This is a genomic window from Gemmatimonadaceae bacterium, assembly GCA_036496605.1.
GTDB lineage: Bacteria > Gemmatimonadota > Gemmatimonadetes > Gemmatimonadales > Gemmatimonadaceae > AG2.
Genome location: DASXKV010000035.1, coordinates 112259 through 211854 on the forward strand (window position 1 = coordinate 112259; position 99596 = coordinate 211854).

Genomic DNA, 99596 nt, shown 5'->3' on the forward strand with positions numbered 1-99596 from the left:
CTTACTCGCCGATCGAATCGCCGTGCTTCGTCGTGGGCGAGTGGAACAGATCGGAAACGCCGAGGCGCTGCTCTCGCGTCCCGCCAGCGAGTACGTGCGCGAGCTACTCGCCCGCGCTCGCGTCACGAGTGCCGACGTCGCCGTTTCATCAGGCAGGCGAGAGCCGCTATGAGACGCAGGGCCCTTTTCCTCACCATTGTCCTTTGCGCACGCGCGGCCCTCGGGCAGACCGAGCAACGGTCAGTGATCGTCGCTTCGAAGCCGTTCGGGGAGTCGTATCTCCTGGCAGAGATGTTTGCCCAACTGCTCGAGGCGCGCGGGGTGCGCGTCGATCGACGCCCCGGCCTCGGGGCGACCGAGCTCGCATTTCGTGCATTGAGAAGTGGTTCGATCGACGTTTATCCCGAGTACACGGGCACCGGGCTCTTGGTCTTGCTCGGCGAGCAACCGCGCGGAACAGCTGAAGAAGTGTACGGACGCGTGGCGGAGGAATTCCCGCGCCGATTCGGGGTGCGGTGGCTTCCACCGTTAGGCTTCGAAAACACTTATGCGATCGCTGTTCGCAAAGGAATGGCGGATTCCCTTGGCTTGCGAACCCTCTCGGACCTGGCGCGCTCAGCATCGCGACTCCGCGCTGGACTCACTCCCGACTTCATCGGGCGAGCCGATGGCCTTCCCGGCCTCTCGAAAGCCTATGGGATTCACTTTCGGGACGTACGCTCGCTCCTACCAGCCGTGAAGTACCGGGCACTCGATGCTGGTGAGGTCGATGTGGTCGACGGCTACTCCACGGATGGACTCATTGCGCGCTACGACTTGCGAGTGCTCGGCGACGATAAGGGATTCTTCCCGCCTTACGAGGCAGCCGCGCTCATCGGATCACGACTCGCACGAAGCAATCCGGCGGCTGTGGCGGCGTTGACGGAACTCAGTGGACGCCTCGACGCCGAGCAGATGCGACGTCTCAATCGTCGCGTCGAGGCTGAGGGCGTGCCGATACCGGCCGTTGCCGAGCAAGCGCTCGACGAGCTCGGGCTAAGGGGCTCGTTGGGCACCGAGTTCCGCGAGCCGAGGCGTGGCAGCTTGATTGCGTACTTCGAAAGCACCCGCACTGCATTGCTCTCGCGGACGCTCCGTCACCTGCTTCTTGTCGGTGTTTCGCTCGCGTTTGCGGTTCTGATCGGCGTCTCGCTCGGCCTAACGCTCGAGAGGAGCGCCCGTGGAGCAGAGCCCATCATCAGGAGTGTCGGCGTTTTGCAGACGTTACCTGGTATTGCGCTCCTCGCCTTCATGATTCCAATGTTCGGAATCGGAGTCGTACCGGCACTGGTCGCGCTGGTACTTTATTCCTTGTACCCGATCGTGAGAAACACCTTCACGGGTGTGCGTGACGCCGATCCATCAGCCGTCGATGCGGCACGTGCGCTCGGGATGACAGACGTTCAAATTCTTGGGCAGGTGAGGCTGCCGCTTGCCGCGCCAGTCATAATGGCTGGAATCCGGACCGCGGCTGTGATCGACGTCGGCACGGCGACACTTGCTGCCTTCATTGGCGCGGGTGGTCTCGGCGAGCCGATCGTGAGTGGGCTGGCGCTCTCGGACACGCGGATGATCTTGTCTGGAGCGATTCCCGCGGCGCTTCTGGCGCTGGCGGTCGACGCGACACTCGCGGGCGTGGAACGTTTCGTCCGCCCGAGTCGTTAACTGTAGCTCGCGTGCACTGGGCGCAGGACGCCCCCGAGCGCGCGCGAGTTTTGCCAGATGGAGGTCCATGACCATCGCCGTCCCCCACGTCGAGCGCTCGGATCGGTTGGCTACTTCGCGAGCGAACATTGCCTTGGCCCTGGCCGAAGCACGCGCACGTACGCTGCAGCTGATCGAAACCGTAAGCGAGGCGGATCTGCGCACGCAGCATGATCCGCTCATGGGTCCTATTCTCTGGGACTTGGGTCACATCGGGCATTTCGAAGCGCTCTGGCTCGACCGCAACCTCGACGGCAACGTCGAATTTGTGGAGATGCCGGGGATGTACAATCCGTTCGAGCATCCGCGTCGCGTCCGCGGAGCTCTGCCATTGCCGACACTGGCGGGGACGCTCGAATCGATGGCGGAAATCCGCGAGCGCGTGCTCGAACGCCTGGAACACATCGATCTCGAGTCGGCCGATCCATTGCTGCGGCACGGCTACGTCTATCAGATGGTGCTGCAGCACGAGTATCAGCACAACGAGACGATGCTGCAGACCCTGCAGCTGAAGACGGGTGTGCCGTATTCGCCATTGGTCCGGCGCGCTCAGCCGGCGCGGCGCGTGGTGTTAGGCGATGAAGCGCTGCGCGTCGATGTCGGCCGTGCCTTCGTCGGCACCGACGATCGACTGAACGCGTACGACAACGAACGGCCTCGGTTTGCCGTCGAAGTCGCGCCGTACTGGATCGATCGAACGCCGGTGACCAACGAGCAATATCTCGCCTTCATCGGTGACGGTGGCTATCAGCGGCATGAGCTGTGGAGCGACGCGGGCCGCGCCTGGCTCGATGAATCGAAAGCGGAGGCGCCACGATACTGGTGGCATGAGGACGGCGTCTGGCTGCGTCGGAGCATGGATCATGTGGGCAGACCCGACCCAGCGTCTCCGGTGATTCACGTGTGCTATCACGAGGCCGAAGCGTTTGCGAGATGGGCAGGGAAGCGGCTGCCGACCGAGACGGAATGGGAAGTCGCGGCCTCTTGGGATGCGAGCGAACAACAATCGCGCGAGTTCCCGTGGGGTGACGTTCGACCTAACGCGAGCGACGCGAATCTCGACCAGCTTGGCTTTGACGTGGTGCCGGTCGGTGCGTACGAGAAGAATGTGTCGCCGTTAGGCTGCTACGGGATGCTCGGCGACGTCTGGGAGTGGACGAGTACCGACTTCAAGGGCTATGCGGGCTTCACTGCCTTCCCGTACGCCGAGTACTCGCAAGTCTTTTTCGGAACGGAGTATAAAGTATTGCGCGGCGGTTCCTGGGCGACGCGGCCGGGTGCCATTCGGAGCACGTTCCGCAACTGGGACTATCCGATTCGCCGTCAAATTTTCAGTGGTTTTCGTTGCGCTCGCGATGACTAAACGTGCCGGGAACGCCGCCGCCGAGAACATCGAGCGGCCAGTCGCGATCACTCTCGTCGACGAACGCAAGTCGACGATGATCGACGAGGTCCGTGAGGGACTCGGGCGGCGACAAAAAGAGCTGCCGCCAAAGTACTTTTATGACGAGCGAGGCTCGGAGCTCTTCGAGAAGATCACTCGGCTGCCCGAGTACTATCTGACGCGTGCCGAGCGTGGGTTGCTCGAGGAGAACGCGCACTCGCTCGTCGAAACGCTCCGCCCGCGCACGCTCGTGGAGCTCGGCGCCGGCAGCGCGGCGAAGACACGCATTCTCCTCGACGCAATGGAGCGCACGGGCTGCGCCGAGCAGTATGTGCCCGTCGATGTGAGCGAGGAGTTTCTCGGCGGTACGGCGAAGCACTTGCGAAAGGAGTATCCGACGCTGCGCGTGGAGCCGGCGATCGCCGACATCAGCACGTCGTTAGGCGTATCGGCACGTCTGCCACGGCCAGTGCTGTTCGCCTTCCTTGGCAGTACGATCGGGAACTTCGACGCACCCGCCGCGCGAGCATTGCTCGGCCGCGTTCGTGACGCGATGCGTCCGTTCGATCGGCTACTCCTCGGCACGGATCTGCGAAAGCGGAAGCGCGTCATCGAGGCCGCCTACAATGATACGCGCGGCGTTACGGCGGCGTTCAACCGCAATATGCTGCGCGTGCTCAATCGCGAGCTTGGCGCCGATTTCGATGTCGGCAGCTTCGCGCATCGTGCGTTCTATTCGCGCGAGCGTCATCGCATCGAAATGCATCTCGTCTCGGCGCGCGAGCAGGTCGTGCACATTCCACGCGTCGGCGAAGTGTACCTTGCGAGTGGTGAGACGATTCGCACCGAGATCAGCTGCAAATACGATCGCCCGAGCGTGCGTCGACTGCTTCGCGCGGCCAGTCTCAAACTCGAGGAATGGATCACAGACGGCGAGCGTTTCGCACTCGCCGTCGCCGCGCCACGACCATGACGACTAGCGTGGCGCAGGACTTCTTTGCGCGATCGGTGCGCGAGCGACTCTTCGTTCCACAGCCGGAGGAGGTTCGGCGTGTTGGTGCGGAAATCGAGCTGCTGGCGCTCCTGGCCGGCAGCGGATTGCCCTGTCCGCTCGCGCCGGCGCACGACGACCAGCGCTGCAGCTTGTCCTTGATCCGCAGCTATGGTGGTGTTCGTGGCTGGTGTGAAAAGCGCTCGTCCAAGGGCGCGCCGTACTTCACGCTGCCGAACGGATGGACGTTGACCTTCGAACCAGGCGGGCAGCTGGAGCTCTGCACCGCGCCGCAGGCGTCGATCGGTGCGCTGCTGCGGGACGCTCGCGAGACCGTCGCCGGCCTAACGACGATGGGTGCCGAGGTCGGGATCGAGCTCGTGAGCCTGGGGATAGATCCGCGAAACGAAATCGAGCGTATTCCGCTCCAGCTCCATAGCCCGCGCTACGAGCGAATGACGCAGTACTTCGACAGCATCGGGCCAAGTGGCGTGCGGATGATGCGTCAGACGGCCGCCACGCAGGTGAGTCTCGATCCAGGGCGAGATCCGGCCCGTCGCTGGCGGCTGCTTTCGGATCTGACGCCGTATCTGACCGCGATGTTCGCCAACTCGGCGCGTTATGCGGGCGTGAACACGGGCCATCGGAGCTTCCGCGCTCGTTGCTGGCGCCTGCTCGACCCGTCGCGCACTGGCGTACCGTATCCCGAGTTGTCCGCGTGCGCGGCGTATACGCGCTTTGCACTCGAGGCGGGCGAGATGTCGCGCACGGCCGATGACGGATCGTATCGGTCGTTTGGCGAGTGGGTGGCGGACGATGAGTGGACGGAGACGGAGTGGCACGAGCACCTGACGACGCTCTTTCCAGAAGTGCGGCCGCGCGGCCACCTGGAGGTGCGCTCGATCGATGCGCTCGGTCCGGACATGATCGGCGCGCCACTTGTTCTCCTGGCGGGCCTGGCATACGACGAGGAGAGCGCAGTCGATGCGCGATCGCTTTTGCCACCGGCCGATGAGGATATGCTCAACCGTGCGGCGCGCTGCGGGATGAACGACGATACTATCGCGACGATTGCCGCGGACCTGGTGCGAATCGGCCTGCGAGGCGCGAAAACGCTCGGAGCCACTCTGATCGACGGTGCTGAGCTCGAGCTCGCCGAACAGTTTTTCGACGACTGGACGCTTCGTAGGCGATCGCCCGCGGATTCTCGTTAGGGTACCGCTGCGTACGCGCGACGAATGCGCACCGTGCGTTCGAGCTCGTCGCGCGACTGCAACACCTTCTGCCTGAGGTCGAGCGGGAGGTGATGCTTCGCGAGGTAGGTATCGATCGTTTGTAGCGCGGCGGCGTCGCGCTGACCGCCAATGAAGGCGCTGAGCCACGAGCCGAGAAAGAAGATGCGACGATTGTGCTGAATCCAGGACAGCGAATCGAGCGCAGGCTCCAGATATGGAAGCGTCAAGCTGCTCTGATCGGGATCATTGAAGGCACGGAGACTCGCCGTGACCCACTCCTCGTTGAGCGTTCGATCGCCAAAGTATCGTTGGAAGTAGGTACGCTTCGTCTCCCCGTCCGGACGCGCCGCGGCAGCAACGAACGCGCGGCGCTTGCCACCGGCGGTCGTGTCACGCCGTTCCTCTTCGGCGAGGCGTTTGTCGGCGCTCGGGGCTGCAATCGAAACGAGGTGGGTCACAATCGACCACCGACTCGGCTGGCGAAGTGGAAGACCAGCGCCGCTCGTGCTATCGAGCCACGCGTCGAGACGGCCGACGGCGCTTGGCGTTGCTGCCAGGTCGATGAAAGCGTCGAGCTGGCTCTTGCGTATGCCGTACGCGCGGCGCGGGTCGCCTGCGCCGGCGAGAAGCAGCTGCTCGGCAGCCGGCAGTAGTGAATCGCGATCGGGCTTCGAGAGATAGGCTTCGAGGCCACGACGCAATCGTCCGACGATCCCGGCCGCAATCTGTTCGTCTCGTTCGTTAGGCAATTCGCGAATGGCGGCCTCGAGGAAGGTGCGCGGCGCGATTCGCGTCTCCCGTACCAGATCCCAGAGCGAGCCCCAGAGCATCGCGCGGAGGAAGTCGTCTCTGACGGAGCCGATGTGTGCCACGAGCCAGCCCGCACTCGCGCTGTCGGGCAGCACGAGCGCGTAGGCGTGATCGTTGACATTGGCAAAAACAAAGTCCGGCGCGGGAAGGCCGACCGCTTCGGGCACGTCGGTCGTATCGCGGCGGAGCACGACTGGCAATAGCGTCGGAGCGGCCGCCTGCCTGACGAGGGCGATCTCGGTACGGATTGGCCACGGGCCTGGGCCCGATACCGAAGGTTGCGCCGGGCGCTGAATGAGGCGGAGGCGCTTGATCTTTCCACGGGCGATGTCGAGTTGTTGCTCGACGATGGGCATGCCAGGACGAAGGATGTACTGCGTACCCCAGTCGTCGAGCGATTGGCGAGCCGCGTGCCCAATCGCGCCAAGGAGATCGCGCCAGGTTGCGTTGCCATATCGATGCGCAACAAGGAAGTCGTGCACGCCGGCGCGGAACGCCGAGTCGCCCACGAGATAGTTGAGCTGCTTGAGAACGCCCGGCGCCTTGTTGTAGACGATCGCGCCATAGTTGCTCTTTGCCTGGTCGAGATTGGCGAGCTGTTGCCAGATTGGTGTCGTGCCGACGGTGAGATCGACGTCGTATGCCGCGGGCTTGTTCCGGAGGTAGAACGACATCCACGGGTTCGGCAGATGCTCGAGGTCCTGCATCTTCGCCGCCATGTACGTGGCGAAGCCCTCCTTCAGCCAGAGATCGTCGAACCACTCCATCGTCACGTCGTCGCCGAACCACTGATGCGCAACCTCATGATAGATGGTGGCGCGGCGGCCGAGTCGCTGATTGAGGGTCGGTGGCTCACGGTAGATGAAAGACTCCTCATTGAACATCGTGACGCCAGGATGTTCCATCCCGCCGAATGGAAAGGCGGGTGCCAGCATGTACTGGAATTGCTGGAACGGATACGGAATGCCGAAGTACCGCTCCAGTGAGCCTAACGCGGACGCGACCTGGTCCTGGAGAGAGTCGACTTCGACTTCATGCGCGCGCGAGGCGCGGACGAGAAGCGGCGTCGAACGCGCGCCGCCGACGAAGCGAGTATACGGCCCAGCAGCAAAGGCGAAGAGGTACGTCGGCAGCGGATCGGTCTCGGCGAAGCGAAAGTGCGTCGAATCGCCATGGGCTGGAGAGACCTGTCGTCCATTCGCAATGGCTGTCCAGCGGCTCGGCACCGATAGCTCCAGCTCGAGGCGAGCCTTGAGATCGGGCTGATCGAAGCAGGGAAAGAGTGCGTGCGCATCGGACGGGACCAGCAGCGTGTAGAGGTAATCGCGCCCGTCCGTCTCGTCATGAAAGTGGATGATCGGCGCGCCCGCCGGCGCAATCGGCGTCGCGAAGGATGCGGCGAAGCGGTTTTCGCCGGGCCTCAGGGCACGCGCGGGAATGCGAACATGCGAGCCATTCCATTCGACGCCGTCAACGCGAGCGTTGTTCACGCCGATGTCGGATAAGGACGGCCCGCGAAAATCGACGATGACGTCCGTGGGTGCTTTGAGCCGGAACGAGATGCTGACGCGGCCTTGTGCCGTGTCGGACCTGCGCAGGTCGAGGCTCAATCGGTAGCGTACGGTGGTGATCTCCGATGCACGGCGTGTCGCGAGCGCGCGCGAGATACCGGGCGTCATGAGGCCCGTCGTGTCGCCGGCGGCTTGCAGGATTTGCGCGGCCAGGAGGAATGCGATCATGGGCGGACGCTATCCGGGGAATGCAACGGCAGCAAGGTGAACGTGATTCGGCAGAGACGATGGACGTGAAGCCATCGCGTATCTAACGTTCGCGCCTATGCCAATGAAAGAGACCGAACGAGCGCTCACGCACGTCGACGCGACGCGCAGCGGAGAATCAAGCGAGGCGATCGTCATCGAGCTGCTCCACGAGGACGCGCAACGACCGCGCCGTGCGACGCAGGGCTCCGCCGGCTACGACCTGTTTGCGTATCTCCGAGAGCGTACGATCGACTGTTCCGATGGAGCTCGTCTGTGGCAGACGGCAGCCGAGTCAGTGAGCGGCGCGTTTCGCGTGATGCTTCCAGCGGGCGCAATGGCGCTCATTCCATTGGGGTTCAAGGCGCATTTGCCTGTCGGGTACGAAGCACAAATACGTCCCCGCAGCGGAGCAGCGTTCAAGAAGGGTTTGGGCATTCCCAATGCGCCAGGGACGGTCGACTCCGATTTTCCCGACGAGTGGCGAGTGATCGTGCGCAATACGACTTCGCAATCGATCGTGATCGAGCACGGCGAACGCATCGCGCAGATGGTGCTGCAGCGTTACGAGGTGCTGCCCTTCGTATCAGGCAGCGTCGCGATCTCGACCGATCGGGAGGGAGGCTTCGGCAGCACCGGGCATTAGTGCCCAAAGGGGGAAGAAAAACGAAAAGGGCCGGCAGTCCGAAGCTGCCAGCCCTTTTCTGGTCATCGTGGATGAACTGCCTCAACAACAACACCCACGACAGCCGCCGGTTCCGCTCGGGTCAGGGACCGGGAGACGTGCTCTGTCTTACGCGTTCACGTGACCCAAGCTGGAAGCCGCAGTATTAGACAATGGATCACCTCCTCGCTTTTAGGGTGGAACATCTCGGATTCGAACAGCAATCCAACGTGTACTTCCGTACCCTAGTTGGGGGCGCGAAGATCCGCAACGCCAGCGGGAGGCGCGAATCCACAGAACATGTTGTGACCTTCGAACGTAGTGGTCGCTGATGCCATCGCGCCTTCTCGCTTTCACCAAACGCGGGTCCTACTTCGACGTGAGCCGCGCACCGCGCTATAGCGTGGTCTTCGCGCTGCCGTTGCTGCTCGCCTACGAGGCGCTCGCCGCGGCGCTCGCGGGTTCCGACAGTGCGTCGCAAGTTCGCAACGGCGCCGACGTGCTGCTCAAAGAGGCGTTCGTCGCGGCGGCAGGCCGCAATGGTCCGCTGATTTTCATTGCGACCGTGATCGCCATTGGGATCTGGTTCGTTGCGCGAGATATGAAGCGCACCGGCCAGGGCGTTCGTCCGGTCATATTCGGCGGCATGCTCGCCGAATCGATGGCGCTCGCAGGAATCTTTGGCGTCGTCATCGGCACGATCACTACGAAGCTGCTCGGCTCGCTGCACATCCTCGCGATGGTTGCGACAGGTCCCGGCGGGCCCATCGCGCACATGAGCTGGGCGACGCGCTTGATGCTCTCGCTCGGCGCCGGACTATACGAGGAACTGCTGTTCCGCGTCTTGCTGGTGTCAGCGCTCGCGGCGCTGGCGCGCGTCGTGTTCGGCTTCGGGGTGAAAGGCGCGGGTGTCTTCGCGACGCTCGTCGGCGCGCTGATCTTCTCGGCCTTTCATTACATCGGGCCATTCGGCGATCCCTTTCGCCTAACGTCGTTCACCTTCCGTGCGATCAGTGGCATTGCGTTCAGCGCTCTGTATCTGCTACGCGGCTTTGGGATCACGGCCTGGACGCACGCGTTGTACGACGCATTCCTGCTTCTCGGTTGAGCTAGCGCCGGCGCAGAATCTCCTCGAACAAATCGACCGCGCGCGGGTCTCCGGACTGCCCAAGCCAGAAGAGCGCCTGCGCACGCGCCGCCGGGTGGGGCGCTCCGCGAGCCACCTCGATCAGCTCGGGTATCGCGCTTTCCTTCGGTTGTTGAGAGAGTGCGAACACCGCGCTCGCGCGAACATCGTCATCGTCATCGTCGTCGCGGTCGGCGAGTCCGAGCTTGGCGGCGGCGCCGCGGGCGAGCCAGAACGAAACGGTGTTCCGGGTAGCGCGCGGCAGCTGCTCGTCGCGCGCGAAGCGCAGGAGGGTCGGCCATGGGACGATGCTATCGGCAAGGACAAGCGGGAGAATCGCATCGCTGGCGGCACGCCCGTGCGCTTGCTCGACGAGGTTCGTGAGAAAACCCGCGGCGTCGCCTACCGAGACCATGCCGAGATCGCGGGGCGGCGAGTCGCCGGCGCGACGCGGCCCGGCGTAGGTGTGCAGCCTGACGATTTCGCCTCCGCTCACCGAGGCGACGATGCGGACCGGACCAGGGCCGCACGGCGGCCAATCGTCGCCACGACTATGGCCGGAGAAATTTCCGCCGTCGTAAATCCGGTTGTTGCCGCCGAAGCCATCGCGGATGAAGGTCGCTCCGTCACCGCAGACACCCGGTCGCGACGCGAAGGTGAATTGGACGGGTCCGTCGGAGCCGTTGACGACGCGGCGCATGAGGGATTGCGCCATCGCTGTGCGCGCGGCGACGGCAGCGAGCAGCCCGAGCACGAGAGTGTGTCGCGTCATCGAGTCACCAGGTCGCGAATGAAGGCGAGCGCGCGCGGATCCTTGCTCTGACCGAGCCAGAACAAGGCCTGATGGCGCACGTCGCGGTCGGCATCGTGTTCCGCGATGTCGATCAGCTTGTCGAGCGCGGCGCGATCGTGCCGTTGCGAGAGGACGAACGTGTAGTGATTGCGGAGTGCCGTCGACGACAGTCGATCGTACAGCCTAACGAGATCGCCCGTGAGTGAGCGTCCCTGGCCGAGCCAGAACATGGCCTGCTCGCGCGTATGCTCCGTCTCGTTGTCGTCGGTCACGATACTCGCGAGCCACTGCGACGCGCGCCGGCCGTCCGAACGCGAAACAGCGAGGAGGACATTGTCGCGCAGCTTCGACGACACGCGGGGATAGAGCGATTGTAACCACGCGACGTCATTCTCCGAGATGTCATCTCGGCCTAACGCAATGATCGCCGAGCCGCGAACGTCATCGTCGAGGCGGTCGTCGGACGCGAGCTCGTGAAGCGTTCGGCTCGCCGTTTCATCGTCGTACGTCCCGATCCAGAACGTGGCCCGTTGCCGCAGCTCCTGCTTCATGTCGGCGTTTCTCGCCGTGCGTGCGAGATCGGGTACCAGATCGATGCTGTCGGCAAAGACGGCAGCGGCCAACGGATACTCCGCGTTTCTCCCACTCGCGCGTGTTGCCGCGTCGAGCAGATAGCGCGCCGCATCGGGCGCCGACACGACGCCGAGGTCGGTGGCGTCGTCATCCGCGCTCCACCGGCCACCGACGTGCACCCGATAGCTCACGGTCTCCCCGCCAGAACGGCCAATCGCGACGCGCACGGGTCCCGCGAAGCACACATCCACGTTGCTGGTTCCGTAGCCGTACGTGTTCGGCAGCACAATGAACGACGGCCCAGTGCGAACCGTCTCGCCTCCATCGCCGCAGAGGCCTGGTCGCGCGGCGTAGGTGAGCCGCACGGATCCGTCGCGGACGCGCTCGATCTGTCGTCCGAGCGATTGCGCCAGCACCGTCGACGGCGCGAGCGCGAACACGCCGAGCATTCTCCGCCACGACATGGGGTTCACCGGTTGATCAGGTCGAGAAGGAATTGCTGAACACGCGGATCGTGGCTCTGGCCGAGCCAGAAGATGGCCTGCTTGCGGAGATCGCGATCGGAATCGTTCTTCGCGATGTCCATCAGCTTATCAATCGCGTCGCGATCGCGCCGCTGGGAGAAGACGAAGATGAGTTGATTCTGAATTTCGGACTGGCCCTTCATCTCGTCGTAGAGACTGATCATCTGGCGCATGTCGGCACCACTCTGGCCGGCCCAGAAGAGCGCGTTCTTGCGTGCGTCGATCGAAATCGATTTGTCGCGCGCGATCTCGATCAGCCAACGCATCGCGTCGGGCGTGTGGGCCTGCGCCATCGCCTGGATGATGCTTCCCTGAATTTCCTCGCTCCGCGACCGTCCAAAGAGATCGCGCAGGAAGCGCATGTCGTCGGCGTCGCGATGCGTCTGGCCGAACCAGAAGATGGCCTGCGTCCGCGCATGCGTGGATTTGCGCTCGTCGGACGCGATGCGACGGAGTGCGGCATCGGAGCGCTCGTCGCGCGTCTGCGAGAGAGCGAAGATGGCTTTGTCCAGTATATCGTCATCGGTTGCGTTGGCCGCGATGGAATCGAGCGCCGCGACCGCGCGCGGCGATCGCGCCTGGCCTAACCATTGAATCGCCTCGCCGCGGACGTCGGAGCTCGGATCCGCACGCGCAACCTGAAGCAAAAGGTCCGTCGCTTCGTCGCTGCGCTTCTGCGAGACGATGAACACCGCTTGCTTGCGCAGACTCTCACTGCACGAGCCACGCTTCGCCAACACCTGACGGAGGATTGGCAGCGCCGACTCGGCGTCCATCTGCATCAATGCCTGGAGCGCGTAGATACGGGGATCATCGTCGTCTTTCGGACAACCGCGCTCGTCTCCGAGCTGATTCGCTTTTTCCTGAACGCGTTGCGCGGCTTGGGCATCGCCGCGACGAGCTTGGAGGCTTTCGATCCGCGTGCGCAAGGTCTTCGCATCTTCGCGTGTCGACGCGTCGGCATAATCGCGCGCTTGCTGCTCGATCGCATCCACCGCGTCGCGCAGGTCCCGCTGGCCGCCGAGCTGATAGAGGCAGTAGGCGCGATAGTAGAGTGCGTCGCCGGCGTAGTCGGAGTGAGGATATCGGTCCACGAGATCGGCGAAAGCGTCAGCGGCGCGCCGATAGTTCTCGTCGGCCATCGCGCGTCGTGCAAGACGGTAGAGCGAGTCCGCGGGATCCCGCACGCTCCAGGGCGCGGGAGGAACGAGCCGTTCGCGACGGCGCGTTGCAACGCCGATATCGCCGAGACGCACGAGTTGCGCGACGTGTACGGCGGCATCGACCCCCGCTAGCGAGATCGCTCCGCTGGGCACGTCGGGCACGACGACCGTTTGTGCCTTGACCGACGGCGCGACCGCCCACAGCAGCGCGAGCAGTATGGTTGAGAGCTTACTCACAATTCCTCTCCTCAGGTGCCGGCGGGCGAGAGCCGCGCCGGAATGGTCGTGTGCAGTTTGCCGATGACGCCACGACGCTCGATGGAGTGCTCGATCAGGTCGAGCTCCTCGGCGTGGTGCGCACCGGAGTTGCTGTACTGCGCGATTTGCACGAGCACGAGCTCGAGATCGTCGAGCAGGCGCTTCATCGTGGGGTCTTCCTGAGCCGACGCCTCCAGGAGGCGCGTCGTCGTCAGGAGGTTCTTTGCCCAGGTCGTGATCTGGGCGTCGACTTCGCCGCGCTTGGCAGCGGAACGGAAGGAGGTCAGCATGGCTTCGGTCCCGGCAAGGTGCTCCATCACTGCGAGACGATACGCCATGTTCTCCGAGTGATCGTTGAAGGGCTGCGAACGAGGGACGTCGACCGTGTTCGGTGCGGTATTCGGCGTGACCCGCGGTGTGGGATGCGGGGCGCTCGGCATCGAGTGAACCTTGGGGTTTGAATCGACGACTACGGGTGACGTCGGCGGAGTCGAGGTCGACTCAGGTCGATTCAGAGCGACGCGAGCGCCTTCAGTCTTCGGCACCCGACGCTCGTACAGACGACCGATCGCGATGCCGATGACCAGCATCGCGGCGGCGGCGAACGGGATGACCCACAAACGTCGCGGACCGATCGATGGAGCGACAGCGGTCGCGCGACGTGCACGCGCGGCGCGGATCTCGGTCCACATCCGCTCGCGCGGCGTCTCGCCGGGACGATTGTAGTCCTGCGCGGCTGAGCGAAGCATTTCGTCGAAGTCGTCGGAGGGATGGTCGGTCATGCGCTGTAATCTCCAGCAAAGGACGCAAGGGCCAGGCGTAGCTTGGCGCGAGCGTCGAACAGACGCGCCTTTGATGTTCCGATCGGAATGCCTAACGCGGCACCGACCTCTTCATGAGTGTAGCCTTCGATGTCGTGCATGATGTACACGGGCCGGAGCTTCTCGGAGAGCGCGTCGATCGCCTGGAAAAGCTGTGTCCGGAGATCGGGCGGCAGATCGCGCGCTTCGGCCGCAAGCAACGGCGTTTCCTCGAGGTCGGTAGTGCGAAGGCCAATCCGTTTCACTTTGCGCATTCCGTTGAGCGTGACCGAGACCGCGATCGAGTGGAGCCAGGTCGCGAGCGATGAGTCGCCGCGAAACTGTTCGAGCCGCTCGAAAGCGCGAATGAACGTGTCCTGCGTGAAGTCCTCCGCGAGGTCGCCATCGCCAGCCATGCGATAGACGAGCCGGTAAATGCGATCCACGTGGGCGTCGTACAACGCACGCTCCGCGTCGGCGTCGCCGGCGAGGCAACGCGCGATCAGCTCGCGATCGATGGAGTGCACGTCATACGTCGCTGGAGTGGGGGTTTCGTCCTAGAGACACGGGGGGCGGAGAAAGGGTTGGGTGGGTCGTTATAGCCGAGGTCCGCGAGCAAGCCAATGCAACGGCAACTCTTGTCATAAAAAACGAACGGGGCAGCCGTCGTGGCTGCCCCGTTCATTCTCGTCGAGCACGGTCGATTACGGATTCGGCAGCTTCGTGAGCGTCGTTGCGTACTTCCCGTTGATCGCTTCGATTATGTAGTTCGTGAGAAGAATGTGCGAGGCCGCTGTCGGGTGGATACCGTCGAGGGAGACCCATTTTCCGAACGGCGCGGTTGGGGCGAGAAAATTCGGACCCGTCGGCGTGATCTGGCCGGCTTTCGTCAGGCTGTCGAGTACATGGTTCGGATCGAAGTATGCGAAACCGACAGCGTTCGCCTTGCCGCTGATGTACGCATTGATTGCCGCGACATCGGCGGTGAGCGCCACGATCTCTCCTTGATCGAGCACGAAAATGTCTCCGAGCAGCGGATACTGTGCGATCGGAGTCTTCTCACACTCGATCGTCGTCGGGTGCTGACCCGCCGCGATGGCGGGGACGATCGCGAAGCTGATCAGCGAGTTCGTCGTCGAGGTGCAGGTGGTTGGGTCGACGGTGATCGTCTTGCCGGTTGCCTGATCGAGCGCGGCAACGAACGCCGGATTCTGGAGCACGCGTCCAGAGAACATAATCGGCGCGTTCGTGACGTTCACGACACCGATCAACACTCCTCTCAAACTCAGTGGGGCCGCGGTGAGATCGGCCATCATCTTGTCGTAGTTCGCCTGGAACGTTGCCTGAGGCGTGACGCCAGGCGAGACGCCCGGCACCGGCGTGAGCAAACCAGTAACGGCCGCTTCGAGCACGTCGTTGTTGCCGATCCAGACGCTCGCGAACGTCGGGTTCGCGGCGCGAGCGCGCTGCACCTGATCCTGGCCGCCCAGAATGAGCTGCGTGAGCAAATTCGAATTTCGCGTGCTGTCGGGCGCATCCGGGTCGAGCGAAGTCGCCCCGGGTACGGCGACGTTGTTTAGAATCGCGACTGTATTACCGCGAAGGTAGCAGGAGGTGCTGGTGCTCGCCGGGTAGCCCGTCGGTGTCACACGGGTCTGGGTATTGAAGTTGTTAACCGGCGGCGGGCACCCGGGCTTCGCAATGGATGCGTAGGCGTAACGCGTTCCCATCTGGCCGGCCAGCAGCTTGGGATAGCTCTGCTGCTGTGTCGAATCGTTGATGCCGCCCGACTGATATCCCGCGGTGAGGCTGTTACCTAACGCGACATAACTCTGGAATATGCCGTTGCCCTGCGACGGCTTCGGACCAAGGACTTTCGCCGTGTGGTCCGTGCAGGCCGCGGCGCTCGCCACAACGAGCGCGGCTGCACCGAGTCGAAGAATTCTATTCGTCATTCGGAAGTCTCCCCGAAGCACGGTTCAAAAGGCGCTCTTGAAGCCCAACGCGAAGATGTTCGCGGTGAGCGAATACTTGCCGCTGTTGAGCTGCGCCGCGGTCTGCGACTCACCGGTGCGCTCGACGATGCGGCCACGACGGCCGGGCGTCGTCACGAGGACGTACCCACCGTCCATGACGACGTTGTGCCACGCCGGCGTCGTGAAACCTAACGTGTAGTTCGCGCGGTCCTGCTCCGGGAGCAGCGGCGTCACCGTCTCATTCGGCGCGGCGCGCGTCACGCCGGCGAAGCCGCCGCGAACGTGCCAGGTATTAGCGAACTTGTATTCCGCACCAAGCCGCAGCGCAGACGAATTGTTGTAGTCCTCGATCAACACCGAACTCGGCGTCGCCGGATTCGAGAACGTGATCGGCAAGCTCTTGAAGCTCGAGTAGGCGATAAGCGCGTAGTCCGCCTCGAGCTCCCAGTTCTGGAAACCAGTGTAGGCAAAGCCGACCTGGAATTGCGCCGGATGATTGATCTTGGTGCTCACCTTCTGCGACGACAACGGCGCCCCCGGCGCAAACGCGGCCTTGAGCAGCGACAGTGTATCGACATGAGCACCGGCACCAACGAGCGGCGGCCCCGCTGGGTTCGCAGGGTTTGGAATCGCGGTCGGAATGATGAGGTTCGTCGCGACCTGCGTGAACGTCGCGTCAGCGTTGTCGTACTTGAAGGACATCGGCGTCATGAAGCGCGCGCCGAACATCCAGTTCGGAGAGAGCTTGCCCTGAACGCCGATCTGCAGTCCGTAGCCCCAGGCATCACCCTTCAACGTCGCTTGCGCGAACTCGGTGCGCTGTGCGATGCCGAGTGCGGCAAAGGTGATCGGTGGGGTGATGCCGGGAATCGGCAGCACCTGCTGCGAAAGATCGATTGCCTGAATCAGCTCCACGTGCGAATGGCCGATGATCGGGCCACCGCCCACACTCCAGTTCGAGTTGATCTGATACCCAACGTTCGGCTGGATGTAGATCGTCTGGAGCGACGCCTTCTTCGCTTCGAAGCGGCCCGGAAAATCGTCGTGCCACTGCGATGTGAGACCGTACGGGACGTACACGCCACCGCCGAAGGACCACTGGCTCTTCGGGTTGTGATAATTGACGAATCCGTCGGGAACGAGGGCGGTCCCTACATCGGCCTTGAAGGTCTGGAATGTCGTGTCCTGAACGAACTTTCCATTCAGGGCGATCGCCGCCGCTCCGATATCCCAGCTCCAGCCGCTGAGCGCGGAAACCGCAGCAGGATTCCAATAAATCGCCGACGCGTCATGACAGCCCGTCGCGACCGCCGAATAACCGCGCCCGAGCCCGCAGGTGCTGATCTCATTCAGACCAAAACCCTGCGCGCCCACGATGGTGCTCGAGGTTGAGAGTACTAGCAACGCTATCCAATACCGCGAACCACGGCGGAGCTGCATGTTCGTCCTCCGGTGAAGGGCGCGAGCGTAGTGGGACGCTCGTTGCGATCGCGCGTGATCAGTGGGCGCGTCGCCGTGTCGAAGAGATACCGCTGAGGTGAGCAGAGCCGATGAATTGCGGTCGCCGCAAGTCGGCGCGGAATATAAGAAGAGGCGCGAGGAATTGCTCGCCAACGTTCGCCGCATTTCAGGGCCGGAAAGAAACCACCCCGTACGCGCGCGTCTGGTGCGCAAAGGGGGCGTCGAGCGAACGAGCGACGCCGACGAGCAATCGCGCCGTCGGCGTGCCGAGCACGGGCAATGCCGACTGATTCAGTTCGAAATCGACGCCGTAGACGCGGTGCCAGATCTGGAACCGGGCGGCGCCGCTGCGAGTGCTTCCACCCCACAAATACGGCGTTAGGCCGGCGATGCTGGTGGCGGCGCGGTACGTGAGTACTTGATCACCTGTCGCCACGGTTGCCGGCAACGCGGGCATCACCACTCGTTGACTCAGAATTGCCGTCGATGTCAACGTCGAGGCGAGTCCACCAATGCTGAACTGCTCGAAGGCCGGCGCATCGGTGTTGACGCGCCCGTACGTTGCTCCGAGATCGATCGGGGCGGCCAAGTCAGTGCCGACATGAAAGCCGGCACTGACGAGCTCCCGATCGAAGGATTTGCTGCCAGTTCGTCCGACCGTTCCATGCGCCGCTATGGATTCAGTGGCTTCGATCGCGTCGCCAATCTGCCGGAATGCCGCGCGGACCTCTCCGAATCCCAGATACCGCGCAACCCCAATCTCGATAGGCACCGCGGGTTTCTGCGTGACCCACTCCGGCGACGCGCCGGCAGTCAGGAGCGCGCCCCATCCGTCGAACGAGCGTGCATAGTCTACGGACATATATGCGCCGCGCATGTCGGTTGTCACTGGAATGGACGCGGGCAGCTCCAACGATCGCGTGTCGCTTCGCTGGACGAAGCCGGAGAGGTGGAACTCCGGTCGATCGCCGCGCCACGCACCCTCGATCGATTCTCCGTGCCAGGCGTCGCCGCTTCCAAGCGAGAGCTGGCCGAGTATCGAGAGACGGCCAACGACGTCGGTGTTGACGAGCGCGAGCGTTGCTTCGCGACCTGTGGTGCCGATGCTCGTTGCGGGGAACCATCGCGTGGTGCGCGGTCCAAACGCGTAGCGCTCCGGCGGCGACGTTCGCGACGGCGCGAAGACACGGACAAGCGTCGCCGGCGCCACGACAACAGGAATGAGCTTCGAATCGAAGAGCGCCGACGGCTGATCGGCCAGCGGAGTCGGCGACGCGAGGCGTCTGACGTCGTATCCTCGAGCGTGAAGCGCGAGAAACCAGATCGAGCCGTCGGCGCCGTTAGGCTCGGGCGCAATCGTCGCGCCGGTAACGCGAGTCAGAGCGCGCGCGACGGGTGGCGTGGCGGTGCCGAAGTCGATTCGCTCGAGATTGGGTGTGCCGCTACGATCGCTGACGACAACGAGTACGCCTGGTCCGAGCCACGCGGGATCGAATCGATTCGCGCCGTCCTCGGGATCGGCAAACCGCGGCGCGCTGCCGGCAACGTCGATCAGAGCGATGCGCCATCGATTGTCTCGTTGGAGCGCGACGGCGATGCTCTTGCCGTCCGGAGACCACCGCGGACGCGCGAACGATGTCAGGACATCGCCGCCGGCAAGCAGACGGACACTGCCAGTTCCCAGATCGACAATCACGACGTCGCAGTGCCCACCGAGGCACCGCAACGCAACTGCCCGGTCTCCGTCCGGCGACGGATCCGCATCGCGGACGGACGCGTGTTTCGTTAGGCGCCGAACATCGTGACGCGCGACGTCCCACAGGTAAAGCTCAGGCCGGAGCGAGCCGTCGGGCCGGCGAGTGGCACGCCAGAGCAGAACGCGCTTGCCATCGGCGAACCAACGTGGGTCCTCGAAGGCGCGACCGTCGCGTGCCAGCAGCGTCGCCAACGTCCGCCTGGGCAATGGGTAGATGCGACGCTCAGGAACGTCCTGCGGGTCGCGTCGAAGCAGTCGCTCGCGCTGACGAGCAGCGAGCGTGTCCGGCTCGGGCGTGGTGCTCCAGACGGCGACTCGGGCCAGGTGCCCAAGAGGGCGAAGCACCAGTGCCGCCAACTTGCCGTCCCTGGAAATCGCTGGATCGCCGGTGGCGCGTGCGAGGTGCTGCACCATCTCGCCCTCGACGAGTCCCGCGCGCGCAAGCACGCTATCGATTCCGACCGCATCCGCCGTGACTTCGGCGCGAAAACGGTCGTACAGAATGGCCGGCGCGTCGCCATACACTCCCGTGAATGCCTCGTCGAAGCTGCGGTTCACGCGCGCCGTGAGTCGCCTCCACACATCGACGAGGCTCGCGTCGCCATTGCGGCGGGCGAGCCATTCCAGAAAGGCCGAACCGGCGAGATAGGCGAAGTCGCCGCCCTCGAAGTCGCTCCAACTGCTGAGCTGCGCGTAGTTAGGCAGCCGACCCTCGATCGCCCACTGCCGGAGCGTGGCGGGACGCCAGACGCCGTGCGGGCGGCCGGTGCCGGTGACGACTCCCTCGATGTACGTTGCGTACCCCTCGATGACCCAACGTGGCGAGCGGTAGGCCAGGGGCCCGACCGCGAGTGGGGAGACGCGCCAGAGGGCGCGAGTGAAGACATTCCGGGACGGCCTCGTTAGGTGCGCGATGTGCCCGAACTCGTGCGTGGCGAGCATCTCGCCCCACGTTCGGAATTGCCCGATGTCCTCGCGCGGATCGGGCGGCGATGCCCAGAAGACAATCACCGGATGATCGAGGATCGGAAGCGCGAAGCCGTTCGAGATGTCGAATGGGTCTTCGACGACGATCTGAACGCGCTGCGGTGGGGAGTAACCGACGAGCCTCGTCACCGCCGTATCGACGGCCGGAAGTCGCTCCGCGACGAATTGCGCCCAGCTCGCGAGCTGCGTGGGATAGTGGACGTCGAACTGGCCAGCGTGAACGGTGTGCCAGTTCAGCCACGGCCTCTCGAACACCTGGGCTGCGACCGAGCGCGCGAGAAGAACCAATGGGACCACGCACGCAAAAACGACGTTGCGGGCGCGACTCAAACGACAAAGGGACGGGCGATAACGCCCGTCCCATCGACTTCGGCAGGCGCCGGCCATGCCGCGTTCAGCGTGGAACGTCCCGCTCCATCTGACGGTCACGGCCACGCCGGCGAGCGACAAAATCCATTAGCCACGTTTGCGGAATGAGAAACAATGGGGTGAGAAAGAATCCAAGAAGCGTGTTCAGCCAGATGAGCGCGATGTAAAATGCGCCAAGCGCCACGCCAACCCACAAAGTTCCAAGCGGACCATGCGATTCCACGAGAAGCTCCCGTTGCGACGGTGCGAAGAAGATAGAGGACCGCGGTCGAGCGGCAAAGTGGGGGAACGCGGACGGAAGCTCGCGGTCGCTGTATCGCGTGCGTTGCCCAGGCGCGGCAATATTGTCCTCGCCGTGTCGGGCGGGCTCGACTCGATGACGCTTCTCGATCTCATGGCAACGGTTCGCTCCGATCGCCGTGGCGAGCTGACCGTCGCCACCTTCGATCACGCGTCCGGCGCACATAGCGTACGCGCGGCATCGTTCGTCGCGGACGCGGCTCTCCGCTACGGGATGTCGGTCGTCATCGGAGTCGCGGGCAGCGTCGAGCGAAGCGAAGCGGCATGGCGCGCCGCGCGGTGGTCGTTTCTGAGATCCGTGGCGCGCGCTACGCGCGCGACCGTCGTCACGGCGCATACGCGCGATGACCAGATCGAGACGGTGCTGATGCGTGCGATGCGTGCTGCCGGCGCGCGTGGCTTGGCGGGACTTCGCGCCGCGTCCGATGTGTGTCGACCGCTCATCGACACATGCCGCGCCGAGCTGGAGACGTACGCAACAGCGCACCGCCTGGGCTGGATTGATGATCCGACCAATCGCGAACCATTGTACCTTCGCAATCGCATTCGGCGCGATCTGCTGCCAGTGCTCCTGCGAGCGCGTCCCGGTCTGGATGCAGAACTGATCGCGATCGGTGAGCGTGCGGCAACGTGGCGTCGCGAGGTCTCCGCGCTCGTCGAGAGTAGTTTCGCTATCGAGATCGGAAGCGGGGACGACGGAATGCCCCAGAGAACGTTGGACGTGAGGGCCGCGGATTTGACGAGCTGCTCCCGGGAGGTTCTCGGGATCGTCTGGCCCGAGCTAGCGGCGCGAGCCGGTCTTACCCTCGATCGGCGGGGAACGGAACGCGCGATCGAGTTTACTCAATCGGGCGCGGTAGGCCGTCGCGTGCAGCTTTCGGGCGGCTGGGACCTCATTCGGTCGAGAACGCATTTCGAGCTGAGGCCGACTATCGCGAGCGACAATGAAGGCCGTCTCCGCGCACTCGATCCGCCGATGATCTGGGATCGATGGGCATTTGCTCTGGTCGACCAGACCTCTGCGAGAGATGTCTGGCGTGTGACCCTCCCGACCGGCGAGTCGCTTTCGGTGCGGTCGTGGCGACCGGGTGACAAATTGACGGTGCGGCAGGGGGAGCGTCTCGTTGAGCGCAAGGTGAAGTACTTTTTATCGGATGCGGGAATCTCCGGACACATCCGTGCGAGGTGGCCCGTAGTCCTCGCCGGGAGCGAGATCGTCTGGATTCCTGGTGTTCGCCGCAGCGACGCGGCAACCGCACGGTCCGGTGGACCGGTTGTGACGTACGCCTGTGACTATCTCGATCGCCGATCCTAGACTATCCGGTCGCGCCGTGCGCCGGATCGTGTACAGCCAGCAGCAAATTGCCACACGCGTCCGAGAGATAGGCGAAGAGATCGCCAGAGCGTATCCTGATGGAGATCTGCTCGTCCTCGGCCTATTGAAGGGGAGCTTTATATTTCTCAGCGATCTGGTGCGGGAAATCCGGCGGCCGCTACAGATCGATTTCCTCGTTGCGGCGAGTTACGGCGACTCGACAATGTCGAGTGGTACCGTCAAGCTCGTTTATGATCCGGAAACCGAATTGGGGGGTAAGCATATACTCCTGGTAGAGGATATCGTCGACACCGGGCGTACCCTGAACCGCTTGATGGACCTTCTTCAGGCACGGAAACCGCGTTCTTTGGAGATCTGCGCGTTGCTGCACAAGCATGCAGCGGCCGAGCTCCGGTATCCGACGCAGTTTGTCGGGTTCGACGCGCCGAACGAGTTCCTGGTCGGATACGGGTTGGATCACGCGGAAAATTTCCGTCACCTTCCGTACATCGCGAGCTTGCAGTAGATGCCAGCACCCACTCCTCCGAAATCACCCAAGAAGGACGTCAACTGGGGCCGTCTCTCGAAGACGCTCTCGTTCTGGCTCCTTATTCTTCTCATCCCGGTCGCGCTGATCCAGCTCTCGAATGGGCGCTCGGATCAGGCTCCGCTCATCAGCTACACGCAGTACAGGGCCGAGCTGGGTCGCGACAACATCCGCAAGGTGAAAATCCAGGCGGGGAAATACGTCGCGGGCGAGTTCAAGACGTCGATTCCCTTCGACGGACGCAACGTGCCGAAGTTCAACGTGCGTCTGCCGATGGAGAACGCACAGGCCGAAGTCGACAGCTTGAACAAACACAATGTCGTCATCGAGGCGGAAGACGCTCGTCCCTCGATCACAGCGTACATCGTCAATTTCCTGCCGTGGCTGCTGCTGATCGGCTTCTACCTGTTCCTGTTCAGGCAGATGCAGGCAGGAGGCGCGAAGGCGTTCTCGTTCGGGAAGTCGAAAGCGAAGCTGCTCACCGGCGATACGCCCAAGGTGACCTTCGCCGACGTCGCGGGCGCGGATGAAGCCAAGCAGGAGCTGCAGGAGATCATCGAATTCCTGCGCGACCCGCAGCGGTTCACGAAGTTGGGTGGACGGCTGCCGAAGGGCGCGTTGCTCGTTGGTCCGCCGGGCACCGGTAAGACGCTGCTCGCACGAGCCGTCGCCGGCGAGGCCGCGCGGCCGTTCTTCTCGATGTCGGGGTCCGATTTCGTCGAGATGTTCGTGGGCGTGGGCGCCTCGCGTGTCCGCGATCTGTTCGAGCAGGGCAAGGCGCACGCGCCGTGCATCATTTTCATCGACGAGATCGACGCGGTCGGACGTCACCGGGGCGCCGGTCTTGGCGGTGGTCACGACGAGCGCGAGCAAACGCTCAATCAGCTGCTCGTCGAAATGGATGGCTTCGAGTCGAACGACGGGGTCATTCTGATCGCGGCGACGAACCGTCCCGACGTGCTCGATCCGGCTTTGCTGCGACCCGGGCGATTCGATCGCCAGATCGTCGTCGATGCGCCCGACCTGAAGGGTCGAGAGGGCATTCTCAAAGTGCATCTGCGCAACAAGCCGATCGCCGATGATGTCGACATCACGACCGTCGCGCGCGGAACGCCGGGTATGGCCGGCGCCGATCTCGCCAATCTCGTGAACGAGGCCGCGCTGCTCGCCGTCCGTCGCAACCACGATCGCATCTACATGATGGACGTCGAGGATGCGAAGGACAAAGTGATGCTCGGCGTCGAGCGCAAGTCGATGGTCATGAAGGAGGACGAGCGCCGCCTAACGGCTTATCACGAGGCTGGCCACGCCATTTGTGCGATCAAGATCGCGGGCAACGATCCCTTGCACAAAGTGACGATCGTCCCACGAGGGCGCGCGCTCGGGTTGGCGTTCACGCTGCCCGAGGACGATCGCGTGTCGATCACGCGTCAGCAGCTCGAGGCGCGGTTGGTCATGAGCTACGGCGGCCGCACGGCCGAGGAATTGGTGTTCGGTCGCGATCGCGTGACGACCGGTGCCGCGAGCGACATTCAACAGGCGACGGCGATCGCTCGCCGTTACGTCACGCAGTGGGGATTGTCGGATGCCATCGGCCCCGTGCTCGTTGGCGACAACGAGCAGGAGCTCTTCCTCGGCCGAGAGATTCAGCATCGGCGTGAAGTGTCGGAGCAAACCGCGCAGCTCGTCGATCAAGAGGTGAAGCGAGTGATCGGGGAGGCGTACGATCGCGCGAAACACACGCTCGAAGACAACATCGATCTGCTACACGCGGTCGCGGCGGCGCTGCTGGAGCGGGAGACGCTCACGCGCGATGACATTGCGATCCTCGTGAAGGGCGGGAAGCTGCCGGCTCGAGTGAGCGGCGCCGTCTCCGGCGGCACACCGCAGTCGACGCCGACGCCGGCCCTCGAGCCGCGGCGGACGCCGCCGTTCCTCGGTGGGCCGGAACCATCACCGGCGTAGAGTACTGTCATCCTGAGCGAAGCGAAGGATCTGCTTTCGGGGTCGTGAAAGCAGATCCTTCGTCGCTTAGCTCCTCAGGATGACAAGGAGGCAGCTGTGCGCGACCTCTGGCAGATCAAATCGCGGACGCTCAAGCTCAATCGCCCCCTCATCATGGGCATCCTGAACGTCACTCCCGACAGCTTCAGCGACGGGGGTCGCTTTTTCTCCCGCGAGGCGGCAATAGCACACGCGAGCCGCCTCGTCGAAGAGGGTGCGGACATCATCGATGTCGGTGGGGAGTCGACGCGACCACAGGGCGCGATCGCAGTCGACAGTGCCGAAGAAATGCGACGCGTGCTCCCGGTGATCGTGGCGATCGCCAAAGCGCTTCCGGAGGCGACGCTGTCCATCGATACCGTCAAATCGGAGGTAGCGGAAAACGCGCTCGACGCCGGTGCACACATTGTGAATGATGTATCGGCCTTCCGTCTGGACCCTCGCATGGGCGAGATTTGCGCGACGGCTGGCGCCGGTGTGGTACTGATGCATTCCCGAGGAAACGTGAGCGAGATGGGTACGTACGCGGATGCAAGCTACGACGATGTGGTCGATGAAGTACTGACGGAACTGCGCGAACGTGTGACGATGGCACGCGATGCCGGCGTCGCCGAGGACTGCATTGCCGTCGATCCAGGCATCGGCTTCGCGAAACGCAGTGAGCATTCGCTCAACATGCTCTCGGCGCTCCCGGAGCTCGTCGAATGGGGATATCCGGTCGTCGTCGGAGCCTCGCGGAAGCGGTTCGTCGGGCAGATTGCCGGCGGTGAGGAGCCATCAGAGCGAGTGTATGGGACGGTTGGCGCCAATGTCGTGGCGCTCGAGCGCGGCGCGCGGATTTTCCGCGTCCATGACGTAGCGCCGAATCGCCAGGCGCTCGACGTCGCGTGGGCCATCATCGAGCGCGATCGGGCGGCTGCGCGGTCATGAGCGTCCTCGAACAGATCCGGCTGCTCAGCTTTGGCTGGCGTGATGTACTCGAGGTCGCGATCGTGGGCTACGCGATCTATCGGGTGCTGCTGCTGTTGCACCGATCGCGCGCGGTCCCGGTGTTGATCGGGATCGTCGTACTGCTGCTCACCTATGCGGTGGCGACAGCGCTGAAGCTGACGATGATCACCTATCTGCTGACGCTGGTCTACACCTACGGCGCCATTGCACTGCTGATCATCTTCGCGCCGGAGCTTCGCATCGCGCTCTCCGTGATCGGCCGGTCGCCGATGCTCCGCTTCTTCCGGCACATGGGCGAGACGGATGTGGCTGACGAGACGGCGAACGCGGTGGAGCGGCTGAGTCGGTCCGGCATCGGCGCAATCGTCGCGATCGAGCGCGAGGTGCCGCTCGATGAGTACGTGCGGTCCGGATCCGAGATGCAGGCAAAGGTCTCGGCCGACCTGCTGACGACGATCTTCACTCCGTATTCGCCATTGCACGACGGCGCGGTCGTAATCCGTGGTGATACGATCGTCGGGGCTGGCTGTATCTTGCCGTTGTCGCAGGCGGCACTGCTCGATCGCTCGTTAGGTACGCGCCACCGCGCGGCACTCGGCCTGAGCGAGGAGACCGACGCCCTCGTGATCGTTGTATCCGAGGAGACGTCGGCGATCTCGGCGGCGGTGCAAGGAAAGCTCTGGCGGAATCTGAGCTCGGCGCAGTTGCGGGACCTGCTTGCGGGCTTGCCACCGCGGTCGAGTGCGGAACAGCCTAGGCTCGAGGCGCGCGCGTAGCGGCGCGGTTCGGCTCACCGCGGAGCACGGCGCGCGAATCGCCGGGGTTCTGCTCCTTGTCGTCTACCTGATCTCGCTCGCGCCGGACGTCACCTTCTGGGACGCGGGCGAATTCATCGCAGCCGCGCACTCGTTAGGAATTCCGCATCCGCCGGGCACGCCGCTCTTCATATTGCTCCTTCACGACTGGGCAAAGCTGTTTGCATTTCTGCCTTACGCCACTGCCTGCAATCTTTTCTCGGCGGTCTGCACGGCGCTTGCAGCGCTGCTGAGCGCGGTGCTGATCAGTCACGGTCCGCGCTTCGAGCGTGGACGTAACGACGGCTGGTACGTCCTCGGCGGCGTGCTGTGCGCCGGCGCCATGAGCTCCGTCCAGCTCAACGCAACCGAAACCGAGGTCTATGCGGCGTCGATCGCACTCGTGGCGATCACGCTCGCCGTCGCGAACCGTGCTGGCCGAACGGCGAGCGCGCGATGGCGCGTTCTCACGGCATATCTCATCGTGCTCGCCGTGCCGTTGCACCTCAGCGCGCTCGTTGCAGCCCCCGTGGCGGTCTATCTCGCCGCCAGCAATGACGACGGTCTCATCGACTGGCAAACGGCGCTTGCGCTCACCGGTGTGTTCGTTGCCGCCATCGGCGCCGGTCGCGCCTCATGGGCATTTGGCATTGCCGGAGTCGTCGTCATCGTTTCGGCGCCGCCGCTCGCGGGTCAGATGTGGCGCTCGATTCCTCGGCAGACTCCGGGTTCCACGCGCCTTCTGTTCGTCACCGCCGTCGCGGCGTCTGGCGTATTCGTTTTGCTCCTGCGCGCGCGGCACGACCCCGCAATCAATCAGGGCAATCCGACGTCACTCGCTTCACTCTCCGACGTCATCGCGCGCCGTCAGTACGATGTTCCTCCCTTCTGGCCGCGACTCGCGCCGATCTGGCTTCAGATCGCGAACTGGTTCGAGTACGCCGATTGGCAGGTCGCGCTCTCGTTAGGCCCGACGCTCGTGCCGACGATCGGCCGAACGGCACTGACGGTCCTTTTCGCGCTGTTCGGTATGGTCGGCGCCGCCGCGCATCGGGCCGCCGATCGCCGCCAATGGCGCGCGGTTCTTCTCCTGCTGCTCTGCGGGACCCTGGGCGTTGTATTGTATCTCAACATGCGCGCGAGCCCGTCGTTCGGTTGGGGGATTCTTCCCGCCAGCGCGATCCGCGAGGCGCGAGAGCGCGATTATTTCTTCGTGCTCGGTTTCTGGGCGTGGGGCCTCTGGGCAGGGTACGGTGCAGTGACGATCGCACAGCGTCTGCGCGTGCGTCCCGTATTCGGCGTGATCGTCGCGGCGCTGCCAATCGTGCTGAACTGGGGCGCCATTACGCGCCGTCACCAGCCTGAAGCGTCGCTGCCGAGGCGCCTCGGCGAGGCTTTGCTGCTCTCGGCGCCTCAGCGTGCGGTACTTTTCGTCGACGGCGACAACGACACGTATCCGCTGTGGTATCTGCAACAAGTCGAGTCACTGCGTCGCGATGTAACAATCGTGACCGTTCCATTGCTGGGCGCCAGCTGGTACGGAGCCGAGCTTTCGCGACGATACGATCTTCTTCCAGCCGGCGGCGATGTGGGCACGTATGCCTCGGTGAGCGCGGGTATTGCGCAGCGAGCGCGCGCGCTCGGCAGGCCCGTGGCTGCATCCGTCTCGCTCGACGCGCATACGCGAAATCAGATCGGGCATGACTGGATGCTCTCCGGACTCGTCTACGTCGAGCGCGGCGGTGCCCCTTTGGACACGATCCGCGTCGCACTCGGTCAGGCGGTCGCCGTTGACACTGCGGCGACTCGGTCGTGGTCGCAACGCATCGAGCGCTGGCGAGGCGACCAGGCAGCGCGAGGGTCAACGGATTCGATCGATGATTACGCACTCGGATTGCTCTCGTGCCCGCGATTGTACCTGCTGCCGACGCCCGACAGCGCGCGGGCCGATTCACTTGCCTCGCTCTGTAACCGCCGATAACTTGGTACGTTATGCGTTTTTCTGACCTGCCGGAGCGACTGCGGGAGGTCCGAGGTCGCATCGACGCCGCGATCGAGCGAGGCGGGCATCGACAAGCGGTAACGGTGGTGGCCGTGACCAAGACTCACGGCCCCGAAGCAGTAGAAGCGGCATGGGAGGCTGGACTCCGGGACGTCGGCGAGAACCGCGTTCAGGAGGCGCTCAAAAAAATGGATGCCGTTCGATCGGCGGTTCGGTGGCACCTCATCGGGCACTTGCAGCGGAACAAGGCGAAGCAGGTGAAGCGATTCGACCTCGTGCACTCGATCGACAGCACACGCCTCGCCGACGCAGTGAACGAGATCGGATGCGAGGCTAGCCACCCGATCGATGTTTTGTTGCAGGTGAATGTGGTCGGGGAAGTGACCAAGGGAGGGTATTCGTTGGACACGCTGCCGAGTGAGGGTGAGCGCATGCATGGCCTAACGGGGCTGCGCGTCCGCGGCATCATGGCGATGGCGCCGCTCGACGCGGACGAGCGAACGCTGCGAACGGTGTTCGTGGGTGCGCGTGAGGCGCGCGCCAGGCTCGTGAGCGCCGGGCATGAGGCGACGGAGCTCTCGATGGGTATGTCCAACGATTTCGAAATGGCAGTGGAGGAAGGTGCGACGCTCGTTCGTCTCGGGACCATCCTTTTCGGCGCGAGGGAGGAGGAAGCGACCGCATGAACGACGAGATCTTTCGGCTAACGCCGGTCGACGTCCGACGCATGGAATTCCCGAAAGCCATGCGGGGGTATGATCAAGGACGCGTCGACGATTTTCGCGATCAGGTCGCGAACGAGCTCGAGCGCGTCACGCGGGCCAATCAGGACCTCGACTCGACCGTTCGCTCACTCACCGAACAACTGCGTGGCTTCCGCGATCGTGACAAAGCACTAAACGACGCGCTCGTCTCCGCGCAGCAGCTGCGTAGCGAAGTGCGCGAGCAATCCGAGCGTGAAGCGCAGCTGATTCTGCGCGAGGCGCGCGCCGAAGCGGATCGCGTTGTTCAGAGCGCACAGATGGACGCGTCGCGATTCGCCGATCAGATCGCGCTGCTGTCGCGGATGCGCCGCGGCTATCTCAAGCAGTTTCGTGTGATGCTCGAGCGCCAACTCGCGGAAATCGCGGCCGAGGAGGACCTGCCCGACCCCGATCCGACCTCGATTGTTGGTGGAGAGCAGCAGGACGCGGCGGAGCCACCGGGCAACCCGCGGTCAGGGGCGCTCTTTCGCGGATGACGGTGCACGCTCAGGTCGCGCCGGAGCTGGAGGCGGCGGCCGCGAATCTTCACACGCTCGAGCGCGTTGATGAGGCGGCCGCCGCCGTGCGCGAGCGCTTCGCTCGCCGCCCCGAGGTCGCAATCGTTCTTGGCACGGGACTCGGCCGTCTCGGCGCGGAGATCGACACGTCGGTAACGATCGAGTACGCGGAGATTCCATCGTTCCCACTCTCGACCGTCGAGTCGCACGCCGGACGCCTCCTCTGCGGGACTCTCGCGGGAAAGACAGTCGTGGCGATGCAGGGCCGCTTTCATCGCTACGAGGGCTACACGTTGCAGCAGGTGACTTTTCCAATCCGGGTACTTCACGCGTTAGGCGCCAGAACGCTCGTGGTCTCGAACGCGTGCGGCGGCATGCATCCGCTCTGGCAGGCGGGCGACCTGATGCTCATCGCCGATCACATCAATTTGCTGGGCGACAATCCGCTCGTGGGACCTAACGACGATCGCTTGGGACCGCGCTTCCCGGATATGTCGGATGCGTATGACGCGGAGCTCCGCGCGGTGGCGCGTGCGGTCGCGCTGGAGGCGGGAATCCAGCTCCGTGAAGGCGTCTACGTCGCGGTGAGTGGACCCAATCTCGAGACGAGGGCCGAGTATCGCTTCCTGCGCGCGATCGGCGCGGACGTCGTCGGCATGTCGACGGTGCCCGAGGTGATCGTCGCGAAACACGCCGGCATGCGCGTTCTCGGCGTATCGATCATCACGGACATGTGTCTTCCGGACCATCTCGAGCCAGCAACGGTCGAGAAGATCATTGCTGTGGCGAACGGCGCCGAGCCGCGCCTCACGCAACTCGTCGCTGGTGTGTTGGAACGCCTCTAAGGGTTATGACAGCAACCGACGCCAGCGCGATGCAGTCAGCGCAGTTCGAGCCACTACCGCCCGATCGTCCCGCCGACGTTCTCGAGCGCGATCTGCTCGCGCAGTGGGATCGTGAAAAGCTCTTCGAGCAAACACTCGCGAGCCGCAAGGGCGCGGCGTCGTTCGTGTTCTTCGAAGGACCGCCGACAGCGAACGGTCGGCCGGGCATTCACCACGTTTTCTCGCGCACGATCAAGGATCTGTTCTGCCGCTATCGCGCGATGAAGGGGTATCGTGTGGAGCGAAAGGCGGGGTGGGACACGCATGGCCTGCCAGTCGAGATCGAGGTCGAGAAGCAGCTCGGTATCAGCGGCAAGCAACAGATCGAAGCGATCGGCGTCGCCGAGTTCAACCGCCTGTGCCGCGAGAGTGTGTTTCGCTATCGCGGCGACTGGGAGAAGCTGAGCGCGCGCATTGGCTTCTGGCTCGACTATGCGCATCCCTACGTCACATTCACGAACGATTACGTAGAAAGTGTGTGGTGGGCGCTGAAGACGCTCTATGACCGCGAGCTCCTCTACCGCGGTCACAAGATCCTCCCCTATTGCCCGCGCTGCGGCACGGCGCTCTCGAGTCACGAGGTGGCGCAGGGGTACGAAGACGTCGAGGATCCGAGCGTGTACATCGCCCTCGAGGTTCGCGAAGGCGGCAAAGGTAACGAGCAAGCTTCCGGGCGTGAGGAGAAGAGCGGTCGTCATGCCGTGCGCCGGATCCTCGTCTGGACCACGACGCCGTGGACGCTCGTCTCGAACGCGGCGCTGGCCGTGCATCCCGATCTCGAATACGTCGAGGTCGTGCGTCGCGAGGGCGAAGATTATCGAACGCTCATCCTCGCGGCCGACCGCGCCCAGGCCGTCTTCGGGAACGATTACGAGAACCGGTGGGAAATCGTTAGGCGATATCGGGGTTCGGATCTCGTCGGCTGGCGCTATGAGCGTCCGTTCGACTGGCTCGACTTTCCGGAGGATCGCGTCCACGAGGTCATCGTCGGCGAGACCTTCGTATCGGCCGAGGATGGCAGCGGCGTCGTGCACATGTCGCCGGCGTTCGGGGCCGACGACTATGCCGCCGGCCAGAAACTCAACCTCGCCTTTCTGCAACCGGTGGACGGACGCGGCCAGTTTCCGCGCGACTTGCCCGTCGTCGGTGGCCTCTTCGTCAAGGACGCCGATGCACTCCTGATCGAAGAGCTGAAACGACGAGGCGTCCTCTGGAAGTCGGCGCGCATCACGCACTCGTATCCGCACTGCTGGCGGTGTGATACGCCGCTACTCTATTACGCGCGCACCTCGTGGTTCGTGCGCACGACGGCATATCGAGACGGAATGCTCGTCCGCAACGCTGCCGTGAATTGGAATCCCGCAGAGGCAGGTGAGGGGCGCTTTGGCGATTGGCTGAAGAACAATATCGATTGGGCGATCTCGCGCGATCGGTATTGGGGGACGCCGCTTCCCGTGTGGCTCTGCGATGCCAACGAAGCCCACGCTGATGTGATCGGCAGCTATGCCGAGCTCGCCGAGCGCGTCGCCGTGCCCTTGCCGAAGGATTTCGATCCTCACAAGCCACATGTCGATAGTTACAGTTGGCGATGCGCGCGGCCTGGATGCCCGGGCCACATGCGCCGCGTGTCCGAAGTGATCGACACGTGGTTCGACTCGGGATCGATGCCCTTTGCGCAGTGGCACTATCCGTTCGAAAATCGCGAGCGTTTCGCGGCTCAATACCCGGCAGACTTCATCGCTGAGGGGGTCGACCAGACGCGAGGATGGTTCTATTCGCTGTTGGCGATCGCCACTGGCCTCGAGCTCGAGCGATCCGCGGCGGATTCCGATGCCGCGCCCGGTGAGAAGCGTGATCTCCGAGAGACCGCTCCGTACCGGGCGGTCGTGGTCAACGATGTTGTGCTCGACGCCGAAGGCCTAAAGATGTCAAAGAGCCGCGGGAACGCTATCGATCCGTGGACGGTGATCGAGCGACACGGCGTCGACGCGGTGCGCCTGTTTTTTGTGGCGTCGAGCAATGTTTGGGTCCCGCGCCGGTTCGATGAGCGGGTGATTCGTGAGCAGGCGGGGCGCTTCCTCCTCACATTCAAGAACATCTACAGCGGCATCTTCGCCGAGTACGCGAATTTCGGTTGGACGCCGACGGAGCTCGATCCTGCGGTCGAACAGCGGCCGCCCCTCGATCGATGGGTCCTCGGCCGGCTCGCGGCCGTCGAGCGTGCGGTGGACGAGTCGCTTGGCCGCTATCAGGCGACCGATGCCGCGCGCGCGATCATCGGTTTCGTGGACGACGATCTGTCGAACTGGTACGTGCGCCTCAGTCGCTCGCGATTCTACGATGTCGACGCCGAAGACAACCGCGCTGCGTTCGCAACGCTCCACGAGGTGCTGGTGTCGGTTTGCCGCCTTCTTGCCCCAATCTCACCATTCGTGAGCGATTGGATTCATCGGCAGCTGGTCGGAACCTCCGTGCATCTCGCGCCGTTTGTTGTCGAGCGGCCTGCGGGTTTCTTGGGCGACGCGGGTCTGCAGACTGCGATGGCAGCGACGCGCACTTTGGCGCGTCTGGGCCGAGCGGCGCGAGAGCAGGCGGGAATCAAGGTTCGCCAGCCGCTGCGGCGCCTGGTCTGCGTTGCGCCGAATGTCGACGACGCGCAGCTCGAACCGCTCGTGCCGCTACTGAGGGTGGAGCTCAACGTCAAGGAGGTGGAGTTCGCATCGTCTGCAGACGCACTCGTGACATTGGAGGCGAAACCGAATTTCCGTTCGCTGGGTAAGAAGTTCGGAAAAAAGACGCCGCTGGGAGCCGAAGCGATCAAGGCGTTTTCGAGCGAGCAACTGCGTCTGTTCCTTCGTGGCGAGCCGCTCGTCGTCACCGTTGACGGAGAAACACATGCGCTCGATCAGGAGGACATCACTATGATTCGGCGCGCGTCGGGTGAACTCGTCGTTGAGGAGGACGGCGGATTCTTCGCGGCAATTGACCCGACTGTTACCCTGGAGTTGAAGAGCGAGGGGCTCGCACGAGAGCTCATTAGCCGGGTACAACGTATGCGAAAGGAGGCTTCGTTGGCGGTCAGCGATCGCATCGTACTGACCGTGGGTGGATCCGATGAGATCCGTGCCGTGATCCAAAAGCACGGCGAGTGGATCGCATCGGAGGTGCTGGCAACCGAGCTCGTCTTCCGAGACGAGCTCACAAATCGGTATGACGCCATGCAGGAGCTCGACCTCGATGGGGTCGTGGCGCGCTTGGCCTTCACCAGGATACAGTAGCTATGCCCACAGCGAACAGCGCCAAGAAGCTCAAGCCGATGACCAAGAAGAACCTCCAGCATTTCGAGAAGCGATTGCTGGAGGAGCGTCGTCGTGTGCTCAAAGAGCTTGGCCGTGCCGACGAGGCCTTCGGAAACACACCGCAGTCCGCCGACGGCGATCTGAGCAGCTATTCCTTCCACATGGCGGACCAAGGTACCGATGCGATGGAGCGCGAGAAGGCGTTTCTTTTCGCTAGTCAGGAGGGTCGGTTCCTGTGGCACATCGACGAGGCGCTCCGTCGCCTCTATCGCAATCCAGATTCGTTCGGTAAGTGTCACAATTGTGGGCAGGAGATCGCCTTCGAGCGGCTCGACGCGCTACCCCATGCGCGATACTGCATAGACTGCAAGCAGCGCGAGGAAGATGCGAAGAAGTAGCAATGCGGCGCTGTTCTGGCCGGTGATGCTGTTGGTGACGGTGAGCGACTTCATCACGAAGAGGCTCGCCGTGGAGACGCTCATCGAGCGGTCGCTGCCGCGCGACGTATTCGGCGACTGGTTCCGGCTGGCCCTCGTTAGGAATCCGGGCGCCGCATTTGGGCTGAACGTTGGCCTGTACTCGCGCTTCATTTTCATGGCGCTGACGATCGTCGCGCTGATCATTCTTGCGCGTTTGTATCGCAGCACACGACCGGGCGATGCGTCCCGGGTCGTTGCCCTTGCACTCGTGTGTGGCGGCGCGATCGGCAATCTCATCGACCGAGTGTCATCCGCCAAAGGTGTCATCGATTTCATCGACGTCGGCATCAGCGAGATCACGCGCTGGCCGACGTTCAACGTCGCCGATATGGCGGTGAGCTTCGGCGCGTTCCTGCTGGCGTGGGTGCTGTGGGAAGAAGATCGCGATCTGGCGGGCGAGGTGGCGCCTGTGACTGCAGGATCGGTGGCGCGCGAGTCTGGTGAAGTGTGAGCCGGAGCTATCGGGCATTCGCCGGTAGCTGATTACTGTTCGCGCATGACCACGTCATCGAACGGCCGCATCTTCTGGGGAGCCGCCCTCGCGGTCGTCGTACTCGACGTCATCACGAAATTGCTCGCGCAGCGACACCTCGTGCCGCTGGTACCGCACAGCGTGGTCGGGGAAGTGGTTCGCTTCACACTGGTATACAACCGCGGCGCGGCCTTCAGCATGTCGCTCGGCCCACACTCGCCGTGGATCTTCGGGTCCTTCGCGGTCATCGCCCTTTTCATTCTCTGGCGCTTATATCGGCAGACGGCGCCGGCGGATCGGCTGCGGGCGCTCGCGTTAGGCCTGGCCTGGGGCGGCGCACTGGGCAACCTCATCGATCGCATTCGTACGCGTGGCGATGGAGTCGTCGACTTCATCGACATTGGCGTTGGCACGGTTCGCTTCTGGACCTTCAACGTCGCGGATTCGGCGGTCACTGTTGGCGCACTGCTGCTCGCGTGGGTGCTCTGGCATGAGGAGCAACGATCGAAGGCCACACGACCTGTGGCACCGAAGCGGGAGGCTGTCGAAGAACGGACCGGAACGTGACCGGCGGCGGCCCGCCCGGTGACGGAACCGCCGGGACGACTCACGAGCTCTCCGCGCCTGACGATGCACCGCGACTCGATCTGTTGATTGCGGGGCAGCTCGATCTGTCTCGCAATCAGGCGGCGACGCTGATCGCAAATGGCCGCGTATGGGTGGATGGCCGGCGAGAAAAGGCGAGCTACCGGGCCCGCGCGGGTGAGCGCATAACGGTTGTGATGCCGACGCCTCCAACGCGGACCGTGCTCGCGGAATCGATTCCTTTGGCAATTGTCTATGAAGACGAGGACGTGCTCGTCGTCGACAAGCCCGCCGGCATGGTCGTACATCCCGCGCCCGGCCATTGGTCCGGGACCCTCGTAAATGCCCTGAAGGGTCGAGGGTCGACGCTCTCTGGGGGAAGTGCCGAAGGGCGCGAAGGAATCGTCCATCGGCTGGACAAGGAAACGTCGGGGCTTCTGCTCGTCGCGAAGACGGACAGGGCACATCGCGTATTGGGCGCCGAGCTCCAGGCCCGGCGCATCGTTCGACGCTACGCAGCAGTCGCCTGGGGACATGTCGCCGAAGATCGCATCACGATCGAGAAGCCAATCGCGCGCGATCCGCGAGACCGAAAGCGCATGGCGATCGTCAGTAAGGGACGGCCGGCGCGGACGGATTTCACCCGGCTGGCGCGCTTCGATTCCGCCGATCTGCTACGGGCGCACCTGTACACCGGGCGTACGCATCAGATTCGCGTGCATCTCACCGCGATCGGCCATCCGGTCGTTGGCGATGACACGTACGGCGGAGGCGGGGGGCGCCGGCTCGTTCAATTACCCCCGCGTCGACACTTTCTGCACGCTGCGTGGTTGCAGTTTCGCCATCCGGTGAGCGGGAAGGAGATCGACATTCGCTCACCGCTGCCGGAGGATCTCCGCCGAGCGCTGGCCGCCATTGCACAGGGCAGTCTTCCCGACGACGCACTTGCAGGCGACCTCGATCCGCTGGAGTACTTTGGCTTCTACCGCCTCCACCTTTGAGCCAACCGTCGCGCCGGCTACCGGGGCGCGACGGACATTGCTGTACCGGGTTGGAAGCGCGGTTTACGGCTGCGACATCGACGACATTCGGGAGATCGTACCATTCCGGCAAGCGACTCGCTTGCCGGGCGCACCGGGGTATGTCACGGGGCTGATCAATCTCCGCGGGACGATCGTAACCGTCTTCGATCTCGGTGTACTCCTCGACGCCACGCGCGCGCGTGTAGCTGAGAATAGTTCGATCATGCTCGTCGCGATGCCAGGGAACAGCCGCCTGGTTGGCGTCGCGGTGCAGGAAGTCATGGATGTTCGCGTCGTCGGCACGTCGGTCGACGATGTCATTGCCGACAGCGCCGGCAACGATGCCGTGCGCGGTCTCGCGCACGTGGACGGCGGGACGGTCATCCTCCTCGACATCCACTCACTCGTCAGGCAGGTCCTGCTCTCCTAGGAGGTTCCTTGAGCCATACCGTTCTCATTTGTGACGACGCGATCTTCATGCGGACCATGGTCGGCGACATACTCAGCCAAGCGGGATTCGAGGTTGTGGGCGAAGCGGAAACTGGCGTGCAGGCCGTGGAGAAGTACAAGCAACTCCGGCCCGACCTCGTCACGATGGACATCGTGATGCCCGACATGGGCGGTATCGATGCGGTCCGCGAGATCTGCAAGCACGATCCGCAGGCGAAAATCCTCATGTGTTCGGCAATGGGGCAACAGGCGCTGGTCGTGGAGGCGATCCAGGCGGGCGCGAAGGATTTCGTCGTGAAGCCGTTCCAGCCTTCGAGGGTTCTCGAAGCGGTTCAGCGGGTGCTCGGGTGATGGCAGAGTAGAGGGCAGAGAGCAGAGGGTGATTTCGCCTTCGCTCATAACCCTCCCCCCTCTGCCCTCCGCTTCTACCCATGGACGCCTCCCAGTACGCCGACCTCTTCCTCACGGAAAGTCGCGAGCACCTTTCGGCGATCAATCAGTGGCTTCTCCAGCTCGAGCGAGAGGGAGCCGCTGCCAGCGCCGAACCGGTGAGCGCGATCTTTCGCGCCGTTCACACCGTGAAGGGGATGAGCGCGACGATGGGCTACGTCGGCGTCGCGGAGCTCTCACACGAGCTTGAGACGTTGCTCGACCGCGTGCGGCGAGGCGAGATGAACGTCAACGCGGAGTTGATGGATCTTCTCTTCCGCTCCGCCGATGTACTCGAGGCGGCGATCGAAGGCGCCGTCGCCGGACGCGTGGTGTCGACCGAGGACGTGCTGCGCCGATTGCGTGCATTTGCCGACGTCCGTCCGGCCGCGGCGGCGGACGAGGGCGAGACATCGCCTAACGACTGGACGGCGCCGGCGCCGACTGGATCGGGCATGCTCGTCCGCGTGCGACTGATACCCGAGGCGCCTCTCAAAGGCGTGCGCGCATTTCTCGTCGTGCAAGCGCTCAGGCGGCTCGGCGACGTGCTGGTCGTCAATCCATCGGTGGCTCAGCTGCAGTCGGAGCAGTTCGCCCACGATTTCGCACTGCGGCTCTCGACGACCTCTGGCGAGGCCGAGATCGAGCGAGTCGCGCGCGGCGCTGGCGATGTCGCGGCGGTGCGGGTTGGCGAGGATGGCGCACAGCCGGAGGTGCAGCGCTCCAGCGCCGCCGAGTCGAAGACGGCGCTCGCCGACGTGTCGAAGGCGCGGACGGCCGATCGCGAGTCCGCCGCCGTCGCGCGAAGGCCGGCTGGGGAATCTCCAGCGCCTAACGCCACGCCACGCGCGATCGATCTTGCGGCGGAAGCCGCGGGCGAATCGGCGAACGTTCGTCAGTCGCGACATGTGCGGATCGACCTTCGCCGGCTCGATTCGCTCATGAATCTCATCGGCGAGCTGGTGATTACGCGCGGGCGATTGCTGCAGATCGCGACGGGACTGGACGACTCCGCGCTCGCCGACAGCGTGACGCAGGCGTCCCGTCTGATCGGCGATCTGCGCGACGAGATCATGACGAGCCGCATGGTGCCCGTGTGGCAGATCTTCGATCGCTTCCCGCGTCTCGTGCGTGACGCCTCGCGCTCACTTGGCAAGCGCATCGAGTTCACGATCGAGGGGAAGGAGATCGAGCTCGATCGGTCGATGCTCGACGAGATCGGTGATCCGATCGTGCACTTGCTGCGGAACGCGATCGATCATGGTATCGAATCGCCGGAGGAGCGAGCGGCGGCGGGGAAGGCGGCGGCGGGCAAGCTGCGTCTCAGTGCGGCGCGCGATCGTTCCGCGGTGGTGATCCGGGTGAGCGACGATGGACGCGGCATCGACCGGGATCGCGTGTTGATGAAGGCGAGAGCGATGGGTCTCGTCGACGCGAACAAGGCGTCGTTGAGCGATGACGAGCTGTTGCGAATCATCGGCCGGCCGGGCTTCTCCACAGCGGAGCGGGTGACCGATCTGTCGGGGCGCGGCGTCGGGATCGATGCCGTGTACACCCGCGTTCGAGCGTTGGGCGGTGCCGTCGACATTCGCTCACAGCCGGGTCAGGGCACGACGGCGACGCTCCGCCTGCCGCTGACGCTCGCGATCGTGCGCGCGCTGCTCGCGCGCGCCGGACAGGAGGTGTACGCGATTCCTCTCACGCATGTGAGCGAGACGGTCGAGCTGCAGGAGGCGGCGCTCCGCACGTTGCAGGGCCGCGAGGTGCTCGTGTTGCGGTCGGACGTGCTGCCGGTGCTTCGTCTCCGCGAGCTGGTCGGGTTGCCTCCGCGCGACGCGGTCGTGACGGCGGGACAGCCTAACGAGCAGATCGTCATCATCGATCTGCCGGATCGCCGGATCGGGCTCGTCGTCGACGAGCTCGCGGGGCAGCAGGAAATCGTCGTCAAGCAGTTCGACGGCGTGAAAGACGGACTCTCATTCTTCGGCGGCGCGACGATCCTCGGGAACGGCTCGCCGGCACTCATCGTGGACGTCAGCAGCTTCCCATGACAATCCCCATAGACGACATCCGCTCGCTCAAGGCGATCCAGCTCGATGCGCTGAAAGAAGTGGCGAACATCGGGGCCGGCCACGCCGCAACCGCGCTGTCTCAGATGATCGGCGGCACGATCATGATCAGCGTGCCCACGATCAATATCTCGCGACTCGAGGAGATCCCGCCGCAGGTGGCCGAGCCCGACGAACCGGTGGCCGCGGTTCTGATGCACATGCTCGGCGACCTGACGGGTCGCACGATGCTCGTGTTTCCACGGCACTCGGCGCTCCGGCTCGCCGAGTTGATGCTGCATCGCGAGCCCGGGACGTCGGACGAATTCGGAGAAATGGAGCAGTCGGCGGTGAAGGAGGCAGGGAACATCCTGAGCTCCGCCTACATGAACGCGCTCAGCGAGTTCATTCACCTCATGCTGCTGCCGTCGCCGCCGAGTCTGGCGATCGACATGTCGGCCGCGGTGTTGACGACCGCCTATCTGCAATTCAGCTCGCAGAAAGACTACGTGTTCTGCGTCGAGAGCGAGTTCATGATGTTGAACATGTCGGATCGGCTGCGCGGCTTTTTCCTTCTGCTTCCGGATCCTGCCTCGCTCCAAGCGTTGCTGCGCGCGGTGCGCGTCGCCTAACGAATCGCCGCGATGACTGCTTCGGTGCCGGCCGTCCGACCGCCCTCCCTCACGTCCCAGCGCGATCGGGACGTGTTGCGGTCGTTCGCCCAGCGCATCGATCCCTCCGACGCCGGTGCGCACAACAATCTCGGCGTTCTCTACTACAACAAGGGATTGCATGAGGAAGCCGTCGCCGCGTTCATGCGCGCGCTCGAGCTCGACCAGAAGATGCAGGTCGCGCAACGCAATCTCGAGATCGCGTACTTCAACACCGGCTATTACGACAAGCGCATTCCCGAGCTGCGCGAGCGATTGCGCCAGCATCCCGAGGATCGTGAAGCGCGGTGGGAACTCGGCCGCACGTACGCACTCCTTGGACAGCAGCCGCAAGCCGTGGAAGAATTCACGGCGCTGCTGCAGTACCACCCAAATGACGTTGGGACGCTACTGCAGCTCGGCCTGTCGGAGAAGCAGGCGGGCGATATTGGCCGTGCGCAGGAGTGGCTGCAACGCGCGCTCGCGCTCGATCCCGACAGCTCGATTCTCCACTTCTACCTCGGCGAGGTCCTGTACAATCGTGGATTGAACGACGAATCCCTGAACGCGCTCAAGCGCGCGATGGAGCTCAATCCCGAGAACCACGACGCGCTCTACCTGATGGGATTCGTGCTCGGCGACATGGGCCGGCACGAAGAAGCGCGCGACATCACGAAGCGCGCGATCAAGCTGAATCCAACGCTGTCGCGTGCGCAGGCCAATCTCTCGCTCGAGCAGGGGCGTCCGCAACGCTACGAAGAGGCGGTGCAGGCACGCGAAGAACGTCGCGGCCGCGAGATGCAGGTCGCCGGTGAAGGCCGACTCGCGCGCTACAATCTGGGCCTCGCGTTTCGGCAGAAAGGCTATTTCTCCGAGGCGCTGCGTGAATATCGCCTCGCCCTCGAGCAGGGTGAGGACAAAGACCTCATTCTGCAGGCGATGGCCGAGGTCCACATTCTTCGCAAGGACGCCAAGGCGGCGCGGCAACTGTATGAGCAACTGCTCAAGTCGCAGCCAAATAGCCCCAAGCTGTGGAACGAGCGGGGCGTGACGCTCCACCAGGATGGCCGCTTCGACGACGCCGAGGCGAGCTATCGCAAGGCGATTGCCGCCGATTCGCGATACGCGCTGGCGCACAACAACCTCGGGATCGCGCTCTATCACCGTGGCGACGTGGATGCCGCGCTGTCCGCGTTAGGCGCCGCGCTCGAGGCCGAAGCCTCCTTCGTGAAGGCGCGCCTCAATCTCGCGCTGCTCCTGTACAAGGGAAAGCGTCTCCAGAAAGCGCTCGAAGGGTATCGTCAGGCGCTGACGACCGAGCCCGAGCATCCGGTCGCATGGAATGGCATCGGCCTCGTCCTCGCCGATCTGAAGAAACACGAAGACGCCAAGAACGCGTTCGCGCGTGCGATTCAGGCTCGGCCGAGGTACGCCGAGGCGCATTACAATCTCAGCTTCACGCTCTCGAGTCTCGGCGACTTCGAGGGCGCGCTGCGCGAGACGAAGCTCGCGCTCGAGATCGACCCGTACTACGTGGCGCAGAAGTTCGAGCTCGCCATCGATCTGCAGCACGAGGATCCCGATCTCTCGATCCAGCCGGACCTCGGTAGCGAGAAGCGCGCCGACGAGCCGATCGAGGAGTTCAGCTTCGACGCGAAGCTGCTCGACACGCTGTTCACCGAGCTCGCGCCGGCGCCGAAGCCCGCAGCCAAGACGAGCGAGGCGAATCCGTACAAAATGGCGGCGGATTACCTGACGAAGGGGATGCACGATCGGGCCGCCGCCGAAACGCGTCGTGCGATGGCGCGCGGAGCCGACCGCGCCGAGGGCCAGTCGCTGCTCGGCACCGTCTTCGCGAAGCAAGGTCTCCACGGAGAGGCGCTCGAGCGCTATCGAGAGGCTCGGCGAGAGGCAGGCGATCAGAATGTCCCCAAGGCAGCGCTCATTGGCGAGGCCTGGTCGCTCGTTAGGCTGGGTCGCGGCGTCGAGGCGCGTCCACTCGCCGACGAGTTGCTCGCGCGCGAGGCCGAAGACATCGAGGTCCTGATGCTGGCCGCCACGGCGCGCAGCGACGCGGGCGATCCGGCAGCGGCGCTGGCGGCGCTCGAGACCGCGCGGCGCGTGGCACCCGTACGTGCCGAGGTGCAGCAGAAGATCGGTGATATCGCGCGATCGCTCGGCGACTTCGAAGGCGCGATTGCCGCCTATCAGCATGCGCTGACGCTCGATCAGGATTTCGCGGTCGTGCGCTATCAACTCGCCAGGCTGCTTGCCGCGAAGGGCGCGCTCAAGGAAGCGGAGCAGGAGCTCATCGCGGCGCTCGACGCCGTGCCGACGTACGCCGAGGCGACGCTTGAGCTGGCCGCGTTGCGGCGCCAGGTGGGACGCGCGGGGGACGCCCTGCCGCTGCTGATCGACCTGTTGCAGCGCGATCCATATCACTTCGATGCGCTCATCGCGTTAGGCGAGACGTTGTTGTCGACGGGACGGAAGCGCGATGCGATCACCGCGTTCACTCGCGTCCTGCGCTTCGACCCGATGCACGTCGGGGCGCTCTATCACGAGGGCGCGCTGCTCGTGGAGCAAAAGCGCTACCGCGAGGCGATCACGCGCTGGGAGCGCGTGATCGCAAACGCGCCGGCGAGCGAGTACGCCAAGCGCGCGAAGCGTGAGATGCGCACCGCCGCCGACCTGGCTCGCATCTTTGGCGATCGCACGACCAACGAGAAGAAGCCGAGCCGCACGAGCGGCCCGACGTCGACGGCGACGCGGAGCTGATCCATGGCGATCGAAGGACCGCTCCGCGAACTGGGCATACACGATGTCTTCCAGCTCCTCGATCTGAGCCGGAAGACCGGTGTGCTGCGCGTTTCCTCGGAGCTGCGCGACGACGAAGGCGTGGTCCACTTCGACGCGGGACGCGTCGTACACGCCCATGTGAAATCGAAGACGGTGCCGCTCGAGCTCACGTTGCTTCAAGCCGGAAAGATCTCGAAGGACGATCTCGAGTCGGCGCGCGCGAAGCGAACGAATGGACGCGCTGACGCGGACATCGTCGATCTGCTGCTGGAAGGTGGCGCCGTCACGCCGAAGGAGATCGAGCGGCAGCTCCGCATGCAGATCGAGAGCGTCGTATTCGAGCTCATGTCGTGGCGCGAGGGATTCTTCTCGTTCGAGGAACGCGCGGCAGCCGATCTCACGTCGTCGCGCGAGGCGCGGATTCGCGTTTCGACCGAGTCGTTGCTCATGGAGGGTGCGCGGCGCATCGACGAGTGGTCTCGCATCGCCGACAAGGTGCCGAGCCTCGCCGTCGTACCCGTGCTCGCGCCGGTGCGCGACGACGGCCAGGCGTCGCAGCTCGACCTCCTGCCACCAGAGTGGGAGGTCCTCTCGATGATCGATGGGACGCGCGACCTGCGCCTCATCGCGAGTACGCTCGGCCGCGCCGAGTTCGACATCGCGCGCGTAGTTTATGGACTTGTAACCACCGGCGTCGTCGAGGTACGAACGAACGACCGCGCCAGGCAGCCGGCGGAGGCGATCGGCGGAACCGAACCCGCGCTCGAGCAGGCGCGCAACGCGCTCGGACGCGAATCGTGCGATGAGGCGCTGACCATCGTTCGCGCGCTGCTTGCGCAGGAGCCATCGAACACGAGTGCCCGCCTGATCGCCGCGCGCGCGCTCACGATGCTCGACCGACGCGACGAAGTCGTCGACGAGCTGCGTCGCGCTGTGCGCGCAGATCCGTTGACACCGGAAGTGCATCTGGAGCTCGGCTTCGCCGCCGTACGCACGGGCGACTTCGGGGCGGCGCGTTCGAGTTGGGAGCACTACGTGCGGCTTGCGCCAAACAGTCCCGACATCGGCCGCGTACGCGCGGCGATCGAATCGCTGACGAAGCTCATGCACGTGCTCGAAGCGCACGCAGAGGCGACCGCCTATGGCTGACGACGTCCGCCGCTGGAGCGACGAGCTCGCGCGAGATCCTGCCAGCCTCGTGTTTCTTCCACTCGGAGAAACGCTGCGACGCCAGGGGCAGCACGACCTCGCGCTCAAGATTGCGATGCGCGGTCTCGAGCGACACTCGCACAACCCCGACGCGCATGACTTGCTCGCGCGCATTGCGGTGGATCGCGGGGAGCTCCAGCGCGCCTTCGACGAGTGGGACATGGTGCTGCGCCTAACGCCGGAGCACATCGGCGCGCTCAAAGGGATGGCGTTCGTCCGTTTCCAGCAGGGCAACACCGCGGAGGCAGAGGAGTATTTGCAGCGCGCGGCGGACCGAAACGGCGGTGGCGACGCCGAGGTGGCGGCGGCACTGGCGAACATGCGGTCGGCGGGCCGTGGGGCGCGGGATACGGAGCGGGATGCGGGGCACCCGGCGCGGGCAGCGTCGGAGAACGGTGCGCACCCCGCGTCCCGCGTCCCACTCCCAGCGCCTAACGACGCACGGGCTCTCTTTGCCGACATCCTCGGTGAGCACGAGCAAACAGCGCTGCTTCTCGACGATCAGGGACTCGTCCTCGCCGGCATCTATCTCGATGGAGAGGGCAACGACGTTGGCGACGAGGTCGGCGCGGAGCTGAGCGGCGTCACCGATGCCGCGCGTCGGGCCACACGCCATCTCGACATCGGCGAGTGGAAAGCAATCGTGCTCGAAACGGAGGTTGCCGTCGTGACGATGGCTCCCGCCAAAGGCGACGGATTGCTCGTCGTCGCTGCGTCGAGGGCGACACCGCTTGGTCTCGTGCGGCGCGTGCTCGATCGGTGTCTGGAGCGCGCTCGCCAGTGGCTCGAGGCGGGACGATGAGCACCAGCCCGTTCGCGTCCGTACTCGCGTCCCTGACGCGTCAGCGCGGCGTGCGCGCGAGTCTCGTCGTCGACGAGAACGACGGCATCGTCGTCGACTCGAATCTGCAAATCGGTCAGGACGGCGATCGCGTCGCCGCCCTTGCCGCGTCGCTGTATCGAAAGGCACGACTGTCGGCCGGCGCGGCCCATCTCGGGACGGCGACGTTCATGCAGCTGGAGGCGGAACGAGGCCGAATCTGTGCCGCGGGACGGAACGACCTCGTCCTCGTAGTAGTTGCCGACCCGGCGGCGAACATCGGCATGATCCGGGTCGAAATGATCAAGGCAGCGGGAGGTCTCCCATGAGCATCACGGCAGTCGAGCCATGGGTCGAGATCCCGCTGCGCAAGTTTGTGGAGGAAGCGCGCACTGTTCTTGGCCTGCTCCTGCATCCGAGCGGCCAAGTCGTCGCGCAATTCGGCTTCGCGCGCGCCGTCGACGTCATGTCTGCGTGCGCGCTCGCGGCGGCGATCCACGCGTCCGCGGGAGAGTTGGGCAAGCAGCTCGACGGCAAACCATTTCGCGGCCTGCATCAACCGGGACGCGATCGACAACTGTACCTCGCCGAGGCGCCGACGCCACGCGGCACATTCATCTTTCTCACCGTGTTCGATCAGGAGAGCTCACTCGGATTGGTCCGGCTGTATTTCGACGAGTTTTGCAAAGGCCTCGCGGCCGCTGCTCCTCCGGCGGCGCGTCATGTGGAACCGGTGCTGGAAGACCGGTTCGAGCATGAGCTCAATCGCAACCTTGCTGCCCTCTTTGGAAGGGGGTAGGGACTAGGGGCTAGGGGCTAACAAGCCCTAGCCCCTATGCTCTAGCCCCCAGCCCCTCGCTCTCATGTCTCTCGTCAACTACGCGACCCGCGAGATCACGTGCAAGATCGTCTACTACGGGCCAGGCCGGTCCGGGAAGACGACGAACTTGCACTACATCTACGGGCAGGTTCCCGATGAGAGAAAGGGCAAGATGGTATCGCTCGCCACGCAGACCGATCGCACGCTCTTCTTCGATTTCCTGCCGCTCGACCTCGGCACCATCTCGGGCTTCACGACGAAGTTCCAGCTCTACACCGTGCCCGGACAGGTGTACTACCAGACCACGCGCAAGCTCGTCCTCCAGGGCGCGGATGGCGTCGTCTTCGTCGCCGATTCACAGGCCCGCCAGCTCGAAGAAAACATCGAGAGCTTTCAGGACCTCCACGCGAATCTCGCGGAGCAGGGAATCGACGCACGCGCGGTGCCGCTCGTGATTCAGTACAACAAACAGGATCTGCCGCGCGATCTGATTCTCACGCCGCCGGAGCTCAACGACGCATTGAACTTCCGCGGCGTTCCCGAGTTCGGCGCCGACGCACTGCACGGCCCCGGCGTGTTCGAAACATTGCGCAGCATCTCCGAGCTCGTGCTCAAGCGATTGAGCCAGCCCACGCGATAGAAATGCAAGTCGATCCCCGTCACCGCTTCGATAACTTCGTCGTCGGCTCTGCCAACCGGCTCGCCGTCGCCGCGGCGCGCGCCGTCGCCGAGTCACCCGGTGCGGTTTACAATCCGCTCTTCATCTACAGCAGCTCGGGCCTCGGCAAGACCCACCTGATGGGGGCGATCGGGAACCACGTCAGCAGTCACGGCGGCAATCTCGACATCGAGTACGTCTCGCTCGACGACTTCGTCGAACAGCTCCACGCGGCGATCGCGAGCGGTGAGGGAGAACGCTTCAAGCAACGATACCAGCGCGTCGACGTGCTGCTGATCGACGACATGCAATTCCTCACGGGCCGGCGCGAGACGCAGACCGAGCTTTTGCGTCTGCTCAACGCGATGCAGGGGAGCGGCCGGCAGATCGTGATGTCGAGCGACCGCCCGCCGGCGGAGATCGCCGACGTCGACGAGCGTCTCATCACGCGACTCGCCGGTGGTCTGATCGTCGACATCGGCACGCCTGATTTCGAGACGCGCATCGCGATCATGCGCGCCAAGTGCGAGGAGCGGGGCGTCAAGTTCTGGCCGGGTGTCGTCGAGGAGCTCGGACGCCTCGAGTTCCGCAATGTGCGCGAGCTCCAGGGTGCGCTGAACCGCCTCATTGCCTTCCAGACGTTAGGCGGCGAACAGATCAAGCCCGAAGATGTATTGACTGTCCTTGGCGATCTGCCCGAAGCAAAAACCGCCACGCGCGAGCAGACGACCGGCGAGCCCAAGCCGAACGAATTTCAGAGCTTCCTCACCGACATCGCGTCGGCGGTCGCGCAGCACGTCGAATCGTGGAAGGCTCGCGTCGCCGAGGCGATCGCGTACTGGACGGGTGAAGGCTATCGTACGGCGCAACTCGAGCGGCTGCTTCAGGAGACGGCGCCGCCGCCGAACTGGGAATCCCTCCTGCGCGGTTTCGGCGCCACCGTCGAACGACTCAAGGCCCTCGAGCAGCAGGCGACGGACGTCGATGAGGCGTTAGGCGGAGACGAAGTCTTCCGGGATCCCGAGCGGTTGCGCGACGCCGAGATTCTCCTCGACCGCGCGCTCGCCGGCGCAACGCCTCCGCCGGGTCCGTCGGCGGCGTTCACGCGGCACGGATTCGAGGTGTCCTCGAGCAATCAGCTCGCCGTGCGCGCCGCGGACGACATCGTCGCCGAACCGGGCAAGCGATATAGCCCACTCTTCATACATGGGCCCAGCGGCGTCGGCAAAACGCACTTGCTCAACGCGATCGGCAACGAGCTGGTCGACGGAAGCGGCGGCGCGTCCGCGGTCGCCTGCGTCAGCGCACAGAGCTTCATGGACGAGCTGATCGAAGCGATGCAGGACGGTACCGTCGAACGGTGGCGCGCGCGTTATCGCTCTTCCGACGCTCTTCTCATCGACGACGTGCAGTTCGTTGCCGGAAAGGAGCGCACGCAAGAAGAGCTCTTTCACGTTTTCAACGCGCTGCACGCCGAAGGAAAGCAGCTGGTCTTCTGCAGCGATCGGCCGCCGCGCGAGCTCGACGGTCTCGAGGATCGTCTGCGATCGCGATTCGAGGGCGGACTCGTCGTCGAGATGCAATCGCCGGATCGCGCGCTGCGCGAGAAACTCTATGCGCGGTATCTCGCCGCGACGGAGCATGAGCCCGGCCCGGAGCTTCTTGCGTATCTGGCCGAACGTTCGGTGGCGAGCGTGCGCGAAATCATCGGCACCGTCAATCGTCTCGTGGCCGCCGCCGACATGGTCGGCGTTGCACTGACCCTCGCCGTCGCTCGCACGGAGCTCGATCCCGAGATGCCGGCGGCGTCGCGGCCAACGACGCCGGTCGTTGTGCGCGCTGCCGCGGACACGTTCTTCCTCGACGACGAGAAGGTGGTCTGGGAGTGGTCGGACGCGTCGACGCGGATGATGGAGGAACTGAAATGAGGTGGTTCGTTATTGGTGGTTGGTTGTTGGTAACCAGGGAATGCCGACGAGCGCAGCTCGTCGCCTCATCATTCACCGGCAACCAATCACCAACGACCAACAACGCGAGCGGAGCGAGCCATGGCCATTAAAGGCTCTCTCAAGGAGGCCAGTCTCCCAGACGTGCTGCAGCTCCTCGCGATGGGGAAGAAGACCGGTTGCCTCTCGGTGACGCACCGAAGCAACTTCGGGAATATCTTCTTCGAGAAGGGACGGATCTGCTACGCCTCGATCGTGAATCGACGAGACCGTCTCGGCGACATGCTGGTGAAGAATAGTGTGATCTCGCAGCAACAGCTCGACAGCGCGATCGCGGCACAGACGAAGGCGCGCGACAAGCGCATCGGCGAGCTCCTCGTCGAACAGAACGCGCTCGCCCGCGAGGAGCTGCACCAATACGTTCGCCGACAGATCGAGGAGGCGGTGTATTTCCTCTTCACCTGGATGCAGGGCACGTTCAACTTCGAGGCCGACGTGCATCCTGAGGAACAGGACCTGCTCGTCTCGATCAATCCGGAGTCGCTGCTGCTCGAGGGCGCGCGGCGGATGGACGAGTGGAACCTCGTCGAGAAGAAGATTCCGAGCTTCGATCTGGTTTTCGAGATCGATCAGAGTCACGTCAAGACGAGCGAAGCAGCGCTTACCGAGGAGCAGCGGACCGTGCTCGAGCTGATCAATGGCCAGCGCGATGTGCAGGCGATCATCGACGAAGCCGGCCTCGTGGAATTCGAGGTCGGCAAGGCATTGTACGGCTTGCTCACCGCCGGGTTCGTGCATCGCGTCGGCCGCACGAAGGCGAACGTCGAGCCGCAAGTTTCAGAAACGCGAATCGAGGAGCACCGCAATCTCGGCATCGCCTTTTACAAGACAGGCATGCTCGAGGAGGCTTTGCGCGAATTGCGACGCGTGCTCGACTTGCGCGCGAATGACTCGCCGGCGCGGTTCTTCATCGGCGTGGTCATGGCGCGACAGTCGAAGTGGGCCGAAGCGACGACCATCCTCAAGGAAGCAGCGGGCCAGCCGGGCGTGCGGTACGCGGTGTTGCACAATCTCGCCTATGTGCTCGAGCGCCAGGGACGGTACGCGGAGGCGCAGACGGCCCTCGAGGAAGCGGTGCGGCGCGGCGGCGCCACGGACGCGCGCGTGCAGACGTCGATCGGCATCGTCGCGTTGCTCGCGGGGGACGTGGTCAGCGCCGACAGCGCGTTAGGCGCGGCGCGTCCGTTGTTCGGCACTCGTCCGCCGACGGCGGCATGGTTCCACTACGCGGCGCTCACCGCGGCGCTCCTCGGCGATCATCAACGGGCCGCCGAACTGCTCACGGCCGGCATTGCGGCGCATCCGCACGCGGCCGCGCTTCACAACAACCTCGCCGTCGTGCGCGAGCGACAAGGGCAATACGACGTCGCGCTCGAGACGCTGGAGAAGGGAATGCAGGAAGACCCGGGGCTGGCGCAACTGCAGAAGAACCTTGGCGATCTCCTCTACCGCGTCGGCCGATACGATGAGGCGTTCGAGGCGTATCAGCGCGCAGTGAAAGCGAACCCGGACATCGGTGGCGACGTGTATCTCAAACTCGGTAACATTCGCTTTCGCCGGCAGGACCGTGATGAAGCTGTGCGCTGTTGGGAGCGCGCGCTTGAGCTCGACCCGGACAACGCGATCGTCCGTACGAATCTCGAGTCGGTTCGCCAGGTGCTTGGATGATCAGTCGCCGTCAGGACACGCGCTCGGATGCGCTGCCGCCGTCGGCGTCCCAGCTCGATCACGAGTTCGAGGAGCTGACGCGCAAGATCTCGCGCGATCGCGGCTTCGCGTGCGCGAGCTACAAGGAAAAGTGTCTGCGTCGTCGCATCGCCGTGCGCATGCGGGCGCGCGGCGTCCACAGTTACGCCGACTACGCTCGTGTCCTCGACAGCGACACGGCGGAGTACGACCGACTCCTCGACGCACTGACCATCAACGTCACCAAGCTGTTCCGGAACTGGTCGATGTTTGACGTGCTCGCGCAGGTCGTGATTCCCACGCTGTGGAAAATCGATACGCCCGCGATTCACGTTTGGGCAGCCGGCTGCTCGAGCGGCGAGGAGCCGTATTCGCTCGCGGTGCTCTTTCATCGTTATGCAGCGATGCACGGTCAGCTCGCGCGCATCGATCGGCTCGACGTTCTGGGGACGGACATCGATCGCGCGAGCCTGAACGCGGCCGAGCAGGGACAGTTTCCGGAGTCCGGGTTCGAGGAGACGCCGGACGAGTTACGTGAGCGATACTTCTCGGCGAATGCGCCGTTCACGATCGTGCCCGTCATCAAGCAGCACGTGCGCTTTCAGCGGCGCGATCTGCTGGACGAGTTTCCGTCGATGCCGGGCGGATTCCAACTCGTCACCTGCCGCAACGTGCTCATTTACTTCGACCGGGAGACCCAGGAGCGACTGCTGCTGCGCTTCCACGAGGCACTCGCGCCCGGCGGTTATCTCGTGCTCGGCAAGGTCGAAACGCTGCTCGGGGCGGTCCGCTCTCGTTTTGCTGCCATCGACGCGCGCGAGCGCATCTTCCGCCGTCTATGATCGAAGCCGATCCGAGCACGGAGATCCGTGTCAAGGTCGCCGAGTGCGCGGTGGGCCGCGATGATCAAACGCTCATCACCATCGGGCTCGGCTCGTGCGTCGCGATCGTACTCTACGACGGGGCGGCGCGCATCGGCGGCCTCGCCCACACGCTGCTGCCTGACGAATCGATGGCGCGCGACCGCTCGAATCCCGCGAAGTTTCCATCGTCGGCGGTGGCTCTGCTGATCGCCGAGATGATGCGCCTCGGCGCCGACCTCCGCCGGGTGCGCGCCAAGCTCGTCGGCGGCGCCAGCATGTTCTCGAGCCTCATTCCGGTCGGCAGCATCAACATCGGCGACCGCAACGTCATCGCCGCTCGTCAGGCATTGCGCGCCTGCGGCGTTCCGATCGTCGCCGAAGATGTCGGCAGCGACCACGGTCGCAGCGTTCACTTCTTTCTCGAGGATGGCCGCGTCGAAGTTCGATCGCTGAAAAAGGGCAATCGTGTCCTCTAGCGCGACGCCGTCGGGGGCGCAGCCGGTCGTCGACGGCGCGAGACGCACCGTCCTCGTCGTCGACGACAGCGCGTTCATGCGACGGCTGATCACACAAATCCTCGAGGGCTCCGGCGAATTTCAGGTCGCCGCCACCGCACGCAACGGGCTCGACGCACTGCAGAAGATTCACGCGCTCGATCCCAACCTCGTGACGATGGACGTCGACATGCCGGAGCTCGACGGCTTGCAGGCGTTAGGCTACATCATGAGCGAGACGCCGCGGCCTGTCGTCATGCTCAGCGCGGCGACGACACACTCGGGGCATGATGCGACGCTCCGCGCGCTCGAGCTCGGGGCTGTCGACTTCGTGCGCAAGCCGTCGGGACCGATCAGTCTCGATCTCGCGCGCGTCACAGATCGGCTCCTCGGCGCGCTCCGCGCCGCCGCGCAGGCGAACGTCCGCGGCGTCCGCATGCTTGCGCTCACGCGCCTGCCCATACGCGGCACACCGGCGAGGCCCGTGCCCGCGGTCGCGCCGACGGCCACCAAGCAGTACGCGATTCCAGCGGGAGCCGGCGCGACGCGCATCGTGGCAATTGCCTCGTCGACGGGCGGTCCGCGCGCGCTCGCCGAAGTCATTCCAAGTCTTCCGCGCTCGCTGGGTGCCGCCGTGCTCGTCGTGCAGCACATGCCGGCTGGATTCACGAAGAGTCTCGCGCAACGACTGCACGCGATGAGCAAGCTGCCGGTGAGCGAGGCCGAAGCGGGAGAGCCGGTACTCTCCGATCGCGTCTATCTCGCGCCGGGCGGATTACACATGGCCCTGACCGGGAACGCCGGTGCCGCGGCGATCACACTCGAGAGCTCGCCACCGATCTGGGGCGTGCGCCCGTCGGCCGATCCGTTGTTCCGTTCCGTCGCCGAACGCTTCGGCATCGATGTCGTGGCGGTCGTGCTCACCGGCATGGGACGCGACGGCGCGGACGGGACGCGCGCGATTCGGCGAGCGGGGGGACGCGCGGTGCTTCAGGATCGTGCGACGTCGACGATTTTCGGAATGCCTAACGCGGCACTGCAAGTTGCCGGCGCGGATCGCGTCGCCGCGCTCGGCGAGATCGCGCCGGCAATCGTCGCGATGCTGCGCGGGGCCTAGGCTAGGGGCTTAGGGGCTAGGGCTAGGGGCTAGCCCCTGGCCCCTAGCCCCTCAATACGTGACTGGCGCCACGGCCCAACTGTCATACTCAGGAAGCGGTACGCCCTCCTGACGAATGCCATTTCGGCTTCCATGACATCCAAATCCGGCGACGAAGGACCAGCCGTTCTGTCGATCGAGGACTTCGCGGCCTCGATCGCCGCGTCGCTCGCGGCGACGACGCACGTCGCGCCCCTCGAAACCGTGGAGGATGGCGGAACGCTGCCCTTTCGCGAGCGCGTGCGACGCCGAACGGGTATCGCGCAGCTCCTCATATTTCGCATTGCGCGAGAGCTGTTCGCGGTGGAGCTGATCATGGCGGAGGAGGCGCTCGACATGCCGGAACTGCATCGGTTGCCGGAGATGCCGGCCTCCATGCTCGGCGTCTTCACGCTTCGAGGGTCGCTCGTCTCCGTGTTCGAGGCGCGGGCCACGCTCGGCATCGCCTGCGCGCACCGAGCGACCGCGGTCGTGTTTTCTGGAGGGGGCAGGGAGGGCAATAGGGAACGTCGCGTCGCGATCGCGACCGACGACGTCGACGATGTCGTGACCGTCGACCTCCGCACCGTGCGCGAAGCGCCGGGCACGCGCACCAAGGACGACGCTTTGCTCGGCATCGTCCATCGCGACTCGGATCTCATCGCGCTGCTCGACGCAGACGTGCTCATTGCAGCCCATCGTCCCGCCACTGCCGCGCTCAATGAGCCGGCGGAGGAGAGTGTATGAATACCGATGCAACGAAGCTCGTGAACTTTCGCCTCGGCGACGATCTCTTTGCCGCCGACATCTTCGCCGTCGAACGTGTACTGCGCTATCAGACGCCACGTTCGCTGCCCAACGTGCCGGCGTGGGTCGAAGGCGTGATCGAATATCAGAAGCGCGTGATTCCCGTCGTGAATCTGCGTCGCCGCTTCGAGCTGCCCGATCGGGAGGCCGCGCCCGAGACCCGCATCGTCGTGCTCAATGCCCACGGCGACTGGATCGGTGTCGTTGTCGACGCGGTGGTCGAGGTGTCGTCGGTGGAGGCGGAAAGCGTGTCGGCCGCACCGTCGTTCTTTCGCGGGCTCGCGGGCGAATACCTCAAAGGGATCGTGCGGCGAGGCGAGGGGCAGCGATTGGTGATCGTCCTCGACGTCGAGCAACTTCTCTCGTCGACCGAACGCATCGCGCTCCAGCTCGGAAGTGCTCGCGGCACGCCAATCGCCAGCGCCGCCGTCGTCGATGCCTAACGAACAGCCGCCGTCGTTCCGCGAGCGATATGGCGCGCTCGCACAGCGGCTGTCCGGTCAGGGCGCCGAGAAGGAGCTGGACGCGCTCAAAACGGAGATCGGTGCGCTCTTCAAGCAAGTGGAGCAGGAGATCGGTGAGCTCAGCACCCTGCGCGACGACGTGAAACAATTGGTGGAGCGGTGGAAGACCATCCGCGCGCACCACGGCGGCAACGGGAATTCCGGCACGCACGCTGCTGTCCCGTCGAATGCGCCACAGTTTTCCGGCGAGCGTCCCGTGGTGCACGCGGATCACCTTGGCGCGTCGACGTTCATCGAAAAAGGCTGGAGCAAGCTTTCACTTGGCGATCATGTCGGCGCGGAGGCCGCGCTGCGAAAGGCAATCGAGCTCTCGCCTAACGATCCGCAGTCCGAGGCGCTGCTCGGTTGGGCGCTCATGCTCCAGGAAAAGTACGACGACGCCCTGCTCACATTCCAGAAAGTGTTGATGCGTCAGCCACAGAACGCGCTCGCGCGAATCAACGTCGGCTACATTTGCCTCAAGAAGGGCATCTTCGGCGAAGCGATCGAGCATCTCTCGCGCGCCATCCGGCTCGATAACGACAAGAAGGCATCGCTCTACGCCCACTTTTATCTGGGATTGGTGTATCTCGAGCGCGACATGTTCGAGGACGCGCAGACGTTTTTCCGAAAAACCATTGCGCTGGGGCCGGGTCTGATCGAGGCCCATTTCGAGCTGGGGCGTGCGCTCTGGTTCAACGGCCAGCGCGACGAGGCGATCGAGACATGGAAGGGCGGCTTCGCCGCGAACAAGTTCAATCAATGGGGAAAGCGTTGCGCGGATGTCCTGAAAACGGTGGAGCAGGGGGGAGAGCCCTAGCGCGTAAAGCGCTGAGCGGCGCGCGTAGAGCGTTGAGCGTTTCCGCTGTTGCCTTCCTCGCGCTTGCACCGCCGTCCCCGCTCGGCACGCAACCCCCTACTCTCAGCGCTCTGGCGTCTGGCCAGTACGCTCCGCTCCGTCTGGATCGCGGCCGCTTCACGGCAGTGTTCTATCCTGGCGACGACAAGCTCGCACGCGCGCTGCTCCAACGAGCGCTGGCCACGGACAGCTTTCCCGGACTTCCGCGTCCCTCGCAGCATGTTCTCATCGCCATCGCCCCCGACGAGCGTCGCTTTCGTGAGTGGGCAGGACCTGGCGCGCCCGAATGGGGAGCCGCGCTCGCCTTTCCGGAGATGCGGCGCATCGTGATGCAGGGACGCAGCGCCGGCTCCGACGCGGGAAATCCGCTCGAGGTGCTGCGACACGAGCTTGCCCATCTCGCGCTTCACGAGTACCTAGGTGACATCGCGCCACGCTGGTTCGACGAGGGATACGCCAGCTTCGCGGCGCGCGAGCTCAGTCGCAACGATGTTCTCGCGGCGAATGTCGCGCTGGCATTGCGAGGCATGCCGACCTTCGACGAGCTCGATGCGCAGTTCGGGGAAGGTGCGACGAGCGCTCAGGCCGCGTACGCGCTTGCCTATCGCGCGGTCGACGACATGGCGTCGATGGACCCGGAGCGTGGTCTCGCGCTGTTGTTCCAGAACTGGCGACAAACGGGCTCGCTCGATCGTGCGCTGCGACAGTCGTTTGGCGTTACGCTCGCCTCGTTCGAGCACGACTGGCAGCAACGCACGCGGCGTCGATATGGCGGACTTGCACTCTTCAGCGATATCACCGTCGCGACGATCCTTTGCCTGCTTTTGATCGGGCCATTGTACATCGCGCGCCGGCGGCGCGATCGACGCCGAATGGCAGCGCTCGTCGCCGCGGACGCGCTCGCCGAGGCGTCGGCGGCACGAGCTTCCGTGGAGTTCATGGATTCGTCCGTTGAGGAGCCAAGCGCCCCGGACGATCGGACCGAAGCAGGCGGTCCGGATGACGCGCCGCACGGCAACTGAGCCGCGAATCGCTCTTGAGGGCGCATTCATCGAACCTTAACGTTGAATTCACGTAACTTCGCTTCGTAACGTCGCTTGACAGCCATTTCCAGCCGACCTACACTACGGCCCTATGGCTAATAGCGAGACCAGTACGCGGACCCGCAGCGCGATTTGGTGGGGTGCAGCAGCAATCACTCTGCTCGCCGGCTACGCGGACCTTGCGCGCGGCGGCGAGACAATCGCTCCGTTGCTTCTCGTCGCTGGTTATTGCGTGCTCGTTCCCCTCGCCATCCTCAAATCCTGATCTTGCGGAAGAAGAGCTGGGCGCCAGCCCACTTGGACAAAGTCGAGCAACTGCTATAAACCGCGGCGCGCGCATTGTGAGCGTTTCGGGACGTGCGCTGAACGGGCGAATAGCTCAGTTGGTTAGAGCACCCGCCTTACACGCGGGATGTCGGGGGTTCGAGTCCCTCTTCGCCCATGCCGTGCGATTGCTCAACGAGTACATAGAGCGCGGTTATGCAGTCGGGCAGTTTGAGCGTGCATAAGGGATCATTTCTGGTCGATCGCGGGTAATTCTCGTCAACGTTTGGGAGGAGCTCCAACAGTGATGGCATCTCGACGCCGTGTGCTCACAGCGGCCGGCGCAATCGCGATTACCGCGGTAAGCGCACCGCGGATCGTCCGGGCGCAAGCTCGCGGCCAACAGCCCGGCGCCGACACACCGCGCATTCTGATCGCCACCTGCCACACGCCCACCGCTGCGAACAGCACCCTCGGTGTTGATATCGCGGAAGCGTTGCGGGGCCGTGTGCAGCAGGAGAATTCGGTCCGTACGTTGTACGTCTTGTCGCGAAACGACATCAATAATTATCTGACGTCGTCCGGCTACAAGGCCGATTCCGCGCTCAGCGTCTCCGATCTCAAGGAGCTGGCGAAACTGATGCGGGCGGACGAGATCCTCGACTGCACCGGCGCGAAGGCACCTAACGGCGTTCGCGTCGATTCGCGTCTGCTGCTCGCGCGCGATGTATCGCTTGCCCAGCCGCTCGCCGCCGTTGACGGCCGCGACGCCGGCGACGTCGCCAAGAAGATCGAGCGTGAGCTCACCGATGCGCGAAAGGCATTACCCGAGTATCACAAGTGCGAAAGCGCCTTGCGCGATCAGAAGTGGGCGGAGGCAGCGGCGGCTGCTCGCGCGGGACTCGCCAAGGATGCCAATAGCACGCTCTCGCGTCTGTGCCTGATGTCGGCCTATCAGTACGGCAAGAGCGGCCCGGACTCGGTGCTCCGCGTCGCGGAAGACATCATGCGCGTCGATTCGACCAATACGCTCGCGATGCGCAATGCGGTGGACGCGTACATGGCCAAAGCAACGCCGGCCGATTCCGCGAAGGCGGTGCAGATCATGGTTCGTCTCGGGCGGCTCGATCCGACCGTGCGCCAGGCGCTCCTCGGAATGCTCGGCGCCATGAACAAGCCAGACCTCGCGCTCCCTATGGTGAGCGAGATGTTGCAGGACAATCCGGGCGATCCGCAGTTGCTCCGGATGCGCTTCCTGCTCCTCGCCAGCGCCAAGGATTACAAGAAGGCGCTCGCGGCAGGCGAGGATTGGATGAAGGCCGACACCGCCGCGGCGAACGCGGATCTATACACGCGTCTCATAGCGATCGCGTCGGCCGACAGCCAGCCCCAATTGGCGTCGCAATACGCCGCGCGCGCCGTGCAGAAGTTTGGTACGAACGCCGACTTGTACATGCTCTACGCGCAAACGCTGCGGAAATCCGGTCAGCTTCAGCAGTCACTCGACGCCGCGAAGCGCGCCGTCGAACTGAACCCGAAGGTCGAGAACGGCGTCCAGTTCGTCATCGTCACCTTTGGAGATCTGAAGCAGCCCGACAGTGCGATGGCGTTCGCTCGACGAGCCGTTGCAAACGGTGCAGACAAAGCCGCCGTCAGTCAGTCGCTGTTGCCGATCGTCGGTGTCGCGCTCAAGGCGGCGCAGGATACGGTCGGGAAGGACGACGCGGCCAAACGCGCTGCCTGGCTGAACGTGTACCAGATCTCGAGCACCATCGACAGCATCGCCCCGTCGCCGCAGCTCAAGCTGTACTCGGGCATTGCGTCATTCCAGGTTGGGCTCAACGCGCTGCAAGGCCTCAACAAATCCCGCAGCTGCGCGGATGCTCAGCTTGCGGACGACATGTGGTCTGCTTCGCAAATCGCGCTGCCGCAGGGCGCCGCGGCCGACAAGAACACCGCGGCGACGCTGATGGGCGCGATTCAACAGTACTATCCCAACATCGCGCCGGCGAAGAAGGCATTGTGCAAGTCGACGTCACGATCTGGTAAGGCCTAGCTCGTTAGGCTCCAGAAGAAACGCCCGCGAACCTTGTTCGCGGGCGTTTTCTTTGCCAACCGGCATTCGTCTACGGCCCAGGCAGATGATCGACGTACACCCACAGATCCTTCACGCGAGCAACGTAGTCCAGTCGGGTCGCATCCATGCTCTCGCCGTCGACGTTCACGCTGAGTGGGCGGTCGGATTCGATCACCACCGACGGTAGTTGTGCGTAATGCACTCCCGGTTCACCGAGATGCTCACCGCGCTTGATCTTCAGGAGGAGCCGCGCGAAGTCGGCGCGCCCCATCGACTCGACCACGCAGACGTCGAGGAGCCCATCGGTAACGGACGCGTTAGGCGTCACCAGAGTGCCGCCGCCCGATGCGCGCGTCAGCCCAACGGCGAACATCACGAACTCGCCGTCGAATGAGAAGTCGCCGCCGCGAAAGCTCGCGCGGTAGGCTTCGAACTCGGCGAACTTGCGGACGCCCGTGATCGCGTATGCTAAGGGACCGAGGCTCTCCTTCGCCTCCGACGGCGTCTCCGCGGTTGCCTCGGCCCCAACCCCGCCCGTAGAGACGTTCAGGAATCGACGTCCATTCAGCGACGCGGTGTCGATACGCGCTGGCTTGCGATGTAGGATAAGATCCATCGCGTGGTCGGCGTCGGCGGGGATCCCTGCCTGCGTCGCGAAATCGTTGGCTGTGCCCATGGGGATGATGCCGACTGGCGTATCGAAACCGTCGAGACCATTGATCACCTCGTTCACCGTCCCGTCGCCACCCACCGCGATGACGGCGTCCGCCCCGGCGCGTGCAGCGGCAGCGGTCATCGCCGTCGCGTCACCTGCTTCGAGTGTGACGTGAGCCTCGACCACGTGCCCTTTCGCCCGCACCCAATCGATGAGATGACGCACGTCCTCTCGCTCGGCGCGCGCGCCGTGAATGATCATCGCGAAATGGCGGTGTCGGTTCGTCATCATCGAGAGTCGAGCTCGGCGGCCGGATCGTGGCCTGACGGTAGAACGTGGCAAATTGCCCAGGGGTTGGCGCGACATGGACGTGGCGGTTAGAATGTCCGCCCCGTCTCCCGGCGTCGACGGTTCAAACTGGGATAGCGCATATCACGCGCCTGTGCTCGCCAGGGAGGTCGTCGATCTTCTAGGCGCGAGCCATTCGGTTCTGGATGGCACGCTGGGCGGTGGGGGACATGCACTGGCGCTTCTCGAGGCGGGCGTGGAGCATCTCACTGGCGTCGATCGCGATCCCGACGCCCTCGAATCGGTCAAAAATCGGCTCGCCCCTTTCGCCTCGAATGGTCGCTTCGAGGCACACATCGGCAATTACGCGGAGATCGGTCAGATCGGTGAGCTCGCTGGCGTGCGGTTCGACGGCGTCTTGCTCGATCTCGGAATCTCCTCTCATCAGATCGATGATCCGAGTCGAGGCTTCACCTTCCGCGAAGACGCGCCCCTCGACATGCGCATGGACCGCGGCGAGAACGAGGACACTCCGACGGCTGCAGACGTTCTCAACTCGTTCGACGAGCACGCGCTCGCTTCGATCTTCCGCGAATATGGGGACGAGCATCGCGCGCATCGGCTCGCGCGGGAGGTTGTGCGTCGCCGGACGAACCGCGAATTCGCCGTGAGCGACGATCTTGTCGGGGCAATTCGCGGGGCGCTTGGTGCGCGCACCGGACCAGCCGACTTCGCGCGACTCTTTCAAGCGCTGCGAATCGCCGTGAACGATGAGCTCACCGGGCTCGAGCGGGCGCTGCCTGTCTTGCGCGATCGCCTCTTGCCCGGCGGCGTGATGGCCGTCATCGCGTATCACTCGGGCGAGGACCGTCTTGTGAAGCACGCCTTTCGCGAGTGGAGCAGCGATTGCGTCTGTCCGCCGAAGCATCCGATCTGCACCTGCCGCGGGCGTGCGCTCGGCGAACTCATTGGGCGCAAGGCGACCACGCCCGCTCCGGACGAGCTCGCGCGCAACGCGCGGTCGCGCAGTGCGCGGTTGCGGGCGTTTCGTCGGAGCGCGGACGCGTGACTCGTGGGCGGCTCTCGCGCCGAGCTACGGTTGCGCTCGTGTTGTTTGGTTTCGTCCTCGTGGCGACAGGCGTCATTGCACGGAGAACGTACGGAATCGATCAGGCGCGCGCGCTGCGTGAGCTCGATCGGCGGCGTCAGGCGCTCGAGGCCGAGCGCGTGAAGCTCGACGGAGAGATTCGCGACGCCTCCAGCCGAGCGAAACTAGCGCCGATAGCCGAGCAGCGACTCAACATGCACGTGCCTTCCCCAGAGCAAGTCATCATGCTGCCGGTGCCGTCGGCTGCGACTCATAAGCCGCGCCCATGATTCGCTCGCGTCGCATCAAGATCGTCCACGCGCTGTTGGCGCTGTTCGCGCTCGCTGTCATCGGACAGGCTGCGCATGTGCAGCTGCTTCAGCGCAACACGTGGCGAGCGCGGGCCGCGCGACAACAGCTCGCGCCCCGCGAGATGCCTGCTCCTCGTGGCGAGATTCTCGACGCTGCTGGTCTCGTGCTCGCGCAGAGCCGGGAGATGGTTCAACTCGAGGTCGCGCCGCGCGAGGTGCGCGCGCAAGATCGGGTTGAGCTCCACCGTGCGCTGGCGAGAGTGCAGGTGAAGCCGGAGTGGATCCGTCGAGCGCTCGATCCAAAGAGAGCATGGGTTACGTTGCCGGGCCGCTATCTCGCGACGGACGTCGCGTGGGCAACGCGGATTCGCGGTGTACGCGCGACCGCGGCGAGCGTACGAGCGTACGCGATGTCGGAGGGCACGCGTCGGCTCGTGGGTCACGTCGATGCACAGAACAGCGCGGTCGATGGAATCGAGCTTGCGCTCGATACCATTCTCCGCGGCACCGCCGGCACGGCGACGCTCGTCCGAGACGTGCGGGGACGGAGCTTCGAGTCGCCTAACGAGCCACAGGTCGCGCCGCGTCCGGGCAACACCGTCGTGCTCACGCTCAATCACGAGCTACAGGAGATCGCGGAACGCGCCCTGGCCGACGCGGTCGAGAAAATGGGCGCGGACGGAGGAGACATCGTCGTCCTCGATCCGCAGGAAGGGGACATCCTCGCGATGGCGAGTCGCCGGCAGGATCAGCGGTCCACCGCCGCAACCGCGCTCACCGAGCCATTCGAGCCTGGCTCGACGCTCAAGCCGTTCATCGCCGCCGGGCTGCTCGCGCGTGGCCGCGCACGCGAGACCGATGTGATCAACACCGGCGACGGCACGCTCCAGCTCGAGGGACGCGTCATCCACGATGATCATCTCGTGGGTCGGGCGTCGCTGGCGACCGTGCTGCAATGGTCGAGCAACATCGGGATCGTGAAATTCGCCCAGCGTCTAACGCGGCGCGAGGAGTTCGAGACGCTGCGCGATTTTGGCTTCGGCACGGCGACCGGCGTGCCCTATCCGTCGGAGGCCAGCGGCGTGCTGCGCGAGCCGTCAAAGTGGTCACCGCAATCGCCGGCTTCGCTGGCGATGGGTTACGAGATTTCGGTAACGCCGTTGCAACTCGCCGTCGCGTATGCGGCGTTCGCGAATGGCGGTGAGCTCGTCGAGCCTGCGCTCGTCAAAGAGATTCGGGCGCCAGACGGCTCGGTGTTGTACCGCCATCAGAAGCGCGTTGTGCGGCGCGTGCTCACGCCCGACGTCGCGACTCGTATTCGTAAGATATTGCTCAACGTCGTCGAGAATGGAACGGCGCTGCAGGCGGACCTGAGCAGCTTTCTCCTCGCCGGGAAGACCGGCACGCCGCGTCGGACAGTGAACGGACGGTATGCGGCGCAGCAGTACAATCCGAACTTTGCCGGCCTCTTCCCGGGCGACGCGCCGCAATTCGTGATCGTCGTGAAGCTCACGAATCCGCGCGACCAGAAAGGAAGCTTCTACAGCGCGGCGACAGCAGCGCCGCTGACGAAGACTGTCCTCCAGGCTGCGCTCGCGGCGCGCGACGCGGCGCTCGACCGCGACAAGCTGGCATCGAGTGCCGGCGCCGCCGCCGTTTCGACGCGCCCGGACACGAGGGCCGACGCGGCGCCGCCAGTGCAACTGGCGGTCGCGGGCGACACCACAACGCGCGAGGCCGGTGGCATCTATCGCGCCCGCCAGCGAGCCCGCGAAGAGGCAAGTACCGGCGACGTAGCATTCATTGTGTCACTGCCGCAGCGACACAGCGCGTCGCGGCCTCCGCAGGCCGCGCGGCTGATACCGGATATCCGCGGCATGCCCCTGCGCGACGCCGTGCTCTCGCTCCACAACGCCGGCTTCCACGTCCGGGTCGTGAGCGGAACCGATGGCGCAACCGATCCGGCGGCTGGGAGCGTGGCGCCAGCCGGCGCGGTCGTCCGACTCTTTCACGACTTCTAAACGGTGACGGAGTTCTCGCTCGCGGACATCGTCGGCGTGCTCACCTCGGCGGAGTTGCTGGTCGACCGGCGTGGTGATCTGCCGCTATCCGCGCAGGGAATCACCGATGATAGCCGACTCGTTCGGCCCGGTACGCTCTTCATCGCCGTTCGTGGGACGGAACGGGACGGGCATGACTATCTCGAGATGGCACGGGCGGCGGGCGCGGTCGCGGCCATAGTCGAATCGGCGGATCGAGTGCCAGAAGGGCTGCCTGCACTCGTCGTGCACGATGGCCGGCGTGCGGCGCCACTCGCTGCGGCCGCGGCGTACGGCTGGCCCGCAAAATATCTCCAGCTCGTCGGCGTCACAGGCACCAACGGAAAGACGACGACGGTGAACATGCTCCGCCACATCCTCGAGGGTCGCGAGGCAGGCAGTGCGTCGATCGGAACGCTCGGGGTGCTGGTGGGCAGCGCCGGCGAGCCGGTGGAGGGCGGCGGAGGCCTAACGACGCCCGGACCCGTCGAGCTGCAGCGTCTTCTCCGAGTCCTTGTCGACGCGCGAATCGGCAAGGTGGCGATGGAGGTATCGTCACACTCGCTCCATCAGAGCCGCGTCGAAGGCGTGCAGTTCGACGTGATCGTCTTCACGAACTTCACGCGCGACCACCTCGATTATCATCGGACGATGGAGGAGTACTTCCGCGCGAAGGCCCGGCTACTCGACTATCTCAAGCCCCACGGCACCGTCGTATACAATCTCGACGAGAAGGCGTGGACCGCGCTACGCACGGATCGACGGCGCGTCGCGTTCAGCGAGCGCGTGGTGAGCGCCGAGGTGCACTGCGAGGGGGTGCAATTCGGTCCGCGGGGCAGTGAGTGGACGCTCGCGCTCGGCAACGAACGCCTGCCGGTGCACCTCCCACTCATCGGTGACTTCAACGTCATGAATGCGCTCGGTGCCGCGGCGGCGGCGTATGCGTTAGGCACGTCGACTGCCCAGATCGCCGCGCGGCTCTCGTCCTTGCCGCAGGTGCCTGGCCGTCTGGAATTGCTGAACGAGTCGCCGGCGGTCTTGCGCGATTATGCACACACGCCGGACGCACTCGAGCGTGCACTCCAGGCGGTGCGGCCGTTCACGCACGGACGTCTTCTCGCGGTATTCGGCTGCGGCGGCGATCGTGATCGCGGCAAGCGACCGGTCATGGGTGAGATTGCCGAACGGCTCGCCGACCACGCGATCGTCACGAGCGACAATCCCCGCACGGAAGATCCGGAGCGGATCCTCGACGATATCGAAACCGGAATGCATAGCGGCACCCACGAGCGAATCACCGACCGGCTCGAGGCAATTCAGCGGGCGCTCGCGATCGCGGAGCCGCAGGACGTCGTTCTTCTTGCCGGCAAAGGGCACGAGACGTATCAGGTCCGCGGGACCACGAAATACCCATTCGATGAAAAGGAGATTGTAAAATCACTCATGTCGACGCCATCGTCGAAGCACGCATGAACTTTTGGAGCTGGGACCGCGTTGCCGATGCGCTGCAGCCGTTCGCGGCGGTGAACTTGCCACGGGGCCTTGAGTCGTTTGCGCGCATCTGGAGCGACACGCGTACGATTGCCCGCGGCGACCTGTTCGTCGCGCTCGTCGGTGAGCGATTCGATGCCCACGAGTTTCTTCAGCAAGCCGTGGCGAGCGGCGCCGGCGGTCTCGTGGTGTCGCGCGCCGAAGGCACGCGCGGGCTCGGCGTCCCCGTGTTCGAGGTGCGCGACACGCTCGTCGCGCTGGGTGCACTCGGGCGATATCGACGCTGCGCATGGGGAAACCCGGTCGTCGGCGTCGTCGGTACGAACGGCAAGACGAGCACGAAGGAGCTCCTGAAGGCAGCGTTAGGCAGCACGCTCTCGACGCACGCGACGTATGGGAATCTCAACAACCTCGTCGGAGTGCCGCTCACGCTGCTGGCCATCCCCGACGAGGCGGACGTCGCCGTCATCGAGATGGGCACGAACCAGCCCGGAGAAGTGGCGCGTTTACGCGCCGTCGTCGAGCCTAACGTGACCGTCGTCACCTCGATCGCCGAGGAACATCTCGAGGGCCTTGGCGATCTCGCGGGTGTGATGAGAGAGGAGCTGGCGGCCTGCGACGGCGTCGCAATGGCGGTGGTTCCCGCGAGTCAGCCGGACGTTGTCGCCGAAGCACGCAAGCGCGCCCGGCGTGTGATTGCCGCTGGCGTGGACGAGGGTGATCTTCGCGCCGACCAGTGGACGCTGGACACGGATGGAAGTGGCCGCGTGACGGTTGGCGGCAAGGAGGTTCGCGTGCCGCTGCGCGGTGTTCATAACTTACGAAACACGATGCTTGCCCTGGCGGTCGCTCGCGAGCTTGGCGTGCCGGTCGAGCGCGCCGCCGAGGGGATTGCGCGGATGTCGGTCCCACCCATGCGCTCGAACGTCGAGCAGCTCGGCCAAGCGACGCTCGTCAACGACGCGTACAACTCGAACCCCGGCTCGGCCCGGGCCGCGCTCGAGCTGCTGCAGCATGCCGGCCGCGGCCGACAACGCGTTGCCGTGCTGGGTACCATGCTCGAGCTGGGGCCGAGCGGTCCGTCGCTGCACGAGTCGCTGGCCCGCGACGCCTTGGCATCACCGATCGAGGTGCTCGCCGGCCTTGGCGAGTTCGCCGCTGCCTTCGACCGAGCCGCCGACGCCTCGGCGCGACAACGCCTCGTGACGGCCGACGACGTGGAGAGTCTCTGGAATCGGCTCGCGTCGCGTCTCGAGCCGGACGCCGTTATCCTGCTCAAGGCGTCGCGCGGGGTTCGGCTGGAGCAGCTGGTTCCGAAAATCAGAGAGTGGGCGGCAGGAAAAGGGGCTAAGGGCTAGGGTTTGAGGGCTAGCCATTGCCTCGATCTCGAACCTTGACGCTTTCATCACCCAAGAAGCCCAATCCCACGAGAAAGCTGACGCCGATCCCTAGCCCCAGACCCTGACCCTTTGCTCTACTATCTCCTAGTCCCGCTCATTCCGAAGTACCGCGTCTTCAACCTCATCACCTACATCTCCTTCCGTGCGGTCATGGCGGCGGTGACGGGGCTGATACTGTCGTTCATCCTCGGCCCGATCATTCTCAGTGCGCTGCGTCGTCAGGCCGTGCATCAGGTCGTCCGGGAAGGAACGCCCGATACCCACGCGTCCAAGGGCACGACCCCGACGATGGGTGGGCTGATCATCATCGCCTGCTCGATCATCCCGATCCTACTATGGTCGCGCTTCAGTCTGAGACGACCGTACGTGCTTGTGGCCATGTTCGTCATGCTCTGGATGGGCGCCATCGGTTTGCTCGACGATTATCTCAAGCTCAAACAGAAGCGGGAAGGGAAGAAGAACAGCGGCCTCGTCGAGCGCTACAAGCTGGCAGGCCAAGTGATCATCGGTGTCGCGCTCGGATGGTATTTGTGGAAGGATCCGCTGGTGCCGTACCTGCCGGGCGCGTCGACGTCGGTGCCGTTCTTCAAGTACGTCGTCGTCGTTCCCGCCGCGGGCTTCGCGTGGCTCTATGTCGTGTTCACGACGTTCATTCTCACGGGGACGAGCAACGCCGTGAACATGACCGACGGCCTCGATGGCCTGGCTGCGGGGCTTGGCGCGATCGCGTTCGCCACCTTTGCGATCTTCAGCTACGTGATGGGTCGCATCGACGCGAGCGCGTATTTACAAATGTTCTATTTGACCGACGCGGGCGAGCTGACGATTTTTTGCCTGGCCATCGTTGGCGCGTTGATTGGCTTTCTCTGGTTCAACACACATCCCGCCGAAGTTTTCATGGGTGACACCGGCTCCCTTGCGCTGGGCGGCGCGTTAGGCGCCGTCGCCATTCTGCTCAAATCGGAGTTTCTGCTTGCTTTCGTGGGTGCCGTCTTCGCGGCCGAAACGATGTCGGTGATTCTGCAGCGCTACGTGTTCAAGTATCGGAAAAAGCGCTACGGCCTCGAGTATGCGAAGGCTCACCGGGTTTTCCGCCGTGCACCCCTCCATCATCATTTCGAGATGCTGGGATGGGACGAGGCGAAAGTCGTGGTTCGTTTCTGGATCATCGGGATTCTCTGCGCTTTCTTTGCTCTCACGACCATCAAGCTCCGCTAAGACCGTGACCGTACCACAACAGAGACGCGTCTCGGAACCGGCGATGCCGGCGGGGTGGCTCAACGGAGAGATCGCCGTTATCGGTCTCGCGCGCAGCGGACGTGCCGTTGCGACGCTGCTCGCGCGCACGGGCGCCGATGTTTATGCCTCCGACTCGGGAACTGGGAACGCGCTCGAATCCACGGCCGCCGCCCTTCGCGACGAAGAGGTGAACGTGCAGATCGGGACGCACGACCTCGAGCGGATCGCCCGCGCGTCGCTCGTCGTCGTGAGTCCTGGCGTACCGCCGTCCGCGGCCCCACTCGCCGCCGCACGTGCGCGAGGCATCGAGATCGTGAGCGAGGTGGAGATCGCGCTGCGCATGTTGCCCAACTTGCGCTACATCGCGATCACCGGCACGAACGGCAAAACGACGACGACCGCGCTCACCGCTCATCTGCTCTCCGCACTCGGCCATCGCGCTGTGGCTGCGGGCAACATTGGGCTTCCGTTGGCGGAGGTCGCCCTGCGTCCGACTCCGCCGGAGTGGGTCGCGCTCGAGATCTCGTCATTTCAACTGCACGACACGCCGAGTATCGATCCCCGCGTCGGTATTCTCACGAACCTCTCGGCGAACCACCTCGATCGTTATGCAAGCATCGAGGACTATTATGGCGACAAGGCCCTTCTGTTTCGTAACGCGACCGCCGCGTCGCATTGGGTGACCAATGGCGACGATGTCGTCGTCGAGGCGTTGGCAGAAGCCGCTCCAGGAGTCCACGGTCGGTTTTCCGTGCGCGGCCGGAGCGACGCGTGGGTCGATCGCTCGCGCGGGATGCTCGAGGTGCTCGGCGAGCCGCTCCTGGCGCGCAGCGACTTGCCGCTGATCGGGGATCACAATGTCGCGAACGCGCTCGCGGCCGCGCTGGCCGTTGCGCTCGCGAGTGAGTCACATCGCACGCCGCAAGCGTTAGGCGCGGTTGCGCGCGGCCTCCGCACGTTTGAGGGCCTGGAGCATCGCATCGAGATGGTCGCCGAGGTCAACGGCGTGCTGTGGATCAACGACTCGAAATCGACGAATGTCGCATCCACGGAAGTCGCGCTCCGCGGCATGACTCGGCCAACGGTGCTCCTCCTCGGCGGGAGACACAAAGGCGAGCCATACACCTCGCTCGTGAACGAGATTCGCCGCACGGTAAAGGTTGTGCTGGCGTACGGAGAGTCCGCGCCGATCGTCGAGGGCGACCTCGGGAGCATCGTCCCCGTGGAGCGGCTCGGGTCGTCATTCTTGGACGTCGTCGCGGCGGCGCGCCGCGCTGCGGCGAGTGGAGACGCCGTGCTCCTCTCACCGGCGTGCTCGAGCTACGACATGTTCGAGAACTATGAGCAACGCGGACGCGAGTTCAAGCGACTCGTGAATCAAAGCGGCGCCACCAAACGGCCGTCGGCGCTCAAGCGGGATACAGCGAAGTGAGTGGAGGCGCAGCATTGTGAAGGTTGGTAGCTCTGTTCGTGAGGACGGCGTCACGCGCGCGTCAACGCTCCCTCCTTCGCGCGCCGAGACGACCGCTGTGAGTCAGCGTGCCGCCGAGTCGCGCCGCAACCAGCGCAGCCGATGGAAGATGGGAGTGGAGGCGCAAGGACTGATGCTCGTCAGCTCGGTGCTGATCGCATACGGACTCGCGGTCCTGTACAGCGCCAGCGCGCTGGTGGCGATGAACGAGAACCACGGAAGTGCCTATTACCTCCTGCGCCAGCTCGCAGGTGTCGCCGCTGGCGTCGTTGCCTTCGCAATCGTCGCGAAGGTGGATGCGGAGAAATGGCGCGAGTGGGCATGGCCGCTGATGTTCCTCACGATCGCGACAATGGTGCTGACGCTCGTTCTGCCGGACTCCATCGCGCCGCGCATCAACGGATCGAAGCGGTTTCTCTTCGGGAGCTCGTTTCAGCCGTCGGAGCTCGGCAAGCTCGGTGTGATCGCGTGGTGCTCGATGCTCGTCGTCCGCAAGGGCGATTCGCTGCGACGCCTAACGAAGGGGCTCGTGCCTTTCTTGCTGATCATCGGCTTGCTCGACGTCCTTGCGGCGCTCGAGCCCGATCTCTCCGTATCGATGTTGTACACGTTGCTCATGGCGCTGCTGCTTTTCGTTGGCGGCGCGCGCATGAGTCATTTCGTTGCGCTCGGCGCCCTCGCCATACCGGTGCTTTGGCACAAGATCGAGCGCGTGCAATACGCCCTGTTGCGGCTCTCGAGTTTCCTCGATCCGGGCGGCGCACCCGGCGCGGTCAATTACCAGTTGAAGCAGTCGCTCGTCGCCGTTGGCTCGGGCGGTGCCTTCGGCGTGGGCTTTGGCGAAGGTCGGCAGCAGGCAGGGTTTCTACCGTATCCGTACAGCGATTTCATCGCGAGCAACATCGGCGAAGAATGGGGCTTCGTCGGTCTCGCCGCGATCGTCGTTGCATTCGGGGTGTACGCTCTGCTGGGCTTTCGAATCGCTCGTAATGCGCGCTCGCCCTTCCTGCAGCTGCTCGCCGTCGGATTGACCTTCGTTACGGTCCTCACTGCTTACCTGCACGTCGGCGTCGTCATCGGGCTGCTGCCCACGACGGGTCTCACGCTGCCGTTCGTCTCGTACGGCCGATCGAATCTCGTGCTCACGATGCTATTCACGGGAATTCTGGTGAACATCGGCAGCAGCAGGGAGCGCGTACTCGGCAGTAGCGCCACCGATCCATTGGCAACGCCCGCAACGCGGTGATCGAACCTCGACGCGTCGAGAGCACAGGGCCGCGTGTGCTGTTCGCCGGCGGTGGCACTGGCGGTCATCTGTATCCGGGTCTCGCGATCGCGCGCGCCTTGAAACAGCTGCGACCGGATGTTGAGCCTTTCTTCATCGGGGCGCGGAGAGGGATCGAGCGCGACATACTGCCGGCGACGGAATTCCCGCACGTACTGCTTGATCTCCATCCGCTGTACCGCACGAAAGTCTGGAGCAACTGGAAAACTGCGCGCGGCGCCGTCGGTGCGTGGCGTCAGCTCAGTCACCTTGCGCGGGAGCAGCAGCCGGCCGCCATCGTCGGCACGGGAGGCTACGCATCGGGCCTCGCTCTCGCATACGCCGCCGCGCATCGCATTCCCTACGTGCTCCAGGAACAGAATAGCTTTCCAGGCCTAACGATGCGCTTCTTCTCGCGATGGGCGCGCGCAGTCTATCTCGGGTATCCGGAGGCAGTGCGCTATCTCCCGAAGGCGAATCAATCGACGCTGATCGACACGGGCAATCCGATCGAGCCGCCGCCGCGAGATCGACCATCCCGAGCCGAATCTCGTCGACAGTGGGGACTCCCGCCGACAGGTGGGCGCGTTCTGCTTGTCTTCGGCGGCAGCCAGGGCTCCCGCGCGATCAACTCCGCCGTAGCGCAGTGGCTCCGCTCCGGTCAGCGTCCAGCGGACTTGTATGTGATCTGGGCGACCGGGAAAGGCACGTACGACGAATTTGCCTCGCTGGCCAGCGATGCCGTCATCATCCGGCCGTACATCGCGCCGATGCGTGATGCGTATGCCGCCGCCGATCTCGCCGTAGCGCGTGCCGGCGCGATGGGCACAGCGGAGCTCTGCGCCTGGGGAATTCCGGCGATTCTCGTCCCTTTGCCGACGGCGGCCGCGGATCATCAGGCGATCAACGCGCGCACGCTCGCGGCGGTGGGCGCGGCGATTTACATCCCACAAGTCGATTTCACGGCGAAGCGACTCGATACCACGCTACGCGAGCTGTTGTCACAGCCGGAAGAGCTCGCGCGACTCGCGCAGGCTGCCGCATCACGGGCGCGCCCGAACGCGGCGATGGACATTGCTGGGCGCATCGCTGAGATGATAGGCGGAGCCACCTAGCACCTGTCACCTATTGCTAGATTGCGGCGCTCATGCGCCTTCTGGATTCCGACGACCCACGCCCGGTCCATTTCGTCGGCATTGCCGGCGCCGGCATGAGCGCGCTCGCCGAGCTGTTCGTGCGGCGCGGAGTTGCCGTAACTGGATGCGACGCGAACCCCGGTGAAGCGGACGACCTGCGGCGACTCGGCATCAAAGTCGGGCCGCACGATCCGGCTCACGTCGATGGCGCGCGCGCGCTCATCGTCACGTCGGCGATGCCGAAGGATCATCCGGAGCTACAGCGTGCGCGTGACTGCGGGCTGCCAGTGATACGTCGCGCGGAAGCGCTCGGCGAGGTCACACACGGCCGAGAGCTCGTCGGCGTTGCCGGCACGCACGGAAAGACGACGACGACCGTGATGACGACGGAGGCGCTCGCCGCCGCCGGTCGCGATCCGACGGCGCTCGTCGGTGGCCGCGTCGGCGCATGGTCCGGCAACTTGCGCAAAGGCACCGACCGGTTGTACGTCGTCGAAGCGGACGAATACGATCGCTCCTTTCTCGCGCTCGCGCCGACGGTGGCTGTCGTGACGAACATCGAACCCGATCATCTCGACATTTACGACGGGCTTGCCGATATCCGGCGGGCGTTCTCGCAATTTGTCGGAGGCGCCCGCGCGATTGTCCTCTGCGCCGAAGACGCCGGAGCTGCGGGTATGCGCTTGCCCAGTGGAACAGAAGTAGTCCGCTATGCGATTGCCGACGGCACACCGGAGGCGCCGGCGCTGCGCGACGCGCGACTCATCGGGCATCCGGTGCGCGATACGCCGAACGGCAGCGCCTTCGAGCTGGAGTACGACGGTGAAACGTTAGGCAGCGTGGCGTTGCGCGTGCCTGGACGTCATAACATGCTCAACGCCCTGGCGGCGCTCGCGAGTGGTCTGATGCTCGGTGCGCCCGCATCGGACCTGGCGCGTGGGCTGGCGTCTTTTCGCGGCGTCGAGCGACGCTTCGAGCGAATCGGCGAGGCGCGCGGCGTCACGATCTTCGACGATTACGCGCACCATCCGACCGAGATCGCGGCGACGCTCGCCGCCGCACGCGGCGCTTTTCCGCTGCGTCGCATCGTCGTGGCGTTCCAGCCCCATCTCTTTTCGCGAACGCGCGACTTCGCTGCCGAGTTTGCGGGCGCGCTCGGCGCTGCCGACGCGGTTTTCCTCACCGAGATCTATCCCTCGCGTGAAAAGCCGATTCCAGGCGTGACGGCGTCGCTCATCGCCGACGAAATGCAGTCCGCGTCCGCGCGTCTCGTTTGGCGCGGCGAGCGTTCTGACGTCGCGCGGGCGCTCGCATCCGAAGTGCACGAGGGCGACGTCGTCATTACGATGGGCGCGGGCGATATCACTCGTACTGCGCCCGAGTTGCTCGCGCTGCTCACGGAGCGACAATGAGCGAGGCAGCGGCCGCTGGCGCTGATGCCGGTTGGTCCAAGGGTCGCGTTAGGCTCACGTTGATCGTCAGCGCCGTCGTGCTCGTCGCCGGCGCTCCCTTCTGGGGACCGCTTGTCCTGCGGCAGCTCTCATTTTTCCGAGTTCGCAAGGTCGAGATCGTCGGCGCGCATTACATTTCCGTGGGCGACGTCATGGATCGTCTGCACGTGGATACGACGGCATCGGTCTGGGATCCGACCGGTCCTCTGGCGGCGCGCCTCGCCTCTCATCTCCAGCTCCAGAGCGTCTCGGTGCGGAGAAAGCTGCCCGGAACGCTGGTCGTCGAGATTCAGGAGAAACTTCCCATTGCCCTCGTGCCGACGAACGACGGGCTGCGCGCGTTCGACGCCGAGGGAACGCTGCTGCCGATCGATCTCGCACGGACGCCGATCGACGTCCCCATCCTTCCGCGACGCGATCTCGGGCTGTTTCATCTGCTGAGTGCCTTGCGCAATGAGGCACCTGCGCTCTACGATCGCCTGAGCGAAATCCGCATCACGGCTTCAGACGAGGTGCTACTGCAGTTCGCCGACACACCCGTGCGTGCGATGCGCGACGTGACGTCGGCGCGGCTCGCGGAGATTGCCGCTGTTGAAGACGACCTCACCCGTCGCGGTTTGCACGCGGCGGAAATCGATTTGCGCTACCGAGACCAGGTCATCGCCAGACTGCCATGAATCCGGAACGCCTCGTTGCTGGACTCGACATCGGATCCGCGAAGACGACCGCGATCATCGCGGAAACGACAGGGGATCTGCCGAAGCACCCGTCGATCAAGCTGCTCGGCGTCGGCCAGGCGCGAACGACGGGGATGCGTCGCGGTGTCGTGTCCGATATCGAGGAGACGACGCGCTCGATTCGGCAGGCGCTACAGGACGCCGAGCGCATGGCCGGGACCCAGGTGCAAGAGCTGTATGCCGGCATCGCCGGTGAACACGTGCAGGCAATGACGAGCAAAGGCATCGTCGCGGTGAGCGGCGAGGAGATCAACAAGCACGACATCGATCGTGCAAACGAGGTCGCGCGCGCGCAGGCAATTCCGACGGACCGCGAGCTGCTTCACGCGATCCCGCAGGAATACACCGTCGATCGAAACACCGGGATTCGCGATCCCATCGGCATGATCGGAACACGTCTCGAGACGGAGATGTATCTCGTGACGATCGGTAGCTCGCCCGCGCTCAACCTGCGCAAGTCGGTCGAGCGCGCTGGCTACCGCGTGCGTGAGCTCGTTCTCGAGCCGCTCGCGAGCGCGTTGGCCGTCCTCACCGAGGACGAAAAGGAGCTCGGCGTCGCGCTGGTGGAGATGGGCGCGGGCACGACCGATCTCGCGCTCTTTCACGAGGGCAAGATCCGCCACCTCGGCACAGTTGCCTTCGGCGGCAACAACGTCACCAGCGACATCGTGCACGGATTGGGCGTGACCCAGGCGGACGCCGAGCGACTCAAGGAGCGATTCGGCTGCGCGTATGAGCCGCTAGTCGATCCGTCGGACGTGATTCAGCTCCCGAGCACCGTCGCGCAGGGGGATCGCCACATTCCGCGCGAGCTGCTCGCCCACATCATCCATCAGCGCATGGACGAGATCTTCGATCTCGTGCAGCGCGACATCGCGACCGCGGGCTACGCTGGGAAACTGAGCGCGGGTGTGGTGCTCACGGGGGGCGCGGCAGCGATGCAGGGGGTCGCGGAACTGGCGAGCGATGTGTTCGGGACGGGTGTGCGCGTCGGTCTTCCGGCGGAGAACATCGGCGGCTTGAGCGACTCCGTGGAAGCACCCCGCTTCGCCACGGCCGTGGGGCTCGCTCAGTACGCGGCGCATCGCGTCGCGCTCGGCGCTGCGGGTGCGGGTGTGCGCCGCCTCACAGCGGGCGGCGGTGGCGTCGGGAAATTTGCGGAGAGGGTGAAGTTCTGGTTACAGGACTTCTTCTGAGTAGTTCGTCGTTCTCGCCGACGCCGGCTCCCGCTCATAACCGGCTCTCAAAAAGCGTCAGCACGAACTAACGCGAATTCGTGGCGCGAGGCATGCGATTCAAGTGCCGCTAAACTCGCACTGAAATTCCAGCGCGACACGTGTGCGCGACATTTCTCTCTGTCGCTCACACAAAGCTGTCGTGCGTGATTCGTACTGTGGAAAACTTTCCGTGTTACCCTCGTGATTCTTCGCGCGATCCCTCGTCAAGCGAAAAGAAAAAAGCTTCTCGCACGCACAGAACGCATTATATTGCCGAGGCGTTTTCCACCGGCGGTGCGTAGCTACTCCCTCCTCGTTGACCGCTTCGAAACACGCACGAGTCGTCCTCACCCCGTGGTTCCGTCCCCACCAAACGCCGTACGGGAGCTTCACTCTCAATGATCTTCGAGTTCGAAGAGAGCGCGACGCTAAACGCTCGCATGAAGGTGGTGGGCGTCGGCGGTGGTGGTGGCAACGCCGTCAATCGCATGATCGACGAGCATCTGGAAGGCGTCGAGTTCATCTCCGTCAACACGGATGCGCAGGCGTTGCTCGCGTCGAAGTCCGACGTGAAAATCCAGATCGGCAAGAAGCTGACGCGCGGACTCGGCGCTGGCGCGCGGCCCGAGATCGGCCGGCAAGCGATCGAGGAGAATCGCGAAGAAGTTTCGCGGACGCTCACGAATTCCGATCTCGTCTTCATCACCTGCGGCATGGGAGGCGGCACCGGTACGGGTGCGGCGCCTGTCGTCGCTGAGTTGGCGAAGGAAGCGGGCGCGCTCACGGTCGGCATCGTCACGAAGCCGTTCCTCTTCGAGGGGCGCAAGCGCATGCGCCAGGCAGAGCAGGGCATTGCCGACATGCGCAAGAACGTCGACACGATGATCGTCGTGCCCAACGAGCGGCTGCTCGCGGTCGTTGGAAAGGGCATTCCATTTCAGGATGCCTTGAAGAAGGCGGATGAAGTCTTGTTGCATGCGACGCAGGGCATCTCGTCGCTCATCAGTGTGACCGGCCTGGTCAACGTCGATTTCGCCGACGTTCGCACCGTTATGCATTCAGGTGGCTCGGCGCTCATGGGCACGGGCATCGGCCGCGGTGAGAATCGCGCGATCGAGGCGGCACAGCAGGCGATCAGCTCGCCGTTGCTCGACAACGTGAGCATCTCCGGTGCGACCGGTGTGCTGGTGAACATAACCGGCGGCGCCGATCTCACGTTAGGCGAAGTGCATCAGATCAACGAGATCATCCATGACGCCGTCGGTGACGACGCCGAGATCATCTTCGGCGCGGTTCACGAGCCGGCGATGCAGGGAGAGATCCGTGTCACGGTCATCGCGACCGGCTTCGACAAGGCGATGCAACCGATGCTCGTCACGCCGGTCCAATCGCTGACGGCGACGCCTGGTCCTGGTGCGAAGAGCTCTCCTGTGATTCCGTTCCCCGCCAATCGTCCTGCTCGTGTGAGCGGCAGCCCCAACGGACGAACGTCGTCGACCGACGCGCCGCGTCCATCACGACCGGGCCCGCTCGACAAGGGCACTCAGGATCTCAGCGACATGGAGATCCCGACGTTCATTCGGAGGCAGATGGATTGAAGGGCGTGATCGAACGCGCCGTCACGTATGGCGTGGCGGCGATTCTCGTCGCCGGGGCATTGTACCAAACGCCCCGGCTCCCCGACAAAAAACCCGCTGAAGAGCTGCTCGGCCCGCAACGACAGAGCATCGCCACCCTCCCCGTGACGGTGCTCCGCGAGCGAATCGACACGCTCGCCAGCGGTGAGTCGCTGCGCAGCGTGTTCGCGCGCGGCGGTGTGAGCGAAGTGCTTGCCACGCAAGCGCTCAAGGCGTTGACGATCATCAACCCCGGCCGAGTGCGCGCGGGAATGCCGATCGCGTTCCGGTCGCCCGCGCCCGACTCGGCGCCGACCGAGATCGTCCTGCATCTCGCGATCGACCGGCTGTTGCACCTCAAGCGCGACGGCGCCGCCTGGACGGAATCCGAGGAGCAGTTGCCGTGGAAGACTGACACGATCGTCGTCAGCGGCAACATCGCCTCGACGCTCTACGAAGCGATGGACTCCAGTGCGCAGTCGATTCTGACGCCCCAAGCGCGCCAGCAGCTCACCTGGTCCCTCGCGGACGTATTCGAGTACAAGATCGACATGAGCCGCGACCTTCAGCCCGGCGATTCGTTCCGTGTAATGGCCGAGCGCTCATCGTCATCGAACGGCGCAGTGCGGATCGGAAGGATTCTCGCGGCGACGTTCACGCTGTCAGGCACCGCGCTGCAGGCCATTCGGTACGCGAGCCGCAGCGTGAGCGGCGACTTCTTCGACGCAAATGGCAAGTCGCTTCGCGCGGCGTTTCTCCGAGCGCCGCTCGAGTTCCGGCGGATCTCGAGCACCTTTGGTGGTCGCTTCCATCCGATCCTCGGCGTCTGGAAGCAGCACAAGGGGACGGACTACGCGGCGGCTTCCGGAACGCCAGTCCGCGCCATTGGAGATGGTGTGGTGGTTCGGGCCGGCTGGGGCAGCGGGTACGGTAACGTACTGGAGATTCGCCATCGCAATGGCTTCGTATCGCGCTATGGCCATCTGCGCGGGTTCGCGGCTGGCTTGCGTGTGGGATCGCATGTGGCCATCGGCCAGACGGTCGCCTACGTCGGGATGACCGGACTCGCTACGGGTCCGCATCTGCACTTCGAGGTGCTGGTCGACGGCGTACAGCGCGATCCTCGATCGGCGCTACGTGATCGGAGTGGCGATCCAGTGCCGTCGTCTGAGCGGCCGGCGTTCGAGCGCCAGCGCTCGCAGTTGATGGCGTTGCTCGAGGCACAATCTCCCGAGACCGCTACCGGACTCGCTGAGCGTTAGCAGTTCGTACGCTCCGCGTCGGGACGCTTCGTCGGTCGTGCATGCCCGGCTAAACTTCGCGCATGTCATCGTGGCTCCTCGCCGCGCTAGCCGGTCTTCTCTTCGCCATCCTGCAGTACGCGGGACGCGACTTTCGTTTGGGCCTGCGGGCGATCGCACCCGCGCTGCTGCGCTTCGGTGCGGTCGCGATCCTCGCGGCGCTTTTGCTCGACGCACCTGCTGGTCCGCGCAAACCGCTCACGACGTGGGTTGCGCTCGATGCGTCGGCGAGCTGGCGACGAGGTGGCGACGCGCTGCCATGGCAGCAGGCGTGGCGAGACGTCCGCGTCGCGAAGCCGGAGTCGCTGTTTCTCTTCGGTGATTCGTTACGGGCGATCCGCACCACCGATAGCCTAACGACGCCAGGCGACCTCTCCTCCATCGTTCGCCCGGCGGTTGAGCGCGCGCTTGGCCGAGGCCATCCACTCGTCGTCGTCACCGACGGTGAGCTCGCGGATCCGCAAGCGCTATCGGACCTGCCGGCCGGCTCGCGCGTCGTGGTCGTGAATCATCCGCAGGCTCCTGACCTCGCCGTCGCGTCGCTCGAGTTGCCTCGTGCGATCGTGAGCGGTGACACGGTCGAGGTCCATGTCGGCCTCGTTGCCGGCGCAAAGGGCTCCGCGCCCGGGAAGCTCACCCTCACGGTTGGCGACGCCGCCGTACTTTCCGTCCCCGTCGACAGCCTCGGCCCATATGCGGAGCGTCCCATCCTGGTTCGTGCGAGAGTCGAGGGACGCGAAGGACCAACTGTCGTGCGTGCGATCGTAAAGAGCCCGGGAGACGCCGAGCCGCGCAACGATACGCTGTCGATGGCGGTGGATCTGTCGCGTGCCGCGAGCGCGGTGTTCGTCTCCACGTCACCGGACCTCGACGCTCGTTATGCACTCAGCGTGCTTCGCGGCGCGCTTGCGGTTCCAACGCGCGGCTATTTTCGCGTCGCGCCTAACGCCTGGCGGGTGGATGGGTCGCTGGCCCCGGTATCGGAGGCGGACGTTCGCACCGCGTTCCGCGAGGCACCCGTCGCCATTCTCCACGGAGACACGGCCGCGTTCGGACCGCCGCGTGCGGCGACGAGGGGACCGTTGGCACTCGTGGTTCCAGCGACCACGAGCGACGGCGAGTGGTATGTCGCTGCCGTCCCGCCTTCGCCCCTCGCGCCGGCGCTGAGCGGCTTGCTGTGGGACAGTCTGCCGCCGATCGCCGTCGGCAGCGTTTCTCCCGCGGGCCAGTGGCGTGCGCTCGAAGTGCGCCTTGGTCGGGAGGACGATCGACGTGTCATCATCGCCGGCACCGATACTCCGCGGCGGGTCGTCGTCGTTGCCGCGTCCGGTCTGTACGCCTGGCGCTCACGGGGCGGTCCCTCCGCCGACGCTTTTACCGCGCTCTGGGGCAGCCTCTTCGACTGGCTCGCGGCAGAGCGGGCGGACCGCCGGGCCGCGGTGCCGACGGGCCTCGTGCTTCGCGCCGGTGAGCCGGTGCGGTGGCATCGAGGGAGCGCCAGCGACTCATCCGTGCTCGTGGTGCTGCGCCGACTCGGCGCGACAACTCGCGTCCGCGCGGATTCAACCCGCGTAGATTCGATGACGCTTCGCTTCCGCGCCGATGCAAACGTCACCGAGAGTCCGGCGCTTGCTCCCGGGATCTACACTGCGACGGTGCGCGGAGGCACGACGATGCTCGCGGTCAACAATTCCCGAGAGTGGCTGCCGAGTCCCCCGCGCGTTCGCGCCGGCGCAATCAGCGGTGGCGTCCCTGTCGACTCGGCTCCGCGTCTCCGAACGGCCGGCTGGGCGTACGCGCTGCTGGTGCTGTTCCTCTGCGCGGAATGGGTCGTGCGCCGACGCATCGGAATGCGGTGAGCAGAGGGTTGAGGGCAGAGGGCAGAGGGCAGAGGGCAGAGGGCAGAGGGCAGAGGGCAGAGGGTTGAGAGCAGAGGGTAGTTTTCGCTAACCCGCAACCCGCAACCCACAACCCGCAACCCACAACCCACAACCCGCAACCCGCAACCCGCAACCCGCAACCCTCAACCCTGGCCCCTCGTCGACCCTCACAGTGCGTCTTCTTCGTAAGAAATCCGATTCGCCGCGTCGCTCGCTCTGGCAGCGCATCAAGGACGTGGCTCTCATGGACGTCGGCGTCGCCGTCCGCGGCGTCGAGGCGGGATCGCTGGAACGGCTCGAGGAGTTGTTGCTCGAGGCTGACTTCGGCGTACCCGTCACACTGCGTCTGGTCGAGGACGTCGAGCGACTCGCGCAGCGCGGCGACGTCAAGACGCGCGACCAGTTTCAGGAGGCGTTGCGCCGTGGCGTCGAAGACGCGCTACGCGCCGGAAACAGCGATCCGCGCCTAACGGCGCCCAGCGGTGCGCCGTTCGTCATTCTCATCGCCGGCGTGAACGGTGCCGGCAAGACGACCTTCATCGGGAAACTCAGTGCGGAATTTCACCGTGAGCGCAAGCACGTACTCGTCGCGGCGGGCGACACCTTCCGCGCGGGCGCCATCGATCAGCTGCGACTCTGGGCGGAGCGTACGGGCGCCGAGTTCGTCGGCGCGCGCGCCGGCAGCGATCCTGCGGCCGTCGCCTTCGATGCGATCGACGCCGCGATTGCTCGTAAGGCAGACGTCGTCATCATCGATACCGCGGGCCGGCTGCACACCAGCGAGAACCTGATGGACGAGCTCAAGAAGGTCGCGCGAGTCATCGCGAGGCGCTTGCCAGGAGCGCCTCACGAGACGTTGCTCGTCCTCGATGGGACGATCGGCCAGAACGCGGTGCAGCAGGCGAAGACGTTCGCGGCCGCGGTTCCTGTCACAGGACTCGTCGTCACAAAACTCGATGGAACAGCGCGCGGGGGTATTGTAGTCGCCGTGCACGAGGCGATCGATGTGCCCGTGAAGTTTCTCTCCGTCGGAGAAGGCGCCGACGACATCGTCGCGTTCGACGCAGCGGCATTCTCCGAGGACCTTCTCAGCGACGAGTGAGCGCCCCGCGGATGTCGTCACCGCAATCGCGCCCGGGAGCGGGACAGCGGCTCTTTCTCGATACCGGCATCACCTATCTCAAGGGTGTCGGTCCCGCTCGCGCGGAGGCGTTCCGGCGACTCGGCGTCATCACCGCGGGCGATTTGCTATACCACATTCCTCATCGCTACGAAGACGCGAGCACCGTTGCCGCGATCGCGTCGCTCGAACCGGGCATGCAGGGCACGGTCATCGGCCGCGTGATCTCCAAGGGGATCATCCCGACCAGACGAGGCCTGCGAATCTTTCAAGCCGTCCTTCGCGATGAGAGCGGAATGATCGAGGTCTCATGGCCCGGCCAGCCCTTCCTCGACCGTACGATATCCAAGGGCGACACGCTGCTCGTCACCGGGAGCGTGCGCTTCTTCCACGGTCGCCAGCTGCAGCCTCGCGAATTCATCAATCTCGGCGACGACGAGAGCGGAACCGCCGAGGGCCGTGTGCTATCGGTGTATCCGGCGACGGAGGGTCTGTCGTTCAAGATCATCCGGTCGATCATCGACAACCACCTCGACGCGTTGCTGCCGCTCGTCAGCGAGTACTTGCCTAACGACGTCCTCGCGGCGGCTCAGGTGCCGGCGATCCGTGATGCGTTGCGCATGGTGCATCGACCCGTGTCGCTCGCGGAAGCGATGCGTGGCCGGGAGCGATTGGCGTTCGAGGAGCTGTTCTTCGTGAACTTGCTCCATCTCCGAGCGAAATCACTCGCGCGCGAGGAGCGGCGCGGCATTCGCTTCGAGAACAAGCGCCAACTCACCACCCGGCTCAAGGACAACTTGCCCTTTCAGCTCACGGGCGCTCAGACACGCGCGACGCGCGAGATCTTCGCCGACATGTGCAGCGAGCATCGCATGCAACGGCTCTTGCAGGGTGACGTCGGCAGCGGCAAAACGATCGTCGCCCTCTTCGCTGCGCTGCTCGCGATCGAGAACGGCTATCAGGCGGCGATCATGGTGCCGACCGAGTTACTCGCCGAGCAGCACTGGCACACGATGACGACGCTCCTCGCGCCATCGGGTGTCGAGCCGCTCCTGCTCACGGGAAGTCTCTCGGCGCGGGAGCGAAAGGACGTCGCGCAGCGACTGTTCTCGACCGACCCGGTGCTCGTCATCGGAACGCACGCGCTCGTTCAGGAGGCGACGCTGTTCGCGCGCCTCGGTTTCGTCGCTGTCGACGAGCAGCATCGCTTCGGCGTCGAGCAGCGCAAGGCGCTTGCGGCGAAGGGTGAAGCGCCGGACGTGCTCCTCATGACAGCGACACCGATTCCGCGCTCGTTGGCGCTCACACTATACGGTGATCTCGATCTGAGCGTGCTCGACGAGCGGCCACCAGGTCGTCAGCCCGTGATGACGGCCATGCGGCGCGAGTCGGCGCGCGATCGCGTGATGCTGTTCGTCGATCGTCAGCTCGAGGAGGGGCGCCAGGCGTACATCGTCTATCCCGTGATCGAGGAATCCGAGAAGACGGACCTCAAGGCGGCAACGACGATGTACGAGGCGCTTGCCGCCGGCCCCTTCGCGCAGCGACGAGTTGCCTTGCTCCACGGCCGCGTCGACGCCGCACAGCGCGATGCGATCATGCGGCGTTTCCGCGATCGCGAGATCGACGTGCTCGTCGCGACGACGGTGATCGAAGTCGGCATCGACGTGCCTAACGCGACGGTCATGGTCATCGAGCATCCGGAACGGTTCGGTCTGTCGCAGTTGCATCAGTTGCGCGGACGCGTCGGGCGCGGCGCCGAAGAGTCCTTCTGCATCCTGCTCGGCGACGTGAGTCCGGATGCGGCCGATCGATTGAGAGTCTTCTCTTCGACTGACGACGGCTTCGAGATCGCGCGCGCGGATCTGCGGATTCGCGGCATGGGCGATCTGTTCGGCGAGCGACAGAGTGGCGTGCCGACATTCCGCGTTGCCGATCCGCTCAGGGATGAGGCACTCGGCGAGCGCGCGCGACTCGCCGCCGAAAGTCTGCTCGTGCACGATCCCGATCTCGGCGCGGCCGAGCAGGCGGGACTTCGTCGTGTGTTAGGCGAGCGTTACCGGCGATCGCTCGAGCTGTTCAGGGTTGGCTAACACCGTCTGGACATGATGGTGGTTCGTTCGTCCTCGCGTAGAGGCCTCATCGCGTTACAAGCATCTAGAAACGGTAGATGCGAACTCCAAGGAGTGCCTGCCCTCGAGGCTGAAGCGACGAACGAGGGATCTGCTTGTCGGATCACTCAGGCCGTGGCTGACTACTTCACTCAGGAGTGAAAGCGAACTACGGTTTCGTCGGGGCCGTTAGGCGGCGCTTGATCCGTTCCAGCTCGTCGTTGGCCTTTGCGAGTTCGTCCTTCAGCCGCTGAATCTCCGCGTCCTTTGCCTTGACGTCGGCGGCCGGCAGGCTCGCCGTTGTGGCCGTGCCAGACGATGACGCCGCGCTCGCGATCACTTGCGACGACGACTGCAATTTCTGCGCGATGTGGCGCAGAACATCGGCCTCGAGACGATGTGGGAGTGCGCCGGGCGACTTTCCGTATACGTCGAAGAATGCGATCGCCATCTCGGGTGTGCCGTCCTGGTTCGCCGGCTCCAGCGAGAGCACGCCACGCCAATACGCGCTTTCGGTGGCGCCCGGCGTGCCCGGATGCTGTGCGGCGAATTGAGCCAGGAGGCGATCCGCATCCGCGTAACGACGTTCCGACGCCGCCGCTTCCGCGTGTGCGAGGGTTTGAGGCCAGTCGGTCCCACCCGCGCTCGGTCCTGGACCCACGCGTGCGGCGACGCAGCCCTGCGCGACGAGCAGGGCGATGACGGTGGAATACCTAACGACTATCGCGTGCATGGCGCGCCAGGGTTACGCGGCCTCCGCAGGCTCGCGGCGTGGCAACGATGCGCGGCGGCTCGTCCGCGTCGGCAGAGTGATCGTAAATGTCGTTCCCACGCCCGGCGTGCTCTCGCACTGAATGGTGCCTCCATGCGCCTCGACGATGTTCTTCGCGATCGCGAGGCCTAGCCCAGAACCCTTCGATCCCTCTACCTGATTATCAGCTTGGTAGAATTTATCGAAGATGTGTGGAACCTGCTCGGGCGGTATGCCGGCACCCGAGTCGCGCACGTCGATCTGGACCGAGCCGTTCACCGGATCGATCGACAGATCCACCTCTCCGTTGCGCGGTGTGAACTTGAACGCGTTCGAGAGCAGATTCCCGAGCACTTCGTTCATGCGGTCCGCGTCCCACATCACCTCGCTCGGCAAGCCGTCGGCGCGATGCACGACGAAACGAATGGAACGTTGAACGGCGAGAACGTGAAAGGCGCGCTCCAGGTCGTCGAGGAAGGGGCCGAGTGCGACGCGGCGCAGCTCGAGCTTGCCGCCGCCCGCCTCGAATCGACTCACGTCGAGAAGCTGCTTCACGAGTCGCGCCAGCGACTGAATCTGGGTTTCGAGCGTCTGGAGCACCGCCCGCTGTTGTTCGCTGAGCGCACCGTAGACGCCCTCATCCAGGAGCTGCACGTAGCCCTGCACCACATTGATGGGGGTCTTGAGCTCGTGGGACGCGACCGAAACGAACTCGGCCTTCAGCTTGTCGAGCTCGGTGAGCTGCTTCGTCATTTCCTCGAAGCTCGTCGCCAGCCGGCCAAATTCGTCTGCGCGCGAGGGCGAGAGCGGCAGCTTGTAGCCAAGATTTCCGTTGGCGACTGCCTCCATACCTCTTTCCAGATCTCTCACCGGCCGTGCGATGTGACGCGTAAGCCAGACGCCAATGAGGGCGGCAAGAATCAGCGCGCCGATCTCGGCCATGGCGGAGACGTTCTTTGCCCTCGAGATCTCGATCGCCGCTGACGCGACGCGCTCCGCAGTTCGCTGGCGTAAGGCACGTTCTGCTTCGAGAAGGCTGAGATCAGCGCCGCCAAGTGCTGGAACGAGGTGCGTCGACGAGATCTGCTCCGCTTCGTCGCGGTGATCGGCCAGGGCCGCGGCGTACTCCTCCGGCGCCCACGCCTCGATCTCACCGATGTGCCTTGCGACGTCACCGGCGGACTTGTCGAGATTGAAATTCTTCAACGAGTCAGCCGTTGCGGCGACGATCTTCAGCTGCGCGTCCATCGTGTCGCGGGTGTGCGCGTCGTGCACGAAGAGGAGCGCTGTCTCCTGTCGTCGAAGAACGTTCAGTCCTTCGCGGAGCCGGCCGAGCAGGAGGGATGCAGCGAATTCCTTATCGCGGAGCGCCCGAGCATCGCGGTGCAGCCGATCCATGGCCTGTACCGCAATCAACAGCGGTATCACCAGAATTACCGCGATGGTGAGGAGGCCCACAATGAGCCTCGAGCGCAAAGTCATTTCCGCGGCGCGTTGATCGACATGAGTTAGAATCTCGACGTTGCAAGTCCGGCGCCGTGGCGCGGGTCACGCGTTCGCGGGGTACAATTGCACTCCCTGGTCGTGTAGCGTACCTCGATCTGCCGTTGTCTTAAGCTTTTTCGAACACGTACCTCATGCACGATTACATACCGCGCATCGCCGACCTCCGCGAGTTCGTCGGATCGACGGTGACGCTGCACGGCTGGGTGACACACCTCAGATCCTCCGGCAAGGTTGCGTTCGCCGTAATTCGCGATGGGACCGGGATCGCACAAGCGGTCTTTGTAAAAACGTCGTTACCAGCCGAAGCCTGGGAGCGGTTTGCATCGCTCACCCTGGAGACCTCCGTCACAATTCGTGGCGAGGTCAAGGCGGACGCGCGTGCGCCGGGCGGATTCGAAATCGCCGCCGCTGATCTCGAGATCGTCGGTCCAAGTCCGCTCGACTATCCAATTCAGCCCAAGGAGCACGGCGTCGACTTTCTCCTCGACCACCGTCACTTCTGGCTCCGCAGCAATCGACAGCGCGCCATCTTCACGGTGCGGAACGAAATCGAGCAAGCGATCCACGACTTCTTTTACGAGCGTGGGTTTCTCCGCATCGACACGCCGATTCTCACCGCGGCGATCGGCGAGCGGAGCGGCTTGTTCGAGACTGAGTACTTCGAGGAAGGAAAGGCATACCTCGCACAGACCGGCCAGCTATATGGAGAGGCGGCGGCCGCTGCGTTTGGAAAGATCTACACGTTCGGACCAACGTTCCGCGCCGAGAAATCCAAAACGCGCCGTCATCTCACCGAGTTCTGGATGATCGAGCCGGAAGTGGCGTGGTACGACTCCGCGGCGAACATGCGCCTGCAGGAAGATTTCGTCTCGTTTCTCGTCCGCCGCGTGCTCGATCGATGCTCGGATTCATTGCGAATGCTGGAGCGCGACACGTCGAAGCTCGAGAGCGTGAAGCCGCCATTCGTACGCCTCGACTACTCGGAGGCGGTTGAGATCGTGAAGAAGAAGGGTAGCGCGACGACGTGGGGCGAAGACCTCGGCGCGGAAGATGAGACGCTGATCGTCGCAGACTATGATAAGCCGGTCTTCGTCATGAACTATCCGAAAGTCGCGAAGGCCTTCTACATGAAGGAGAACCCGGCCGATCCCCGCACCGTGTTGTGCGATGACTGTCTCGCACCGGAAGGCTACGGCGAGATCATCGGCGGATCGCAACGTGAGGACGACTACGACCGACTCGTCAGGCGGATCAAGGAGGAGGGGTTACCGCTCGACGCGTACGACTGGTACCTCGACCTTCGCCGCTACGGAACGTTCGTGCACTCCGGCTTCGGTCTTGGTCTCGAGCGCACGGTCGCGTGGATTTGCGGCTTGTCGCACATTCGCGAAGTGATCGCGTTCCCGCGAATGATGTCGCGGCTGAAGCCCTGATTGGTGGTCGGTGATTGGTGGTTCGTGATTCGGACGTGCCAACCACCAGCGACCAGTCACCCATCACTCGTTTTCACCTCATCCCAGATTCGATCGAGCTCCGCCAGCGATGCCTCGCCAACGCGAAGACCGCGTTCGGTAGCGAGCTGTTCGACCCGCTTGAACCGCCGCGCGAATTTGATGTTGGCGCGATCGAGCGCGAGCGCCGGGTGTACGCCTGCCTTACGACACAGATTCACAACTGCGAATAGAAGATCGCCGAGCTCGTCCTCCAATCGCTCGTGGTGCTCGTCGTAGCGTGGCGTCGAGGAGTGCGACTCGAGATCCGGATGGGCCGCGATCTCTTCGCAGACCTCGTCGATCTCTTCTCGTACCTTGTCGATTGGTCCGCGGACATCGGGCCAGTCGAAGCCGACACCCGCGGCCCGATCCTGGAGACGGAACGAGCGGTGCAGTGAAGGGAGATCTGCGGGAAGACCATCGACGATGCTTTCCCGCTTCCTTGCCTTCATCCGTTCCCACGGCTGGCGTGCGCCGTCTCCGTACAGGTGCGGATGTCTTCCCTTCATCTTCGTGAGAAAGGTTTCCGCGACGTCATGAAAGTCGAACGCACCTCGTTCTTCGGCAACGACCGAGTGGAACAGCACCTGGAGCAGGAGGTCGCCAAGCTCTTCGCGAAGCAGCGCATCGTTGCCAGCACGAATCGCGTCGTCGACTTCGTAGGCTTCTTCAATCAAGTACGGTCGCAACGACTCGTGTGTCTGCGCCGCGTCCCACTCGCACCGACGCCGCAGATCGCGCATCAGTGATAGCGTATCCTCAAGTGTCGGTTTCGCTTGCATGGCGTCCTCGGCTCCGATATCCTTCACGACTCGCGAATCATAGCGCATGCAAAGCCTTCTGACACGCGCCTGGGTCGAGATCGACCTCGGCGCGTTGCTGCGAAACGGAGCACGCGTCGCCGAGTTTGCCGCCGCGCGTCTGCTGCCGATGGTCAAGGCGGACGCATACGGACTCGGCGCGACGCGCGTTGCCTGTGCGCTGCAGGAGCTCGATCCGTGGGGCTTTGGCGTCGCGACGGTTGGCGAGGGTGACGAGCTGCGCCGCGCCGGTATCGATCGGCCCATTCTCGTCTTCACTCCCTTGTTGATCGAAGAGTTCGACACGGCGCGTCGCGCTCGCCTAACGCCAACCCTGGGGAGCGCTGAAGCCATTCGCGAGTGGGCGCGCGCGGGCCTTCCGTGGCACCTCGCCATCGACACCGGAATGAACCGCGCCGGTGTTTCCTGGCGTGAGGTCGCCCAGCTCCGCGACGTCGTCGCCGCGTCGCCGCCGCAAGGAGTATTTACTCATTTCCACTCCGCTGAGCGCGCCGACGGTTCGCGCGAGGAGCAGGAGAAGCGCTTCGCGCACGTCCTCGCCGAGCTGCCCGTGCGTCCAGAGATGATTCACGCCGAAAATAGCCCGGCCGTCGCGAGGCACAGCGTGCGGGAGAAGGGACGTTGGACCCTGGCGCGACCGGGGATCTTCCTGTACGGCGTGGGATCGGGAGATGGTGCGGAGATCGCGCCGGATCCGGTGGTGTCGCTGCGCGCGCGCGTCGTCGACACGCGCGACATCGAGCAGGGAGACACCGTCAGCTACGGTGCAACGTTTCGTGCCGACGGTCGGCGTCGCATCGCGACGCTCGCGATCGGCTACGCCGACGGCTATCGCCGCGCGTTGAGCAATATTGGAACGGTTCTCGTCCGCGGACGGCGCGCGCCCGTCGCCGGCCTCGTGACGATGGACATGACGATGATCGACGTGACCAACATCCCATGCGAAATCGGTGACGTTGTGACACTGATCGGAGCCGACGGCGACGAGAGACTGACCGTCGCCGACGTCGCGGCGTCGGCCGACCTCTCGCCGTATGAGGTCCTCACCGGCCTGCGCTCGCGCCTGCCACGTCGTTATGTAAACGACACGGCGCATCCCGAGGGCGATGAGTAAACGCGCAATCATCATCGTCCTCGACGGCGTCGGCATCGGCGCCGCGCCGGACGCGGCGACCTACGGCGACGTCGGCAGTGACACGCTCGGAAATATTTCGCGTGCTGTTGGCGCAATGGAGCTTCCCAACCTCGAGCGCGCCGGCCTCGGCAACATCGCTCCGCTCGCCGGCGTTGCGCCGATCGACGCGCCCGCCGGTGCGTGGGGACTCATGGTTCCGCGCTCGGCGGGAAAAGACAGCACCTCCGGGCACTGGGAGATCGCTGGCGTGCACCTGGCGCGTCCATTCCCGACGTACCCGAAGGGATTTCCCTCGTCGCTCGTCGAGACGTTCGCCGAGCGCACCGGACGCGGCGTGATCGGGAACGTCGTCGGAAGCGGAACGGCGATCATCGATCAGTTTGGTGCCGAACACGAACGCACCGGTTGTTGGGTGCTCTACACGTCGGCCGACTCCGTTTTTCAGGTCGCGGCGCACGAGGGCGTCGTGCCGCTCGCGGAGTTGTACTCCGCATGCGAGATCGCGCGGGCAATGCTCGTCGCGCCCAATGACGTGTCGCGAGTGATTGCGCGACCATTCGTCGGTTCGGCCGGCGCATACTCGCGAACGAAGAATCGGCGCGACTTTTCGATCGCGCCGCCCGCGGAAACGCTGCTCGACGCGCTCGCGTCCGCAGGGATCCCGCGCACCGGCGTCGGAAAGGTCGACGACCTTTTCGCCGGTCGAGCCATCACGTCGCAGCACACGGCGGGCAATGCGGACGGCATCGTCTGCATTCGTACCTGGATCGAAAAGGCCCAGAGTGGGTTGCTGTTTGGCAACCTTGTAGATTTCGACCAGCAATTCGGGCACCGGAACGACGTTCCGGGGTTCTATCAGGCGTTGCGCGAGTTCGACGCCGCCCTGCCGTCATTCGTGTCTGCCCTGAGAGAGGACGACCTGCTGTTCATTACCGCCGACCACGGAAACGATCCAACCACGCCGTCGACCGATCACGCGCGTGAGTGCGTGCCCCTGCTCGCCTTGGGCCCGCGTGTTTCCGGCGTAGCGGTCGGCACACGCGAGACCTTTGCGGACCTCGGCGCCACGATCGCCGACTGGTTCGCCGTTCCGTTTGCCGGCGCCGGCAGGTCTTTTCTCCGGACCTTACTGGCCGCATAAATGGCAAGCGACCAATCGGCGATCGTCGAGGCGCAGGGCGACCGCGTCATGACGATGCTACGAGAGCGCGCCTTCGGCGCCATGGCCCGCGCCTATGCCCCGTACTCCCGCTTTCGCGTTGGAGCAGCACTCCTCGCGACGGATGGCAGCATCACGGAAGGGTGCAACGTGGAGAACGCGGCCTTCCCCGCTGGCATCTGCGCGGAGCGGAGCGCCGTCGCGGCGGCGGTCGCTCGCGGCAATCGGGCATTCGATTCGATCACGATCGCGACCGAAGCCGAAGAGCCAACTCCGCCCTGCGGCATTTGCCGCCAGGTACTGGAAGAATTCTCACCACACTTGCTCGTGGTCAGCATCACGAGCGAGGGACGCGAAGCGCGCTGGACGCTGGATGAGCTCCTTCCGCGCGCATTTACCCCCAAATCTTTGGACCGGCGATGAACCGGAGATTCAATTTGCGTGCTCCCTGGGTTTCACGAATGCTCATTCTGAGCGGCTTCGCGGCCGCCGTGTTTGTCGCGGCGTGCGGCGAGAAGCTGGAATCGGGAGCAGGATGTCCCATTGTCTGCCCGACACCCGACGTGCAGCTCCGCGATACGACCGTCGAGGCGCTCGCGGTCGATTCCAGCCTCGCCGGCTTTCCGCCCATCGGCGAGGAGCAGCCGCTGTTGCTCGCGGCGCGAGGCGACACGCTCGACACGCGCGTGATCTTCCGTTTCGACTCGATCAGCAAGAGCTATCCGCATCCCAGTGTACCGGCGGACTCGTTGGTCAACCACGTCGATAGCGCGATGCTTGGCATCGTGCTCGACACGTCGACCGTCGTCGGCCTTCCCGGCCTACCCACGACGCCGGTTACCATAGAGCTCTACGACGTCGGCGGTGCCGCGAGCGACACCGTTGCCTCGGACTACTTGCCGCTGTTCAATCCGAGCAACCTGATCGGCTCGAAGACATTCGCGCCGGAGTCGCTCGCCAAGGATACGCTCCAGCTGCCCGTGGCGTCGGCGACGGTGCTCGGCAAGATCGTGAACGCACAACGTCTGCGTATCGGGCTCCGTCTCGTATCGAGCACCTCGACACAGTTGCGCATTCAATCATCGGGGGTCGCTCCTGCGACGCTGCGCTTCAAGCCCGCGTCGGATACGGCAGTAACGGTTGCGTTGTTATCGCAAACGCCGGCCGATACGTCACTCGCGCAGCTGCGCACCGATCTCGAGGATTACGTCATCACCGCGAAGAACCTGGCGACGCGCCAGAGCAACACGATCGCCATTGGTGGGTTCCCCGCGAACCGCACCTACATGCGCTTCGACTTGCCGTCGCGGATCGTCGATTCGTCAACGGTGGTCCGCGCGACGCTGTATCTCACCCAGTTCCCCATGCGAAACAGCCCGAACGCTGGGGACTCGGTGGGCGTCTACCCATTTGCGATTACCGCCGGCACGGTGCTCACCGACATACCACGACTGATGCGCCTCGTGAGCGTGAACACCACGCTCGCGACCGACTCGCTGCGCGTCGTGCCGTCGGACTCCGGCCAGCGACGCATGGAGCTCGTCGGCATCGTCCGCGTCTGGAAGAACACGAAAGTGGAGCAAACGCAACGCGCGCTCGTGCTGGCTGTCGGCGGCGAGGGCACGAACCCGGCAATGGCCGCCTTCTTCTCCAGTCAGGCCGACAGTTCGCTGCGGCCTCGGTTGCAACTCACGTACGTTCCTCGCGTCACCCTGGGGCTTCCATGACGTGGCACTTCCTGCATGATCGAGCGTCGCCTGAGTTGAGCAAGCTCTCACTACGGACACTTCTGGCGCTGGCGGCGCTCGCTGCCGCGCCGATTGTCGTGCATGCGCAATCGAATCTGAGCACGCAGGGGTTGGGTTTCGCACCGGGCCAGATCAGCACACGCGCCGAGGGTACCGGCGGCGCGATCGGCGAGATCGATCCGTTGTCGCTCATCAATCCGGCGGCGCTCGCGTTCATCGGCACGACGACGCTCTTCTTTCAGATCGAGCCGGAATACCGGAGTGTCGTTGTCGGCACGGCGACGAGTACTACGACGACGGCGCGCTACCCGCTCTTCGCCGCGGTCATTCCGGTCGGCTCGAGCTGGGCTTTCGGCGTGACGTCGGCGACACTGCTCGATCGCACCTGGACGACGACGATCGACAGCAACATCGTCATCGCTCCGGACACGGTCGCGTCGACCTTCATCGCGGGATCCAGCGGATCGATCAACGACCTGCAGCTCGCCGCCGCGTGGACCCCGACTACCTACGTGCGACTCGGTCTCGGCGGACACTTGATGAGCGGCAGCGATCGCGTATTTGTCGGCCGCACGTTCACAAACAACAGCGCTTTTGGAAACTTTGCGGATAGCACCACGATCGGCTTCGATGGTGGTGCGGTATCCGGCGGTATCGAGCTCGTCGCGCCAAAGATCGCGATCGCGTCCGCGTCGTTCCGAAAGGGCGGGGCGCTCAACGCGACCCGCAACGACACGGCGCTCGCGCACGCGCACGTACCGGATCGTCTTGGCTTCTCGTTGGCGTACGTTGGCATCGCCGGCAGCGAGATCGCCGTGCGCACAGCGTACGACAAATGGTCGTCATTGAAGGGGCTCACGCCGGGCGTCGCTCAGCCTGTGAACGCATGGGACACGAGCGTTGGGGCGGATATTGCCGGCCCACACCTGGGAGGCGGGCAGCCTTTGATGCTCCGCCTCGGAGGCCGGTGGCGTACGCTGCCATACGGCGCTGGCCCGACGAGTGAAAACGTTACGGAACGGACGTTCACTGCAGGATTGGGAACGTCGTTTGCCGGCGGACGTGTCATCTCGGATCTTGCGGTCCTGCACTCCAATCGCGTTGCGAATCTCGGGATCAGTGAACGCGCATGGACGTTGAGCATCGGATTGGGCGTTCGTCCCTGACCGATCAGCGACAGGTGGAGAGCAACGGTCCTCCCGCCGATGCGCCGCTGATTCTCGTCGCCGACGACGTTCCGGCGAACGTGGAGCTGTTGTTCGATCAGCTCCATGTGCTGGGCTTTCGTGCAATCCCCGCGCACGACGGACCGTCCGCGTTGAAAGCGTGCTTCGACAGCAAGCCCGATCTCTGCATTCTCGACGTGTCGATGCCGGCCGGTGACCTCGGCTGCGACGACCGGTCGACGGGATTCGAGGTCTGTCGTCGCATCAAGCGCGATCCCCGCACGAAGAACATCCCCGTCATTTTCGTCACCGCGCTCAACGACACCACCGACCGCGTGAAGGCGATCGAAGCGGGCGGCGATGACTTTCTGACGAAGCCGCACAATCGACTCGTCCTCGGCGCTCGTGTTCGGAGCCTTCTCAAGCTCAAAGCGGCCACCGACGCGCTCGAGGAGAGCCTTCGCAAGCAGCGCGAGCTGCAGAAAATGCGCGATGATCTCATGAAGATGATCGTGCACGATCTGAAGACGCCACTGACCTCCGTCCTGGCCACGATGGAGATGCTGCTCGACGGTGACTTCGGTTCGCTCGTCGAAGACCAGCGAAAGGCAGTTGGCGAGGCGGAAGGCAAGGCCGAGGATCTTCTCGCGCTCATCAACGACGTGCTCGAGGTGTCGCGCATCGAGGAGGCCGAGCTCACGCTCGACCTGCAGCCGATCGCGCCCGGTGCGTTTCTCACCGAGATCGAGCACGAATGGGAGGTTCGCTTTCAGCAGGAAGGCACCGAGGCCACCGTCGAAGTTGCGGATGACGCACCCGTATTCGAGGCTGATAAGGAACTGCTCAAGCGCGTGCTGAACAATCTCGTTCAGAACGCCGTCACGCACTCGGCGCAGGCGGTGAAGATCGAGTTCAAGGCGCGGAAGGATGGTGACGGTGTGCTCTTCACCGTCTCCGACAACGGGCCGGGCATCCCGCCGCAATACCACGAAGTGATATTTCGCAAGTTTGAACGTGTGAAAACCCAGGGCGTGCCGCGCACGCGCAGCTCGGGTCTCGGGCTCGCCTTCTGCAAGCTGGTCGTCGACGCGCACGGCGGTCGGATCTGGGTTCAGAGTGCCGAAGGGCAGGGAAGCGCCTTCCACTTCACCTTGCCGCTCAAGCCGCCGCAGCGCGTCGTCCGCGTGTCCGGCGCACCGCTCGTTTAAGCTCGGAGCGCGGACGGCGATGCGGGTGTATTTGCGGACGTTCGGTTGCCGCGCGAACCACTACGACACCGAAACGGCGCGCGCAATGATCGAGCGCGCCGGGCACGGCATCGTGAGCGATGTCGCTGAAGCGGACGTCGCGCTCTTCAATAGCTGCGCCGTCACCGCGGAAGCCGAGGCGGATCTCCGCGGCGCGGTGCGACGTGCCGCGCGATCGCGACCGGAATTGCGCAGTGTCATCATGGGTTGCGCAACAGGGTTCGCCGCTCGACGCGACGACAGCTCGCTGCGGTCACTGCCGACGGTTCAACACCTCGTCGAGGGCGCAGACATGGCGGCGCTCGCCTCTGCGCTCGAGCTGCCTCCTGAGGCATCGGTGGCGCGTGCCGCGGCGCAGACGACGGTTCGCGCGTTGTTGCGCGTGCAGGACGGCTGCGACGAGCATTGCACCTTTTGCGCGACGACCGTCGCGCGTGGGGCCAATCGCAGTCGCGCTGCCGACGAGATCGTCGGCGAAGCGCGGGTGCTGGCCGACCGGCATCCGGAAATCGTCGTCACGGGGATTCACATCGGCAGCTATGGCCACGACATCGGCAGCTCGTTAGGCGAGCTCGTGGAGCGCCTCGTCGCCGACGTGCCCGACGTTCGATTCCGCTTGTCGTCGCTCGAGGCAACGGAGCTCGACGACCGCCTCATCGCCCTGCTCAGTGCTGCGCCCGAGCACCTCGTCCCGCACCTTCACGCTCCGTTGCAGTCGGGGTCCGACGCGGTGTTGAAGCGCATGGGTCGGCACTGGTACACTGCGGACGCATATGCGCAGGTCGTCGAGCGACTCGCCGCGTCCTGCTCGACGCTCGGTCTCGGCGCCGACATCATTGCCGGATTCCCTGGCGAAACGGACGCCGATCACGCACAGACGATGGCACTCGTCGAGCGCCTGCCGTTCACGTACTTGCACGTTTTCCCGTTCTCGCTCCGCCCGGGCACGCCGGCCGAGCGACTCGGGGGACGCGTTCATCCTTCCGTCATTGCGGATCGGGCGCGCCAGCTACGAGAATTGGCGAGCCGGAAAGCGTTCGCATATCGGCAGTCCCGCGCCGGTGGCCTCGCGGACGTCGTGGTCGTCCGAGGTGGCCCCGCCGCGACCGAGCGAGAGGGACTGACGGAAGATTATCTTTCTGTACTTCCGCCGTCGCAGCTGGCGCGTGGGGTCCGTTATCAGGCGAAGCTCGCCCTCGATGGTTCCCGTCTCTCCGCAATCGCCCTAGCCCCTAGCCCCTAGCCCCTTTGCCCTCCGTCTACGTCGAAACCTATGGCTGTCAGATGAACGTGAGCGACTCCGAGCTGATGCTCGGCAAGCTCGCGGCACACGGCTATGAGTCCGTAGCGGGCCCGGAAGGGGCGGACGTCATTCTCGTCAACACCTGCGCGATTCGCGATCACGCCGAGCAACGCGTCATTGGTCGATTGGGCGAGTTGAAGCGCCACATGAAGCCTACGTCCATCATGGGAGTGACGGGTTGCATGGCGCAGCGGCTCGGTCCGCAATTGCTCGAGAAGGCGAAGCACGTCAGCCTCGTGGTCGGACCGGACGGCTACCGCGCACTGCCCGCACTCGTCGAGCGCGCGCGTGAGGGCGAGCGCCCCATCTCGACCTCGTTCGATCTCGAGGAGCATTACGAGGACTTCCAACCGAAGCGATTCGATCGCGTCAAAGCCTGGATTCCCGTACAACGGGGCTGCGACTACCGCTGTACGTATTGCATCGTGCCGTACACGAGAGGCGCGGAGCGAAGCCGTCAGCTTGCCGACGTCGTGCGCGAGGTCGAGCAAGTCGTGCGGGAGGGGATGAGCGAAGTCGTACTTCTCGGCCAGACGGTGAACTCGTATCACGACGGCGAATATGACTTCGCGGATCTCCTGCGTGCGGTGGGATCCGTAGAGGGCATCCGTCGCGTTCGCTTTACGAGTCCGCACCCTAACGATTTCAGCGATCGTGTCATCGCGGCGCTGGCCGAGGTGCAGGCTGTTTGCGAGCACGTGCATCTGCCGATGCAGTCCGGTTCGACGCGCACACTCAAGCGCATGCTGCGGCGTTACACGCGCGAGCAGTATCTCGAGTGTGTGGATCGATTGCGACAGGCCGTTCGTGGCCTCTCACTGACCACCGACGTCATTGTCGGCTTTCCGGGCGAGACGGAAGAGGATTTCCAGGAGACGCTCAGCGCCGTGCGTGAGGTCGGCTTCGCCGACGCGTTCACGTTCATCTTCTCGATGCGCGACGGCACGCCGGCAACGCGTCTTCCCGCCGAGATGATCGTGCCGGAGGAGGTTGCGTCGGATCGAATGGCTCGACTGATCGAGACGGTGCGCGGCATGTCGCGCGAACGGAATCTCACGCTGCTCGGTCAGCGCTACGAAGTGCTCGTCGAGAAAGGCGCGCGCCGCGGCGAGCTGCTTCAGGCCCGGACGCGCGACTTCAAGACGGTGCTGCTTCCGGGCGACGAATCGATGATCGGCCGATACTACAACGTGGAGCTGACCGGTACTACGGGTTCCACTTTCACGGGTACGATTGTGCGCAATCGTCAGCCCCTGCCGATGGCCGGATGAGAAGCCCCCTCGAACGTGCGGTTCGCGAAGTACACGCGAAACTTTCGGCGACTCACACCGAGTTTTGCTCCTGCGAGCAATGCGCGGATGATGTGGTCGCGTACGTCATGAACCAGACTAAGCCCCGATACACGACCACGGGGCTAGGCTGGGCGATCGAGGCAGCGGATCTCGACACGGACCAGGTGCGCGCTGAGCTCTCCGTGCTCGTGTTCGAAGCGATGCACCGCGTCGCCGAGCAACCGCGTCACGCACCCTCCGAGGCTGTCACCGGCAAACACCGCCCGGCTGGGTCGTGAGGCGCGGTCGGGCTTCGCGGTGACGTCATCCCGCGGAGCTCGAAATGCCGCTCGTCGCCGTTGCCATTCTCGCGTATGCCGCCGGCTTGTTAGGCGGGTTTGGTTTCGGTGCTGCGCTCACCGGCATCATCGGCCTGACGATCGCGCTGATGGGCGCTATTCATCATCGAGTCCTGGTCGGCGCTTGTGGTGCCGCACTCACCGCGGGCGCGCTCGTCGCCGGCGGTGCGGGGATCGCAGACGCGCACTGCGAGCAGGACGTCGTGCGCGAGGGCATTCCGCGGGCGATCATCGACGAGGCAGCCTCGCCCGGCGCTTTCGTCCACGCTCACGCGGTCGGCTGTCCGCTGGTCATCTCATTGTCGGTGGCGGCGGGGAGCGTTCCGGCGGGAAGCACGGTGACGATTCGTGGCGATCTCGCGCCAGCTCAACGCGGATACGTCGTCCGTAACGCGAGGCTTGCGCTCGTCGAAGGTCCGGGGTGGCGCGCGCGATGGCGAATCCGTGCGACCGCCTCGATCGAGCAGGTGTTCAGGGCCGATGCACCTCTGGCGAAGGCGCTCCTCGTCGCCGATACGCGTGACCTCTCACCCGAGATTCGCGACCGGTACGCTGCCGCCGGTCTCGCGCACATGCTGTCGATCTCGGGGCTGCACGTCGGCATCATCGCCGTGGCCCTCGAGATCCTGTTTCAGATCATGCGTCTCGCGCGGCGAACGGCGACCGTTTCTGCGATCGTCGTCGTCGCCGTCTACGTCGCGCTCATCGGCGCACCGGATGCGGCGGTACGCTCGGCGGCCATGCTCGCGGCGTTAGGCGCATCGCGACTGCTGCAGCGCCCGACGTCACCCTGGGCGATACTCGCGATCGGCGCGGCGACGCCCCTCATTTCGCCGCGGTCGGTGCTCGATGTGGGCTATCAGCTGTCGGTGATCGGCGTCGCCGCGCTCATCGCCGCCGGCTCGCTCGTTAGGCGCGTCGTGCCGCGCCGCATCGCTGGCTGGCGGCGCACGCTCGTCGCCGGGCTTGTCGTCTCGACCGTGGCCACTGTCGCGAGCGCGCCGCTCGTCGCCTGGACCTTTGGGCGGATCAGTCTGGTGGGACCGCTCACCAATCTCGTCGCTGCACCGCTGATGACTCTCGCCCAGCCGATGCTCTTCCTCGGCCTCTTGCTCGCGCCATTTCCCGCGCTGGCCGCCCTCATCGGGGACGCCGCGCATCCGCTGCTCGCGGGCTTCGACGCGATCGCGCTCGCCGGTGCGTCAATCCCGGGCGGATGGATGGTGGTCTCGCCCACGATCGCCACCGCGTTGCTCGCGGGAGTTGCCTCGGTCGCGCTGATCGTCGCCTGTGTGAGCCGCTGGCCGGCTCACGCGCTGATCGTCGGCAGCGTTGCGATCGCCTTTCTCGTATGGAGTGGCCTCGCGCCAGCCGGCACCGGCCTCGTAGAGGTGCATCTCATCGACGTGGGGCAAGGGGACGCGATCGGCCTTCGAACGCCACACGGCCATTGGGTTCTCATCGACGCAGGAAGGGCCTGGCATGGAGGCGATGCGGGCCGGTCGGTCGTCCTGCCCTACCTGGCGCGCCGGCGCGGCGATCTCGTGGCGTTCATTCTGTCGCATCCACACACCGATCATGTGGGCGGTGCGGCGACAGTCATCGCGGCGCTACATCCGGCGCGTTATTTCGATGCGGCCTTTGCCGGCGACGCGGACGCCTATCGAGAGTCGCTTCTGCGCGCTCACGAGGTCGGCACCGCCTGGCAACGCGTGCACCCCAATGACTCGCTCGTGGTCGATGGCGTCGTGCTCCGCTTCCTCGGACCCGATTCAGCCTGGACCGCCGCGCTCACCGACCCAAATCTCGCGAGTACGATCGTGCTCGCGCGGTTCGGCAGCGTGCGTATCCTCCTCGTCGGCGACGCGGAACGACCGGAGGAGGACTGGCTAGTGGCCCGATACGGCGATTCGTTGCACGCCGACGTCCTGAAGGTGGGTCATCATGGCAGTTCGACGAGTAGCAGCGGTCCCTTTCTCGACGCCGTTCGGCCGAGAATCGCGCTCGTGTCGGTAGGGGCGGGAAACAGCTACGGTCATCCAAGCGCCGCTGTCATGGCCACGCTCGCTGCCCGAGGTGCACAAGTATTGCGAACGGACCGGCTCGGGACCATCGTCGTCCGCACCGACGGGCAGCGCCTCGAGGTAGACGCCAGTGGAGAGTCATGGGAGCTTCCGATTTCGTCGCGGCCCTGATCGGCCGGCGACTGACGCTGTCGCCGACCCTTCGAGCACGGTATCCCGAGCTCGAGGGCGTGCGGTGGCGTCGCGGCGGCATCCCGGTGAACGTGGCCGGCTGGTTCCTTGGTCAGGGATCGGCGGCGGCGATCACGCTGTGGCGCACCGTGTTTCTCTCACCGTCGGTCTCGCCCGACGACGAGTTACTCTTGCACGAATTCCGGCACGTTCAACAGTTTGAGGCCAGTCTGACATTCCCTCTCCGCTATTTGTGGGAGAGTGCACGGCGTGGCTACTTTGCCAATCGTTTCGAGGTCGACGCGCGCGACTATGCGGCGCGGCGGAAGGAGCGTAGTAGTTGAACGAGGTCTTCAGCGGAGGGCTTTGGCGTGGTTAGACACACGGCAACGTCGGTCGTCACGATTGAGCGGTTCATCATCGAGCAGGAGCGCCAGCATCCTGAAGCTACGGGTGAGCTCTCCGGCATCCTGTACGACATCGCTCTCGCCGCGAAGATGATCGCGAGCAAGGTGCGCATGGCGGGCCTTGCCGACATCCTGGGCTCCGCGGATTCACAGAACATCCAGGGCGAAGTTCAGCAAAAGCTCGACGTCGTTGCGAATGAGATCATCATCAAGGCGATGGACCACACCGGTCGCCTGTGCGCGATGGCCTCGGAGGAAGAGCCGGGCATCATTCAAATCCCCGAGCACTTTCGCTGCGGCAAGTACGTCCTGCTCTTCGATCCGCTCGACGGATCGTCGAACATCGACGTCAACGTTCCCGTGGGAACGATCTTCTCCGTCGTCAAAAAGATCACGCGCGGTCGCCACGGAGAGATGGAGGATCTGCTCCAGCCGGGACGGCGGCAAGTCGCGGCGGGTTACATCATCTACGGCTCGAGCACGATGCTCGTGTACACGACGGGCCAGGGCGTGCACGGCTTCACGCTCGATCCGTCGATCGGGGAGTTCCTCCTCTCACATCCCAACATTCGCATTCCCGACGATGGTCGCTACCTGTCGGTGAACGATTCGTACGAGCAGATGTGGGACGAGAATGTGAAAACGCTCATGCGTCGCTATCGCGGCCTCGACGGCGTCACGAAGGCATTGAGCGTTCGCTACGTCGGCTCACTCGTTGCCGACTTCCATCGGAATCTCCTCGGCGGCGGCATTTTCGCATACCCGCCGAATCGCAAGTCCACGAAGGGCAAGCTGCGCTTGCTGTACGAGGCGAATCCGCTGGGCTTCATCGTCGAGCAAGCCGGCGGCGCGGCCAGCGACGGCAGCATTCGCGTGCTCGACGTGCTGCCGACCGAGCTGCATCAGCGCACGCCGCTCTACATCGGCAGCAAGTCCTGCGTCGAGATGGCGAAGGAATGCGTATCGGGCGTGTCGCAGCTCGTGGGAGCATAGGCGAGCTATTGGAGCGTCTTGGAAATCGTGGGGCGTAATGCGACCGTCCCGCTCCCGAGATCCTGAGAAGCAGACACTGGCAGCCCGATGCCAAGACTGGCATGCCGCCACCATGCTTCATTTCGCGCATGAGTGCCCCTCATGTCAATCTTGGGATCTTCTGCGAATTTCGGGAACGGTCGAGGTCTGCGGGGCCGCTGACACGGATATTGAGAGCACGCCCCTGACTGCTACTGTGGAAGTGTCATCAAACCACAGGTCACAGCCAGGAGCGGCCCTCATGAAAAGGACAGTGAAGAATGTCGGGCTGGATGTGCATCAAG

At 64.5% G+C, this 99596-nt stretch carries 86 protein-coding genes and 1 tRNA gene (1 of these 87 cut by a window edge); 73 read left to right on the plus strand and 14 right to left on the minus strand.

Annotated elements, in window-relative coordinates:
* The 5 genes from VGH98_14210 to VGH98_14230 all read left to right on the plus strand — a co-directional run.
* Positions 1 to 172, plus strand: the 3' end of a protein-coding gene (locus VGH98_14210; GenBank protein HEY2377125.1) for an ATP-binding cassette domain-containing protein. 653 nt of this gene lie to the left of the window's left edge; the window shows 172 of its 825 coding nt (coding positions 654-825); its start codon lies off the left edge, out of view; it ends in the stop codon at positions 170 to 172.
* Positions 169 to 1704 (plus strand): glycine betaine ABC transporter substrate-binding protein, encoded by a 1536-nt coding sequence (locus VGH98_14215; protein HEY2377126.1) that lies wholly within the window; start codon positions 169 to 171, stop codon positions 1702 to 1704. Before VGH98_14210 ends, VGH98_14215 begins: the two co-directional genes overlap by 4 nt.
* A gap of 67 nt (positions 1705 to 1771) precedes the next feature.
* Positions 1772 to 3106 carry an ergothioneine biosynthesis protein EgtB gene (gene egtB / locus VGH98_14220; GenBank protein HEY2377127.1) on the plus strand — a complete coding sequence of 445 codons (1335 nt, stop codon included), beginning with the start codon at positions 1772 to 1774 and terminating at the stop codon, positions 3104 to 3106.
* Positions 3099 to 4100: an L-histidine N(alpha)-methyltransferase gene (gene egtD, locus VGH98_14225; protein HEY2377128.1), complete on the plus strand. Its 1002-nt coding sequence runs from the start codon at positions 3099 to 3101 to the stop codon at positions 4098 to 4100. Before egtB ends, egtD begins: the two co-directional genes overlap by 8 nt.
* Positions 4097 to 5332: a glutamate-cysteine ligase family protein gene (locus VGH98_14230; protein ID HEY2377129.1), complete on the plus strand. Its 1236-nt coding sequence runs from the start codon at positions 4097 to 4099 to the stop codon at positions 5330 to 5332. Before egtD ends, VGH98_14230 begins: the two co-directional genes overlap by 4 nt.
* On the opposite strand, the gene VGH98_14235 is transcribed toward VGH98_14230, so the two are convergent.
* The gene (locus VGH98_14235; protein ID HEY2377130.1) at positions 5329 to 7902 is read right to left on the minus strand and encodes a M1 family aminopeptidase; all 2574 of its coding nucleotides are present in this window, start codon (positions 7900 to 7902) and stop codon (positions 5329 to 5331) included. The genes VGH98_14230 and VGH98_14235 overlap by 4 nt on opposite strands.
* 103 nt (positions 7903 to 8005) lie before the next feature.
* Between VGH98_14235 and dut the strand changes: the two genes are divergently transcribed.
* Together dut and VGH98_14245 are read left to right on the plus strand one after the other, a co-directional pair.
* On the plus strand, positions 8006 to 8566 hold the full coding sequence (gene dut, locus VGH98_14240) for a dUTP diphosphatase (protein HEY2377131.1): 561 nt from the start codon (positions 8006 to 8008) through the stop codon (positions 8564 to 8566).
* A gap of 349 nt (positions 8567 to 8915) precedes the next feature.
* A complete protein-coding gene (locus VGH98_14245) occupies positions 8916 to 9692 on the plus strand; it encodes a CPBP family glutamic-type intramembrane protease (protein HEY2377132.1) in 777 nt (258 codons plus the stop codon).
* 1 nt (position 9693) lies between these two features.
* Here the strand turns inward: VGH98_14245 and VGH98_14250 are convergent, their stop codons facing one another.
* From VGH98_14250 to VGH98_14290, 9 genes are all read right to left on the minus strand, one after another.
* The gene (locus VGH98_14250) at positions 9694 to 10482 is read right to left on the minus strand and encodes a HEAT repeat domain-containing protein (protein ID HEY2377133.1); all 789 of its coding nucleotides are present in this window, start codon (positions 10480 to 10482) and stop codon (positions 9694 to 9696) included.
* The gene (locus VGH98_14255) at positions 10479 to 11540 is read right to left on the minus strand and encodes a HEAT repeat domain-containing protein (GenBank protein HEY2377134.1); all 1062 of its coding nucleotides are present in this window, start codon (positions 11538 to 11540) and stop codon (positions 10479 to 10481) included. Before VGH98_14255 ends, VGH98_14250 begins: the two co-directional genes overlap by 4 nt.
* A gap of 5 nt (positions 11541 to 11545) precedes the next feature.
* Positions 11546 to 13000, minus strand: coding sequence for a HEAT repeat domain-containing protein (locus tag VGH98_14260; GenBank protein HEY2377135.1), 1455 nt, complete (start codon positions 12998 to 13000; stop codon positions 11546 to 11548).
* An 11-nt stretch (positions 13001 to 13011) separates the two neighbouring features.
* Entirely contained in the window at positions 13012 to 13803 is a 792-nt protein-coding gene (locus VGH98_14265; protein ID HEY2377136.1) for a hypothetical protein, read from the minus strand.
* Positions 13800 to 14348 (minus strand): sigma-70 family RNA polymerase sigma factor, encoded by a 549-nt coding sequence (locus tag VGH98_14270; protein HEY2377137.1) that lies wholly within the window; start codon positions 14346 to 14348, stop codon positions 13800 to 13802. Before VGH98_14270 ends, VGH98_14265 begins: the two co-directional genes overlap by 4 nt.
* A 177-nt stretch (positions 14349 to 14525) precedes the next feature.
* Positions 14526 to 15776, minus strand: coding sequence for an SGNH/GDSL hydrolase family protein (locus VGH98_14275; GenBank protein HEY2377138.1), 1251 nt, complete (start codon positions 15774 to 15776; stop codon positions 14526 to 14528).
* 24 nt (positions 15777 to 15800) lie between these two features.
* Positions 15801 to 17237, minus strand: coding sequence for an outer membrane protein transport protein (locus tag VGH98_14280; GenBank protein ID HEY2377139.1), 1437 nt, complete (start codon positions 17235 to 17237; stop codon positions 15801 to 15803).
* A gap of 187 nt (positions 17238 to 17424) precedes the next feature.
* Positions 17425 to 20298, minus strand: coding sequence for a hypothetical protein (locus tag VGH98_14285; GenBank protein HEY2377140.1), 2874 nt, complete (start codon positions 20296 to 20298; stop codon positions 17425 to 17427).
* A 97-nt stretch (positions 20299 to 20395) separates the two neighbouring features.
* The gene (locus VGH98_14290) at positions 20396 to 20593 is read right to left on the minus strand and encodes a hypothetical protein (GenBank protein HEY2377141.1); all 198 of its coding nucleotides are present in this window, start codon (positions 20591 to 20593) and stop codon (positions 20396 to 20398) included.
* A gap of 57 nt (positions 20594 to 20650) precedes the next feature.
* On the opposite strand from VGH98_14290, the gene tilS reads away from it, so the two are divergent.
* The 36 genes from tilS (at position 20651) to VGH98_14470 (ending at position 57884) form a co-directional block, all read left to right on the plus strand.
* Positions 20651 to 21985, plus strand: coding sequence for a tRNA lysidine(34) synthetase TilS (tilS, locus tag VGH98_14295; protein ID HEY2377142.1), 1335 nt, complete (start codon positions 20651 to 20653; stop codon positions 21983 to 21985).
* Positions 21986 to 22001: 16 nt separating this feature from the next.
* A complete protein-coding gene (hpt, locus tag VGH98_14300) occupies positions 22002 to 22511 on the plus strand; it encodes a hypoxanthine phosphoribosyltransferase (protein HEY2377143.1) in 510 nt (169 codons plus the stop codon).
* Complete coding sequence (ftsH, locus tag VGH98_14305; GenBank protein HEY2377144.1) at positions 22512 to 24497, plus strand: ATP-dependent zinc metalloprotease FtsH; 1986 nt, start codon at positions 22512 to 22514, stop codon at positions 24495 to 24497.
* 96 nt (positions 24498 to 24593) lie between these two features.
* Positions 24594 to 25466 carry a dihydropteroate synthase gene (gene folP / locus VGH98_14310; protein ID HEY2377145.1) on the plus strand — a complete coding sequence of 291 codons (873 nt, stop codon included), beginning with the start codon at positions 24594 to 24596 and terminating at the stop codon, positions 25464 to 25466.
* The gene (gene cdaA, locus VGH98_14315) at positions 25463 to 26263 is read left to right on the plus strand and encodes a diadenylate cyclase CdaA (protein HEY2377146.1); all 801 of its coding nucleotides are present in this window, start codon (positions 25463 to 25465) and stop codon (positions 26261 to 26263) included. The genes folP and cdaA overlap by 4 nt, the downstream gene beginning before the upstream one ends.
* The gene (locus VGH98_14320) at positions 26229 to 28262 is read left to right on the plus strand and encodes a DUF2723 domain-containing protein (GenBank protein HEY2377147.1); all 2034 of its coding nucleotides are present in this window, start codon (positions 26229 to 26231) and stop codon (positions 28260 to 28262) included. The genes cdaA and VGH98_14320 overlap by 35 nt, the downstream gene beginning before the upstream one ends.
* Positions 28263 to 28273: 11 nt before the next feature.
* Positions 28274 to 28969, plus strand: a complete 696-nt coding sequence (locus VGH98_14325) for a YggS family pyridoxal phosphate-dependent enzyme (protein ID HEY2377148.1) — start codon at positions 28274 to 28276, stop codon at positions 28967 to 28969.
* A complete protein-coding gene (locus tag VGH98_14330) occupies positions 28966 to 29523 on the plus strand; it encodes a DivIVA domain-containing protein (GenBank protein ID HEY2377149.1) in 558 nt (185 codons plus the stop codon). The genes VGH98_14325 and VGH98_14330 overlap by 4 nt, the downstream gene beginning before the upstream one ends.
* Positions 29520 to 30389: a purine-nucleoside phosphorylase gene (locus VGH98_14335; GenBank protein HEY2377150.1), complete on the plus strand. Its 870-nt coding sequence runs from the start codon at positions 29520 to 29522 to the stop codon at positions 30387 to 30389. The genes VGH98_14330 and VGH98_14335 overlap by 4 nt, the downstream gene beginning before the upstream one ends.
* Before the next feature lie 5 nt (positions 30390 to 30394).
* On the plus strand, positions 30395 to 33706 hold the full coding sequence (gene ileS, locus VGH98_14340) for an isoleucine--tRNA ligase (GenBank protein HEY2377151.1): 3312 nt from the start codon (positions 30395 to 30397) through the stop codon (positions 33704 to 33706).
* 2 nt (positions 33707 to 33708) lie between these two features.
* Entirely contained in the window at positions 33709 to 34125 is a 417-nt protein-coding gene (locus tag VGH98_14345; GenBank protein ID HEY2377152.1) for a TraR/DksA C4-type zinc finger protein, read from the plus strand.
* Positions 34112 to 34657 (plus strand): signal peptidase II, encoded by a 546-nt coding sequence (gene lspA / locus VGH98_14350; protein HEY2377153.1) that lies wholly within the window; start codon positions 34112 to 34114, stop codon positions 34655 to 34657. Before VGH98_14345 ends, lspA (VGH98_14350) begins: the two co-directional genes overlap by 14 nt.
* Positions 34658 to 34702: 45 nt before the next feature.
* On the plus strand, positions 34703 to 35245 hold the full coding sequence (gene lspA / locus VGH98_14355; GenBank protein ID HEY2377154.1) for a signal peptidase II: 543 nt from the start codon (positions 34703 to 34705) through the stop codon (positions 35243 to 35245).
* Positions 35242 to 36264 (plus strand): RluA family pseudouridine synthase, encoded by a 1023-nt coding sequence (locus VGH98_14360; protein HEY2377155.1) that lies wholly within the window; start codon positions 35242 to 35244, stop codon positions 36262 to 36264. The genes lspA (VGH98_14355) and VGH98_14360 overlap by 4 nt, the downstream gene beginning before the upstream one ends.
* A 37-nt stretch (positions 36265 to 36301) precedes the next feature.
* Complete coding sequence (locus VGH98_14365; GenBank protein HEY2377156.1) at positions 36302 to 36715, plus strand: chemotaxis protein CheW; 414 nt, start codon at positions 36302 to 36304, stop codon at positions 36713 to 36715.
* Between the two features lie 8 nt (positions 36716 to 36723).
* Positions 36724 to 37086 (plus strand): response regulator, encoded by a 363-nt coding sequence (locus VGH98_14370; protein ID HEY2377157.1) that lies wholly within the window; start codon positions 36724 to 36726, stop codon positions 37084 to 37086.
* 80 nt (positions 37087 to 37166) lie between these two features.
* Positions 37167 to 39215: a chemotaxis protein CheA gene (locus tag VGH98_14375; GenBank protein ID HEY2377158.1), complete on the plus strand. Its 2049-nt coding sequence runs from the start codon at positions 37167 to 37169 to the stop codon at positions 39213 to 39215.
* A complete protein-coding gene (locus VGH98_14380; GenBank protein HEY2377159.1) occupies positions 39212 to 39844 on the plus strand; it encodes a chemotaxis protein CheC in 633 nt (210 codons plus the stop codon). The genes VGH98_14375 and VGH98_14380 overlap by 4 nt, the downstream gene beginning before the upstream one ends.
* Positions 39845 to 39856: 12 nt before the next feature.
* On the plus strand, positions 39857 to 42640 hold the full coding sequence (locus tag VGH98_14385; protein ID HEY2377160.1) for a tetratricopeptide repeat protein: 2784 nt from the start codon (positions 39857 to 39859) through the stop codon (positions 42638 to 42640).
* A gap of 3 nt (positions 42641 to 42643) precedes the next feature.
* Entirely contained in the window at positions 42644 to 43810 is a 1167-nt protein-coding gene (locus VGH98_14390) for a DUF4388 domain-containing protein (GenBank protein ID HEY2377161.1), read from the plus strand.
* Positions 43803 to 44672 (plus strand): roadblock/LC7 domain-containing protein, encoded by an 870-nt coding sequence (locus VGH98_14395; protein ID HEY2377162.1) that lies wholly within the window; start codon positions 43803 to 43805, stop codon positions 44670 to 44672. Before VGH98_14390 ends, VGH98_14395 begins: the two co-directional genes overlap by 8 nt.
* The gene (locus VGH98_14400) at positions 44669 to 45019 is read left to right on the plus strand and encodes a roadblock/LC7 domain-containing protein (GenBank protein HEY2377163.1); all 351 of its coding nucleotides are present in this window, start codon (positions 44669 to 44671) and stop codon (positions 45017 to 45019) included. The genes VGH98_14395 and VGH98_14400 overlap by 4 nt, the downstream gene beginning before the upstream one ends.
* Positions 45016 to 45489, plus strand: a complete 474-nt coding sequence (locus VGH98_14405) for a hypothetical protein (GenBank protein ID HEY2377164.1) — start codon at positions 45016 to 45018, stop codon at positions 45487 to 45489. The genes VGH98_14400 and VGH98_14405 overlap by 4 nt, the downstream gene beginning before the upstream one ends.
* A 64-nt stretch (positions 45490 to 45553) precedes the next feature.
* On the plus strand, positions 45554 to 46150 hold the full coding sequence (locus tag VGH98_14410) for a GTPase domain-containing protein (GenBank protein HEY2377165.1): 597 nt from the start codon (positions 45554 to 45556) through the stop codon (positions 46148 to 46150).
* Between the two features lie 2 nt (positions 46151 to 46152).
* Complete coding sequence (locus VGH98_14415; protein ID HEY2377166.1) at positions 46153 to 48096, plus strand: DnaA/Hda family protein; 1944 nt, start codon at positions 46153 to 46155, stop codon at positions 48094 to 48096.
* A gap of 120 nt (positions 48097 to 48216) precedes the next feature.
* Complete coding sequence (locus VGH98_14420; GenBank protein HEY2377167.1) at positions 48217 to 49842, plus strand: DUF4388 domain-containing protein; 1626 nt, start codon at positions 48217 to 48219, stop codon at positions 49840 to 49842.
* Positions 49839 to 50702, plus strand: coding sequence for a protein-glutamate O-methyltransferase CheR (locus VGH98_14425; protein HEY2377168.1), 864 nt, complete (start codon positions 49839 to 49841; stop codon positions 50700 to 50702). Before VGH98_14420 ends, VGH98_14425 begins: the two co-directional genes overlap by 4 nt.
* Positions 50699 to 51199 (plus strand): chemotaxis protein CheD, encoded by a 501-nt coding sequence (locus tag VGH98_14430; protein HEY2377169.1) that lies wholly within the window; start codon positions 50699 to 50701, stop codon positions 51197 to 51199. The genes VGH98_14425 and VGH98_14430 overlap by 4 nt, the downstream gene beginning before the upstream one ends.
* Positions 51189 to 52334, plus strand: coding sequence for a chemotaxis response regulator protein-glutamate methylesterase (locus VGH98_14435; protein ID HEY2377170.1), 1146 nt, complete (start codon positions 51189 to 51191; stop codon positions 52332 to 52334). The genes VGH98_14430 and VGH98_14435 overlap by 11 nt, the downstream gene beginning before the upstream one ends.
* 132 nt (positions 52335 to 52466) lie before the next feature.
* The gene (locus VGH98_14440) at positions 52467 to 53099 is read left to right on the plus strand and encodes a chemotaxis protein CheW (GenBank protein HEY2377171.1); all 633 of its coding nucleotides are present in this window, start codon (positions 52467 to 52469) and stop codon (positions 53097 to 53099) included.
* On the plus strand, positions 53096 to 53602 hold the full coding sequence (locus VGH98_14445; protein HEY2377172.1) for a chemotaxis protein CheW: 507 nt from the start codon (positions 53096 to 53098) through the stop codon (positions 53600 to 53602). Before VGH98_14440 ends, VGH98_14445 begins: the two co-directional genes overlap by 4 nt.
* Positions 53556 to 54482 (plus strand): tetratricopeptide repeat protein, encoded by a 927-nt coding sequence (locus VGH98_14450; GenBank protein ID HEY2377173.1) that lies wholly within the window; start codon positions 53556 to 53558, stop codon positions 54480 to 54482. Before VGH98_14445 ends, VGH98_14450 begins: the two co-directional genes overlap by 47 nt.
* A 32-nt stretch (positions 54483 to 54514) precedes the next feature.
* Positions 54515 to 55543: a hypothetical protein gene (locus VGH98_14455; GenBank protein HEY2377174.1), complete on the plus strand. Its 1029-nt coding sequence runs from the start codon at positions 54515 to 54517 to the stop codon at positions 55541 to 55543.
* 112 nt (positions 55544 to 55655) lie between these two features.
* A complete protein-coding gene (locus VGH98_14460; GenBank protein ID HEY2377175.1) occupies positions 55656 to 55829 on the plus strand; it encodes a hypothetical protein in 174 nt (57 codons plus the stop codon).
* Between the two features lie 103 nt (positions 55830 to 55932).
* A tRNA-Val gene (locus VGH98_14465) sits at positions 55933 to 56006 on the plus strand.
* A gap of 126 nt (positions 56007 to 56132) precedes the next feature.
* Positions 56133 to 57884 (plus strand): hypothetical protein, encoded by a 1752-nt coding sequence (locus tag VGH98_14470; protein HEY2377176.1) that lies wholly within the window; start codon positions 56133 to 56135, stop codon positions 57882 to 57884.
* 70 nt (positions 57885 to 57954) lie between these two features.
* Here VGH98_14470 and VGH98_14475 read toward each other — a convergent pair whose 3' ends face one another.
* The gene (locus tag VGH98_14475; GenBank protein HEY2377177.1) at positions 57955 to 58851 is read right to left on the minus strand and encodes a YegS/Rv2252/BmrU family lipid kinase; all 897 of its coding nucleotides are present in this window, start codon (positions 58849 to 58851) and stop codon (positions 57955 to 57957) included.
* A 91-nt stretch (positions 58852 to 58942) separates the two neighbouring features.
* Here VGH98_14475 and rsmH point away from each other — a divergent pair, with 91 nt between their 5' ends.
* From rsmH to recG, 17 genes are all read left to right on the plus strand, one after another.
* Positions 58943 to 59917 (plus strand): 16S rRNA (cytosine(1402)-N(4))-methyltransferase RsmH, encoded by a 975-nt coding sequence (rsmH, locus tag VGH98_14480; GenBank protein ID HEY2377178.1) that lies wholly within the window; start codon positions 58943 to 58945, stop codon positions 59915 to 59917.
* On the plus strand, positions 59914 to 60225 hold the full coding sequence (locus VGH98_14485) for a cell division protein FtsL (GenBank protein ID HEY2377179.1): 312 nt from the start codon (positions 59914 to 59916) through the stop codon (positions 60223 to 60225). The genes rsmH and VGH98_14485 overlap by 4 nt, the downstream gene beginning before the upstream one ends.
* Positions 60222 to 62267 (plus strand): penicillin-binding transpeptidase domain-containing protein, encoded by a 2046-nt coding sequence (locus VGH98_14490; GenBank protein ID HEY2377180.1) that lies wholly within the window; start codon positions 60222 to 60224, stop codon positions 62265 to 62267. Before VGH98_14485 ends, VGH98_14490 begins: the two co-directional genes overlap by 4 nt.
* Positions 62268 to 62270: 3 nt before the next feature.
* A complete protein-coding gene (locus VGH98_14495) occupies positions 62271 to 63758 on the plus strand; it encodes a UDP-N-acetylmuramoyl-L-alanyl-D-glutamate--2,6-diaminopimelate ligase (GenBank protein HEY2377181.1) in 1488 nt (495 codons plus the stop codon).
* Positions 63755 to 65134, plus strand: a complete 1380-nt coding sequence (gene murF, locus VGH98_14500) for a UDP-N-acetylmuramoyl-tripeptide--D-alanyl-D-alanine ligase (protein ID HEY2377182.1) — start codon at positions 63755 to 63757, stop codon at positions 65132 to 65134. Before VGH98_14495 ends, murF begins: the two co-directional genes overlap by 4 nt.
* Positions 65135 to 65245: 111 nt before the next feature.
* Positions 65246 to 66394, plus strand: a complete 1149-nt coding sequence (gene mraY, locus VGH98_14505) for a phospho-N-acetylmuramoyl-pentapeptide-transferase (protein HEY2377183.1) — start codon at positions 65246 to 65248, stop codon at positions 66392 to 66394.
* Positions 66395 to 66398: 4 nt separating this feature from the next.
* Positions 66399 to 67847, plus strand: a complete 1449-nt coding sequence (murD, locus tag VGH98_14510; protein HEY2377184.1) for a UDP-N-acetylmuramoyl-L-alanine--D-glutamate ligase — start codon at positions 66399 to 66401, stop codon at positions 67845 to 67847.
* A 97-nt stretch (positions 67848 to 67944) separates the two neighbouring features.
* Complete coding sequence (locus VGH98_14515) at positions 67945 to 69132, plus strand: putative peptidoglycan glycosyltransferase FtsW (GenBank protein HEY2377185.1); 1188 nt, start codon at positions 67945 to 67947, stop codon at positions 69130 to 69132.
* On the plus strand, positions 69129 to 70265 hold the full coding sequence (locus VGH98_14520) for a UDP-N-acetylglucosamine--N-acetylmuramyl-(pentapeptide) pyrophosphoryl-undecaprenol N-acetylglucosamine transferase (protein ID HEY2377186.1): 1137 nt from the start codon (positions 69129 to 69131) through the stop codon (positions 70263 to 70265). Before VGH98_14515 ends, VGH98_14520 begins: the two co-directional genes overlap by 4 nt.
* A 32-nt stretch (positions 70266 to 70297) precedes the next feature.
* Positions 70298 to 71698, plus strand: coding sequence for a UDP-N-acetylmuramate--L-alanine ligase (murC, locus tag VGH98_14525; GenBank protein HEY2377187.1), 1401 nt, complete (start codon positions 70298 to 70300; stop codon positions 71696 to 71698).
* On the plus strand, positions 71695 to 72414 hold the full coding sequence (locus VGH98_14530) for an FtsQ-type POTRA domain-containing protein (protein ID HEY2377188.1): 720 nt from the start codon (positions 71695 to 71697) through the stop codon (positions 72412 to 72414). The genes murC and VGH98_14530 overlap by 4 nt, the downstream gene beginning before the upstream one ends.
* A complete protein-coding gene (gene ftsA, locus VGH98_14535; protein HEY2377189.1) occupies positions 72411 to 73670 on the plus strand; it encodes a cell division protein FtsA in 1260 nt (419 codons plus the stop codon). The genes VGH98_14530 and ftsA overlap by 4 nt, the downstream gene beginning before the upstream one ends.
* A gap of 419 nt (positions 73671 to 74089) precedes the next feature.
* Entirely contained in the window at positions 74090 to 75289 is a 1200-nt protein-coding gene (ftsZ, locus tag VGH98_14540) for a cell division protein FtsZ (protein ID HEY2377190.1), read from the plus strand.
* Positions 75290 to 75294: 5 nt separating this feature from the next.
* Complete coding sequence (locus VGH98_14545; protein HEY2377191.1) at positions 75295 to 76569, plus strand: M23 family metallopeptidase; 1275 nt, start codon at positions 75295 to 75297, stop codon at positions 76567 to 76569.
* 62 nt (positions 76570 to 76631) lie between these two features.
* A complete protein-coding gene (locus VGH98_14550) occupies positions 76632 to 78467 on the plus strand; it encodes a hypothetical protein (GenBank protein HEY2377192.1) in 1836 nt (611 codons plus the stop codon).
* Between the two features lie 193 nt (positions 78468 to 78660).
* Complete coding sequence (ftsY, locus tag VGH98_14555; GenBank protein ID HEY2377193.1) at positions 78661 to 79590, plus strand: signal recognition particle-docking protein FtsY; 930 nt, start codon at positions 78661 to 78663, stop codon at positions 79588 to 79590.
* A gap of 11 nt (positions 79591 to 79601) precedes the next feature.
* Entirely contained in the window at positions 79602 to 81701 is a 2100-nt protein-coding gene (recG, locus tag VGH98_14560) for an ATP-dependent DNA helicase RecG (GenBank protein ID HEY2377194.1), read from the plus strand.
* Positions 81702 to 81888: 187 nt separating this feature from the next.
* On the opposite strand, the gene VGH98_14565 is transcribed toward recG, so the two are convergent.
* Together VGH98_14565 and VGH98_14570 are read right to left on the minus strand one after the other, a co-directional pair.
* Positions 81889 to 82452: a hypothetical protein gene (locus VGH98_14565; protein ID HEY2377195.1), complete on the minus strand. Its 564-nt coding sequence runs from the start codon at positions 82450 to 82452 to the stop codon at positions 81889 to 81891.
* 12 nt (positions 82453 to 82464) lie between these two features.
* On the minus strand, positions 82465 to 83928 hold the full coding sequence (locus tag VGH98_14570; GenBank protein ID HEY2377196.1) for a HAMP domain-containing sensor histidine kinase: 1464 nt from the start codon (positions 83926 to 83928) through the stop codon (positions 82465 to 82467).
* A gap of 179 nt (positions 83929 to 84107) precedes the next feature.
* Between VGH98_14570 and asnS the strand changes: the two genes are divergently transcribed.
* Entirely contained in the window at positions 84108 to 85409 is a 1302-nt protein-coding gene (gene asnS, locus VGH98_14575; protein ID HEY2377197.1) for an asparagine--tRNA ligase, read from the plus strand.
* A gap of 56 nt (positions 85410 to 85465) precedes the next feature.
* On the opposite strand, the gene mazG is transcribed toward asnS, so the two are convergent.
* Entirely contained in the window at positions 85466 to 86251 is a 786-nt protein-coding gene (gene mazG, locus VGH98_14580) for a nucleoside triphosphate pyrophosphohydrolase (protein HEY2377198.1), read from the minus strand.
* A 46-nt stretch (positions 86252 to 86297) separates the two neighbouring features.
* On the opposite strand from mazG, the gene alr reads away from it, so the two are divergent.
* From alr to fbp, 12 genes are read left to right on the plus strand one after another with little or no spacing between them, the layout of a single operon-like run.
* The gene (gene alr, locus VGH98_14585) at positions 86298 to 87404 is read left to right on the plus strand and encodes an alanine racemase (protein ID HEY2377199.1); all 1107 of its coding nucleotides are present in this window, start codon (positions 86298 to 86300) and stop codon (positions 87402 to 87404) included.
* Positions 87397 to 88566 (plus strand): phosphopentomutase, encoded by a 1170-nt coding sequence (locus VGH98_14590; protein HEY2377200.1) that lies wholly within the window; start codon positions 87397 to 87399, stop codon positions 88564 to 88566. Before alr ends, VGH98_14590 begins: the two co-directional genes overlap by 8 nt.
* On the plus strand, positions 88567 to 89007 hold the full coding sequence (locus VGH98_14595; protein HEY2377201.1) for a cytidine deaminase: 441 nt from the start codon (positions 88567 to 88569) through the stop codon (positions 89005 to 89007).
* The gene (locus VGH98_14600; GenBank protein ID HEY2377202.1) at positions 89004 to 90311 is read left to right on the plus strand and encodes a hypothetical protein; all 1308 of its coding nucleotides are present in this window, start codon (positions 89004 to 89006) and stop codon (positions 90309 to 90311) included. Before VGH98_14595 ends, VGH98_14600 begins: the two co-directional genes overlap by 4 nt.
* Positions 90308 to 91498, plus strand: coding sequence for a hypothetical protein (locus VGH98_14605; protein ID HEY2377203.1), 1191 nt, complete (start codon positions 90308 to 90310; stop codon positions 91496 to 91498). The genes VGH98_14600 and VGH98_14605 overlap by 4 nt, the downstream gene beginning before the upstream one ends.
* Positions 91462 to 92706, plus strand: a complete 1245-nt coding sequence (locus VGH98_14610; GenBank protein ID HEY2377204.1) for an ATP-binding protein — start codon at positions 91462 to 91464, stop codon at positions 92704 to 92706. The genes VGH98_14605 and VGH98_14610 overlap by 37 nt, the downstream gene beginning before the upstream one ends.
* 19 nt (positions 92707 to 92725) lie before the next feature.
* Complete coding sequence (locus tag VGH98_14615; protein HEY2377205.1) at positions 92726 to 93988, plus strand: MiaB/RimO family radical SAM methylthiotransferase; 1263 nt, start codon at positions 92726 to 92728, stop codon at positions 93986 to 93988.
* 5 nt (positions 93989 to 93993) lie between these two features.
* Positions 93994 to 95319, plus strand: coding sequence for a tRNA (N6-isopentenyl adenosine(37)-C2)-methylthiotransferase MiaB (gene miaB / locus VGH98_14620; GenBank protein ID HEY2377206.1), 1326 nt, complete (start codon positions 93994 to 93996; stop codon positions 95317 to 95319).
* Positions 95316 to 95618, plus strand: coding sequence for a late competence development ComFB family protein (locus VGH98_14625; GenBank protein HEY2377207.1), 303 nt, complete (start codon positions 95316 to 95318; stop codon positions 95616 to 95618). Before miaB ends, VGH98_14625 begins: the two co-directional genes overlap by 4 nt.
* A 44-nt stretch (positions 95619 to 95662) precedes the next feature.
* Positions 95663 to 97873 (plus strand): DNA internalization-related competence protein ComEC/Rec2, encoded by a 2211-nt coding sequence (locus VGH98_14630; GenBank protein ID HEY2377208.1) that lies wholly within the window; start codon positions 95663 to 95665, stop codon positions 97871 to 97873.
* Entirely contained in the window at positions 97843 to 98217 is a 375-nt protein-coding gene (locus VGH98_14635) for a DUF4157 domain-containing protein (protein HEY2377209.1), read from the plus strand. The genes VGH98_14630 and VGH98_14635 overlap by 31 nt, the downstream gene beginning before the upstream one ends.
* 27 nt (positions 98218 to 98244) lie before the next feature.
* Positions 98245 to 99273 carry a class 1 fructose-bisphosphatase gene (gene fbp, locus VGH98_14640; GenBank protein HEY2377210.1) on the plus strand — a complete coding sequence of 343 codons (1029 nt, stop codon included), beginning with the start codon at positions 98245 to 98247 and terminating at the stop codon, positions 99271 to 99273.
* Positions 99274 to 99596: the final 323 nt, after the last annotated feature.

What these genes read in the sequence shown, in the direction of transcription:
- VGH98_14265 (HEY2377136.1), bottom strand. Translation starts at nt 13,803, where the DNA reads ATGACCGACCATCCCTCCGACGACTTCGACGAAATGCTTCGCTCAGCC.
- VGH98_14565 (HEY2377195.1), bottom strand. Translation starts at nt 82,452, where the DNA reads ATGCACGCGATAGTCGTTAGGTATTCCACCGTCATCGCCCTGCTCGTC.
- VGH98_14490 (HEY2377180.1), top strand. Translation starts at nt 60,222, where the DNA reads ATGATTCGCTCGCGTCGCATCAAGATCGTCCACGCGCTGTTGGCGCTG.
- VGH98_14395 (HEY2377162.1), top strand. Translation starts at nt 43,803, where the DNA reads ATGGCTGACGACGTCCGCCGCTGGAGCGACGAGCTCGCGCGAGATCCT.
- recG (HEY2377194.1), top strand. Translation starts at nt 79,602, where the DNA reads ATGTCGTCACCGCAATCGCGCCCGGGAGCGGGACAGCGGCTCTTTCTC.
- VGH98_14425 (HEY2377168.1), top strand. Translation starts at nt 49,839, where the DNA reads ATGATCAGTCGCCGTCAGGACACGCGCTCGGATGCGCTGCCGCCGTCG.
- lspA (HEY2377153.1), top strand. Translation starts at nt 34,112, where the DNA reads ATGCGAAGAAGTAGCAATGCGGCGCTGTTCTGGCCGGTGATGCTGTTG.
- VGH98_14400 (HEY2377163.1), top strand. Translation starts at nt 44,669, where the DNA reads ATGAGCACCAGCCCGTTCGCGTCCGTACTCGCGTCCCTGACGCGTCAG.
- VGH98_14440 (HEY2377171.1), top strand. Translation starts at nt 52,467, where the DNA reads ATGACATCCAAATCCGGCGACGAAGGACCAGCCGTTCTGTCGATCGAG.
- ileS (HEY2377151.1), top strand. Translation starts at nt 30,395, where the DNA reads ATGACAGCAACCGACGCCAGCGCGATGCAGTCAGCGCAGTTCGAGCCA.
- ftsA (HEY2377189.1), top strand. Translation starts at nt 72,411, where the DNA reads ATGAATCCGGAACGCCTCGTTGCTGGACTCGACATCGGATCCGCGAAG.
- cdaA (HEY2377146.1), top strand. Translation starts at nt 25,463, where the DNA reads ATGAGCGTCCTCGAACAGATCCGGCTGCTCAGCTTTGGCTGGCGTGAT.
- VGH98_14235 (HEY2377130.1), bottom strand. Translation starts at nt 7,902, where the DNA reads ATGATCGCATTCCTCCTGGCCGCGCAAATCCTGCAAGCCGCCGGCGAC.
- murC (HEY2377187.1), top strand. Translation starts at nt 70,298, where the DNA reads ATGCGCCTTCTGGATTCCGACGACCCACGCCCGGTCCATTTCGTCGGC.
- VGH98_14215 (HEY2377126.1), top strand. Translation starts at nt 169, where the DNA reads ATGAGACGCAGGGCCCTTTTCCTCACCATTGTCCTTTGCGCACGCGCG.
- VGH98_14625 (HEY2377207.1), top strand. Translation starts at nt 95,316, where the DNA reads ATGAGAAGCCCCCTCGAACGTGCGGTTCGCGAAGTACACGCGAAACTT.
- VGH98_14230 (HEY2377129.1), top strand. Translation starts at nt 4,097, where the DNA reads ATGACGACTAGCGTGGCGCAGGACTTCTTTGCGCGATCGGTGCGCGAG.
- VGH98_14275 (HEY2377138.1), bottom strand. Translation starts at nt 15,776, where the DNA reads ATGACGAATAGAATTCTTCGACTCGGTGCAGCCGCGCTCGTTGTGGCG.
- VGH98_14475 (HEY2377177.1), bottom strand. Translation starts at nt 58,851, where the DNA reads ATGATGACGAACCGACACCGCCATTTCGCGATGATCATTCACGGCGCG.
- ftsZ (HEY2377190.1), top strand. Translation starts at nt 74,090, where the DNA reads ATGATCTTCGAGTTCGAAGAGAGCGCGACGCTAAACGCTCGCATGAAG.
- egtB (HEY2377127.1), top strand. Translation starts at nt 1,772, where the DNA reads ATGACCATCGCCGTCCCCCACGTCGAGCGCTCGGATCGGTTGGCTACT.
- VGH98_14385 (HEY2377160.1), top strand. Translation starts at nt 39,857, where the DNA reads ATGACTGCTTCGGTGCCGGCCGTCCGACCGCCCTCCCTCACGTCCCAG.
- VGH98_14345 (HEY2377152.1), top strand. Translation starts at nt 33,709, where the DNA reads ATGCCCACAGCGAACAGCGCCAAGAAGCTCAAGCCGATGACCAAGAAG.
- VGH98_14605 (HEY2377203.1), top strand. Translation starts at nt 90,308, where the DNA reads ATGACGTGGCACTTCCTGCATGATCGAGCGTCGCCTGAGTTGAGCAAG.
- asnS (HEY2377197.1), top strand. Translation starts at nt 84,108, where the DNA reads ATGCACGATTACATACCGCGCATCGCCGACCTCCGCGAGTTCGTCGGA.
- VGH98_14430 (HEY2377169.1), top strand. Translation starts at nt 50,699, where the DNA reads ATGATCGAAGCCGATCCGAGCACGGAGATCCGTGTCAAGGTCGCCGAG.
- egtD (HEY2377128.1), top strand. Translation starts at nt 3,099, where the DNA reads ATGACTAAACGTGCCGGGAACGCCGCCGCCGAGAACATCGAGCGGCCA.
- VGH98_14330 (HEY2377149.1), top strand. Translation starts at nt 28,966, where the DNA reads ATGAACGACGAGATCTTTCGGCTAACGCCGGTCGACGTCCGACGCATG.
- VGH98_14595 (HEY2377201.1), top strand. Translation starts at nt 88,567, where the DNA reads ATGGCAAGCGACCAATCGGCGATCGTCGAGGCGCAGGGCGACCGCGTC.
- VGH98_14280 (HEY2377139.1), bottom strand. Translation starts at nt 17,237, where the DNA reads ATGCAGCTCCGCCGTGGTTCGCGGTATTGGATAGCGTTGCTAGTACTC.
- dut (HEY2377131.1), top strand. Translation starts at nt 8,006, where the DNA reads ATGAAAGAGACCGAACGAGCGCTCACGCACGTCGACGCGACGCGCAGC.
- alr (HEY2377199.1), top strand. Translation starts at nt 86,298, where the DNA reads ATGCAAAGCCTTCTGACACGCGCCTGGGTCGAGATCGACCTCGGCGCG.
- VGH98_14630 (HEY2377208.1), top strand. Translation starts at nt 95,663, where the DNA reads ATGCCGCTCGTCGCCGTTGCCATTCTCGCGTATGCCGCCGGCTTGTTA.
- ftsH (HEY2377144.1), top strand. Translation starts at nt 22,512, where the DNA reads ATGCCAGCACCCACTCCTCCGAAATCACCCAAGAAGGACGTCAACTGG.
- VGH98_14380 (HEY2377159.1), top strand. Translation starts at nt 39,212, where the DNA reads ATGACAATCCCCATAGACGACATCCGCTCGCTCAAGGCGATCCAGCTC.
- VGH98_14460 (HEY2377175.1), top strand. Translation starts at nt 55,656, where the DNA reads ATGGCTAATAGCGAGACCAGTACGCGGACCCGCAGCGCGATTTGGTGG.
- VGH98_14250 (HEY2377133.1), bottom strand. Translation starts at nt 10,482, where the DNA reads ATGACGCGACACACTCTCGTGCTCGGGCTGCTCGCTGCCGTCGCCGCG.
- VGH98_14600 (HEY2377202.1), top strand. Translation starts at nt 89,004, where the DNA reads ATGAACCGGAGATTCAATTTGCGTGCTCCCTGGGTTTCACGAATGCTC.
- VGH98_14550 (HEY2377192.1), top strand. Translation starts at nt 76,632, where the DNA reads ATGTCATCGTGGCTCCTCGCCGCGCTAGCCGGTCTTCTCTTCGCCATC.
- mazG (HEY2377198.1), bottom strand. Translation starts at nt 86,251, where the DNA reads ATGCAAGCGAAACCGACACTTGAGGATACGCTATCACTGATGCGCGAT.
- lspA (HEY2377154.1), top strand. Translation starts at nt 34,703, where the DNA reads ATGACCACGTCATCGAACGGCCGCATCTTCTGGGGAGCCGCCCTCGCG.
- VGH98_14335 (HEY2377150.1), top strand. Translation starts at nt 29,520, where the DNA reads ATGACGGTGCACGCTCAGGTCGCGCCGGAGCTGGAGGCGGCGGCCGCG.
- VGH98_14610 (HEY2377204.1), top strand. Translation starts at nt 91,462, where the DNA reads ATGGACGTTGAGCATCGGATTGGGCGTTCGTCCCTGACCGATCAGCGA.
- murF (HEY2377182.1), top strand. Translation starts at nt 63,755, where the DNA reads ATGAACTTTTGGAGCTGGGACCGCGTTGCCGATGCGCTGCAGCCGTTC.
- VGH98_14255 (HEY2377134.1), bottom strand. Translation starts at nt 11,540, where the DNA reads ATGTCGTGGCGGAGAATGCTCGGCGTGTTCGCGCTCGCGCCGTCGACG.
- VGH98_14615 (HEY2377205.1), top strand. Translation starts at nt 92,726, where the DNA reads ATGCGGGTGTATTTGCGGACGTTCGGTTGCCGCGCGAACCACTACGAC.
- VGH98_14245 (HEY2377132.1), top strand. Translation starts at nt 8,916, where the DNA reads ATGCCATCGCGCCTTCTCGCTTTCACCAAACGCGGGTCCTACTTCGAC.
- VGH98_14375 (HEY2377158.1), top strand. Translation starts at nt 37,167, where the DNA reads ATGGACGCCTCCCAGTACGCCGACCTCTTCCTCACGGAAAGTCGCGAG.
- VGH98_14405 (HEY2377164.1), top strand. Translation starts at nt 45,016, where the DNA reads ATGAGCATCACGGCAGTCGAGCCATGGGTCGAGATCCCGCTGCGCAAG.
- VGH98_14590 (HEY2377200.1), top strand. Translation starts at nt 87,397, where the DNA reads ATGAGTAAACGCGCAATCATCATCGTCCTCGACGGCGTCGGCATCGGC.
- rsmH (HEY2377178.1), top strand. Translation starts at nt 58,943, where the DNA reads ATGTCCGCCCCGTCTCCCGGCGTCGACGGTTCAAACTGGGATAGCGCA.
- VGH98_14530 (HEY2377188.1), top strand. Translation starts at nt 71,695, where the DNA reads ATGAGCGAGGCAGCGGCCGCTGGCGCTGATGCCGGTTGGTCCAAGGGT.
- VGH98_14415 (HEY2377166.1), top strand. Translation starts at nt 46,153, where the DNA reads ATGCAAGTCGATCCCCGTCACCGCTTCGATAACTTCGTCGTCGGCTCT.
- VGH98_14410 (HEY2377165.1), top strand. Translation starts at nt 45,554, where the DNA reads ATGTCTCTCGTCAACTACGCGACCCGCGAGATCACGTGCAAGATCGTC.
- VGH98_14390 (HEY2377161.1), top strand. Translation starts at nt 42,644, where the DNA reads ATGGCGATCGAAGGACCGCTCCGCGAACTGGGCATACACGATGTCTTC.
- VGH98_14445 (HEY2377172.1), top strand. Translation starts at nt 53,096, where the DNA reads ATGAATACCGATGCAACGAAGCTCGTGAACTTTCGCCTCGGCGACGAT.
- VGH98_14635 (HEY2377209.1), top strand. Translation starts at nt 97,843, where the DNA reads ATGGGAGCTTCCGATTTCGTCGCGGCCCTGATCGGCCGGCGACTGACG.
- VGH98_14325 (HEY2377148.1), top strand. Translation starts at nt 28,274, where the DNA reads ATGCGTTTTTCTGACCTGCCGGAGCGACTGCGGGAGGTCCGAGGTCGC.
- VGH98_14420 (HEY2377167.1), top strand. Translation starts at nt 48,217, where the DNA reads ATGGCCATTAAAGGCTCTCTCAAGGAGGCCAGTCTCCCAGACGTGCTG.